We start from the raw sequence: 111,271 nt of genomic DNA on the forward strand, positions 1-111,271 counted from the left end.
CGCCAGCCCCGCGCGCGTCTCCGCCGCCGCGCGCTTCGTCCCCGGCGCCGGCGCCGCGCGCGTCTCCGCCGCCACGGGCTTCGTCCCCGCGTTCCTCCGACGGTGGCGTGCGCGAACGGCGGGTGCCGGATCCGGATAAGAGGTTCTAGCTGGTTCTCCTCCCTGAAAGGGAGGGGGAGGGGTGGGTGACGGCGGGCAGGGCTCGATGCCCTGTCCGACATGCTGATGCCGGGCAACGGTCTCCTGGCGCGCAGACGCGCGCACCCACCGGTCCTTCCCTTTCAGGGAGGGGAGCGAGAAAGGCTAGGCCGGCTTGAAGGGGAGCAGGGTCTCGTATTGCGCGAGCGCCGGGGCCGCGGGGATGATCGCGCGGTGGCGGAGCAGGAAAGTGTGGCGGACGATCTCGGCCTGCTGCTCGAGCCCGTATTTCTCGAAAGCCTGGCCCGGCTTGAGCGCATAATCGTAGCGGCAGAAGGGGTGGCGCTTCAGCGGCAGGAAGATGCCCTTCTGATGCTGCCAGATATGGGTCATCTCATGGACGAACAGTCCCTGCACGCCGAGCGGCGACTGGCTGAAATCCTCGTGATAAATGCCGCTCTTCGGGTGGAAGTGGATCGTCCCGCGCGGCGCCATGGTGGTGTTCGACGGCTGGAAGAAGATCCATTTGCTGTTCGCCACCCTGGCCAGCGAATAGTCGACCGCGTCGCCGAACACCGAGGCGCACATGCGGGTTTCGCCTTCGGTGAGGGGGCGGCTGGTCATGGACGCAGCATGGACATCCGGCCGTTGCTTGTCACGGGTGTTTGCGGAGCAGCCGGCGCCGCGGCGGAAGCGCCGGCTGGCCGCGCGTCCCGGGACCCGCTTTCACAGATTGCTGCGGGACTCATAGACCATTTCCTCCCGGCTCCGCCGGATCAGATGTTCATAGGCACGCGGGGGGAGGATCTCTGCCAGCTTGTCGGCATCGTGCGAGCCCAGCCACGGCTTGAGCGCCGCGCGCTTCTCGTCATATTCGTCGCCGCGCCAATCGGCGGATCCGTCGATATAGACCGCGACGACCGGGCAGCTGATCTGGACCCGATGCGAGCTCGTAGTGAAGAGCACCCCCTCGCTGTTGCGGCGATGCGTCCGTCGCGTGCTGCCGTCCTCATAGTGCAGAACCATCGCGGTCGGAAGCGGCGCGCTCAGCTTGTCGAGGATGCCGAGGAAGTGGAGCTGGTTATTATGGTGGTGGCATATGCCGTGCACGGTGAGGGGCGGCTGATCGACGAAGCTTTCGCCATTGCCCCCCTGCCATGCGAGCGTGAACTCGATGCATTTCGAAGGCGAGGTCTCGTAATAGAATTCGGGGCGGATGTTCAGCAGGGAGGCCGTGACCTGCCGGTCGCTCCCGCCTTTCGAGGTCAGGCGGAATATCCACCAGCAGCCGCCCATGTCGCTGGTGATGTTCTTGCGCGTGCTCGGCCTGTCGGGCCGCCAGTGCTGGAGGTCGCGGAGCGACCTTGGCAGCGTGAGATTTTCCTCGACCGGCTCGCCGAGCGCGAATGCGCGAATCTGCTCCCATAATGGCCCCGCCGGAAGCTGCAGCCTGCCCGAGTCGCAGAGCAGCATCTGGCGAACCGTGTTCGCATAGGGCTCGACGCCTTCGCGAAGCGTCTGCTGGGTCGCGTTGAACTGGGTGAAGGGTCTCCCAAGCTCCCGCGCCTTGTCCTTTTCGAATTCCTGGAGTGCAATCCCTTGCTGCCCGGCGATCAGCATCAGCGCCTTCAATAGAATGGCCCGCTGAATCTCTTCATCCATCCTTGTGCCCCCCGGCGTCGCGATCCGCGCAGGCTAGCGGCAATATCTTCATTGGCAATGGAATGTGCAGGAAAGATGCGCCGATTTGAGAAAAGTCGGCGGACTTTGGCGGGCGGTGGGCATTCGTCGGGTGATTTGCGGCGCGCCGATATAGTTCCCGCAAACTCCGTCAACGTTGACTGGAATCCACGCAACTATTCGTACCTTATGCACTAAAACATAATCTGGAGTAGGTTTTTACGTGATTTTTCAGTATGTTAAGCGCAGATTTAGCTAGACTTCAGCATACCAGCTTGATAAATAAATCATGCTTAAACGGCATCAACCAAGAAGGAGAAGAAAATGACCTTCCCTCTCAAAGGCTTCCGCGAATGCCCGCACGCCGACTCGCCAATGGTCGGCGGCGTGGACGCCCCGCTTCCCTGCAACCCCTGCTGCAGCCCCCATTCGATGGAGTGAGCCATGTATCGACCCCTTGTTCACGCCGCGACGCCGATCTTCCATCACGTCGTGGCTTTGGGTTTCGTGAAAGGTATGGAGTCTCTGAGCCATGCCTTCTTCCTGAGGTTCGGCGCCGACATCCGGACGTGGCCGGTCATCGTGCTCGGCGCTCTCGCCATTCTCCTCTATCTCGCGGGCCTCGCCACCGCCCGAACGGTGGATCGGCGCTGGATCCGCAAGACCGTGCCTCCGGCGGACGATGCTCCTCCGCGCACGATGCCCGTCGCCCCGCTCGCTGCGCCCGCGCCCGCGACGGGCGAGACGCTCCCCGCGGCGGCGCCCGATCCGACGAAAGCGCGGCGCTACTTTAAATACGCGCTCGTGGCGTGCGTGGTGGTCGCGGTGGTTGCCGCAGATCGCTTCGGGGTCGTCTCGAACCTGCGTCGCTGACGATGTCCGAAGACAGATAGCGCGCCCCGACGCCAATTCCGTCGGCCCTTCCGGTGCCGCGCCCTGTCAGCGGGCCGCGGGAAGGACCGCTGGAGATTCCGGACCGCGGTGCCCCGGCGGCCGGGGGCGCGCAGCCTTCAGGCCGCGCGGAGCCAGTGCTCGGCCTTGTCGAGCGCGGCGGGATCGTCGACGTCGATCCAGGCAAGGTCGCTGCAGTCGATCGTCAGCGCGGTGCCCGCAGCGGCGAGAACGCGCATGCCTTCGGTGAGCGAGGGCGCCTCGAGGCTGTTCAAGGCCGCGAACAGGCCGGGGCCGATCGCGAAGACGCCGGTGTCGAAACAGTCGTAGTCGGGGAGATGCTTGCCGATCGCGACGATCGCTTCGCCCTGGGTAGCGACGCAGGTGACGTCGTCGAGGTCGACCAGGTCGCTGGTGATGTTGCGGTCGATCGCGAGGCGTGCGCCGGCGCCGGCGCCGGCCAGAGCGACGCGGGCGTAGAGCGCGGGATCGACGAGATGGTCGCACATCGCGAGCACCGCCGGCTCGCCGGCGAGCGCCTCCTCGGCCGCGAGGACCGAGACGCCGTTGGGCTGGCGATAATCCGCCGTGCGGACGGTCTCGACCGCGAGCGGCCAACTTCCCGCGGCGAGATAGGCCTCGATCGCCTCGGCCTGATAGCCGAGCACCACCACCACCCGCGCCAGCCCCGCCGCGGCGAAGCCATGAATCGCGTGCGCGATCAGCGGCTTGCCGCCGACCGGGCACAAAGGCTTGGACGCCGCCGCGGAACGAAGGCGGCTGCCTTCGCCCGCGGCGAGCAGGATCGCAGTGGTGATCACCGGGTCAGGCAGCGGCGATGAACTGCTCGACCGCGGTCTGGGCGAGGTCGTCGGTCATCTGCGTGCGCGGATGCTTGCAGAAATAGGCCGAGGCGGCGTCGATCGGGCCGCCGAGGCCGCGATCCTTGGCGAGCTTGGCGCAGCGGATCATGTCGATCGCGACGCCGGCGCTGTTGGGCGAATCCTCGACCGACAGGCGCAGCTCGAGATTCATCGGCACGCCGCCGAACATCGAGCCTTCCATGCGCAGGAAGCACACCTTGTTGTCGTTCTGCCACGGCACGTAATCCGACGGGCCGATATGGACGTTCTCGTCCTCGAGCCGCTCGGCGGCGACCGACTGGACCGCCTCGGTCTTCGAGATCTTCTTCGAGGCGAGGCGGCGATGGTTCGACATGTTGAGGAAGTCGGTGTTGCCGCCGGTGTTGAGCTGATAGGTGCGATCGAGCTTGACGCCGCGCTTGGCGAACAGATCGGTCAGCACGCGGTGGACGATCGTCGCGCCGAGCTGGGCCTTGATGTCGTCGCCGATGATCGGCACGCCCGCCGCAGTGAAGCGATCGGCCCATTCGGGGTTGCTGGCGATGAAGACGGGAATGTTGTTGACGAAGGCGACGCCGGCCTCGAGCGCGCACTCGGCGTAGAATTCGCTGGCTTCCTGGCTGCCGACGGGAAGGTAGTTCATCAGCACGTCGGTCTTGGTCTCGCGCAGGACGCGGACGACGTCTTCCTTGGTGGCTTCGCGATCATTGGCGACGACGAAGGTGCGGTCGTCGTTATAGTCCGACATGTGCTCGGCGACGCCGTCCATGACGCGGCCCATCTGGACCTTGGTGCCGGTCGGCTCGACCGTCGCGCAGAACACCGCGGTGCAATTGGGCTTGGCGAAGATCGCCTCGGCGACGTCCTTGCCGACCTTGCGCGCATCGACGTCCCATGCCGCGACGACATGGATGTCGCTGGGGCGATAGCCGCCCAGGTCCCAGTGCATCAGGCCGACCGTGTCGTTGGCGCCGTCGCGATAATGCGACAGGCCCTGGACGAGCGAGCTGGCGCAGTTGCCGATGCCGACGATCGCGATGTTGATGCTCTTCATTGCAGTTCAGGTCCTCTGGATATGGGATTGCGACGATTGTGATGATGCCGCCCCCGCACTGCGCAGGAGACGGAATTCGACGATGCGGTGCCACGCCAGGCCGGCGATCAGCACCGCGGTGAGCGGGACGATCTCGAACCACCAGAACAGCCGCGGATCGGCGGCGAGGCAGGCAAGGAAGATCGCGGCGACGCGGGCATTGGCGGTGAGCAGACGCATCAGCCGCATCGGGCCGAGCGCGCGCACTGCATAGGCCCGGCCGAACGCGGCGGGATCGGGTGCGCGAAGCATCGCCGCGTCGAGTCGGAAGGCGATCCGGTCGACGCTGCCGGCGACGAAATCGTAGAGCTGGACCAACGGGTTGCGGCTCGGCGCGGGCGGGGTGGGGGCGAGGCCCCGGACGCGGCGGTGGAAGCGCGCGCGCTCGCTTTCGTAGAGGTTCGACTGGACGGCGTGGAGCACCCCGGCGGCGACCGCGAGCGACCAGCCTTCGGACGTGCCGATCGAGAAAGCGAGGACGAGATAGAGCAACGCGAACACGCCGTGATCGCACATGCCGTCGAGCGCGCGGCCGAGCGCGCTCGAGGTGCCGGTGGCACGGGCGACCATGCCGTCGAGCCCGTCGGCGATCAGCCAGCCGGTCGAGAAGAGCAGCCCGAGAAAGACGAAGGGCCAGGACGACCAATTGGCATAGGCCGCCGCGGCGAGCGCGCCCAGAATCAGGCCGAGCACCGAGACCGCGTTGGCCGAGATGCCGCGCGCGAGGAACCAGGGAAGCAGGCGCCGCCCTGCCGGGTGAATGATCCAGAGGTTGGTCGGATCCTCGATCCGGCGATCCCGCGACCCGTCCGGCGGAGGAATTGTCATCGGCTCGTCACATACAGCGCGCGCCGGGCAATCATCAAGTCATTTGCGTCGAATATGCATGTAACCGGGAACGCGTTTTGCGGCGGGGCGTTTTTGCGCGCCCCGCGGGGACTGTCACAATTCAGTGACGGTGTCCCCCTGCCTTTCAGGGAGGGGCCGGGGGTGGGTAGCGTCGAGCAAGGCTCGATGCCTCGCTCGACGCCAGGATCCTGGCCAAGCGTTTTGAGTGCGCAGGCGCGCGCACCCCCCAACCCCTCCCTGCAAGCAGGGAGGGAGTGACTGTCAGTCTATTCCCTCGCCGATATCCTCATGGACCATGTCGATCTCGCGGACGCCGCGGTTGCGGCGGGCGGCGTCGACCAGCTTGCGCAATTCCTCGCGGCGGGCGCGGGCGCGATCGACGTCGCGAATCACCAAAGGCGCGTCGCGGGTGGTCTCGTCGGACGAAGTGATGCTGATCGTGCCGAGATCGGCCATCTGGTTGATGATGGTGAAATCGATACGGACGTCCTTGATCCGATAGAGCTCGATCTCGTCGATCGACTTCATCACGATGCCCTTGTGGAGGATCAGCCGGTCGTCGGTCACTTCATAGGTGGTGGCGAGATTGGCGAACCATTTGGCGAGCAGAAGCCCCAGCCCGGCGACCAGGGCGACCGGGAACAGCCACGCCCAACCCTCGACCGGGCGCTGGGCGAGCGCCCAGATCGAGCCGGCGAGCCCGGCGACCAGCAGCAGGATCGTCCCCCAGCCGGCGAGCGTGCCGCGCAGCCAGCCCAAGGTGGACGAACGGAAACGGTCGATGGCTTGCGGCATGTGACGGGCCTCCCTTGGCGAGGGAGGATAGCGGAACCAAGGGGACGGGGAAGTCCCAAAAATTGCCGCCGCGACGCCGAAGAAAGCGGGTGGCGCCGAGCGCTTTCCGGGACCGGGATCGGACCCGGAAAGCGTCCCATGCGCAGCCGGCAGGGCCGCCCGAGCCTACCAGAGGATATCGCTCGCCGCGAACTGGTTGACTCCGATCAACCGGATCTCGAGATCGGCGCCGGCGACTCCGTCGGTGTCGACGTAGAGATAGGTTTCGACGCTGGTGGGTCCGTAGCCGGTGACGTAGCCGACTTCCCCCGGACCGACCGCGCCGGCCGAGGCCAACGCGCCGACAAAGGCAAGCGGATCAAGGTCGAACGCGGTGAGATCGAGCGTGTCGGTTCCCCGCACGAAATCGAAGACCCAGTCACCGGTGTCCGCCGCGCTGGTATAGACGAAGCGATCGGCGCCGGCGCCGCCAAAGATCCAGTCGGCACCGGTGCCGCCCACCAGCACGTCGTCGCCATTTTGCCCGTACATGCGGTCATTGCCCGAGCCGCCATAGAGGAAATCGTTCCCCAATTCGGCCGAGGCGTCGTTGCTGACATTGCCGTAAAGATAATCCGCACCCGACCCGCCGTAGAGAATGTCGTTGCCGACGCCGCCGGACAGCGTGTCGTTCCCCGCCTGGCCGTACAGTTGATCGTCGCCGGCGACGCCCGCCGCGGGATTGCCCGAATAGGGATCCTTTTCGCCATAGATGCTGTCATTGCCGCCATGGCCATAAACAGCGTCCGATCCGCCCTGCGCGTTGATCACGTCGGCCTTGTTCGAGCCGTCGACCGTGTCGTTGTTGCCGGTGAAGTAATTATTGTACATCTGCGTGGGGCTGGCATTGGCGGCGCGCAGATCGTCGAAGTCCATCGGATCCGCGTCCGTAGAAATCGGAGGCGAAACATAAGTGAAGCTGGTGTTATAGGCCCTCATTGCAAATCGCTCCCAACGATTGGTGCCGGCCCGCGCCCGGCGAGCGGCTCCGATGCTATGTTTCAGCTGTTAAGCGTGGTTATCAATGCGTGGTTGGCGACCGATTAACAGAGCAACCATAGTATGAACCGGGTTACAGTATGATGTCTGCGTTCCGGAACCGAAGTCCGGACGGATCATCGTCGCCCCGGCGAGGCGAATTCCGCCGGGGCAGGCGATCGGGAACATCGCGAAGGCCAATTGATCCCGTGGGGGCTCCCCGCTCATCGCGCTTGTCGCGGTGGCGGATCGCCGGCGCAGAACCTTTGGAGCGGGTGTGCCGCAGCTGACTTGCCCTCTCCGAGGTAGTCGCTAGAATGCATTCTAAATAAAGGGGAAAATATGACAAATTTGGGTCGTTGGAAGCGTGAGTTCCGCCCGGTGCTCGCCGCCTGCGCGCTTGCCGTACTCGCCTCGTGCAACGGTAACGAGTCGAGCCCGACACCTGCTCCGACGCCGACGCCGACGCCGACCCCCACCCCCACGCCGACCCCCACCCCAACGCCCAGCCAGGTCAGCTTCTACCCTACCCAGACGCCGTCGTTCCGCGAGCCGCAGGAATTCGAGTCGGGCGATTTCAACGGGGACGGGACGCTCGACCTCCTCGTCGGGAACTATAGTCCCGGCGGTGTCGGCGTCGGCGAAGTCAATTTCCTCGCCGGAGTCGCAAACGGCAGCTTCGCGTCGCCGGTCGGGGTCGATGGCAAGCCCGTTTCGATGATCGAGGTCGGCGACATCAACCGCGACGGAAAGCTCGATTTCGTCGCCAAATATAACGGCTCCGAAGTCAACCCGCCTTATACCAGGTACGCCGAGACCCTGTCGTATCTGGGAAATGGCGACGGAACATTCCGCCTCGCCGGCCAGACGCGGACGAACCAGGTCCAGATCCGCGATTTCGCGCTGCGCGACGTGAACGGCGACAGCCGGCTCGACATGGTCGCCATCGAGTTCAACGATGCCAGCAATGTCGTCACGATGACCGTGTCGCTCCAGGCCGGCAATGGCACCTTCCAGCCGGAGGTCCGCTACCCGTTCGGGGCTTTTGACCGACTGACGCTGGGGGACTTCAATCGCGACAGCTTCACTGATGTCGCGCTGATGAACCGTTTCGGAGTCACCATCGTGCTGAACGACCGCTCCGGCGGGTTCGGCAGCCCGACGGAAGTCACGTTGCCGAACGGGTGGCGGCTGGTCGCCGGGGACGTCGACGGAGACGGAGATCTCGACCTCGTCGTCGCCAAACGGTTCCTCTCGACCGTGTCGGTCGTGCTCGGCGGTGGCGATGGGACATTCGCGCAGCCGCGCGACCTGACGGTTCCCCAGGACCCGACGGCGGTCGGTATCGCGGACCTGAACCGCGATGGCTTGCCCGACATCCTCGTCACGCACGGACCGCTCGAAGGCGCATCGCTGTTCCTGAACAGCGGCAGTGCGCAATTTCAGGCGGCGAAGCCGCTATTTGCCGGAACGACGCTCGGCAGCTCCGATCAATATGGCGATGTGCTGTTCGGCGACTTCAATCGCGACGGCATCCGCGACGTCGCTGCGACCGCGCCGCCGGATAAGGCGATGATTGCGTTCGGCCCGTTCCAGTGAGCCTCGGACTCCTCGGCAAGCGTCCTGGGTCGGGCGGCCCTGTCGGTCGTCCCGCCGGACACGCCGCGGGTCCGCTTCCGCCACGCTTCCCTTAGCGGCGCGCGCCGGCGATCCGACGCGATGTCCGGCGATGGCGGAACCGGGACGCCCCGGCCGTTCCCGGTGATGAATTCACGTCGTTACTTCGGCGGCGGATCGCCGGCGCCGACGACGTCGGCCTGCAGCTCGAGCTTCTTGCCGCTGGCGAAGGCGAGCGCGAGCGGGATGCGGGTGCCCGGCTTCACCCCCGGGCCGAGATCGAACAGCATGACGTGGCGGCCGCCGGGCGCGAATTCGACTTCGCCCTTTGCCGGGACGGGCACGTCGCGGGTCGGCTGCATCGATTTGACGCCCTGATGATCGATCGTCTCATGGAGCTCGGCGCGGAGTGCCGCCGGAGTCGATATCGCGAGCAGGGTGTCCGCCTGCGCGCCGCCGCGGATAGTGAAATAGGCCGCACCGGGCCGGCCGGCCGCCGCGGGCAGGCGCACCCATGCCTTGTCCGCGCCGAGATCGGCGGGCTGGCCGCAGCCGGCGAGCAGCAATGCCGCCGCAACGATCCCCGGAAATCCACGCATCGACCGTCTCCCAATTCGGGAAAGCTCCTAGAATCGTGTCCTTCTTGCGGCAAGCGGAAGCGCACCTAATATCGCTTTCGCAACTGCTTCTCCTGCGTCGCCGACACGGGGCGCGGGGCAGGCAAGTTTTTGATTTTAAACACTTGAACATCTGGGGGCCAACGAGGGACCATGGCTAAAGTTATCGGGATCGATCTGGGTACCACCAACAGCTGCGTCGCAGTGATGGAAGGCGGCAAGCCCAAGGTCATCGAAAATGCGGAAGGTGCGCGCACCACCCCTTCGATCGTCGCCTTCGCCAAGGACGGCGAGCGGCTGGTCGGCCAGCCGGCCAAGCGCCAGGCCGTCACCAACGGCGACAACACCATCTTCGCGGTCAAGCGCCTGATCGGCCGCCGCTTCGACGATCCGATCACCAAGAAGGACACCGAGCTGGTGCCCTACACGATCGTGCGCGGCTCGAACGGCGACGCATGGGTCAAGGCGGGCGGCGAGGATTATTCGCCGTCGCAGATCTCGGCCTTCACGCTGCAGAAGATGAAGGAAACCGCCGAATCGTATCTCGGCGAGACCGTGACCCAGGCGGTGATCACCGTCCCGGCTTACTTCAACGACGCCCAGCGCCAGGCGACCAAGGACGCCGGCAAGATCGCCGGTCTCGAAGTGCTGCGCATCATCAACGAGCCGACCGCGGCGGCGCTCGCTTACGGACTCGAGAAGAACGACGGCAAGACGATCGCGGTCTATGACCTTGGCGGCGGCACGTTCGACATCTCGGTGCTCGAGATCGGCGACGGCGTGTTCGAGGTCAAGGCGACCAACGGCGACACCTTCCTCGGCGGCGAGGACTTCGATTCGAAGATCGTCCAGTTCCTCGCCGACGAGTTCCGCAAGGCCGAGGGCATCGACCTGACCAAGGACAAGCTGGCGTTGCAGCGGCTCAAGGAAGCCGCCGAGAAGGCCAAGATCGAGCTGAGCTCGGCGCAGACCACCGAAGTCAACCTGCCCTTCATCACTGCCGACGCCAACGGTCCGAAGCATCTGGTCAAGGCGATCAGCCGCGCCGATCTCGAGCGTCTGGTCGACGAGCTGATCCAGCGCACGCTCGAGCCGTGCCGCAAGGCGCTCGCCGATGCCGGGCTCAAGTCGAGCCAGATCGACGAAGTCGTGATGGTGGGCGGCATGACCCGCATGCCCAAGGTGCGCGAAGTCGTGAAGCAGTTCTTCGGCAAGGAGCCGCACACCGGCGTGAACCCGGATGAGGTCGTGGCGATCGGCGCGGCGATCCAGGCGGGCGTGCTGCAGGGCGACGTCAAGGACGTGCTGCTGCTCGACGTGACCCCGCTGTCGCTCGGCATCGAGACGCTGGGTGGCGTGTTCACCCGGATGATCGACCGCAACACGACGATCCCGACCAAGAAGAGCCAGGTCTATTCGACTGCCGACGACAATCAGCAGGCAGTGACGATCCGCGTCTTCCAGGGCGAGCGCGAGATGGCGGCGGACAACAAGATGCTCGGTCAGTTCGACCTGGTCGGCATCCCCTCCGCGCCGCGCGGCGTGCCGCAGATCGAGGTCACCTTCGACATCGACGCCAACGGCATCGTCAACGTCAGCGCCAAGGACAAGGGCACCGGCAAGGAGCAGCAGATCCGCATCCAGGCCTCGGGCGGCCTCAGCGACGCCGACATCGACCAGATGGTCCGCGACGCCGAGCAGTTCGCCGAGGACGACAAGAAGCGCCGTGCCGCGGCCGAGGCCAAGAACAACGCCGAATCGCTGATCCACACCACCGAGCGTCAGCTCGCGGAGAACGGCGACAAGGTCGACGAGAGCCTCAAGGCCGAGATCCAGACCGCGGTCGACGCGGCCAAGGCGGCGGTCGAGAGCAACGATGCCGATGCGATGCAGGCGAAGAGCCAGGAGCTCGCGCAGGTGGCGATGAAGCTCGGCCAGGCGATCTACGAGAAGCAGTCCGCCGAGAACGCGTCGCCGAACGCGGAGGGAGCGGCTCCGGGGAACGAGGCGGGCGGCGAGGAAGTCGTCGATGCCGAATTCTCCGAGGTGGACGACAACAAGGCGTAAGCCGAAAGCTCCCTCTCCCCTCCGGGGAGAGGGCCGGGGAGAGGGGCGTGACAATTGACGTATCGCTTGTCGCGCCTCTCTGCCCCTCTCCCAACCCTCTCCCCGGAGGGGAGAGGGCTATGAGGGCCTTATGACCACCGAAGTCGATTATTACGAATTGCTCGAATGCGAGCGGACCGCGGACGAGGCGACGCTGAAATCGGCGTATCGCAAGCTCGCAATGAAGTATCATCCCGACAAGAATGGCGGGTGCAAGGATCACGAGGCCAAGTTCAAGGCGGTCAGCGAAGCCTATGACTGCCTCAAGGACCCGCAGAAGCGCGCGGCGTACGACCGCTTCGGCCATGCCGCGTTCAAGAACGGCATGGGCGGCGGGCCCGGCCACGGCGCGCAGGATTTCGGCGCGTTCAGCGACATCTTCGAAAGTGTGTTCGGCGAGTTCATGGGCGGGCGCGGCGGACGGCCGAACCTGCGCGGCGCCGATCTGCGCTACGACATGGAGATCAGCCTCGAAGAGGCGTGGCACGGCAAGACCAGCGAGATCACCGTCGACGTCTCGGGGAGCTGCGACACCTGTGCCGGCACCGGCGCCAAGCCGGGAACGCAGGCGCATGCCTGCAAGCAGTGCAACGGCCATGGCAAGGTGCGCGCGCAGCAGGGCTTCTTCATGGTCGAGCGGACCTGCCCGGTCTGCCACGGCGCCGGCGAGGTGATCGCCGATCCCTGCCGCGACTGCCGCGGCGAGGGGCGGACCGACAAGACCAAGACGCTCAAGATCAACGTCCCGCCGGGTGTCGACGAAGGCACGCGGATCCGGCTGAGCGGCGAAGGCGAGGCGGGTGCGCGCGGGGCGCCTTCGGGCGACCTCTATATCTTCCTCCACGTCGCCAAGCATGCGCTGTTCGAGCGGCAGGGCACGACCTTGTTCGCCAATGCGCCGATCAGCTTCACCACGGCGGCGCTGGGCGGCGAGATCACGCTTCCGGGGCTCGACGGCGAGAAGATCGCCGTCAAGATCGCGCCGGGCACCCAGCCGGGCCGCGAAGTGCGCCATCGCGGGGCGGGCATGCCGGTGCTGCAGGGGCGCGGACGCGGCGATCTGGTAGTGCGGCTCGACGTCGAGATGCCGAGCAAGCTCACTGCGAAGCAGCGCGAATTGCTCGAGGCGTTTCGCGCGACCGAGACCGGCGACGAATGCCCGCAATCGAGCGGGTTCTTCGCCAAGCTGAAATCGGCTTTGGGGTGAGCAATCCTCCCCGAGCTTGCTCGGGGAGGGGGACCGCCGCCGAAGGCGGTGGTGGAGGGCCCGCGCAGTGGCGTTGGCCCTCCCATTGTCGCGGAGCCCGCGCCTGCGGCGCACCCCTCCACCATCGCTGTGCGATGGTCCCCCTCCCCGAGACGAGCTCGGGGAGGAATTTATGCCGTGCGCGTCTGGCCGCCCAGCGCATGGAATTGCATCCCGGCGATTCCCGCCACCGCGAGCGCCTGCACCGTCACGAACGCCGCGCCCAGCGCATTGGGCTGGATCCAGACGATCGCGGCGAAGCTCGCGGCGACCCAGGCGAGATTGAGCCCGGCGACGAACCGCGCCGGGGTGCCGCCCTGCCGCGCGGCCCAGAGCACCAACAATGCGAACGGGAACAGCACGATCCCGGCTTCGCGGAGCAGCGGCACCGGCAGATCGGTGCGCGCCGCGATCGGCACGGCGGTGGCGGCGAGCAACGCGCCCATTGCGAGGCAGGTGGCGGCATCGAACAGCATCACCGGGCGAAGCATCCGGGTTCGGGTCATGGTCATTCTCCTTGGTTGACTGTCCCCAAGCATGGCGTTCGCGCGCCGCGGGTCGATTACCCGGCAGGTAATGGAATGCGCGCGGCTCCGGCGGTAGCGAGGCTTGCGAAGGAGACGATAATGACCACGCAGCAGGTGCGGCCGCTCGGCGAGCAGATCAGGCATTGGCGCCGGCAGCGCCGGCTGAGCCAGATGGACCTCGCGCTCGACGCCGAGATCTCGACCCGGCATCTGAGCTTCATCGAGACCGGGCGCGCGACGCCGAGCCGCGAGATGGTGCTGCTGCTCGCCGAGCAGCTCGAAGTCCCCTTGCGCGAACGCAATGCGATGCTGCTCGGGGCGGGTTATGCGCCGGTCTATTCGGAACGACGGCTCGACGATCCGCAGCTCGCGCCGGCGCGGCGGGCGGTCGAGCTGGTGCTCAAGGGGCACGAGCCCTTTCCGGCGCTCGCGGTCGACCGGCACTGGCACATGATCGCGGCGAATGCGGCGGTGGCGCCGCTGCTGGAGGGGGTGGCGGGGCATCTGCTCGACGGGCCGGTCAACGTGCTGCGGCTTAGCCTGCACCCCGAGGGTCTGGCGCCGCGCATCCGCAACCTCGGCGAATGGCGCGGGCATCTGCTCGAACGGCTGCGGCGGCAGGCATGGCTGACCAGCGATCCGGCGCTGGCGGCATTGCTCGCCGAGCTTTGCGACTATCCTTCGGCCGAAGGCAGCGGCGATATGGACGGGTTCGGCGACGTCGCGGTGCCGCTGCGGCTGGAGTCGCCATCGGGCGAATTGCGCTTCTTCAGCACCACCACGGTGTTCGGCACGCCGCGCGACGTGACGCTCGACGAACTGGCGATCGAAGCGTTCTTTCCGGCAGACGAGGCGACGCTGGGGCGGCTTTCGGCAAGATGATCAAGATATTGGCAGGATGTCTTGTCAAAGGTGGCAAGATCAATTCTGCGCCGGGCATAGAAGCGATCCAGTACCGGTTTGCGGAATATTGGACGAGGATTGCGCAAACGCGTATGGCGACTCGCGGGGCGGATGGGGTGCCTCGGGGGGACATTGACGATGCTGGCACGGCTCATCGATGCGCTGCGGCGCCTGTTCCGTATCTTTGGCAGCAATGCGGCCGGACCGGCCGGGCGCGATGCGACATCGGTTCCGGTCCCGCCCGATCTCGACCGGCCGGGGCCGACGCCGCCCGCGCCGCCGCCTTCTCCGCCTGTCGAGGGCGTGCTCGCGATGGCGCAGCTGGTTGGGGTGGCGGGCGAATTTCCGCCGCATGCGGGGGGCATACCCGCGGCGGGCTTCACGCTGGGCATGATCCAGAGCTTTGCCGGGCGTGAAGGTGCCTTCGAGGCGCCGGCTGCCGATGGGCGAATGCTTTCGGTGAGCACCAATCAATTGCTGATGGCGGTGTTCGGGCTGACCTATGGCGGCGACGGTATCCACCTCGCGCTGCCCGATCTCACCGGGCGCACGCCGGTGGGCGGACGGCAGCTCGGCATCACCGGGCAGCAATCGCTGACGCTCACATATCTGATCGCGACCGAGGCGACGAGCGGCGCGCCGGCAATCGGCATGGTCGTCGCGTTCGGCGGCAACTATGCCCCGGCCGGCTGGAGCCTCGCCGACGGATCCGCGCTGCCGATCTCGGCGAACGTGCCGCTATATCACGTGATCGGACAGACTTTCGGCGGCAATGCGGTGGCGTTCAACCTGCCCGACCTCGACGGCTTCGCCGCGATCGGCGCGGGCGCGGCGCCGGGTTTGCCGCCGGTCGCGCTCGGCGGGCGCGTCGGCGCGCCGGTGCCGGCTCTGGGGCTCAACTATCTGATCAATATCGGCGGCGCTGCACCGTCGGGCGGCGGCGGGGCGTTCCCGCAGTTCGCGGGCTGGCTGGGGCAGGTGATCGCCTATGCCGGCAGTCAGGTCCCGGCAGGCTGGGCGCTGTGCGACGGGTCGCTGCTCGCGGTGGCGCAATATCCGGCATTGTTCGGACTGATCGGGACGACTTACGGCGGGGGCGGCGACGCCTTTGCGCTGCCCGATCTGCGCGGGCGGATTTTGGTGGGGTGATAGCTGATCCGGCATCCTATGCTCCTCTCCCTGTGGGAGAGGTAGCGAAGCTTGGCAGCTTGCTGCCTGGCGGAGCCGGGTGAGGGTGAGCCAGCTATCGATAGGGTGATCCCCTCACCCAGCTCCGACCAGGGCCGCGCAGAAGTGCGCGACCCAAGTCTGCGCAACCCTCTCCCGACGGGAGAGGGAGGGTGCCAGATCACCGCCCGTCGTCGCTCCAGTGGGGCGGGTCGGAGGCGAGCTTGCGGACGCCGTAGGTCGCGCCGACCGCGTGGAGATCCTTGTTGGTGTTGCCCGAGCGCGGCGCACCGAGCGCGCGGGCGCGGCCGGTCTTGTCGCGGATCTGGAGCGTTCCCGCCCAGTCGATCGTCATGTCGATCGCGCGGCCTTCGATGTGACGCGAGGTGAGCGAGGGCTGGAAGGCGATGCCGAACAGATCGACCATCTCCTGCGCGCCCTGCTTTGAACGGGCGAGGTCCCCATGATCCCATTTGATCGCGCAGCCGGGGATGGCGGGTACGTCCTTAGGGGCGATCGAGCCATGGGCGATCCGCCAGCTATAATGCATCAGCTGGGCGCGGATGCGGTTGCGGCGGGTGGCCGAGACCTTGACCTTCGCGCCGGCCACCTCGAGCGCATCGAGGAAGTCGGCGACCTGGTCGCGGAACGGCTGGACGAGATCGTCGATCGCCGCACTGTTGGGGAATTGGGCCTGATTGGCATGCCACCATGCCGCGCCGCTGAGCGCGGAGGCAGGGGCGGGCGTGGGTTTGGGCGTCGCGGGGGGTGCCGACCGGCTCGACAGCGCGTTCCATGTCCGGCCGCCGGGATCGATGCGGCCATCGGGTTTGGTGGCGCCGAGCACGCGGGTCTGGAACGCCGTGATCGCGGCGATGGTGAGCGGACCGCAATTGCCGGTGGTCGGCAGCAAGGTCTGGCCGGTGTCGCCGAGCCAGTCGTTGAGCAGATGCTGGACGATGATGACGTCGGCGAGTTCGTTGACCGCGCCTTTGCCTACCGATGCTCCGATCGCCACGGCTGTTCCCCTGTTTGCCCGGGGGCAGAATAGGGCGGAATGCGTGTCCGGGAAAGCGTCAGCGCAGTGCCGAAGCGAGCGCGTGGGCGAGGCTGGCGAGCGTATAGGGCTTCTGGATCACCTGCGCGCCTTCGTGCTCGGGCGGCAGGCGGAGCTGCTCGCCATAGCCGGTGGCGAAGATATAGGGCACGCCCCGCGCGCGCAGCGCATCGGCGATCGACAGGCTGGTCTCGTTGCCGAGATTGACGTCGAGAACGGCGATTTCGAACGCGTCGCGGTCGAGCTCCTGCTGCGCCTGGCGGATGCTCGCCGCAGTGACCACGCGCGCGGCGCCGAGCCGGGCGAGGATGTCCTGGGCGTCCATCGCGATGATCAGGCTGTCCTCGACCAGCAGCGCCGCACCCGTCAGCACGTCGCGGCGAACCTCGCTGTCGCGGGCGATGCTGACCGCCGCGGCGGGCGCCTTTGCGGGGTCGTCGGCGGCGACATGGCTGGCGGGGATGCAGAAATCCGCCTCGACCCCGGTGAGCGCATAGCGAACCTCGGCCTTGCCGCCGAGATCATAGGGAATCGAGCGCTGGATGATCGTGGTGCCGAAGCCCTGCCGTTTGGGCGGCTGGACCGCGGGGCCGCCGCGTTCGCGCCATTCGATCCGCAAATCGCCCTGGTCGTCGCGGTGCCACTCGACCTGGACGCTGCCGCTGTCCGAAAGCGCGCCATATTTGGCCGAATTGGTCATCAGTTCGTGGAAAACGAGCGCGAGCGTCGAAAAGGCGTTCGGGTGGAGCAACACCGCGGGACCGGCGCAGACGAGGCGCTGGCTCTTGCCGCCGAGATAGGCCGCGGCCTCGGTCTCGATCAGCCGGCCGAGCGGGGCGGCGCTCCAATTATCCTGGGTGATCTGGTCATGGGCGCGGGCGAGGCTCTCGATCCGGCCCTCGAGCAGCGAAATGGTGCTGCGCGTATCGGCATCGGGATCGAGCGACTGGCGGACCAGCCCGCGGATCAGGCTGAGAATGTTGCGGACGCGGTGGTTGAGCTCGGCGATGAGCAGTTCCTGCCGCTCCGAAAAGCGGCGCCGCTCTTCCTGCGCGTCGTCGGAGAGGCGCAGCACGACTTCGATCAGCGAGACGCGCAGCATCTCGGCGACGCGGACCTCGGCGGCCGAGAAAGGCTCGGAGCGGCCGCGGACTTCCTGGCTCCACAATTCGAAGCTCTTGCGCGGGGTGAGCCGCGGCCCGTTGGGGCCGAGCTGGGCAGGCTTGTGCGGATCGCCGGCCCATTTGACCGTGCGGACCTTTTCCTGCCGGAACAGCATCACGTAATCGCGCGGGCTGCGCGAGATCGGAATGGCAAGCAGACCCGCGGCAACGTCGCTGTAAGCATCGGCGGATTCGAGCGTCTCGGCCAGCCGGTCGGTCGCGAAGATGCGGCCGGCGGCCATCGCGCTGAGCCGGCGGACCAATGCGGGAAAAGCCTCGGGCGGCGGGGTCAGGCCGCTATGCGCGCATTTGCCGTCGATCCAGATCGCGATGCCGTCGCACGGCACGGTCTCGCGGAGCATCGCGCCGAGCCAGTCGGGATTGTCGAGCAAGGTCGCATCGCCGGCGACTGCGGCGAGCAACCGGTCGCTGCTCGCGCGGGCGCCGGTCTCATAGGCCTGCAATTGCTTGCGCTCGCGGCTCTCGAGCTTGAGCGCGAACATCTGGCCGAACAATTCGGCGATCGAGCGGCGCTCGAAGCTCGGGCGGCGGGCGCTGTAATGGTGACAGGCGAACAGGCCCCAGAGCTGCCCCTCGACGATGATCGAGATCGACAGCGACGCGCCGACGCCCATATTCTTGAGATATTCGATGTGGATCGGCGAGACGGAGCGGAGCACCGACAGCGACAGGTCGACCGGCGCGCCGGTCTCGTCGAGGCGCGGCAGGATCGGGACCGGACTGGCCTCGATATCGGCGATGACCCGGAACGGCGTGCGGACGTAGAGCTTGCGCGCCTGTTGCGGGATGTCCGAGGCGGGGTAGCGCAGGTCGAGGAAGCTGCCGATCCCGGCGCGCGCCGCCTCGGCGACGACTTCGCCCGAGCCGTCGCGATCGAAACGATAGACCATGACGCGGTCGAACCCGGTCAGCGCGCGGACCTGGCGGGCCCCTTCGCGGTAGAAGCTGGAGGTGTCGCCGGTCGCGTCGAGCCGCGCCATCATCGCACGGATCGCCGAACCGGCGTCGGTGGCGGTCTCGTCGCTGCTGTCCTCGCCTTCGATGATCAGGACGTCGCCGATCATGTGGAGCGCGAAATCGAGGCGGCGGCCATTGGGGAGGGTGAGCCCGAACATGCGCTCGACCGCATCGGGACCGCGCAGCATCGCGAGGCGATTGCGCAAGGTGTGGACGGCGTGCTCGCCGAACAGCGGGATCGCCGACGTGCCGAGCAGATCGCCCGCCTCGACGCCGAAGAATTCGTGGATGTTCGCCGAGGCGCGGCGGATCAGCCAGTCGGTCGACAATGCGAGCAGGAAGCCGAAGGGCTGGATCGCGCCGAGCTCGTGGATCGGCTCGCGATCGCAATTGGTCAGGTCGACTTCGAAATCGCCGGAATCCGCCAAGTTCAGCCTTTCGCCCAACGTTGTGCGGAACGCTCGAATGCCGCGAACACGGTGTGCGCGGCGGCTAACGCGGACTGCAACTGGGCCGGCTGATAGAGGATAGTGTCGAAACGATCCAGCAAATTGCGCCACTTTTCAGGCGGTTGATCTGCATCAAGGTAGGCGCGGGGGAAGCTGGGCGGCACCTGGCGGGCGAGAAAGCGGCCGCCGAGGCGCGAGCCTTCGAGGACATAGAGCGCGCCGGCGATGGCGGCTTCGTCCCATTTTCCGTCAACCCCGCGAAAGCCGGGATCTCCGGGCGCAAACGACGCAGCTTGCTGCACGAGGTCCCGGCTTTCGCCGGGGTGACGGAGAAACGCCAGATCCTCGCGGAGCAGCGCGCCGCGCTTGCGTTCTTCCCAATCCGGCGTGATTTGCACGCCCGGAAGCGCCGCCTCCAGCGGCAGCACCACTTCGGCGTGCGCGCGCAGGAAGGCGGCGTAGCTCTGGCGGTCGGTCAGGTCGAACCCGGCAAAAGCCCTGTCGACCCGATCGTGCGCCTCGGCGGTGCCGGCGCGGAGGGCCTTGTGAGTCGCGTTCAAGCGAAGACGCGGTCGAAGATCGTGTCGACCTGTTTGAAATGATAATCGAGGTCGAACTTGTCCTCGAGTTCCTCGGCGGATAGCGCTGCGGCGACTTCGGGATCGGCCTTGAGCAATTCGAGCAGCGAGAGCTGGCCGTCGGATTCCCACACCTTCATCGCGTTGCGCTGGACGAGGCGATAGCTGTCCTCTCTGGACACCCCGGCCTGGGTGAGCGCGAGCAGGACGCGCTGCGAATGGACGAGGCCGCCCATGCGATCGAGATTCTTCTGCATCCGCGCAGGGTAGACGAGGAGCTTGTCCATCACCCCGGTGAGGCGGGCGAGCGCGAAGTCGAGCGTGATCGTCGCATCGGGACCGATATAGCGCTCGACCGAGGAATGGCTGATGTCGCGCTCGTGCCACAGCGCGACATTCTCCATCGCGGGGATCGTCGCGCTGCGGACCATGCGGGCGAGGCCGGTGAGATTCTCGGTAAGCACCGGGTTTCGCTTGTGCGGCATCGCGCTGCTGCCCTTCTGGCCGGGCGAGAAATATTCCTCGGCCTCGAGCACTTCGGTGCGCTGCAAGTGACGGACCTCGACCGCGAGGCGCTCGATCGAGCTGGCGATCACGCCGAGGGTGGCGAAGAACATCGCGTGGCGATCGCGCGGGATCACCTGGGTCGAGACCGGTTCCACCGACAGGCCGAGCTTCGCCGCGACATGCGCCTCCACGCGCGGATCGATATTGGCGAAGGTGCCGACCGCGCCCGAGATCGCGCAGGTGGCGATGTCTTCGCGGGCGGCGAGCAGGCGGGCGCGGTTGCGCTTGAACTCGGCATAGGCCTCGGCGAGCTTGAGGCCGAAAGTGACCGGCTCGGCGTGGATGCCATGGCTGCGGCCGATCGTCGGGGTGAGCTTGTGTTCGAAGGCGCGGCGCTTGAGCACTTCGAGGAGCTTGTCGAGATCGGCGAGCAGGATGTCGGCGGCACGGGCGAGCTGGACCGCGAGGCAGGTGTCGAGCACGTCGCTGCTGGTCATGCCCTGATGCATGAAGCGCGCCTCGTCGCCGACCTGCTCGGCGACCCAGGTGAGGAAGGCGATGACGTCGTGCTTGGTGACGGCCTCGATCGCGTCGATCGCGGCGACGTCGATCTGGGGCTTGGTCGCCCACCAGTCCCACAAGGCCTTGGCCGCCGCTTTGGGCACCACGCCGAGCTCGGCGAGCGCCTCGGTCGCGTGCGCCTCGATCTCGAACCAGATCGCGAAGCGGGTTTCGGGAGACCAGATCGCAGTCATTTCGGACCGCGCGTAACGGGGGACCATGGGATACCTTTCGCCGGGAGTTGGCGCGCCGATAGCAAGCGGGGCCTCGACTTTCCAGCGCCGCTAGACCTTCCAGCGGAAGCGGCCGGTGATCGGCCAGGCACGCAACGCATCCTCTTCGCGCGCGCCGCGGCCGATATTGTGGAGGATCAGCGGGCCCTGCGCGCCGGGCAGATCGGACACGAAACCGATATGCGGGACATTCCCGCCGGCGCCATTCGAGGGCGCCGAGGTGAAGATGTCGCCCGGCTGCCAGCCCTTGCCGTCCGCGGGCACGGGCAGTTCGGCGCCCATCCGCGCGAAGAAGCGGGCGAGGTTGGGCACGCGGCGGTGATCGATGTTGCGATCGGGACGGCGCAGGCCCCATTTCTTCGGGTAGGCGGCGAAGGCCTTGCGCATGTCGGCGTTGACCAGGACCTGGAGATCGATGCCGAACGCGTCGCGATAGGCGCGGATCAGCACGTCGGTGCACACGCCCTTTTCGCGCGGCACGTCGCCGCCCGGGAAAGCGAGGCTGGTATAGGCCGGGTCGTAATGCAGCGTGACGCCAACCTGTGCGCGTGCGGCGGCGAGCAGCTTGCCGGCGCGGTCGCTCGACGGGAGGCGTTGGCGTGCGACCGGCGTGGCGGGCGCCTGCGCGGCGCCGCATCCGGCGAGTCCCGCGGCCATGCCCAGGAACAGGGTTCTGCGGTCGATTATCTGCATATCCGGCACAAGCCGTGGCAATTGCGACACAGCGCAAACGAAATGCGATGAGGCGTCATTTATGGGGGATGAACCGTGAATGACGTTTCTGATCAACGGAACAACGTGGCGCGTTCATAGGTTCATAGATGTGAATAGTGAAAGTTTTATGCTCTGCCGGCGTAGAACAGGCCGAGCAAACAACAGGAGATAAACCCGATGATCAAGTCCGTTCTTCTTGCGACGTCTATGCTGATTGCGGCCCCTGCCTTTGCACAGGACAAGCCGGCGCCTGAAACTACGCAGAATCAGCCGCAGACGCCGCCGGCTGCCGCGCCGGCCCAGCCGCCCGCGACGACCGATGACGCCGCGCCGGGCACGCAGGGCTCGGGCACCGTCGAGGAAGCGCCGACCGCGGCGCCCGCGCCGGCGACCGAGGCCGCGCAGCCGACCCCGAGCCAGCCCGCTGCTCCGCCGGCGGCGCAGCCCGCGCCTCCCGAGCCTGCTGCCCCGACCGCGCCCGAAGCCGCGACCCCGGGTACCAGCGGTGCCGGTACCGCAGCTGCGGCAGCGCCGGCGACCCAGCCTGCCACGACGTCGGCGCAGGTTGCCGAGGCAGTGGGCCGCGATTTCGGCACCTATGACAAGGATGCCAACGGCATGCTGACCCAGGCCGAGTTCGGCGCATGGGTGGGCACGCTGCGCAAGGCTTCGGAGCCGGCATTCGCGCCGGGTTCGCCCGAAGCGAATGTCTGGCTCGGCCAGGCCTTTGCCCAGGCAGACACCGACAAGAACAAGTCGGTCAACCAGGCCGAGTTGGTGACTTTCCTGACCCCCAAGAAGTAGGTTTACCGCGCCCCGTACGCATGGCGCACCTCCCGAGCGGCCGCCGGACTCGTCTCCGGCGGCCGTTTGCTATTGCAACTTTGAGCCCAGCTTCGCCGCTTTTAGCCTGGAGAACGCTGAAGCAATTGCTGCATCGCGCTTTTCCGGCGGACCCAGCTTTGGTCGCTTATCGCATCCATAGGCTATGATGCCCGAGAAGATCGAATCCGGCGGGGACGGTAAGAACTTGTCGTCGGTTTCGCTAATAACTGATCCAAGAAATCTGGAGCCGTACCAGGCTCCGCCTCGATCGTCGCGTATCGTGCGGTCGAGGCAATTGACCGTATACCGGTTGAACATTCGATCCGCCCCCTGTGGCTGCGGAGGAGAGAATATGAAAATCAGATCGACTTTGCGTTCTTCCTTCGAACCCGTTGGATCAATGCCGATCAGCATCGCCTGGTACGGCTGCTCGTCGGACGGGTAGTATCCCAGCAACTGCCACTCGCTATCGGGTGAGGGAAGTGCCTCAGCATCTTGAATCTGTGCTGCCGCCCGGGACCGGGCATGCGCGGGATGCATTGCGAGGATGCCGAGCAGGCCCAAGCATACGTGCAAATATCGCAATCTGGTTTCCCTTGATTTGGATTCTGGCGCTACGACACCAGTCTGCCATTCATCGAGCGCCATGTTCGTATGGGCGACCTAGATCAGTCCCTGCGCGCGCAGGCTGGCATGGCCGTCGCTGCCCATGATGATGTGATCGTGGACGGCGATGCCGAGCCGCTTGCCCGCTTCGGCGATCTGGCGCGTGATATCGATATCGGCGCGGCTGGGCGAGGGATCGCCCGAGGGGTGGTTGTGGACGAGGATGATCGCGGCCGAGCCGAGATCGATCGCCCGGCGGATGACTTCGCGGACATAGACCGGGGCCTGATCGATCGAACCTTCGTTCATCAATTCGTCGCGGATCAGCATGTTGCGCGCATTGAGGTGGAGGACGCGGACCCGCTCGATCGCGTGATGCGCCATGTCGGCGCGGAGATAGTCGAGCAGCGCCTGCCAATTGGCGAGGACCGGCCGCGCGGCGACCTGATCGCGGAGCAGGCGCAGGGCGGCGGCGTGCGCGGCTTTCAATGCGGCGGCGCTGGTCTCGCCCATTCCGGGGATTCGGGCGAGCGCCTCGGCATCGGCGGTGAGCAGGCCGGCGATTCCGCCGAATTCGGTGAGCAGGGCCTTGGCGAGCGGCTTGGTGTCGCGGCGGGGGATGGCAAGCGCAAGGAGATATTCGATCAATTCGTGATCGAGCAATGCGCCGGGCCCGCCTTCGAACAGGCGCCGGCGGAGGCGCGCGCGGTGGCCGAGATTGTCGGGAGGATCGGCGGGCATGGAGTGGAGTATAGCTGCATAAATCCATCCGTCATGCCGGACTTGTTCCGGCATCCACCGCCGCGAGGGAGAAGCCGGAGCCTCTGGTCTTTCGCTCGAAGACGCGGTGGACCCCGGCACAAGACCAGGGTGACGGTCGTGGAAGGATTGCGGGCTGTTGAAGCGTCGAACGGGCTCGTGCCTGGTTCGGCGCCCTCAGGCTGGTCCAGGGCGCTCGCTTCGCTCGCGCCCCACCCCCGACCCCTCCCTTGAAAGGGCGGGGCTCATTTGCGGTACGCCACGGCCAGCCTTGCGAAAATTGCGCAACGGTTGACTCAGCCGGCCCCCCATCCTAATCGGCGCGTGCCTTGGCGGGCTCGCCGCTCGGCACATGCGTCTGGCCTGCCGGAAACGGCTGAACGGGAGAGACAATTGGCCGAGAACGAGCCCGGACTGGACCCCTTGCCCGAGGATGCCCGCCTTAACTCGCTCGACGAGCGATTGCGGCGAGCCAAATCGGACGAGGCGATCAGGACCGGCGCCGTGGATACCAGGGGCGATGCCAGCTATCGCCTCGGGAACCGCGTGCTGGCCGAACTGATCGGTTCCATGATCGGAGGGGCAGTAATCGGCGCTACGCTCGATTGGCTGCTGGGAACCTCCCCGTGGCTCCTGCTCGTGCTCCTGTTCCTCGGAATAGGCAGTGCTTTCAGGAACATCATCAGGATTTCGAACCAGCGCCCGAAGTGACTCTTCGGGCGCTTTGGCTAATGAAACGGATCAACGCACGTGGCGGCTGAATCAGGCAAGATCGACCCGATGCACCAGTTCGAGGTGCAGACGATCTGGGACGGCTTCAACATTGCCGGCCATCAGATCGCCTTCACCAATTCGGCGCTGTGGATGTGCGTCGCGGCGCTCGTCCTCTGGGCATTCATGCTCGGCGGCATGAAGCGCGCGGTGGTGCCCGGCCGCTGGCAGATGATGGTCGAGAATTTCACCGGCTTCATCGATTCGATGCTGGCGCAGAATATCGGCAAGGACGGGCGCAAATACCTGCCTTACGTGTTCTCGCTGTTCATGTTCATCCTGTTCGCCAACGTGCTCGGGCTGCTGCCTTTGGGCCTGGTGGGCATCCACCCGTTCACCTTCACCAGCCACTTCACCGTCACCGGCGTGCTGGCGATCATGAGCTTCTCGATCGTGCTGATCGTCGGCTTCTGGAAGCACGGGTTCAAGTTCTTCAGCCTGTTCGTGCCGCACGGCACGCCGCTGTGGCTGATCTGGCTGATCCCCGCGATCGAGTTCGTCTCGTTCATGGTGCGCCCGTTCAGCCTCGGCCTGCGACTGTTCGTCGCGATGATCGCCGGGCACATCCTGCTCAAGGTGCTCGCGGGTTTCGTGATCAACGCCGGCAATGCCGGACTGGTCCCCGGCCTCGGCGTCGGCATCCCCAGCTTCGCATTGATGGTCGGCATCTCGGCGCTCGAAATCCTCGTCGCCGGCATCCAGGCCTATGTCTTTGCGCTGCTCACGTCGCTGTACATCAACGACGCCGAGCATCTGCACTGAGTTTTCCCGTAAACGTAACAACGCAATACACGCAGGAGTGATTTAAATGGACGCAGAAGCAGCAAAGCTCATCGGTGCGGGTCTCGCGGCGATCGGCGCCGGCATGGCCGCCATCGGCGTGGGCAACGTGTTCGGCAGCTTCCTCGAAGGCGCGCTGCGCAACCCGGGTGCCGCCGACGGCCAGCAGGGCCGCCTGTTCATCGGCTTCGCGGCCGCCGAGCTTCTCGGTCTGCTCGCGTTCGTCGTCGCGATGATCCTGATCTTCGTCGCGTAACAACTCCGGTACGGGCCGGGGCCTTCGCGTCCCGGCCCGCTGGATAGGAATCCAATGCCTCAGATCTCCCAGCTCGCCGAGACCTTCGCGTCCCAGATCTTCTGGCTGCTCGTGACGTTCGGCTTCGTCTTCTTCGTCGTGGGCAAGATCATGCTGCCCAAGGTGCTGTCGACGGTCGATGCGCGCGACCAGTCGGTCGCCGGCGACCTCGCCGCGGCCGAAGCGGCGCGTGCCGCTGCCGACCAGGCCGAAGAGAATTGGCGGACTGAGGAAAATGCCGCGCGCGAGGGCGCCCAGAAGCGCATCGCCGAGGCGCGCGCGCAGGGTACTGCGGCAGCCGAGAAAAGGCTCGCCGCGGCGCATGCCGAGACCGATGCCCGCATCGCGGCGGCCGAGGCGCAGATCGCCGAAGCCAGCGTCGCAGCGGGCGCCGAGATCGAGGCAGTGGCAGCCGAGGCGGCCCGCGACATCGTCGCGCGCTTCTCGGGCGCCAAGGTAACGGCCGCGGAGGCCAAGAAGGCAGTGAAGGCGGCGCTCAATGGCTGAGGCAGCACATCCCGCTCCCGGAGCGGCGTCGACCGATCCGGTCGCGCAGAACCTCGCCGCGGCCGAGCACGGCACCGGCATGGCCGTTCCCGAAACCGGCACCAAGGCCGTGACGATCGAGCATGGCGGCCCGAGCGAGACGCATCCCGATCCGTCGCTGTTCGGGGTGCTCGACGCCACCGTCTGGGTATCGATCGCGATGGCGGCGTTCCTCCTGATCCTGATCTGGAAGAAGGTGCCCGGGCTGATCACGCGCGGGCTCGACAACCAGATCGCGGCGATCCGCAACCGGCTCGACGAGGCCAGGGCGCTGCGCGCCGAAGCCGAGGCGCTGCGCGACGAATATGCGAAGAAGATCGCCGGCGCCGAGGCGCAGGCGCAGGCCATGCTCGCGCATGCCGACGAAGAGGCCAAGGCCGTGCTCGCCAAGGCCGAGGCCGACGCGACCGAGCTGACCGCCCGCCGTGCGCGGATGGCCGAGGACAAGATCGCCGCCGCCGAGCGCGCCGCGATCCAGGCGGTGCGCGCCAAGGCCGCCGAAGCGGCGACCCGCGCGGCCGCGGCGATCATCGCCGACAAGCACGATGCCGGCGCCGACAAGGCGCTGGTCGACCAGACCATCGCGGGGCTCGGCCGGCTCAACTGAGCCGCGGTCGCCGGTGGCGGCCGCAGGACGTCGGACCGGCTGGAAGCTTGCGGCCGGCATGCTAAGGCTGGCGCATGGCTCTTGAATCACAGGACAGGCAGCCCCCCCGGCGTGATCCGGGCGAGAGCGCGGTACGCTGGCTCGGCATCGGCGGCGGCGTCGCGCTCGTGCTGGCGGCACTAGCCTTGCTGCTCGCGTGGCAGCGCGCGTCCGACGAGCGGCGCGCCGCGCGGGACGTCAAGGCGCGAGTCGAAGCCGAGATGAACCGGATCGAGGCCGAAGCACAAAGGATCGAGCGCGAAGCCTCGAAATGAGTGCGCGGCGCGCAGAAAAAACTGGTTTCTCGCGACACTATATCTGCGCTTGACGTTTACGTAACTTGCCGGGATTTACGAGTAGTTAGCGTTAACCCGCTGAACAGTTCGATCTGGCCGCGAATTCATTTGCTCTTCTTGTCCTACTGGGCAAAGCAACGGCAATGATCAGGAAACGTCTGGATACGGGCCGGGTCGCTCTTCTCTCCGGGCTGGCGCTGATCTGCGCGGCGATGGCCGGCACCGTCTTTCTGTTTCGCGCCGAGCAGCGTGCGCATCTTGCGGTCGTCGCGACGCTGCAGGTCCAGGAGCGACTGAACAGCCTCGTCACCCGGGCGCAGGAGGCATTGCTCGGCGAAAGCGGCTATCTGCTCGCGGGGGACGACCGGTTCGTCGCGCGCTACGATGAGGCCCGCAACAAGCTGTACGCCGAGCTCGCCCTGCTGGCGCAGCAGGTTACCGACGATCCCCGGCAGACGGCAGCCGCGCGACAGCTCGATCGCTGCTGGCGCGCGCGGCTGGGCTCTACCGACGAACGGTTCGCGCTGGCCCGGTCGGGGCAGATGGACGATGCCCGACGTTCGCTTCGCGCCGTGCTCGATCGCCCGGTCACCGATCGCTGCCGGGCGATCGTCGTCGAAATGAAGGCGGAGGAGGCGCGGCAGTTCGAGCTGCAGCGCGTGGCGGCGGAGCGGCAGGCGACGGTGCTGCTGGTCTGGCTGCTGCTGTGCGCGGTCGCGGTGATGGCGTTCGCGCTGCGCTCGACGCTGCGGGCGTTGTACACGGCGCGCAACGCTTCGGTGGCGCGCGATCAGCTGCTCACCGCCAATACGCGGCTGCACGAGGAGGCCGCGAGCCGCGAAGTGGCCGAGACCCAGCTTCGCCAGCTGCAGAAGATGGAATCTATCGGCCAGCTGGCCGGCGGCATCGCGCACGACTTCAACAACATGCTGGCGATCGTGATCGGCTCGCTGGATCTGGCGCGCCGCCGGGTAGAGCACGACGTCAAGCGCGCGCAGGAGCATATCGATTCGGCGATGTCGGGAGCACAGCGTGCCGCGCAGCTCACCTCGCAACTGCTCGCTTTCGGACGCCGTCAGCCGCTGGCGCCGATCGCGTTCGACGCCAGCCAGCTGATCCGACGCCTGTCGGAGCTGCTGCGCCGGACGATCGGCGGCAAGGTCGATTTCCGGGTCGATCCGGCGATCGCGCTGTGGCCGGTCTATGCCGATGTCGGTCAGCTCGAGAGCGCGCTGGTCAATCTGTGCGTCAACGCGCGCGACGCGATGACCGAGGGCGGCAAGCTGGTGATCAGCACCGCGAACGTGAAGCTCGACGCGGCCTATGCGGCGACGCATCCCGACGTGGTGCCGGGCGATTATGTGTGCATCAAGGTGCAGGACAGCGGCGCGGGAATGCCCGCCGAAGTACGCGAGCGCGCGTTCGAGCCGTTCTTCACCACCAAGATGATGGGCAAGGGCACCGGGCTGGGGCTGAGCCAGGTCTATGGCTTCGTCAAGCAATCGGGCGGGCACGCCGCGATCGAATCCGCGCCCGGGCAGGGAACCGCGGTGCATCTGTATCTGCCGCGGCACAGGGGCGAGGTCGCCGAGAGCGCGAGCTGGCAGGCCGGCCCCGAGACGAGGCTGCCCGGCGCGCGCGACAGCGAGATCATCCTCGTCGTCGACGACGAGGACAAGGTGCGCCAGCTCGCGGTCGATGCCCTGCGCGAGCTAGGCTTCATCGTGCTGCAGGCGCCCGGCGGCGAGGCGGCGCTGGCGCTGCTCGAAGGGCAGCCGCGAGTCGATCTGCTGCTCACCGACGTATTGATGCCGGGGATGGACGGGACGGCGCTCGCGACGATGGTCGAGATGCTCCGGCCCGAGATCAAATTGCTCTATATGAGCGGCTATCCGAGCGACGGCATCGTCAGCGACGGCGTGCTTGCCGACGGCGTTGCCTTGCTTCCCAAGCCATTTACGGTAGCGCAGCTCGCGGTGCGGGTGCGGCAAGTGCTCGACGAGGGGAAGGCGCCGGCTAGATAGAAGTCTGGATTCAATTTCCGTCATCCCGGACTGCAAGGCTTTTCAGCGGAAACCTGCGGTTTTCCGGGAAAACCTGACATCCGGGATGACGGGGCGTCGCCGATAGAGAGCAAACCTAAAGCGGCTTGCGGAAACGGTAGACGAACTGGTCGGTCTTGCCCTTGATCGAGGCGTCGAACACGCTCGCGGTGTGCGGATCGGCGGGATTGGCGAGCAAGGGCAGGCTGCCGTCATATTTGAACCCCGCGCTCTGGATCTCGGCGCGCGCCGCCGCGGGATCGATGCGGTGGAGCTTGTCCGGCGCGGTGAAGCCCGGATCGTTGGTCGCGACGTGATCGACCACCAGCAGCACCCCGCCCGGCTTGAGATCGTCATAGAGCCGCTTCGCCATCGCCGCGGCGAAGCCCGGCGGGGACATCTTCAAATGGAGATCGTGCCAGTTCTGCACCGTGACGATCGCGTCGAGCGGCTCGGCGAACTTCACGCTGGCGAGCGAATCGCTGAGCGGAGTGACGTTGGCATAGCCGGCGACAGCGGCCTTCTGCTCGTCGGCATAGGCCGCGCGATACTGGATGAATTCGGCGGGCTGATAGGCATAGACGCGGCCTTTGTCGCCGACGGTCTTTGCGAGGATGCGGGTGAAATAGCCGCCGCCCATGATGAAATCGGCGACCTTGTCGCCGGGCTTGATGCCGGCGAAGGCGAGGAGCTCGCCCGGATGGCGCGCGGCGTCGCGAGCCTTGTCCGCCGCAGGGCGGCCGGCATCGGCGAGCGCGGCGGTGATCGGGGCGGGGACGGTCTGGGCCTGCGCCGCGAGCGGGGCGGCGAGCGCGAGCAGGGCGACGGAAAGGGTGAGCTTCATGGCGACTCTCCTTCAGGTGTCTTGCAAGGTTATGGCACCGATTCATGCGGCCGTCACCCCGGCCTTGTGCCGGGGTCCACCAAGCCCTGGGGAAGTACTTCCGCTCTTGTTCTTCGCTCGCGGCCCGGTGGACCCCGGCACAAGGCCGGGGTGACGAATGGGTGCGGACTCCCTAAGTCGTTCGCGATGTCCGACCCCAATTCCCCCAACCGGTTCAACGAGGAAAAGGCGACCTACGCCGTGCGCGGCGAGGGGGCGCCCGATCTCGACGCGGGCGTCGCGGCGATCCGCAACGTGCTGAAGACGCTGCCGGTGCGACCCGGCGTGTACCGGATGCAGGATGCGCGCGGCGACGTGCTTTATGTCGGCAAGGCGCGGGCGCTCAAGAACCGGGTGACCAACTACACCCAGGTCACGCGGCTGTCGAAGCGGCTCCAGCGGATGGTGGCGCAGACCCGATCGATGACGATCGTCACCACCAACAACGAGGCCGAGGCGCTGCTGCTCGAGGCGCAGCTGATCAAGCGCTATCGCCCGCCGTACAACGTGCTGCTGCGCGACGACAAGAGCTTCCCGTTCATCCTGCTCCGGCAGGACCACGCCTTTGGCCGGGTCCAGCTCCATCGCGGCGCGCGGCGCTACAAGGGCGATTATTTCGGGCCGTTCGCGGGGGCGGGGCAGGTGCGCAAGACGCTCAACGCGCTGCAGAAACTGTTCCTGTTGCGCAGCTGCACCGATAGCTTCTTCGCCACGCGCGACCGGCCGTGCCTGCTCTACCAGATCCGCCGCTGCTCGGCGCCGTGCGTCGGGCGGATCGACGAGGCCGGCTATGGCGAGCTGGTCGGCGACGCGCGCGACTTCCTGCAGGGCAAGAAGACGCAGGTGCAGGCCAAATTGGGCGCGCAGATGCAGGCGGCCGCCGAGAATCTCGATTTCGAACTGGCCGCGATCCTGCGCGACCGATTGAAGGCGCTGACCTTCATTCAGGGCAGCCAGGCGATCAACGCCGAGGGCGTCGGCGATGCCGACATCTTCGCGCTCGCCTGCAAGCAGGGGGTGATGGGGATCCAGGCCTTCTTCATTCGTGGCGGCCAGAATTGGGGGCATCGCAGCTTCTTCCCCGCGCGCACCGCCGAAGTGCCCGAGGACGAAGTGTTCAGCCAGTTCCTGATGCAATTCTACGAGGAAGTGCCGCCGCCGCGGACGATCTTCGTCGACCGCGATCTGGAGGAGGCCAAATTGCTGAGCGAGGCGCTGGCCGAGCGCGCCGGGCACAAGGTCGCGCTGGGGGTGCCGCAGCGCGGGCCGCGCCGCCGGCTGCTCGAACAGGCGCAGCGCAACGCGGTCGAGGCGCTCGACCGGCGGATGGCCGAGAGCACGACCCAGGCGAAACTGCTCGCCGACGTCGCCGATCTGTTCGAATTGCCCGAGCCGCCCGAGCGGATCGAGATCTACGACAACAGCCACATCCAGGGTACCAATGCGCTGGGCGCGATGGTCGTCGCGGGCCCCGAAGGCTTCCGCAAGGGGCAGTATCGCAAGTTCAACATCAAGCGGCCCGAGACGATCGCCGGCGACGATTACGGGATGATGCGCGAAGTGTTCTCGCGCCGCTTCGCGCGGGCGCAGGAAGAGGATCCCGACCGGCAGGGGGACACCTGGCCCGATCTGGTGCTGATCGACGGCGGGCGCGGCCAGCTCAACGCGGTCAAGGGCGTGCTCGAGGATCTCGGGATCGAGGATGTCTGCCTCGTCGGCGTCGCCAAGGGGCCGCACCATGGCCGCGACGGGCGCGAGGTGTTTCACCTGATGGACGGGCGAGAGCTGATGTTGCCGGTCAATTCGCCGGTGCTCTTCTATCTCCAGCGACTGCGCGACGAGGTCCACCGCTTCGCGATCGGCGCGCATCGCGACAAGCGCAGCAAGGCGATCGGCGCGAGCCCGCTCGACGAGGTCCCCGGCATCGGCCCCGCGCGCAAGAAGGCGCTGTTGATGCATTTCGGCACTGCGCGGGCAGTGCGCGGCGCCAGCCTCGAGGATCTCAAAAAGGCGCCGGGGGTCTCGGCGGCGGTGGCGCAGCAGGTCCACGACTATTTCAACGCGCGCTAGCGGGCGCGGTTGGGAGTTTCTTCACCTCGGGATATTAGTGAGGCAGCATGCCGACCCGCGTCTTCCTGACTGTCGATACCGAGCTGATGTGGCGCCACCATTGCGCCGGGCTCGACGCCGCGACGATCGTCCAGCGCTCGCTCGAGCCGGCGGGCGTGGGGATCGGCTGGCAGCTGTCGCAGCTGGCCGGGCATGGGCTCAAGGCGTGCTTCTTCGTCGATCCGATGCCGGCGCTCGTCTATGGGCTCGATCCGATCAAGCGGGTGGTGGAGTCGATCCTCGAGGCTGGGCAGGAAGTGCAATTGCACCTTCACCCGAACTGGACCGGCGCGCAGGCCGGCGATCGCGGCGCGCATTACGGCCCGTTCGAGCTGATCGACTATAGCCTTGTCGAGCAGGTCGATCTGATCGCGGGCGCGGCCGACATGCTGGTCGCGGCGGGCGCGCCCGATCCGATCGCCTTTCGATCGGGTTCCTATTCGGCGAGCGACGATACGCTGGCGGCGCTGGCCCAGCTCGAATTCGCCTATGATTCGAGCCATAACGGCTCCGAGCATCCGTGGCCGAGCGCGATCAGCCTCGCGCCGCGCCAGATTGCGCCGGTGGCGCATCTGGGGGTGATCGAAGTGCCGGTGACCCTGATCGAGGATCAGAAAGGGCATCTGCGCCACTTCCAGGTCTGCGCGCTCTCGGCGGCCGAGATGCGCGCGGCGCTCGACCATGCGGCGCGCGCGCGCCACGCCGCGGTGACGATCGTCAGCCACGGCTTCGAACTCGCCAATCGCGCGGGCACGCGCGCCAATGCCGTGCATGTCCGCCGCTTCGAGACATTGTGCCGGATGCTGGCTGCGCGCCGGGACGTGCTCGAGACCGCGCATTTCGCCGACCGGCCGGCGATGGCGCTGGGGCAGGAGGATCGGCCGCTGGGCCCGAGCGTGCTGCGCACCCGGCTGCGCCAGGCCGAGCAGCTCTGGTCGAACTGGGTCGAGGAACGCGCGGCGTGACCGCGCCGGGCGATATTTCCGCAGCGCCGCAAAGCGTGCGGCTCAAGTTCGAAGTCGGCGCGCGAACCTTGTTCGCAGTGCACCGTTCGCTGGTCCGGGTGCCGCTGACCCTCGCCGAGGCGCGCAGCGGGCGAGCGCCGGCGCTGCCGCCAATCGGCCGGGATACGGACGGTTATCTGGTGACCTCGCTTCCCGAGGCGCAGCTGGCGGGGCTGGTGGCCGGTTCGGGGGCGATGCTGCCGTTCGTGCGGCAGCGTTACACGCGCTATCACCTCGATTTCGTCGGGAGCTATGACGGCTGGTTCGCCGGCCTGTCGTCGAACGCGCGGCAAGGGTTGCGGCGCAAGGCGAAGAAGATCGCGGCGACCTCGGGCGGGACGCTCGACGTGCGGCGCTTCCGCACGGCGGCGGAGCTGGAGGCGTTCCATCCGGTGGCGCGAGCGATTTCGGCGACCACCTATCAGGAGCGGTTGCTCGGATCGGGGCTGCCCGAGGGTGCGGATTTCGTGCGCACGATAAGTGCGCTCGCGGAGGCCGATCAGGTGCGCGCGTGGCTGCTCTATATCGGCGGCGCGCCCGCCGCCTATCTGTGTTGTCCGATCCATGGCGACACGGTGATCTACGCCTGGGTCGGTCACGATCCGAAGTATAACGATTGGTCACCGGGCGCGGTGCTCCAGCTCGAGGCGATGCAGGATCTGTTCGGCGAGGCGCGGTTCGCGGCGTTCGATTTCACCGAGGGCGAGGGGCAGCACAAGCGCCAGTTCGCGACCGGCGGGGTGGCGTGCGTCGACGTGCTGCTGCTGCGGCCGACCCTGGCGAACCGGGTGACGATGGCGGCGCTGGCCGGGTTCGATGCGAGCGTGGCGCGGGTGAAGCGGACGGTGAACGGCGCCGGGCTGGGCGGGCTGGCGAAAAGGGTGCGGCGGGGCTGAGACAGATCCTCCCCAAGCTTGCCGGGGGAGGGGGACCGCCGCCGAAGGCGGTGGTGGAGGGGCCGCGCCATAGGCGCGGTCTCCGCGGGCCGCACGCGACACCGCCGTCTACGCCGCGGCCCCTCCACCACGCCCTGCGGGCGCGGTCCCCCTCCCCGAGACAAGCTCGGGGAGGAATTGTATGCACTCCCCATGCACCTGCGCGCCGAAGCCATTCTCCTCGCCGTCCGCGCGCATGGCGAGCATGGGGCGGTGGTGCGTGCGTTGACCGAGAATGACGGCCTGCAGCCGGGCTATGTCCGTGGCGGTCGCTCGCGGGCGTTGCGGCCGGTTCTCCAGCCTTCCAACCTCGTGCTCGGCGAATGGCGGTCGCGGACCGAGGAGCAATTGGCCGGGGTTACCGTCGAACTGATCCACAGCCGCGCACCGTTGTTCGGCGAGGCGCTTCCCGCCGCGGCGCTGCAATGGGCGACCGCGCTGACCGCGGCGGTGCTCCCCGACGCGCAGCCTTATCCGCGGCTCTATTCGGCGCTCGACGGGCTGCTGTCGGCGATCGAGGCGGCGCCGGCGGCACGCGGCTGGGCGGTGGCGCTGGTGCGCTATGAATTGCTGCTGCTCGCCGAGCTCGGTTTCGGGCTCGATCTCGAGCGTTGCGCGGCGACCGGACGCAACGACGAGCTGATGTACGTCAGTCCGAAGAGCGGCGTCGCGGTGAGCCGGCTCGGGGCGACCGGCTATGAGCGGCAATTGCTGCGGCTGCCGCCTTTCCTGACCGCGGGCGGAGCGGCGGACTGGGACGACATCGTGGACGGGTTGCGGCTCACCGGCCACTTCCTCCAGCGCGACCTGCTGATCGGCAAGGGCGCCGAGATCGCCGCGGCGCGTTCGCGGCTGGTCGACCGGCTGATGCGGGCGGTTGCGTAACCGGGCGGGGGTGGGCATTGCGGCGCGAAACTCCCCTCCCCGAAAAGGGAGGGGTGCAAGAAGGAAATGTAGATGCCGCTGATTGCTGTTCTGCCCGGCGACGGGATCGGGCCCGAAGTCACCACCCAGGCGCGCCGCGTGCTCGAGGCGCTCGATCTCGGCTTGCAGTTCGAGGAAGCGCCGGTCGGCGGTGCGGCGTATCTCGTCTCGGGCCGGCCGCTGCCGCCCGAGACGCTGGCGCTGGCCAAGCGCGCCAATGCGGTGCTGTTCGGCGCGATCGGCGATCCGCGGTTCGAGGCGCTCGAACGGCAATTGCGCCCCGAAGCGGCGCTGCTCGGCATCCGCCGCGAGCTCGGGCTGTTCGCCAATATCCGGCCCGCCACCCTCTTTCCCGGGCTCGAAGGCGCGACTTCGCTCAAGCCCGAGGCAGTGGACGGGCTCGACATCGTCATCGTCCGCGAACTGGTCGGCGACGTCTATTTCGGCGAGAAGGGCCGGCGCACCAATGTCGAAGGGCTGCGCCAGGGCTATGACGTGATGAGCTACAACGAGGCCGAGGTCGAGCGGATCGCGCGGGTCGGCTTCGAGATGGCCAAGCGCCGCAAGAAGAAGCTCTGCTCGGTCGACAAGGCCAATGTGCTCGAGACGTCGCAGCTGTGGCGCGACGTGGTCAATGAAATGAGCACGGACTATCCTGAAGTCGAATTGACGCACATGTATGTCGATAATGCCGCGATGCAGCTCGTCCGCCAGCCCAACGCATTCGACGTCATCGTCACCGGAAACCTGTTCGGCGACATCCTTTCCGATCAGGCGAGCATGTGCGCGGGCTCGATCGGGATGCTGCCCTCGGCGTCGCTGCGCGCGTGGAATGGCGACAACGGCATGTACGAGCCGATCCACGGCAGCGCGCCCGACATCGCCGGGCAGGGCAAGGCCAATCCGTGCGCGGCGATTCTGTCGGCGGCGATGCTGCTGCGGCACAGCCTGAGCGACGAGGCTTCTGCGCAGCGGGTCGAGAAGGCCGTCGCGGGCGCGCTGGCCAACGGGGCGCGGACCGCCGATCTGGGCGGCAGCCTGAGCACGACCGAGATGGGCGACGCGGTGCTGCGGGAACTGGCGTGATCCCCGACCTGCTCGAGCTCGCGGTCGTCATCCCGACGTTCAACGAGCGGGGCAACGTGCCCGTGCTGATCGCCAAGCTCGACCAGGCGCTGGCAGGACGCAATTGGGAAGCGATCTTCGTCGACGACGACAGCCCGGACGGCACCGCCGCGGCGGCGCGCGAGCTGGGGCGAGTCGACAGGCGCGTCCGGGTGATCCAGCGGATCGGGCGGCGCGGGCTGTCCTCGGCGTGCATCGAGGGGATGTGCGCGACCGCCGCGCCGTTCGTTGCGGTGATCGACGGCGACCTCCAGCATGACGAGACCATCCTGCCGGCGATGCTCGACGCGCTCGAGGGGGACGACAGCCTCGAGGTGGTGGTCGGATCGCGCTTCGTCGCGGGCGGCGGTACCGGCGAATGGGACCGCGACCGGGTCGCCAAATCGGCATTCGCGACCCGGCTGTCGCGACAGGTGCTCAAGGCCGATCTCAGCGATCCGATGAGCGGCTTCTTCATGATCCGCACCCAGATCGTCCGCGATCTGGTGCCGACCCTGTCGGGGATCGGCTTCAAGATCCTGCTCGACATCATGACCGCCGCGCCGCACCCGCTCAAATTCCGAGAGCTTCCCTATACTTTCCGCGTCCGGACCGAAGGCGAGAGCAAGCTCGATCACGTCGTCGCGATGGAATATCTGATTGCGCTCTACGACCGGATGTTCGGCAAAGTCGTGCCGGTGCGCTTCGCGATGTTCTCCGCGATCGGGGCGCTGGGGGCGGCGGTGCATTTCGTCGTGTTGGGGGTGTTGTTCCGGCTGCTCGACTGGCCGTTCGTCACCGGGACGATCGTCGCCACCTTCGTCGCGATGACGTTCAATTTCTTCCTCAACAACACGCTGACCTATCGCGAGCAAAGGCTCAAGGGCGCGCGCGAACTGATCGCCGGCTGGGTGAGCTTCTGCCTCGTCTGCGCAGTGGGGGCGGCGGCGAACGTCGGAGTGTCGGCGTTCCTCCACAATGTCCAGCACGGCGACTGGCGGCTGTCGGCGCTGGCGGGAATCGCAGTGGCGGCGGTATGGAATTTCGCTTTGTCGTCGCGGTTTACGTGGGGGCGATACTAACAATCCCTCGCCCTTTGGGAGAGGGAGGGAGCCGCGTAGCGGCGGAAGGGTGAGGGTGAACGGGTGCGACAAGTCACCCTCACCCTTCCCACGCGCTTCGCGCGCGGGCCCCTTCCCGCTCCCGAAGGGAGCGGGAGTCTTGGCCTACCGCCAGCTCGGGAACCACATCCAGTAGGCGAAGCCCTGCGCGTTGGGCAGCGGCGACGCGGCGAGGATCGGGTAGAAATAGACGAACATCGCGAGCGCGGCGAAGACGAACCATTCCTCGCGCCCCTTGCCCCGGCCGCGGTCGAAATGGTGGAACGCCGCCGCGAGCACGAGGCACAGGAAGATGCCCGAGAGGTGGTAGTAATAATAGAAGCCGATCGACTTGGGGATCACGACATAGATGCCGAGGCTGACGATCCACAGCAAAGCCACCGCCAGCGGCCGGATCGCCTTGTCGCGCAGCCACGCCCATAGGCAGGCGAGCACCGCGACCAGCCCGCCCCACATGATCACCGGATTGCCGATCAGCAGCACCCCGCGCTGCGCGCCGTCGTCCCATTCATAGAAATACCAGATCGGGCGGAGCATCAGCGGCCAGCTCCACCAATCGGACTGATAGGTGTGCTTCGCCAATATTTGCGTCTGGAGCGCGTACATCTCGCTTTGGAGCGGGATCAGGCCGGCGAGGGTGAGCGGATCGCGTTGATAGAAAAAGGCGGGGAGGAAGGTCAGGAAATAGGTGACGATGCTCACCCCGCCGAGGATCGCGAGCCCTGAAATCGTGCCGAGGCCGGGCCAGTGGACCAGGGTTCTGGCGCGGCCGTCGCGCAGGCGGATGACGAGAAAGGCGAGCCCGGCGAGCGCGACATAGGGGATCGCCGCCCATTTGGTGCCGACCGCGAGCCCGAACAGGATCGCCGCGCCGATCCAGCGACGGCGGACCTGGCCGGGTGTGCCGCGCATCGCCCAGAGCATCAGGACCAACGCCCAGAGCAGGAAGGCGCCGAGAAAGATGTCGAGCATCGCGGTGCGGGCCTGGACGTAGACGGTCTGGTTGAGCGCGGTGAGGACCGCGCCGACGAGCGCGGCGCGCATCGAGCCGAGAAGGAGCCAGAGCAAGGCGAAGGCGCCGAGCACGGTCGCGGTGCCGGCGAGTGCCGGGAAGGCGCGCCAGCCGATCGGATTGTCGCCGAAGATCACGATTCCCGCCCCGATCAGCTCCTTGCCGACGAGCGGATGCTCGACATTGCGCGGGCCTTCGAGATCGAGCAGCGCGTGTGCGGCGGGGACGTAATGGACTTCGTCGAACATGATCCGGCCCGGCCGGTCGAGATGGATCGTGAAGAGCGTCTGCGCGGCTAGCCCCAGCAGCAAGGCAACGAGCCAGGGGCGGGTGCGGAGGGCCTTGAGGCGATCGAGCATGGCTGGGTGGTAGCCGAAGCTTTGCGCGCGACGAACCTAAAATCCTCCCTCGCGTAAGCGGGGGAGGTGGCGCCGAGGGCGACGGACGGGGCCTGGCCGCAAGCAGGTCGTTCGTGGAGAGGCCCCCGTCAGCTTCGCTGCCACCTCCCCCGCTGCGCGAGGGAGGATTAGAGGGTGGTTGACGTGGGCGGCCTCCCCCCGGCAAAGCGAAATCATGAAACGTCGTACCGGCCAGGACCGCAGCGTCACCCGCAACTGGAAGCCCGCAACGCAGGCGATCCGTGGCGGGACGATGCGATCCGAGTTCGGCGAGACCAGCGAAGCGCTCTTTCTCAGCTCGGGCTATGCCTATGACTGCGCGGGCGACGCCGCGGCGCGGTTCGCCGGCGAGCAGCAGGGCATGACCTATTCGCGGCTGCAGAACCCGACCGTGCAGATGCTCGAGGAGCGGATCGCCTTGCTCGAAGGCGCCGAAGCGTGCCGGACGATGGCATCGGGAATGGCGGCGATGACCGCGGCCCTGCTGTGCCAGCTCGAGGCGGGCGACCATCTGGTCGGCGGGCGTGCGGCGTTCGGATCGTGCCGCTGGCTGACCGATACCCTGCTGCCCAAATTCGGCATCCAGACGACGATCGTCGACGCGCGCGATGCCCAGCAGTTCGAGGATGCGGTGCGGCCGAACACCAGGGTGTTCTTCTTCGAGACCCCCGCCAATCCGACGATGGACGTGGTCGATCTCGAAGCGGTGTGCGGCATTGCGAAGCGGCACGGTATCACGACGGTGGTCGACAATGCCTTTGCCACCGCGGCGCTGCAGCGGCCGATGGAGTTCGGCGCGGACGTGGTCGCCTATTCGGCGACCAAGATGATGGATGGGCAGGGGCGCGTGCTCGCGGGTGCGGTCACCGGCAGCGAGGACTTCATCAACAACATTCTGCTGCCCTTCACCCGCAACACCGGGCCGACCTTGAGCCCGTTCAACGCCTGGGTGGTGCTCAAGGGGCTCGAGACGCTCGACCTGCGCATCCGCCGGCAGAGCGCGAATGCGCTCGAGGTCGGCCGCTTTCTCGAAGGCCGGGTGCCGCGGATCAACTTCCCCGCATTGCCGAGCCATCCGCAGCACAATCTGTTCACCCGCCAGATGGACGCCGCCGGGCCGATCTTCTCGTTCGAGGTCGAGGGCGGGCGCAACCAGGCGCATGCCCTGCTCGACGCGCTCGAGCTGATCGACATCTCGAACAATATCGGCGACTCGCGCTCGCTGATGACGCATCCTTCGTCGACGACGCATTATGGCGTCGCCGAGGAGAAGAGGATCGAGATGGGCGTGACCGAAGGCATGCTGCGGCTCAACGTCGGCCTCGAGGACCCCGAGGATCTGATCACCGATCTCGATCAGGCGCTGGGCCGGGCCGGCCTGTGAGCGATGCGGTGATGAAGGCGCTGTTCACCGACGAGGCCGAAACCCGCGGCATCGTGGTGCGCGTCTCCGTCTCCTATCTGCCCGAACAGTCCGAGCCGCAGCGCGGCCGCTGGTTCTGGGCCTATCATATCCGCATCGAGAATGCCGGGCCGTTCACCGTGCAATTGCTCACCCGCCACTGGGTGATCACCGACGGGCGCGGGGTGCGGCACAGCGTCGAGGGCGAGGGCGTGGTCGGCGAGCAGCCGATGATCGAGCCGGGCGCGAGCTTCGACTATGTCTCGGGCTGCCCGCTGTCGACGCCGACCGGACACATGCAGGGCAGCTATCACATGATCGGCGAGGACGGCGCGGCGTTCGACGTGGCGATCCCGAAATTCGCGCTGGTCGCGCCGGCGGTGACGGGGTGAAGAACAATGGTCGCCCTCACCCTTTCGCGGCTTGGCCGCTCCCTCCCTCTCCCGATGGGAGAGAGAAGGGGCCCGCGCCGCGAAGCGGCGTGGGAAGGGTGAGGGTGATCCTGCAATGAAGCGTACCCATCTCCCGCTCAACGGCCTGCGCGTGCTCGACGCGGCAGCGCGGCATCTTTCGTTCACGCGCGCGGCGGACGAGCTGGCGGTGACGCCGGCCGCGGTGGGGCAGCAGATCCGGGCGCTGGAGGATACGCTGGGCGTGGTGCTGTTCCGCCGCACCACCAAGGGGCTCGAGCTGACCCCGGAGGCGGAGGCGGGGCTGGCGGCGCTGCGTGCCGGCTTCCTCCAGTTCGAGGAATCGGTGCGGGCGATGCAGGCGGGGCAGTCGTCCAAGTCGCTGACCATCGCGGCGCCGCGCGACCTCAGCGCCAAATGGCTGATGCCGCGGCTCGCCGAGATCGCGCGGAGCGACGGCGAATTGCGCTTCATGCTGGTCCCCGCCGACGAGGCGATCGACTTCACCGAAGCCAATCTCGACCTCGCCATCCGCTGGGGCGAAGGGCCTGGCGAGCATGAGGGCGAGGCGCTGGAAAGCGACGGCATGGTCACGGTCGAGCGGCCGGGCGGCGGTGCCGACACGCCGATCGCATGGGCGGGCTGCCTCGCCGAAGATGCGGGATCGCTGGTGCGCGTCGCCGATGCCGGGCTCGCGCTCGACGCCGCGGCCGAGGGGCTGGGGCGCGCGACGGTGCCCGAGCTCATTGCGCGTGCGGATATCGCGAGCGGGCGTGTCGCGGCGGTGGGCGAGGCAAAGGCGTCGCGGCTCGGCTACTGGCTGGTCGCGCCGCTGCCGCAATGGCGCCAGAAGAAAGTGAAGGCGCTGGTCGAAGCTCTGGGAGCCTGACGATGCCGGCGCCTGGCGCCCTGCTGCAATGAGCGGCCCCGCGCCGCGGCCGACCGTGGTGCTGGAAAGCGCGCGGCTGCGCTTGCGTCCGGGCGTGGCGAGCGATGCGGAGGCACTCCACCCGGCGTTCGCCGACCACGATCTGATGCGCTGGTGGTCGAACGCGCCGCATGAAACGATCGCGCAGACCCGCGCCGATCTGGCCCAGCGCGCGCCCGAATGGCGGCGCTGGATCATCACGCTGCAGGAGAATGACCGGGCGATCGGTTTCGTCGCGGCCGGCGAGAAGCGCCAGGGCAATGTCAGCGAGATCGGCTATTTGCTGGCGCGCCAATATTGGGGGACCGGCATGGCTGCCGAAGCGGTGAGCCGGGTGATCGATCAAATCTTCGCCGAGGGGCAGAGGCGGGTGTTCGCCGATACCGATCCGGACAATGCGGGATCGCGGCGGCTGCTCGAACGGCTGGGCTTCCGGCTCGAGGGCGTGCTGCGCGGCGAATGGGAGACGCATATCGGCGTGCGCGACACCGCTTTGTACGGCCTGTTGCGGGAGGAATGGCGTGGCGCCGCCTGACTTGAAGGATCCATTGCAGCGGGCCGCCTATCGGCAGGAGCTCGCCGGCATCGGCCTGCGGATGCGGCGCTGGGGGATCGGGATCTCGCTGGCAGGCGCATTGTTGGTGCTGGCGTATCGGCGGGGCCTCGCAGTGCCGCTCTGGGCCGGCGTCGGCGTGCTCGGGATCGGCATGCTGGTGCTGGTCGCGGCGATCTCGACACGGGCGACCTATCACCGGCTGCGGATGCGGAGCTAGGGCGCAGCGCGCTCGGCGGCACGGCTGATGAGCGTGATGAAGCGGGTTTCCTCGACGGCGCGGGCAGGGTCGTTCCAGCTTCCGGTCAGTACGTACCAGGTGCCGTCCTTCGCCCGCAGGAGCAGCGTCATGTTGATCACGCCGGTCTCCGAGCCGCCTTTGTAGCCGACCCATTGCCATTTCGCCGCAGCGCCCGGCGCGATGCCGGGATTCCTGGAAAGGACCGCGCGCGCGTCGGCGCCCTTGGGGCCTTCGGTGTTGCGGCGCAGCCAGTCCATCACGCGGACGAGATCCATGGGGGACAGGAACCATTCGATCTGCTCGATCCGCACCGGCTTGCCGTCGCGGAACAGGGTCGGGCGGATCAGCAATGCCGGCAGATCGGCGACTTCGCCGTCGAGCATGCGACGGCGGCCGGCCTCGTCCGCGGCGAGATAACGGCCGGCGAGGTCGTTCGCGTCGATGCCCTTGAGCTTGAACAGCTCCATCGTCGACAGGAACGGGCGGTTGCGCGCGGGATCCGCGACGCCGACGACCGGGAGCATCGCCTCGACCTTCGCGCGGCCGAGCGTCTTCAGCAGGACATCGGTCGCGCTGTTGTCGCTGATCGAGATCATCTGGGTGGCGAGCTCGCGCAAGCTGACCTGCGTGCCTTTGGGCCTGAGATTATAGCCGCCGCCGGGAAGCACAGACCCGTCGAGCGTGACCAGATCGTCCCATTTGCGTTCGCCGGCATTGGTGGCGCGGACGAGTTCGGCGAGGACGATCAGCTTGAACGCCGAGCCGATCGCGAACGGCGTATCGGCCCGATGCCCGTCGAGGATCGCGGGCGTGCCGCTTCCCAGCCGCGCCAGCGCGAAGCCGGTGGCGCCGTGGAGCCGCTCGAGCGCGGCGGTCGCGTCCGCCAGCGTCGTCTCGGGTGCGCCCACGTCGCGGATCACCAGCGTCGATACGCGATGCGGCGCATCGGGCTCGACGGCGATCTGGAACGAAACGGTCGCGTCGCGATAATCGACCCGCACCAGGGCCGAATGGGCGTTCTCGGCGACCACGCTCCCGAGCCGCTGCACCGGCCCGTTGGCGGCGACGAGCTGGGCGGCGATCGCATCGAATTTGGGCTTGGGGACCTCCGTCTGGAGGCCGGGGGCGAAAAAGCTCTCATAGCTTCCGGTGCCCGACAGCAAGGGGACCAACGCTTCTATTCGCGCCCGAAGCGCCGGAGATGCCTGGGCTGCAGAGGACGGCGTCTGCTGCGGGTGGGCGGCAAGCGGCGAAGCCAGTGCGAGCAGCAATGGCGGGAAAAGGCCGCCCGTCACGGATTTCCGACGGGAGGCTGGCCGACCGCAGGGCGCGGCGTATCGTCGGTGAGGTCGATCGACTTGATGCGGCCGCCCGCGGCGCGCTGGCGCAGCCGCGAGCCGGTCGGATCATAGGTTTCGTAGACCATCGTGAACCGCTCGATCCGGGTCATGCCGTCCGAACCCGTGGCGAGCGTAAACGGCGCATAGCGGCGCTCGGCGAGATTCTGGTGCACCTTTTTCGGCCAGCGACCCTCGAAATGCGGCGATTCGCGCAGCGTCTCGATATCCTTGACGGTGCCGTCGGCGGCGATCCGATAGCGCACGTCGATCCATTCGGAGGTGCGGTTGATGTTCCTGGGCGCCGGGATGCGGCCATCCTCATGGCCGAGGACGCGATCGAGGCGGAGCGGCGGCGCGAACACCAGCACCGGCCGGTCGAGCTTGTGGTCCTTGAACGCGGCGAGCGCGGTTTCGAGCGCCTGCGGGTCTCCCTGCTCGGAGGCGAGGCGGGCACGCAACAGCCGGGCGGCGAAGCGGAAATCGGCGAGTTCGGGTTCGGTGGTCTGCTCGATCGCCTTGATCCGGCGCTCGGTGCCTTCGCGATAGGCCGGATTCGAATAGCTGGCGGCACCATAGAGCACGGCCTCGCGCAGCATCGCGAAGCCCATCACCGCGGGTTGCCCGGCCTTGCGCGCCTGTTTCGCGACCTTGGCATAGATGTCGATCGCCGCGCGGAAGCGGCCCTGCTTGCCGAAGGTGTCGCCGACCATGAGGCGCTGCATCAGCACGCGCGAATCGCCCTTTTCGAGCCCGGCCTTCAATGCATCGAGCGCGTCGATCTGGAGGATGCGCCCGGCCTGGCCATAGCCGTGATGCTCGCTCACCCGGCCATAAGCGCGGGTGAGGTCGGCGACTTCGACCGGCAGGGTGGCGGCGTAGCGCGCGTTGCGGCTCCGCGATGCGGCGAGCGTCTTGCGCGACCCGGCATAATCGCCGGCGACGAACTGGTTCTCGGCATGGGCGAGGCTCGCGTCGATATCTTCGCGCGGCGGACATTTGCGCGCGAGGCAGTCCCTCAGATCGGCTTCGGTCTTCGAGAGCGGCGTACCGGTGACGACGATCGTCTGTTCGGACGGGCCGTCCTCCTGGGCGTGCGCCGGAAAGGCCGCCAATACCAGCAATGCCGTGAAACCGCTACGCAAGAGCATGTCCATTCCCCTCAGAGACAAGACGCAAGTCATTGCAAACCGTCGCGATGCTAACATTCGCCGGCCCCTTGTCCAACAGGAGATCAGGCGTCGATCACTTCCTCGTCGAGCCGCGCGGCATTTTCCTGGATGAAGGCGAAACGATGCGCGGGATTGCTGCCCATCAGCCGGTCGACGAGATCCTTGACCCCTGCGCGCTCCTCATATTCCTGCGGCAAAGTGACGCGCAGCATGCCGCGCGTCTTCGGGTCCATCGTGGTTTCCTTGAGCTGGTTCGGGTTCATCTCGCCGAGCCCCTTGAAGCGGCTGACCTCGACCTTCTTGCCCCTGAACGCGCCTTCCTCGATCTCGAGCCGGTGCGCGTCGTCGCGGGCGTAGAGGCTCTTCGAGCCGACGGTGAGGCGATAGAGCGGCGGCTGGGCGAGATAGAGATGCCCGCGGCGGACAATGTCGGGCATCTCCTGGAAGAAGAAAGTCATCAGCAAGGTGGCGATGTGCGCGCCGTCGACGTCGGCGTCGGTCATGATGACGATGCGCTCGTAGCGCAGGTTCGAGGGATCGCAATCCTTGCGCGTGCCGCAGCCGAGCGCCTGGATCAGATCGGCGATCTCCTGATTGGCGAGGATCTTGGCCGAGGTCGCGCTGGCGACGTTGAGGATCTTGCCGCGGATCGGCAGGATCGCCTGGGTCTTGCGGTCGCGCGCCTGCTTGGCCGAGCCGCCGGCCGAATCGCCCTCGACGATGAAGAGTTCGGTGCCTTCGGGGCTGTCGGCGGCGCAATCGGTGAGCTTGCCGGGCAGACGGAGCTTCCGCGACGAGGTCGCGGTCTTGCGCTTGACCTCGCGCTCCTGCTTGCGGCGCAGGCGATCGTCCATGCGATCGAGGACGTAGGAAAGCAGCGCCTTGCCGCGATCCATATGGTCCGAGAGGAAATGATCGAAATGGTCGCGGACGGCGCGCTCGACCAGGGCAGTGGCCTCGGGCGAGGTCAGACGATCCTTGGTTTGGCTCTGAAATTGCGGTTCGCGGATGAACACCGAGAGCATCAGCTCGGAGCCGATCATCACGTCGTCGGCGGTGATGTCCTTGGCCTTTTTCTGGCCGACCAGCTCGCCGAACGCGCGGATGCTGCGGGTCAGCGCCTGGCGCAGGCCCTGCTCGTGGGTGCCGCCGTCGGGGGTGGGGATGGTGTTGCAATACCAGCTATAGCTGCCGTCGCTCCACAAGGGCCAGGCCACCGCCCATTCGACCCGGCCCTGATCCTCGCCGGGGAAATCCTGCTGGCCGGTGAAGAATTCAGCGGTGGCGCATTCGCGGGTGGCGATCTGCTCCTTGAGGTGATCGCCGAGGCCGCCGGGGAACTGGAACACCGCCTCGGCCGGGATCTCGTCGGAGACCAGCGCCGGATCGCATTTCCAGCGGATCTCGACTCCGGCGAACAGATAGGCCTTGGAGCGGGCGAGCTTGTAGAGCCGCGCGGGCTTGAACAGCATCTCGCCGAAGATCTCGACATCGGGCGTGAACGCCACCGAAGTCCCGCGGCGATTGGGCGCGGCGCCGACCAATTCGATCGGGCCGAGGGTGATTCCCTTGCTGAAGCTCTGGCGGTAGAGCTGGCGGTCGCGCGCGACTTCGATCACGGTATCGGACGACAGCGCGTTGACCACCGAGATGCCGACGCCGTGGAGGCCGCCGCTGGTGGCATAGGCCTTGCCCGAGAATTTGCCGCCCGAATGGAGCATCGAGAGGATCACCTCGAGTGCCGACTTGTCGGGGAATTTCGGGTGCGGATCGATCGGCATGCCGCGGCCATTGTCGACGATGGTCAGCCGGTTGCCCTGTTCGAGGGTGATCTCGATGCGGGTGGCGTGGCCGGCCACCGCCTCGTCCATCGCATTGTCGAGCACTTCGGCGGCGAGGTGATGGAGCGCGCGCTCGTCGGTGCCGCCGATATACATGCCCGGGCGGCGCCGGACCGGCTCCAGCCCTTCGAGGACTTCGATCGACGAGGCGTCATAGGTGCCGGAGGGAACGCCCGGCGCGGCAAACAGGTCTTCGGACATGTCAGGGGTATAGGGTCACGCCGAATTGCCGCGCAAGGCGCGAAGACGGGACGCGCGTGCCGGGTGGGACGGCGCGGCCAAACTTGTCGAAGTTGCGGGTCTGCGCGCTTTCTCGCGGAGAGTCGCAACTTCACGCAAGCCATTGAGAATGCTTCCGATGCTGCGCGCATCGCTGTTGCGGGCATACTCATGGTCCAGGACGAAACTATGCTCGATAAACATGACGCTGCTCCTGCCTGTTGCCGGCAACATGGACCCGGAGTGCGCGTGATACAAGAACAAAAAGAGAACTTTGTGCGCGGTTGCCTGTCCGGGCGGGCGCTGTAGGATCGCATTCGGGCTGGAACGGGAGGCACGATGCGGGCGAAACGGTGGGCGACGGCGGTGGCGATCCTGCTGGCGGGCGTGGCTCCGGCCGCAGCGCAGTCGGGGAAGGTCGCGCGCGTCGACGCGGCGGTGCAGGCGGCGATGGCACGGACCGGGGCGCAGGGGCTGGCGATCGCGACGATCGAGGACGGCAAGCCGGTGCTGGTACGCAGCTATGGCGTGCGGAATGCCGCAGGCGACCCGCTCGATCCCGACACCGTGATGTACGGCGCGTCGCTGACCAAGGCAGTGTTCGCATGGACGGTGATGCAGCTGGTCGACGAGGGCAAGGTCGATCTCGACAAGCCGATCGCCGACATGCTGCCCAGGCCGCTGCCCGATTATGGCAATCTCGATGCCTATGGAAATTGGGGCGACCTCGCCGGCGATCCGCGCTGGCGAAAGATCACCCCGCGGATGGTCCTGACCCACAGCACCGGCTTCGCCAATTTCGCCTATCTCGAGCCCGACGAGAAACTGCGCATCCATTTCGAGCCGGGCAGCCGCTATGCCTATTCGGGCGAGGGGATCATCCTGCTCCAGTTTGCGCTCGAAAAGGGGCTGGGGCTCGATCTCGGCGCCGAGATACAGCGGCGGGTGTTCGATCGCTTCGGCATGGCGAACACAGCGATGCTGTGGCGCCCGGATTTCGCGCGCAACCTCGCCGACGGCTGGACCGAGGACGGCAAGGTCGAGCCGCACGACGAGCGTAGCCGGGTACGCGCGGCGGGATCGATGGACACCAGCATCGCCGACATGGCGCGGTTCGCGGCGGGATTGATCCGCGGCGACGGGCTGAGCGCGAAGGCGCGTGCCGAAATGGCGCGCGGGCAGCTGCCGATCACCACCGCGGCGCAATTCCCGACCTTGCAGGCCGAGGCTCCGGTCGCCGCACAGCCCAAGGGTGTCGCCGCCGGGCTGGGGTTGGTGGTTTTTGACGGGCCGCAGGGCGCGGGATTCTTCAAGGGCGGCCACAATGAATCGACCGCGAACATGCTGGTCTGCGTCGCGCGCGGGCGACGCTGCGTGGTCCTCCTGTCGAACGACGTGCGCGCCGAGGCGGCCTATCCCGATCTGGTCAAGGCCGCGCTGGGCGAGACCGGGATGCCGTGGCGCTGGGAATATCCGGGGCTGTTCGCGGCGAAGGAGTGAGGCTGCGACTTCAGGCTTCGGCGAGATCGAGACGGCGCTTGATCAGAGCTACGTCGCCGCGAATCTCATCCAGCTCTGCGTTGATGCGAGCGATATCGACCGCCATCGTCGCCTGATGCTGTTCGACCGAGGACAGGCGCATTTTCACCGAGGCGAGATCGCGCCGGAACTCGCCGAATTCGGCGTGGAGCCGCTTGAGAAGCTCGAAGGTGAGTTCGGCGGTATCGCTCATTAGCCAGAATGCTACGCTTATAGCCGTGGCGAGTCCATGAACGGCTCTTGGGGCTCTCACAGAGGTGGGGGATGCGTTGTCAAACTCCTCTCCGAGCTTGGCTCGGGAAGGGGGACCGCCGCCGAAGGCGGTGGTGGAGGGGCGGCGCGAAGCGAGGTTGTCCCTCGATGCCGAAGGCAAGCTACCGCGCCGGCGGAGCGGCCCCTCCACCAGTCTGCGGCTGGTCCCCCTCCCCGAGACGAGCTCGGGGAGGAATGGATGGGTCTACAAGCAAATCGTTTCGGGGCTGGCTCAGCGAACCCGCGGGCCGCCGAAGGGGAGCGGGGGCGGGGGGCGGCGATCGCGGCGGGGGAGCTGCGCCTGATAGGCGTGGCCGCAATGCGCGACGCAATAGGGGAAGCCCGGGTTCACCTTGTCGCCGCAGAAATGGAAATCGGGCTCGCCGGGATGGCCGAGCGGCCATTTGCAGATGCGGTCGTTGAGATCGAGCAGGCTGGTCTTGCCCGCGATCGCGTCGCTCGGCTTGGCCGGCACCAGACGGCGCGGCGGCGCGGGCGCGATCGGCGGGGCCTGCTCGCCGGGATTCTGGCGGACGAAGCCGCCCGGGCCGACCGAGCGGAGCACCGGAGCGCTGGGCTCGCGCGGCTCGGCCGGAGCCGCAGGCGCGGCGGCAGGCGCGGCCGCGCGCGGAGCGGGTTCCGCAGCCGGCTGTGGAGCGGGCGCGGCCGGTGCGGCAACCGGCGCCGGCCGCGGCGCGGGGGCTGCGGTTTCGGCCTTGGGCTCGTTCGACTTGACCGGCGACGGGCGCGATTGCAGGCCCAGCCGGTGCGCCTTGCCGATCACGGCATTGCGCGACACACCGCCGAGCTCCTCGGCGATCTGGGTCGCGGTCATCCCGCTGTCCCACATCTTCTTCAGCGTATCGATACGCTCTTCGGTCCAGCTCACGTCACTTCCTTCAACTTGCGGGCGGCGCGGGCAGCGTTTACGCGAACACGCGATGAGCAGCCACCCCGAAACCGGTCATACCCTCCCCGAGCCCGGCGTTCCGGTGATTCGCAACGTGAACTGGGGGGGATTGCGTACGCTCTATATCAAGGAGGTGCGCCGTTTCTTCAAGGTGCAGCTCCAGACGGTGTGGGCGCCGGCGGTCACCACCCTGCTGTTTCTGGTGATTTTCACCGTCGCATTGGGCGGCGGCGGCCGCACGATCGCGCTGCAGGGGCGCGACATCCATTTCGCCGACTTCATCGCCCCCGGGCTGATCGTGATGGCGATGCTCCAGAACGCCTTCGCCAATTCGAGCTTCTCGTTGCTCGTCGGCAAGATCCAGGGGACGATCGTCGACTATCTGATGCCGCCGCTGTCGACCGGCGAATTGCTCGCCGGTTTGTGCGGCGGCGCAGTGACGCGGGCATTCTGCGTCGGCGGCGCGGTGTTCCTCGCGATGGTGCTGTGGCCGGGAGTCAATGTGATCCCCCAGCATCTCTGGGCAGTGCTGTGGTTCGGCTTTCTCGGCGCGCTGTTCCTGTCGCTGCTCGGGGTGCTGACCTCGATCTGGGCAGAGAAGTTCGATCATGCCGCGGCGGTGACCAATTTCGTGGTGGCGCCGCTTTCTCTGCTCTCGGGGACCTTCTATTCGGTCGATAAATTGTCGCCGGTCTTTCAGACGATCAGCCATCTCAATCCGTTCTTCTACATCATCTCGGGCTTCCGCTACGGATTCCTCGGAGTCGCGGATTCGCCGATCCTGACCGGCAGCCTGATCATCCTCGCGCTCGACGCGGTGCTGGGGCTGTTCTGCTACGCGCTGCTGCGCAAGGGCTGGAAGCTCAAGAACTAGGCGCCGCCCCGGAAAGGCCGGAAAGCGAACGCCTCAGATTTTGGCCGGCGCCATCCGGCCTTCGGGCGTTTCGAACGCTGCCGCTGTCGGGATGGTGAAGCGGAAGGAGGCGCCGCCCTCGGGGCGGTCGGAGGCGGTCAGGGTGCCGCCATGGGCCTCGACGATGCGCTTCGAAATGTTGAGGCCGATGCCGAGCCCGGCGATCCCCTTGCTCGAGGCGAAGCGCTCGCCGAGCCGTTCGACGAAGCCCGGGGGGAGGCCGGGGCCATTGTCGATGACCTCGACCTCGACCATCTCGCCGGCTTCGCGCGCGCGGATCACGATCAGCGGCTCGCATTCGCGCTGGTCGCACGCCTCGAAAGCGTTGCGCGCGATGTTCACCAGCACCTGCTGGATCTGGATCCGGTCGATATAGATTGCGGGGATCGACGGCGGGATTTCGACGAGCAGGGCGTGGAGCTTGCGCGATCCGACGAGGAGCAAATTGACCGCGTCGCTGACCACTTCGCCCAATTCCTCGCGCCGCAGCTCGACTTCGCGGTGGGTGAGGAAGCTGCGGAGCTTGCGGATGATGTCGCCCGCGCGGAGGATATGGACCGAGATTTCCTTGAGGAATTCGATGGCCCTGGCAGGATCCCGGCGCTGCTCGAGCGCCATCGCGGCGGCCGAGGCGTAATTGGCGGCGGCGGCGAGCGGCTGGTTGATCTCGTGGGCGATGTCGCCGGCGAGCTCGCCGAGCGCGTTCTGGTGCGACAGCGCCATCAGCTGGACGCCGAGATCGGCGACCTGATCCTCGAGCGAGAAACGTTCGGACAGATCGCGGACGAAGGCGGCATGGACCACTTCGCCGTCCTGCCGGGCGACCCCGATGCGCAACTCGGCGGGGAATTCGCTGCCGTCGTTGCGGCGGCCGGTGGTGGTGATGACGCTGCTGTCCGACCGGCCCGCGCCGGGATCCTCGGCGAGCAAGGCATGGAAATCGGGACTCTTGCGCGCGAACAGCGATTCGATCCGGGTGCCGCAGGCATCGGCCTCGGCGCAGCGCCAGAGCCGCTGCGCAGCGGCGCTGAAGGTGCGGATCACCCGGTCATGACCGGTCACGATCAGCGCGTCGGGCACGGCGGTGAGGATCGAATCGAGCTCGGCCTGGCGCGCGGCGAGGCGCTTGTTCTGCTCGGTCGCACGGACGGTGACATGGACGAGCAGGACCGCGACGACGAGCAGATTGGCGTCGGCAATGAAGTAATAGAGCTCGCTGTCGTCGAGCTTTCCCGCCTCGCGCAGCGCGACGAGGATCAGCGTGGGAAGGATCGTCAGAACGATGATCGCCGGGGTGATCCGCTGGAGCGTGTACCATGGCGAATCGGTGAAGGACTGGACCGGATCGGCGAAACGGCCCTGCACGATGATCGCCACGGAGAGCAGCAAGGCGGGGATGCCGGAAAGGGCGGAGGGGCCGACGAAGCGGGTTCCGAGCGGAATCTGATGGGTGAGGGTGAAGGCGACGAGCAGCAAGGTCGCGGCGAGCGTCGCGCTCGCCAGCGGGGCCGCCCAGCGGCGCAGCGCACTGCGCCGCGCGCTGAGCAGATAGAGCGCGGTCACCTCCATGGTGAGCGCCGACAATGCGCCGAGCTGGGGGACGCCGCCGTTGCGGACACGGAGCGCAACGATCTGATCGCCGAACAACAGCCGGCCGATGCCGAAATCGCCGATGCAATAATGCACGAGCACCAGCCCGACCAATGCCGTGGGGAGCAACAGAAAAGCGCGCGCGGCGGTGCGGTGGCCGGCGAGCAGCACCAGCGCGCTCCCCACGACGAGGAGGAAGACGAAGCTGAGCAATGGCTGAAACGCGACCGCGGGATCGCCGAGCCCGCGCAGCCACGGGTTCCGCAGGCTCCAGCCGAGCAGGATGGCCGCCGGAAGCAGGCCGGCGAGCCCAGTCAAGGCGAGGGCCGGCCTCGATCCCTTTGGCACGTGTGAGGCTCCCCTCGCTTCTTCCGAAATGTGCATGTCTTTCCGTTATCGCGACCAGAGGAAAGGCACAGGCCGGGGAAGCGGCAGTCGCAAAACTTGTAAGAGTGTGAAGGAGTTCCCGCGTTTCGCAAAGCTCCTCGTGCGCGAGCGTCATGGCCGGGAGGCATGGTCCCCGCCGAAACGAATATTGACGCCGCTGTGGCGCTGCCCCTAAACACCCGCTCCGGGCGGTCCGGTTGGCCGCCCTTTTGCGTTTCTGGAGCTCAACCCAGCTTTTCTCGAAGGAGGTACCGTTCCCATGCCTATCACCCCGCTGATGCCCGTCTACCCGCGGTGCGGCGTGCGGCCGGTGCGAGGCGAGGGCGTGTACCTCTATGGCGAGCGCGGCGAGCAATATCTCGATTTCGCCGCGGGGATCGCGGTCAATGCACTGGGCCATGGCCACCCGCATCTGACCAAAGCGATCCAGGACCAGGCGGCGACCTTGATGCACGTCTCCAACCTCTACGGATCGCCGCAGGGCGAGGCGCTGGCGCAGCGGATCGTCGACAACAGCTTCGCCGACACGGTGTTCTTCACCAATTCGGGGGTCGAGGCGATCGAATGCGCGATCAAGACCGCGCGGCGCTATCATTATGTCAACGGCAACCCGCAGCGGCATAAATTGATCACCTTCAAGAACGCCTTTCACGGCCGTTCGATCGGGGCGATCTCGGCGACCGACCAGCCCAAGATGCGCGACGGCTTCGAGCCGCTGCTGCCGGGCTTCGATTATGTGAAATTCAACGATCTCGAAGGTGCGCTCGCCAAGATCGACGATGAGACGGCGGGCTTCCTCGTCGAGACGGTGCAGGGCGAGGGCGGAATGACCGCGGGGACGCCCGAGTTCATCCAGGGTTTGCGCAAGGCGTGCGACGAACATGGCCTGTTGCTGATCCTCGACGAGATCCAGTGTGGCTATGGCCGCACCGGCAAGATGTGGGCCTATGAGCATTACGGCATCACCCCCGACATCCTGACCGCGGCCAAGGGCATCGGCGGCGGCTTCCCGCTCGGCGCCTGCCTCGCGACCGAGGAAGCGGCCAAGGGGATGGTGATCGGCACGCACGGCTCGACCTATGGCGGCAATCCGCTCGGCATGGCGGCGGGGCAGGCGATCCTCGACGTGATGCTGGAGGACGGTTTCTTCGAGCATGTCGCCAAGATGGGCGATCGGCTGCGCCAGGCGTTCGAGCAGATGATCCCCAACCACGATCATCTGTTCGACGAGATTCGCGGCAAGGGGCTGATGCTCGGCGTCAAGCTCAAGGAGCCGGCGGTGGCGCGCGACTTCGTCGCGCATCTGCGCGACAATCACGGGCTGCTCACCGTGGCGGCGGGCGAGAACGTGTTCCGCGTGCTGCCGCCGCTGGTGATCGACGAGAGTCATGTCGCCGAATGCGTCGAGCGGCTGAGCGCCGGCGCGCGCAGCTATGCGCCGCCGAGCGATGATTGAACTTCTGATTCCTCCCCGGAACGGGGAGGAGGACCAGCCGCAGGCTGGTGGAGGGGGCCCGCTTTCCGCGAGCGTTGGCACTGGAGGCGGGCGGGACCCCCTCCACCACGCCCTTCGGGCGCGGTCCCCCTCCCCGTTCCGGGGAGGATTTTAAGATGCGTAACTTCCTCGATCTGTCCGATGCCGGCACCGCCGGCGTGCAGGCGATGCTCGACGACGCCGTCGCGCGGAAGGCCGCGCGCAAGGGTTGGCCGAAGGGCAAGGCCGACAAGGACGCACCGCTGGCGGGCCATGTCCTCGCGATGATCTTCGAGAAGAATTCTACGCGCACCCGGGTGTCGTTCGACATGGCGATCCGCCAGCTCGGCGGCACCAGCATCGTGATGGACGCGGGACAAATGCAGCTCGGCCGCGGCGAGAGCATCGCCGATACCGCGCGGGTGCTCTCGGGCTATGTCGACGCGATCATGATCCGCACCGACGACCACCAGAAAGTCGTCGACATGGCAAAGTACGCCAGCGTGCCGGTGATCAACGGGCTGACGGACGCCTCGCATCCGTGCCAGATCATGGCCGATCTGCTGACGATCCTCGAGAGCGGCAAGGCGTTGCCCGGACTCAAGGTCGCGTGGTTGGGCGACGGCAACAATGTCCTCGCCTCGATCATGGAAGCCGGCGGGCTGATGGATTTCGACGTCGTCGCGGCGTGCCCGCAGGGATTCCAGCCGAGCGACGAAGATGTCGCGCGCGGGCGCGGCCGGGCGCGCGTGGTGGGGAGCGCGAGGGAAGCGGCCGAGGGTGCCGACATCCTCGTCACCGATACGTGGATCTCGATGGGACAGGCGCATGCCGAGACCAAGCTCGCGGCGATGATGCCGTTCCAGGTCGACGCGGCGCTGATGGCCGCGGCCAGGCCCGATGCGCGCTTCCTCCACTGCCTGCCCGCGCATCGCGGCGAGGAAGTGGTCGACGCGGTGATCGACGGGCCGCAATCCTTGACTGGCCGGAGGCCGAGAACCGGCTGCACGCGCAGAAATCGGTCCTGCGCTGGTGCTTCGGGCAATTGGGCTGAGTTGAAGCTGCGGCTTTCGCAACTATCTTAGCGTCATCCCCGCGAAAGCGGGGACCCATCTCCAACCCTATCGACCAAGATTTCCGGAGCGATGTTCCGCGAGCTTGGGAGATGGGGCCCCGCTTTCGCGGGGTGACGAAGGTTTGTTCAGTGATCAACACCGCCCCCACCACCGACCTCGACCGCGTGGTCGGCTTCACCATTCCGGGCCGCCATGCCCGTGGCCGCGTCGCGCGGCTCGGGCCGGTGCTCGACCAGATCCTGTCGGCGCACGCCTATCCCGCACCGATCGAACGGCTGCTCGCCGAGGCGCTGACCTTGACCGCCTTGCTCGGCGCGACTCTCAAGGATGCACAGGGGCAGATGACGCTCCAGGCGCAGGCGCCGGGGGCGATCGTCAATCTGCTGGTATGCGATTACAAGGGCGGCGAGCTGCGCGGCTATGTCCAGTTCGATGCCGAACGGCTGTCGCAGCTGGGCAAGAACCCGACGCTCAACGCCTTGTGCGCCAAGGGTTATCTCGCGGTGACTTTCGACCAGGCAGTGACCAGGGAGCGCTATCAGGGGATCGTGCCGCTCGACGCGCGCTCGATCGGCGCGGCGGCCGAGCAATATTTTCTGCAATCCGAACAGATCCCGACGCTGATCCGGCTGGGGACGCAGCGCGATGCGCAGGGAAAGCTGATCGCCGGCGGCATCCTGCTTCAGCATCTGCCCGAGGGCGAGGCGGGGCGCGAGCGGCTGCACGTGCGGCTCGACCATCCCGAATGGCAGCATGTCGAGGCGCTGGCATCGACGATGGGTGCGGACGAACTCGCCGATGCCGGCATTCCGCTCGAGAACCTCGTCTGGCGACTGTTCAACGAGGAGCCCGAAGTGCTGCTGGCCAGCGGCACCGATCTCGCGCGCGGCTGCCGCTGCGATACCGCCTATATCAGCCAGGTGCTTGCCAAGTTCCCGGCCGAGGAACGCGCGGCGATGGCCGACGAGAATGGCGTGATCAGCGTCGATTGCGCATTCTGCTCGACCAAGTTCCCGCTCAAGCTCAGCGATTTTGTTTCGCAGCCGTTGTAATCGGGCGTTGAAATCGGGACACGGCTTTCCATATCAATTCGCGACCGCGGGCGCGGTATTCGTTGGGGCGCCGGATGCCGTTGCGCGGTGTGGGGAGTTGGTATGGTGCTTAAGCGTTTGATGCGCCCCGCGGTTCTGGCGGCGTTGATCCTGTTCGGCGCCGCGGGCGCGCCCGCCCAGCGCAGCGCCACGCCGAATGCGCTGGCAGGGATCGAGCACGGCCAGTGGCAGCTCCGCAGCGTCGACGGCACGATGCGCAAGCTCTGCATCGCCAATCCCGCCATGCTGATCCAGATCGTGCACGGCAACACCCAGTGCGAGCATTTCGTGATGGAGAATAGCCAGCGCTCGGCGACGATCCGTTACACCTGCCCGAGCCATGGCCATGGCCGCACGACGATCTCGGTCGACACGCCGCGGGTGATCAACCTCGAGACCCAGGGCGTCGCCAATGGCGCGCCGTTCTCCGAGCGGTTCGAGGGGCGGCGGATCGGGGCGTGCAGCTGACGCGAAGCGCTTACGCTTCGTTAACCTTGCTCATTTAGAAAGGGCTTCGCTCCTTCCTGGAGCATTTCCTCTCTGGCAAATTTCCAACTGGGCCGCTTCATCGCGGCCCATTTTGCGTCGGGCCGAGAAAGTCGCTACCGGGCCGGACCATGACCGACAGCGTTGCAATTGCCCTGATTTCGGGTGGACTGGATTCGATGATCGCCGCGGCGCGGGCGCGCGAGAACGGGCATCGCCTGCTCGCGCTGTCGATCGACTATAATCAGCGCCACCATGTCGAACTCGCCGCGGCGCGCCGGATCGCGGCGATGCTGGGCGCCGAACGCCATGTCGTGCTGCCGCTCGATCTGCGCGCGTTCGGCGGCTCGGCGCTGACCGCCGAGATCGACGTTCCCAAAGCGGGCGTGGGCGGCGACATCCCGGTCACCTATGTGCCGGCGCGCAACACGATCTTCCTCAGCCTCGCGCTCGGCTGGGCCGAGGCGGCGGGCGCGCGCGACATCTATATCGGCGTCAACGCACTCGATTATTCGGGCTATCCCGATTGTCGTCCCGAATTCATCCAGGGCTTCGAGAAGCTCGCCGAGCTGGCGACCAAGGCGGGAATGGAAGGGGCGCCTTTCCATATCCGCGCGCCGCTGCAGGACATGACCAAGGCCGACATCGTCCGCGAAGGCATGCGGCTAGGGCTCGACCTAGGGATGAGCTGGTCGTGCTACGATCCCGCGCCCGGCGGGGTGCATTGCGGGCTGTGCGACAGTTGCCGGCTGCGTTCGAAGGGCTTCGAGGAGGCCGGCGTGCCCGATCCGACCGGCTACGCCACCGCGCCCTGAGGAATTCGGCATGAGCTACGCGGTCAAGGAGATGTTCCTCACGCTCCAGGGCGAGGGCGTGAATGCCGGCGCGCGCGCAGTGTTCGTGCGCTTCGCCGGGTGCAATCTGTGGTCGGGGCGCGAGCAGGACCGGGCGAGCGCGGTGTGCAGTTTCTGCGACACCGATTTCGTCGGGACCGACGGGCTGGGCGGCGGCAAGTTCGCCGATGCCGACGCGCTGGCCGATGCGGTGGTCGAGCATTGGAGCGCGGATCCCGAGCGGCGTTTCGTGGTGCTCACCGGGGGTGAGCCGATGCTCCAGATCGACGATGCGCTGGTCGATGCGCTCCACGCCCGCGGCTTCCGCATCGCGATCGAGAGCAACGGCACCTTGCCCGCACATCCCGGGATCGACTGGGTATGCATCAGCCCCAAGGCCGGAAGCGAAGTGGTCCAGCGCAGCGGCGACGAGCTCAAGCTGGTCTGGCCGCAGCCGGGAACCGATGTGGCGGCGATCGAAGCGTGGGACTTCGCCCATTTCCTCGTCCAGCCGATGGACGGCGCCGAAAGCGAGGCCAATACGCGCGCGGCGGTGGCGCTGGCGATGGAGCGGCCGCGCTGGCGGCTGTCGCTGCAGACTCACAAATTGCTGGGATTGCGCTGAGGCGCCGGCAAATCAGCGGAGGCGTACGACCCGGGCGAGCAGGGTCTCGGTGATCGAGACGAAGCGCGCGGGATCCTGAAAGGCCCGCGCCGACAGCATCGCGCCATAGATCGCCGACAGGAAGGCGTGGGCCTCGTCCTCGGGCGAACCGACCAAAGTCACGCCGCCCTGGCGAACACCCAAGGCGAGGAGGTGGGCGAGCCAGCCCGACAATTCGGCGAAATGCGCGCGAACCGCGCGGGCGACGTCGTCGGGCAGGCTCGGCAGTTCGGCGGCCAGCATCGCGGCGATGCAGAACGGCGCGCTGTCGTCGGCGATGCACCGTTCCCAATAGCCGGCATAAGCGCGAAGCTGCTCGACGGCGTCGGGCTCGGCCAGCGCCAGGGCCTCGACCTGCGCCCGAATGATCGCGCGCGAGTAATCGACGACCGCGACCGCGAGGTCGTTCTTGCCCGGGAAATGGTGGTGGATGCTCGCCTTCCGGATGCCGATCGCCGCGGCGATATCGGCATAGCTGAAGCCGTTATACCCCCGGATCATGATCAGCCGCCGACCTTCGTCGACGATCCGCTTCGCAGTCGATCCCGTCATATATTTCTACCTTCCAATAGGTAGGTAATCGCTTGCACGGTCGCCAGCAACCGTCTAGCGCCTACCTATCAAATGGTAGGGAGCGTGTCATGGAGTCTCAAATCGTCGATCGAGCGCCGCGGACTGCGGCGGGCGCCGTGTCCAACGGCGCGAAATTGCGGAACTATTATTTCCTCCGCGCCGGGGTTGCGGCGGCGTGGGTCGCTGCGGCCTTCACTCTGGGCAAGGCTTCGCCGCCGGCGGCCGCGGCGCTGCTGATCGCCTATCCCGCCTGGGATGCGCTCGCCAATCTGATCGACGTGTCGCGCAATGGCGGCGCGGCGCGGAACCGGCCCCAGGCGCTCAACCTCGCGGTGAGCGGCGTCACCGCGGTGGCGGTCGCGGCAGTGATCGGCAGCATGCATGCAGTGCTGGGCGTTTTCGGCGCCTGGGCGATCCTTGCGGGGCTTCTCCAACTCGCCACCGGGGTGCGGCGGTGGAAGTCCGGTGCGCAATGGGCGATGGTCCTGAGCGGGGCGCAGTCTGCGCTGGCCGGGGGTTTCTTCCTCCACCAGTCGCTCGGCAGCGCCGTGCCCGGCATCACTGACGTCGCGCCTTATGCCGGGTTCGGCGCCTTTTACTTCGCGATCTCGGCGATCTGGCTGCTCTTCAGCCGCGGTGCGCGGTCCTAGCGGGTGGCGATGCGCAGGGCACCGCATTTCTTCGCCTGATAGGTGCCCTTGCGCCAGCATTTGTCGTTGCCGAACGGCGGCAGCGCGGCGAAGGTCAACGCCTGATAATTGATGCCGCGGCGGAATTGCTCGCCCCAGGTGGCGAGGCTGGCGCGCAACTCGCGCATCCGATCCTGCGCAAGATCGCCCAAAGTACCGCGACGGATGAACAGCGCATCATGACCGATTGTGGCGGCAGTCTGGCAGAATGACAGCTGACCCGAGACAGTCGAAAAGCCCGAATAGACACGGGTGCCAAACTTGTCGAGTTCGGTTTGGCCGGCCTTCTTGTTCTTGTTCAGACGTGTAAAATATTTCTCGAGCGTCACGTAAGATTCACGCAGCTCTACTTCGTGATCCTTGAGGATTGCGTTGTAATTTCCCAAGGTCAACAAAGTCGGCTCGAACTGGCATTGCAGCGCGGCGACGTTGAGCGCGGCGCGCAGGTTCCAGACCAAAGCCGCGCGGAGCTCGCCGGGCGTGGCGTCGGCGAGGGCCGGACCGGTCATGCCCGGCTCGGCGCCGGTCACCCGGGCGCCCGAGAAATCGCGCGACTTGAGGAAAAACTGCGCCGATGCCGGTGCTGCGGCGAGCAGGCCGGCGGTCACGGCCATGACGGATACGATACGCGAAACGAGCATCACGCCCTCTTTTTGGCTGGTTGCACGGGTGGTTAAGGAATTTTGAGTCCGCGCCCAAGCTCTTTTTTCGTTGCCCCTCCGTGCGGAGGCGTGCGCCAACGGAAAAGGGCCGCCCGGCTGCCCGGACGGCCCCTTCCAAACACGCTGACGCGCGATGATTACATCGCGTTGCCGGTGGTGTTCTCGGTGGTGGTCGTCGTGGTGGTGTTCACCTCGGCGCCCATGTTGTCCATCGGAGCAGCCGCGTCGATGTTGGTGACCATCGTGTCGGTCGTGGTGACGTTCTCGGTCGGAACGACTTCGGTGGTGTTGGTCACGTTGGTCGACGTTTCGTTGCTGGTGCACGCCGAGGCCAGAAGGGCCGCGCCGGCGATCATCGAACCTGCAACGATCTTGGAAAGGACTGCACGCATGTAAAAGCTCCCTAGATAGTGGATTTGGACAGCGGATACGCCGTTAATACCCAAACCGGACTGGACATTAGTCGGTTTGGGGCAAGCCCTCAAGACTCGATTTGGCCTTCATGCACTCAGAGCCTTCAAAAACGGCGGAAATGTGGCGGCCAATGCTGAATCGAACTGCCCTGCCGTAACCTGCTTGCCGAGCGCCGCGGCGCTGGTGACGGGGAATTCTGCGATGCCGCACGGCACGATCCCGGTGAAGTGATTGAGATCGGGCGAGAGGTTCACTGCGAAGCCGTGGAGCGTCACCCATTGCCGGATGCGCACGCCGATCGCGCCGATCTTCGCCTCGTTCCCCGCCTGATCGACCGTCCAGATGCCGATCCGGCCGGGCGCGCGAAACGCCTTGATCCCGCAATCGTCCAATGCGGCGATCACCCAGCCCTCGAGCGCATGGACATAGCAGCGCACGTCGCGGCGCCGTTCGCGCAGATCGAGCACGACATAGCCGATCCGCTGGCCCGGGCCGTGATAGGTGTAGCGCCCGCCGCGGCCGGTCTTGTGGACCGGAAAGCGCGGATCGAGCAATTCGGCGGCGTCGGTGGCGCTGGTGCCGGCGGTGTAGACCGGCGGATGCTCGAGCAGCCAGACCAGTTCGCGGGCCTCGCGGCGCGTGACGGCGGCGGCCCGCGCCTCCATCGCCGCCAGCGCCTCGGCATAGTCGATCCGCTCGGGTTCGACGCGCCATTCGATTTCGGATGTCATGCCCGCCGATTGCGCCGGCCGGCGGGTTTTCGCAAGCATTGGCCGCGTGATTGGCCCAAGCATTGGCAACGCCCGGGCGCGCGGCTAACACCGGGGCTCGGGGTCAAAGGGAATGCGTGCCATGGTGAAGATGGGAACCGTCTGGGATCGGACGGCCGAATTCCTGAGCGACAATATCGCCGCCATCCTGCCGATCGCCTTGCTCGCTTTCTTCGTGCCGGCCTCGATCGAAGGCAATTTCGAGGCAGCGACGACGGGAGCGGGGCCGGGCTTCAAGGCGCTTCTCTCCGCCTTGCAGATCCTGTTCGCTTTGGTGTCGCTCTGGGGATCGCTCGCGATCACGGCGATGGCGCTCGACATTGCCTCGGAGCGCAGCGCCGCGAACATCGCGACGCGGCGGTTCCTGCCGGCGCTGGCCGTGACGCTGGTGATCTTCGTCGGAGCCGCCTTGCTGGTGTTGCCGATCCCGGGCATTCTGGCCTTTAGCGGCTATGACATGGCGGCGATCGCGAACCGCGACCCCGTCGCGATAAGCAGCCAGATGGGCTGGTTCATCGGGCTCTATCTCATCGCGCTCACGCTCCTGTTGCTCTGGCTGGCGGCCCGGCTGATCCTCGCCACTCCGGTGGTCATTCGCGAGAATCGGATATTGAGCGCGATCGGCCAGTCCTGGTCGCTGACCCGCGGCGCGGCGCTCCGCATCGTCGGCGTCATCCTGCTCTATGCGATCGTCAGCATCGTGGCGGGGCTCGCGGCGAGGACGGTGTTCGGCAGCATCTTCGCGCTGGTCGCGGGGAATGACGGCGAAGGGGTGACGCTGTCGACGGTGATGACCTCGATCGTCGTGGGCGCGGTCCAGTCGGCGTTCATGGTGATCCCGCCGGCATTCACCGCCAGGCTCTACCTCGCTCTGACCGCGCAGGCCGGCCGCCACGGCGAAGCCGCGGCATGACTCTCCGCCTCGCCGGCGTTCTCGCCGATGCCCGCGCGCTCTGGCACCGCGAGCGCGAATTGCTGGTGCCGATCGCCGGCATGTTCTTCGTCGTGCCGATGCTCGGCATAGTGCTGCTGCTCGCCGACAACGGCTTTGCCGATGTCGCGCCGGAAAAGCTGCGCGATGCGGTGATGGCCTTTTACGTCGCCAATCTGCTGCCGATTCTGCTCGCCAACCTGGCGATCGATTTCGGCACCTTCGCGATGCTCAACCTGTATCTGCAAGGCGGCGGGCGCACCCTCGGCGAGGTGCTGCTGCTCTCGCTGCGCCGCTTCCTGCCGTTCATGGTGATCGACATCGTCGCGGCCCTGCTGTTCAGCCTGGGCTCGTCGCTGTTCGTGCTGCCGGGGCTGTTCGCCTTTGCCCGGACCTGGCTGACGGCGCCGGCATTCGCCGCGGCACCCGAGCGCGGCGTGGTGGAGGCGTTCCGCCAGGGCTGGCGGCGCAGCGCGGGGTTCGGCTGGATCGTGCTGCTGGCGGCTGCCGGGCTGACCTTTCTCGGCGCGATGCTGCTGGTCGTGGTGTCGACCGGCCTGCTCGGCGGGCTCGCCGCGCTGATCGGCGGCCCGCGCGCCGCGGAGACGATCGGCTATGTCGTGACGGCGTTGATCGGCGGGCTCGCCTGGTCGGTGCTCGCGGTGCTGCGCGTCGCCGCCTATCGCGCGAGCGCGCCCAGACAGGGGATGTGAGGCGCGGCGTCGGGCGCGAGGATTCCGGCGATCCGCGGATCGGCGAAGCTCTCGACGATGCGCTTGTACGGCACGAAGCCGTGCCGCCGGTAAAAGCCCAAGGCGGCGGGATGATCGAGCGTGCAGGTGTGCACCCAGACGCGGTCGACGCCCTTGCGCCAGGCGAGGCCGAGCGCCTGCGCCATCAGCCAGCCGCCATTGCCCTTGCCGGTGAGCTCGGGGACCAGCCCGACATAGGAAAGTTCGCAGGTGCCCTCGACGCGGAAGTCGAGCTCGAGCATCCCCAGTTCGATGCCGGCGCGATCGGTGGCGGCATAGACCTCCACCTTCGCGTCATCGAGGACGCGGCGGAGCGAGTCTTCCGGCATCACCAGCCGCGAGAACCATAGCCACGGTTCGCCGACGCGGCGAAACAGGGCCTTGTACTTGTCGCTGGCCGGGGCGGGCCAGTGCGTGAGGCGCAGCGGCGAGGGCGGCGCGGGGCGCAGCGGGGGACGCTCGCGCATTTCGAGCGACGTGACGATCGTGGCGATCTGGTCGTCGGGGACGGGGATCAGGGGCATCGTGCGTCCTGCCGATCGCGTTCGCTCAACCTCACCCTTCCGGCGCCTTCGGCGCCTCCCTCCCTCTCCCGACGGGAGAGGGAAGGGGCCCGCCGCCGCAGGCGGTGGGAAGGGTGAGGGTGAGCGGCGCTTTTCATCCCCAGCTCGCCAATGGCGGCAGGCTCATCAGGATCGCGTCGACATTGCCGCCGGTCTTGAGCCCGAACAGGGTTCCGCGATCATAGATCAGGTTGAACTCGGCATAGCGGCCGCGCCATTCGAGCTGGCGCGCCTTGTCGGCGTGCGTGAAGGGCAAGTGCATCCTCCGGCGGACGATGCGTGGGAAGATTTCGAGGAACGCGCGGCCGACATCCTGCGTGAAGGCGAAGTTCGCGTCCCAGCTTTCGTCGTTCTCGCCGCCCTCGAGATGATCGTAGAAGATGCCGCCGACGCCGCGATGGACCTTGCGGTGCGGAATGTAGAAATAATCGTCGGCCCATGCCTTGAAGCGCGGATAATGCGCGGGATCGTGCGCGTCGCATGCCGCCTTCAGCACCGCGTGGAACTCGGCGGTATCTTCCTCGATCGGGATCGGCGGATTGAGATCGGCGCCGCCGCCGAACCAGCGCTTCGTGGTGACGAGGAAGCGGGTGTTCATATGGACCGCGGGAACGTGCGGGTTGGCCATGTGCGCGACGAGGCTGATTCCGGTGGCGAAGAAGCTCGGGTCCTCGGCCGCGCCGTGGATCGTCCTGGCGAAATCGCCTTCGAAGCTACCGCCGACTGTCGAGACGTTGACGCCGACCTTCTCGAACACCTTGCCCTTCATCACCCCGCGCACGCCGCCGCCGCCGGGCGCGCCCGAGGGGTCGGTGCGGTCCCAGGCGAGATAGTCGAAGCGCGCGTCCGAACCCGCTTCGGACTCGATCGCCTCGAATTCGGCGCAGATCCGGTCGCGCAGGCTTTCGAACCAGAGGCGGGCGGCTTGTTGCTGGGGGTCGAGCGCTTGCATGTGCGGGCTGATAGGCGCGGGCGGCGAAGCGTGTCGAGTGGACAGAATGTCCCTCATTCGGGCCAGCGCCCGGTCTGGCGCAGCGCCTCGGCGAGCGCGATGCCCGCAGCGACCGAGAGATTGAGCGAGCGCAGCCCCGCGGCGAGCGGAATGCGCACCGCGAAATCGGCGCGGGCATGGACGAAATCGGGCGCGCCGGCGCTTTCCGACCCGAACAGCAACGTATCGTCCGGCAGGAATTTGGCGTCGGGCAGCCGCGTGCCGCCGCGCGTGGTGAGCAGGAGCAGCCGACCGGGCAGATCGGCCGCGAATGCGTCGAAATCCGCGTGGCGGGCGACGTCGACCTTGTCGTCATAATCCATCGCCGATCGCTTGCGGGCCTTGTCGCTCCACGGGAAACCCATCGGCTCGATGATGTGGATCGGGACCTGGAAACAGGCGCCGAGGCGGAGGACGGCACCGACATTGCCGGCGATCTCGGGCTGGAACAAAGCGAGGCGCATGGACGGGCCTTAACGTGGCCCGCGGACTTCGTCATCCTTCCGCCTCTCTCTGCAGGGAGGCGAGTCCGGGCCGTCGGTTGTTGCGCCGACAAAATCCTTGTTGGCAAAGCAGCTTCGCCGCGTCTATCAGGCCGGCCAAGCCACCGGGGGCACCGGGCGGCTATGGGCGCGTATGCGCCCGCGTCCGGTTTACCCCGCGCGGTCGTCGCGGTTTGTTCTGAAGTGCAAGGGCTGAAGCATGGCAACGCTTGAAGACGGTGTTTCCCCGACCCAGACGGTGGTCCCGCCGGGCGATGTGATCGAGAATCCCCGCCGCCGCGACTATCTGCAGATCGCCGCGGTCGCGTTCGCGGGCGTCGGCGGCGCCGTCACCGTGCTGCCGCTGATCAATTCGATGAATCCCTCGGCCGACGTGCTCGCTTTGTCGTCCACCGAGCTCGACGTCTCGGCGATCGAGCCGGGCCAGGCGATCAAGGCGAGCTTCCGCAAGCAGCCTCTGTTCGTCCGCAACCTGACTCCGGCGGAGATCGCCGCCGCCGACGCCGTCCCGGTGTCGAGCCTGCGCGACCCGCAGACGCTCGCCGAGCGCACCAAGGAGGGGCATGGCAACTGGCTGATCACCCTCGGCGTGTGCACCCATCTCGGCTGCGTGCCGCTGGGCGCGGGCGAAGGCGAGAATCGCGGGCCGTTCGGCGGCTATTTCTGCCCCTGCCACGGTTCGGCCTACGACACTGCCGGCCGCATTCGCCAGGGCCCGGCACCGAAGAATCTCGAGGTTCCGGAATATGAATTCACGTCGCCCACGGTCGTCGTGGTCGGTTGAGGATAGACGCGCATGAGCTTTCCCTGGGCACGCCATTACGAACCCAAGAATCCGCTGACGCAGTGGATCGACAGCCGGCTTCCGCTGCCGCGCTTCGTCTATAACGCCGTCGGCGCCGGCTATCCCGTGCCGCGCAACCTCAATTATTTCTGGAATTTCGGCGTGCTCGCCGGAGTGTGCCTGGTCGTTCAGATCGTCACCGGGATCGTGCTGGCGATGCACTTCCACTCGTCGGCCGCCGGCGCGTTCGAATCGATCAACGGCACGATCATGCGCGACGTGAACGCCGGCTGGTTCCTGCGTTTCGCGCACGCCAACGGCGCCAGCATGTTCCTGCTGGTAGTCTATATCCACATCTTCCGCGGCCTTTATTACGGATCGTACAAGGCCCCGCGCGAGATGGTCTGGCTGATCGGCGTGGTGATCTTCCTGCTGCTGATGGCCACTGCGTTCATGGGCTATGTGCTTCCCTGGGGCCAGATGAGCTTCTGGGGGGCGCAGGTGATCACCGGCTTCTTCTCGGCGATCCCGGTGGTCGGCGAATGGATCCGCGTGTGGCTGCTCGGCGGCTACGCTCCGGACGACGCCGCGCTCAACCGCTTCTTCTCGCTCCACTATCTGCTGCCCTTCGTGATCGCGGGCGCCGTGATCCTCCACATCTGGGCCCTCCACATTCCGGGTTCGTCGAACCCGACCGGCGTGGAAGTGAAGGGCGAGCAGGACACCGTTCCGTTCCATCCTTATTACACCGCGAAGGACGGCTTCGGGGTCGGGATGTTCCTGATCCTGTTCTCGACGCTGATCTTCTTCTTCCCCGATTATCTGGGTCATCCGGACAATTACATCGCGGCCAACCCGCTCTCGACGCCCGCGCACATCGTCCCCGAATGGTATTTCTGGCCGTTCTACGCGATCCTGCGCGCCTTCACGGCGGACGTGATCATCCCGGCGAAATTGTGGGGCGTGATCGCGATGTTCGGATCGATCCTGCTGCTGTTCTTCCTGCCCTGGCTCGACAAGTCGCCGGTGCGCTCGGCGAACTACCGGCCGATGTACCGCATCGCCTTCTGGGTGCTGGTGCTCGACGTGCTGGTGCTCGGCTATTGCGGCGGTTCGGCGGCGACGCCGACGATCGTGATCATCAGCCAGGTCACCGCAGCCTATTATTTCGCGCACTTCCTGATCATCGTGCCGATCATCTCGCGCCTCGAGCGCCCGAAGCCGCTGCCCAACTCGATCACCGAGGCAGTGCTGGGCGACGCCGGCGGCTCGCGGATGACCGAGACGGCGCTGAGCGCGTAAGGGGACACCAGGACAATGCTTCCGCTCTTCATCCGCTCGATCAAGTTTCTCATCGGCGCGACCTTTGTCGGCGTGCTCGCCTGGGCTTTGCTCTGGACCGTGGTCGACACGGTTCAGAACCCGCCCGCCGAGACCGCCGAAGAGGCGATGCACCACCATCCCAAGGAGCTCGATCTCCCGTCGAACGGCGTGTTCGGGCATTTCACGGCGACCGAAGAGAGCACCCGCCAGCTTCAGCGCGGCTTCCTCGTCTACGAGAAGGTCTGCGCGAGCTGCCACTCGCTCAATCTCGTCTCGTTCCGCGATCTCCAGCAGCTCGGCTATAACGAGGCCGAAGTGAAGAAGATCGCCAAGGACTGGGCGGTCAAGCAGCCGGTCCAGGACCCCAAGGCGGGCACCTGGGGCGAGCGCGACAATCTGCCGTCGGACCGTTTTCCCAAGGTCTATTATCCGGGCACCGGCACGCCGCCGGACCTGAGCCTGATGACCAAGGCGCGGCACGACGGCGCGGCCTATGTCTATTCGCTGCTGACCGGCTATGACGAGAAGCCTTCGGCCGAGGCGCTCAAGAAGTTCCCGGAATTCGCCAAGACCCCCGACGGCATGCATTTCAACCCCTATTTCGCGAACCTCAACATCGCGATGCCGCCGCCGCTGACCGGCGACGACCAGGTCACCTATTCGGACGGCACTAGGGCGACCAAGGACCAGATGGCGAAGGACGTCGCCGCGTTCCTCGTCTGGACCGCCGAGCCGACGCTGCAGCGCCGCCACTCGGCGGGCCTCGCAGTGGTGCTCTTCCTGCTGATCGCGACCGGCCTCGCTTATGGCGCCTATCTGACCGTGTGGCGGGGCGTGAAGCACTGAGGCCGGCGCCGACCATATCGCTGACTTGACGAAATCCCGCCGCAGCCCAGCTCGGCGGGATTTCTTTTTCGATCGGGACGCACATGGCGAACGACAATGAAGACATCCGGGCGCGTATCCGGACGATCCCCGATTTCCCCAAGCCGGGGATCATGTTTCGCGACATCACCACCTTGCTGCTCGATGCCGAGGGGCTGCGGCTGACGATCGAGCGGATGGCGGCGGCGGTGGACGGCAAGGTCGATCTGGTCGCCGGGATCGAGGCGCGCGGCTTCCTGTTCGGCGCGGCGCTGGCAGTGGAGCTCGGCACCGGGCTGCTGCTGATCCGCAAGGATGGCAAGCTTCCCGGCGCGACGATCGCCGAGGATTATGCGCTCGAATATGGCACCGACCGGATCGCGATCCATGCCGATGCGTGCGCGCCCGGCGCGCGCGTGCTGCTGGTCGACGATCTGATCGCCACCGGGGGCACGGCGCGGGCCGCGGTGCGGCTGCTTCGCAAGGCCGGGGCGGAAGTCACGCAAGCGGCGTTCGTGGTGGATCTGCCCGAATTGGGTGGCGCCGACGCGCTGCGCGGCGACGGGATCGCGGTCAGTGCCTTGGTGGCGTTCGACGGGCACTGAGATCCGAAACGGAACCGCGCTTTCGCCGCAAACGTTTCTCCAGCTGCCGGCCGTCCCCCCGCGGCCGCGCTCGAGAGGATCGTCACCATGTTGCTTCGCCGCATCTCCGCCCTCGGACTGCTCGTCGCGCTCGGGCTCGGCACCGCTGCCTGCACCGAGGACGGCTATGGCTATTCGGGCGTTTCGCTCGGCTATTCGAGCGCCGGCTATTATGACGACGGTTATTATGGCGGCGGATACGGCAGCGGCTTCGGGAGCCCCTATTACGGCTGGTACGGCGACTATTATTATCCGGGCTCGGGCTATTACGTCTATGACCGTTATCGCCGACCGCACCGGTGGAACGACGGCCAGCGCCGCTATTGGGAAGGCCGCCGCGACAATTGGCGCGGCGACCGGCGCGAGATCCGCGAAAATTGGGCGCAGTTCCGCAACGAGCGCCGCGACGACCGCCGCGCTTATCGTAGCGAGCGTCGCGACGATCGCCGCGATTACCAGCAGGGGCGGGTGACCCGGCCCGAATTCCGCGAGGATCGCCGGCAGGACCGTCGCGAATTCCGTCGCGACCGCACGCAGGACCGGCGCGAACTGCGCCGCGAGAACCGGCGCGATCGGCGCGACTGACGAGGTTAGTCGGCGGGCCGCCGCCGCATCAGCGCGAGCGCAGTGAAGCGCAGCACGGGCTCGTCGTGCTGATTGAACGTCGTCATGCTGTTGCGGACGCTGCCCATTTCAGGGCGGCTCTGCGACGGCCGCACTTCGAGCACCTCGCTCTCGCAACGCAGCACGTCGCCTGGATAGACCGGCTTGAGCCAGCGCAATTCGTCGACTCCCGCAGCGCCGAGACTGGCCTGGGGGTGCGCCTTCATATGCTCGACGAACATCGCCATAGTCATCGCGCAGGTATGCCAGCCGCTCGCCGCGAGCCGGCCGAAATGGGTCTGCGCCGCGGCCTCGTCGGAGAGGTGGAAGGGCTGGGGATCGTATTTCTCGGCGAAGGCGAGAACTTCCTCGCGAGTCACTGCATAGCCGCCGAAGCTGCGCTTCATGCCGACTGCGATATCGTCCAGATAGAGCATGACATCGGTTTCGGATGAAAACTGAAGCTTGGCAAGTGCTAGTCGCTGAGCGCGGCCGCGAGCGCGGTTTCGCTGCCGTCCACGCCGGATTTGGGGGGCAGCCCGAGGAGGCGCCGCAGCAACGGATAGATATGGACATTGTCGAAAGGCGCGAGGGCGGCGCGGCGGAAGGCGGGGCCGTGCCCGATGAACAATGCGGCCATGTCGGGCGCGAAATTGTCATAGCCGTGATTGCCGCCGGCGAAGCGCTCTTTCGGCGGCTTGTCGAGGATCAGCCATCCGGTCTCGGCGAGACAGAAGATCGGCGGAATACGGATATGGGTGCCGTAATGGAAGCGCGCCGGAATCGCTTCCTTGCGCCAGCATTCCATGTGCGGGCGCTTGCCGAGCAGCGCCTTTTCGACTGATTTCTCCTTGCCGGGCCGCGGCGTCAGGCCGACGAACGGGCCGGATTCGAGCAGGCGGATGTCCTTCATGCGGACCAGATCGCCGAGCAGGATCGTCCGCCGGCTGCTGGTCGCCGCCATGCCGTGGTCGGCGACGATGACGAGATTGACCGGCTGGCTTTGCTCGGCCAGCCCGCGGAGGAGCTGCCCGATATGGCGGTCGACCTCCGCCACTGCCTCCAGCGTGCGCGTATCGGCGGGGCCGTGGGTGTGACCGGCGCTGTCGACCGCATCGAAATAGAGCGTCAGGAAACGCGGCCGGATCGCGGCCGGACGACGCAGCAGGTCGAGAACGCCGTTGACACGCTGTTCGCCGGTGATCGCCTGGTTGAATTGTTGCCAGTCCGACGGCCGGGCGCCGCCCACCGTTTTCGAATCGCCCGGGCTCTTGCGGCCGCCGATCGCGACGTTCGAGCCGGGCCAGAATTGGGTCGCGGTGCGCAGGCCGGCGCGCTCGGCATCGAGCCAAATCGGTTCGGCGCCGTTCCACCAGAAGGGATCGTCGCTCGCCATGGTGAAGACCTCGTCCGGCCGCGCCGGATCCTCCATCCGGTTGGCGACGATCCCATGCCGGTCGGGACGCAGCCCGGTGACCAGGGTCCAGTGATTGGGAAAGGTCTTGCTCGGGAAGCTCGGCCGCATCGCCGCGCGCGCACCCTCGGCGGCCAGCCGCGACAGGACCGGAGTCACCCCGCGATCGAGATAATCGGGCCGGAAGCCGTCGATCGAGACCAGGATCGTCACCGGGGCACGCTGCGCTGCCGGGGCTGCCGAAGCGGCGCAGATCTGGAGAAGTGCGGCAAGAATGGCTGCGGCCAGCCTGACTATCGAGTACATGGCGGCGCGTTGCCACTGCGATGTTGCGGGAAGAAGTCGCGCTGGCGGAACAGCCCGAACGCTGACCGCCGTCGCGGCGGCGAATTCCTTAACTCCTTCGTATGAGTCGCGGCGGTACCAAGTCGCTCATGCGGCGTGCTTATTTCCTCGCAAGCGGTTCGAGCCGGCTTTTGCGCGCCGGAGGCGTGCTGCTGGCGGGTGCCGCGGCGATGGCGCTCGCGGCGTTCGGATATCCGGCGCTCGCCTGCGCGGCGGGGACGGGCGCGGCGCTGGGCATGGCGGTGACGACGCATCGGCGTGCTTCGGCGGCGGCGGCACGGCTGGCAGCGTTGGCGCGGATCGAGGCGGGACTCTCGCCCTGGCAAACGTTGCGGCGGGCGATCGACCTTCTCGAAGATCGCATCCGCAGTACCGAGGAGCGGCACGAGCAGCGTCACGCGCTCACCGGTCTGCCCACCCGCGAGCCTTTGCTGGCGCGGATGGAAAGCGAAGGCGCGGGGACGCTCGGGCTGATCGCACTCGACGATTTCGACCGGCTTTGCGCGTTCGATCCCGGGCTGGCCGATCGCGCGCTCAAGCGCTTTGCCGGGCGGATCGCCAGGATGGTCGGCGACGCGCGAATGGTCGCACATGTCGATCGCTCGCATTTCGCCTTGTGGTTCGACGCCGGCGTATCGAGCGAGGGGGCCGAACGCCAGCTGATCGCGATCAGCTATGCGCTGGGCGACGTGATGCACGAGGACGGCCGCGAACTGGTGCCCGAGGTCCGAGTGCACCATGCCGCCTGGTCGGCGCCGCTAGAGGCCGCGCCGGCGATGCTCGCGCGAGTGCTCGCGGCCTGCGCGGCGGGTCCCGAAGGGCCGTTGCAGGTCCAGCGAATCGACGCGCATTCGGCCGCCGCCGAACGCGACCGCTATGCGCTGGAACAGGATCTGCGCGGCGCGCTGAACAATGGCGAGTTCGAGCTCCGCTATCAGCCACAGGTCGATGCGGCGAGCGGCCGGGTAATCGGCGCCGAGGCGTTGCTGCGCTGGCACAGCCGGTCGCGCGGGATGGTTTCGCCAAGCCTGTTCATTCCGGTGCTCGAGAGCGCGGGGATGATCGAGGAAGCCGGGCTCTGGGTGCTCAACGCGGCGTGCCGCGAGGCGCGCACCTGGCATCGGCCGGGGCAGGGGCCGCTGACCGTCGCGGTCAACGTCTCGGCGCACCAGCTCGACCGGCCCGACATCCACACCTTGATCAAGCGCACCCTCGAACGGCATTCGCTGCCCGCCGGATTGCTCGAGATCGAGCTCACCGAGAGCGCGGCGGCGGCGGATGTCGGCCGCGCCGAGCGCCTGTTCGAGGCGCTGCACGGGCTGGGCATCCATATCGCGATCGACGATTTCGGCACCGGTTTCTCGAGCCTTTCGGCGCTCCGCGTGCTCGCCTTTGACAAGATCAAGATCGATCGCCAGTTCGTCACCGAAGTCGAGCGCCGGCGCGACAGTCAGGCGATCTGCCAGAGCATCATCGCGCTCGCGCGCGGGCTCGGGATCCGGGTGCTCGCCGAAGGCGTCGAGCGGCAGGAGGAATATCTGTGGCTGCGCCGTCACGGCTGTTCCGAATTCCAGGGCTATTATTTCTCGCCGCCGCTGGGCGGTACCGAATTCCAATCTTTCGTCCGCAATCCCGCGCTTCGCGACCGGCTCGTGCTCGATGCGCGGCAGGTCCAGACCGCTCTCTCCCAAAGGCTCGCCCGATGAATCACCGATCGCTCCTGCGTCTCGCGGCGTTCGCCAGCCTCGCCGCGCTCGCCGCCTGCGCGAAGGGGCCGGCGCCGCAACCGGTCGCCGCGCCGGCGCCGCTGGCCGAGAGCGAGATCGAGGCCGTGCAGGCGCTGCTGATGCAGGGGGACCGCAAGGGCGCGGAGAAAAGCCTCAAGCCTTTGCTCAAGCGCGCGCCGATGCACCCGAAGCTGCAATTGCTGCGCGATTCGATCGCGGGCGATCCCAAGGAGCTGCTCGGGCCGACCAATTACCCCTATACGGTGCGTGCCGGCGAGACGATCGAGCAACTGGCCGAACGGCTGCTCGGCAACCGGCTCAAGGCCTATCAACTCGCGCGCTATAACGATCTCGCCAATCCCTCGGCGCTCGCCGCGGGGACTATCCTGCGCATTCCGGGATCGCCGCCGCGGCCGAGGCCGCAGCCGGCCCCGGAGCGTCCGTCGCGTCCCGCTCCCGCCGCGCCCCGCCCAAAGGCCGTCGCACCGACGCCGGCACCAGCACCCGCGAAGCCCGTCGCCAATCCGGCGGCGGCGCAGCGCGCGCGCTCGGCGGGGCTGGCGGCGCTCAATCGCGGTGCGGTCAGGCAGGCAGTGGGGCTGCTCCAGCGCGCGCATGCGCTCGATCCGGGCAATGCGGTGATCCTGCGCGACTTGCAGCGCGCGCAGCGGATCGCGGCGACGGTGCGCGCCCGCCAATAGGAAGAAATCCTTAAGTCTCCGACGCTAAACCCGATTCCGGGGCGGGCCGGAAGGCGTTATGGACAAGCTAGGCCGTTACAGAATTGAAGCGCGGATCGGCGAAGGCGCGATGGCGGACGTGTTTCGCGCGCACGATCCGGATATCGGCCGAATCGTCGCGATCAAGGCGCTCAAGCCCGATTATCGCCGCGACCCGGAGCTCGGCGCGCGCTTCCTGCGCGAGGCGCGGGCGGCGGGGGCGCTCAATCATCCCAACATCGCGACGATCTACGATGTCGGCGAGGCCGACGGCGTTCCCTATATCGCGATGGAGCTGATCGACGGGCGGCCGCTCGACATGGTGCTGCAGGCGCAGGGCCGGATGCCGTTCGAGCGCGTGCTCGCGCTCGGCGCGCAACTCGCCGATGCACTCGCCTGGGCGCATGCGCAGGGCGTCGTCCACCGCGACGTGAAGCCTTCGAACATCCTGCTCTCGTCGGACGGCAAGACCGCGAAGCTGCTCGACTTCGGCGTGGCGCGGATCGCCGAGAGCGACGGCCAATTGGCGCGCACCCAGGCGGGTCAGATGATCGGCACGCCCCGCTACATGAGCCCCGAACAGGCGCTGGGGCTGCCAGTCGATGCGCGCTCGGACCTCTTTTCGCTCGGTGCGGTGCTCTACGAGATGGTCACCGGCAAGACCGCGTTCGACGCCAGCGGGCTCGCCACGCTGGCGCTGCAGATCGCGCAGGAGAAGGTGAGCCCAATCGAGCGTTCGGCCGCCGATTGCCCTCCCGGCCTGCGCCAGATCGTCGAGAAATTGCTGGCGAAGAAGCCCGATCAGCGCTTCGCCGACGGCGCGCAGCTCCTGCAGGCGCTCCGGCGCGAAACCAGCGCACTGAGTGCCGAGGATGCCGTGGCGCGCCGCGGGCTGTCGCTCCGGGTCAAGCTGCCGCTGGCGCTAGTGAGCATCACCTTGATCGCCTTGCTGCTCAGCATTTCGGCCATCCTGACCCGCCAGCAACGCGCGCTCGAGCATATGGCGATCGCCTCGGGCGAGACGATCGCGACCTTCGTCACCAAGAATGCCGCGGTTCTGCTCGCCGACAATGCCGGCCTGCCGCCCGAGCAGCAGGATTGGGCGCCGCTCCAGGCTTTCGTCACCGCCGCCAGCCAGGATGGCGGGGTGCGCGGCATCGTCGTGATGGATGCCGGCGGCACGATCCGCGCGGCGAGCGACGGCCGGCGCGTCGGCCAGCGTTATGCGTCGCACAGCGGCGAGCCGCGGCTGAGCGCGGCCGGCGAGCTCGTCGTGACCAATGCGGCGGACGGCAAAGGCGGCGCGCTGCGCTTCGTCCGGCCGATCCGCTATGCCGGCGCCGATTTCGGTTCGGTCGACATCCTGCTGCCGCGGACCTCGCTCGATGCGGCGATGGCGAATGCGCGGACGCTGATGATCGTACTGGCTTCGATCATCATGCTCGTCGTGCTGGCGATCGGCTATATGAGCGGGGCGATGGTGGTGCGGCCGCTGCGCCGGCTCCAGCAGAGCTTCGACGAAGCTCGCGAGCAAGGCTTTGCGCTGCGCATCTCGCATCGCCGCCGCGACGAGATCGGCGCCTTGTTCGACGGCTTCAACCGGCTCGCCGCCGAGATCGAGCCGCGGCTGCACGGCAAGCCGGCCGAGGCGCCCGCGCTCGATGCGACCTGCATCCAGATAGCCCCGAAGCGCGCCGCATAACCATGTACATGCTCCAGCTCTTCGACATGGACGATTCGGTCCAGCCGATCGACGCACGGCTGCTGCGCGACGGCGTGATCAGCATCGGCCGCGACACGAGATGCGACTGGCCGATCGCCGATCCCGACCGCGCGCTGTCACGCGAGCATTGCGAAGTCGCTACCTCGCCCGACGGGCTGATCGTCCGCCCGATCGGTACCAATGGCGTGTTCGACGATGCGACCGGCGACCGGCTTCCCGATCTGGTCGACGTGCCGGTAGGCGTCCCGTTCACGCTGCGCATGGGACGCTTCCGCATCGCCGCGACGCACGCGCCGCTCGACGACGAGGTCACCGATACCGCACGGACGATGGTGCTGACGCCGCCGCTGGGAGCCTCGACGACGATCCCGACCGATTGGGTCGATGCCCAGCCGATCGCAGCGACGAATGGCGAGTCGTTGCTCGAGGCATTTTGCCGCGGCGCCGGGCTCGACGCGTCTTTGCTGTCGAGCGAGGAGCCGGTCGAAGTGATGGAACGCGCCGGGGCGGTCTATCGCCAGATGGTGCTCGGTATCGCCGATCTGATGGTCGAGCGCGACCGGGCGCGTGGGCGCTACAACCTCACCCGCACGACGATCGGCGGCTCGGGCAACAACCCGTTCAAATGGGCACCGACGCAGCGGCTCGCGATCGACCTGCTGCTTTCGGGCGTCGGCGGCTTCCTGTCGGGGCCGGCAGCGATCAGCAGTTCGCTGCAGGACGTGAAGCGACATCTGATCGCGACCTTTGCCGGGCTGCAGGCGTCGCTCCGCCAGGCCGTGACGACGTTCGATCCGAAGGCAATCGACAGCGCGGTTTCGGCCAAGGCGTCGCTGCTCAAGAGCCGTCAGGCGCTGCAGGCGGCCGAGATCGAAGCACGGCACCAGGATTTGTTGCGCCAGCTCGACGGCGAGGAGGGAACGCTCGATCGCGCTTTCGTCCAGGCCTATGCCGCCGCCGAGCACGACAAGTGAGCGGCGCGCTGGCAACCGCGGGCCCGGATTTTCCCTTGGCCTGTCGCTCGCTGTCGCGCAGCCATGTCGGGCGGGTGCGCAAGGTCAACGAGGACCGGATTCTCGACCGTCCCGACCGCGCGCTCTGGGCGGTGGCCGACGGCATGGGCGGGCATCGCGGCGGCGACATTGCCGCCGAGCTCGCCATTGCGGCGCTGCGCGGGCTCGCCGACGATCCGGCGGACATCACAGCGGCCGCGATCCGCGACGCGCTTCAGCGCGCCAATGCCGAGATCCTCGAGCGCGGGGCGGCTGCAGGCGGGGTGATCGGCTCGACCATGGTCGTCCTGCACATCGCCGACGGGATGGCGCATCTGTTCTGGGCAGGCGACAGCCGGGCCTATCGGGCGGAGCATGGCGCGTGGTACCAGCTGACCCGCGACCACAGCTTCGTCCAGGAGCTGATCGACGAGGGGCTCATCGCCAGCGGCGATGCGGCGCACCATCCCCGCGCCCATGTCATCACCCGCGCGCTCGGCGTCGATGCCGAGGTGGAGCTGGAATGCGCCGCGCTGCCGATTCTCGGCGACGAGATCTTTCTGCTCTGTTCGGACGGGCTCAGCCGTTCGCTCGGTGCCGAGACGCCGCCCGACCTTGCCGAACTCGACGCACGTGTAGCCGATGCGTTGCTCGAAGCGGCGCTCATCAATGACGGTAGCGATAACATCAGTTTCGTACTGATTTCCGCAGACGGTGCCGCAGGTTAGCATCGACTAGAATAGTCTGATCATTGCGAAATTGCGCAACGCCGCCAAATTTGCGTTGACTTCCAAATTTCATTTCGTAGGCTATCATACCAGCATGTGAAACGCATGCGTTCAAAAATGATAGCGCTACCATAAATTGGAGCGCGGCTGGCGGCTTCGAGGCGGGAAAACCTGCCGGACCGCCGGTTCAAACCCGCCTCGACCGAGGTGGTGATGGAGGGGACGACGTTATGAGGCATCCACACATCCGTCCGCGTCTGCTTTCGGGCGCGGCATTGCTCGCATTCGGCCTGTTGCAAGCCGCGCCGGCGCTGTCGCAAACCGCCGCGCAGCCCGCGGAGCAGGATCAAGCGGCGGGCGATGCGGCCGCCGGGCAGGAAGGCGACATCGTCGTCACCGGCTCGCGCATCGCGCGCAACGGCTTCGATGCCTCGACTCCGGTCAATGTCGTCGGCTCGGAAGACATCAAGCTTTCGGGCAATCTCAACATCGAGAAGACGCTCGCCCAATTGCCGCAGACAATCGGCTCGCAGCTCGGCAGCGCGACGTCGAACACCGTGCCCGGCGGCTTCGCCGACGTGAATCTTCGCGGCTTCGGCGCGACGCGCAATCTCGTGCTGGTCAATGGCCGGCGCTACGCGATCTATGGCCCCGAACAGGTCGTCGACCTCAACACCATTCCCTCGACCCTGATCGAGCGGACCGAGATCGTCACCGGCGGCTCGTCGGCGGTCTATGGCTCGGACGCGATCACCGGGGTGGTCAACTTCATCACTCGCGACGACTTCCAGGGCGCCGAGACGCGGATGCAGCTCAACCTGGATTATCCGACGGGCACGCCGGTCTACAATGTTGATCTGACCGCAGGCACCAACTTCGCCGGCGGGCGCGGCAATATCGTCGTCTCGGCCAATTATCTGATGCGCAACAGCATAACCCGCGGCGAGCGCGGCGATTTCGCGTTCGAATCGCTGTCGGACGGCTGCACCGTTCCCGGTTCGGGCGGGCGCGACACTTCGGGCACGCCGTTCGCGGTGCCGGGCGGCCAGACCTGCACCAGCGCGGGCGGCGAGCTCGGCTTCCTCGCCGGCGGATCGGGAGACATTCCCAATGGCCGCTTCTCGGGCATTCCGGCTGCGGGCGGCGCCAACGCCGCGCTCAATGCAGCCTATGCCGCGGCGGGGCTGGGCGGGCTCGGGTCGCGCGGCTTCACCTTCAACAGCGCCGGCAGCGCGGCGCGGCCGGCGATCACCCCGCAGGACGATTTCAACCTCGGCCCCGACAATTATTTGATCCAGCCGCAGGAGCGCTGGATGGTCAACAGCTTCGGCCATTACGACCTGACCGACAGCATCACTGCCTATATGGAGCTGCATTACTCGCGCAACAAAGTCGCGGCGCGGCTGGCGCCGACCAATGTCGGCTCGCCGACCCTGTTCAACGTCAACAATCCCTATCTGACGCCGCAGCTGCAGGAAGTGTTCCGCCAACTCGACCTTGCCGAGACCGGCACGATCACGGTGACCAGCGGCACGGCCACGCGCACCACGGTGGCGGGCGACGGGCTCGCATTGATCACCGCGGGCCGCCGCTATGTCGAGGTCGGCCCGCGCAAGGCGACCGAGACCCGCAACGTCTATCGCGGCGCATGGGGCATTCGCGGCGACCTGGGCAGCGTCTCGGACAATGTGTTGAGCAACCTCAAGTTCGACGTCTATTACACCCATTCGCGCAGCGAGAACGAGCTGCTGCTCCAGAACGCGCTGTCGCGCAGCCGGCTGCAGGCTTCGTTGCTGTCGGCCGGCGGCGCTGCGCCGGTGTGCAACATCTTCGGCCAGAACATCTCGCAGGCGTGCATCAGCGCGATCGCGATCAGCGCGACCAACCGCACCGTCGCGACCCAGCAGGTCGCGCAAGCCAGCCTGACCGGCGATCTGGTCAAGCTGCCGGCGGGGCCGCTCGGCTTCTCGGTCGGCGGCGAATGGCGCAAGACCAGCGCGACCTTCACCCCGGACGCCTATCTCTCCTCGGGCGACGTCGCCGGGTTCAATCCGGGGCTGCCGACCCGAGGCAGCGTCACGGTCAAGGAAGCGTTCGGCGAAGTGCGGGTGCCGCTGATCCACGACACGCCGCTGATCGACAGCCTCGTCGCCAATGGCGCCTTCCGCTACTCCGATTACAGCCTCGACGGGATCGGCGGGGTGTGGACCTATCTCGGCGGGCTCGACTGGAAGGTGAGCCCCGACATCGCCTTTCGCGGCCAATATCAGCGGGCGATCCGCGCGCCGAACGTCGGCGAATTGTTCGGCGGCACGACCCGGGTGGTCAGCGTCGCGACCGATCCGTGTTCGAGCCGCGCGCCCGCCGCGCAACAGACCGAGGCGGTCCGCGCGGTGTGCATCGCAACCGGCGTGCCGGCGGGACAGGTGTTCGGCGCCGGGGTGCAGCCCAACACGATCTTCCCCGCCGATTTCGGCGGCAACCCGAACCTCGGCGCCGAGAAGTCCGACACCTGGACCCTCGGCGTGGTGATCACGCCGCGGTTCGCGCCGCGGCTCTATATCAGCGTCGATTATTTCAACATCACGCTGAAGGGCGCGATCGCCGCGCTGGGCGGCGGACTGCAGAACACGCTCAACCTCTGCTACAACGTGCTGCAGGACGCGGGCAGCGAGTTCTGCCAGGCGATCAACCGCAGCCCGACCACCGGCGAGATCAACGACCCCTATGTCGCGCAGATCCGCAACGCCAATACCGGAGCGCTCAGGACCTCGGGAATCGATTTCGCCGCGCGCTATCACTTCGATGTCGGCTTCAATCCGTTCGGCGGGACCAGCTCGTTCGACATCGGGACCAACGTCACCTATCTGCATGACTTCACTTCGACTCCGGTCGAGGCGTTCCCGAACATCAAGAATTACTGCGCGGGATCGTTCGGTCCTACCTGCGGCCAGCCGCTGCCCAATTGGCGCGGGGTCAGCCGGGTGACGTGGAACATGAACGATCTGAGCCTCAGCCTGCGCCACCGCTATATCGGCAAGGTCACCACCGACCGCTACATCGTGCCGACCCGGCAGGGCTCGGCTTCGGCGCCTTCGCTGTCGAGCATCGCCTATCCGACGCTCGCCGCGCAGAATTATTTCGACATATCGTTCGATCTCGACGTCAACGACAAGGTCGAGATATTCGGCGGGGTCAACAATATCACCGGCAACATGCCGCCGGTGACGACGCAGGGCCCCAACGCCAATACCTGGTCGGCGACCTATGACGTGCTCGGCAGCGAGTTCTTCCTCGGCGCCACCTTCAAATTCTGAGGGCGCGATGATCCTCGACCGGCGCAATCTGCTTCTCGGCGGCACGATCGGTGCGGCGGCATTGCTGGGCGGACGCCCGGCGGCCGCCGGGCTGCGCGAAAGCGATCGGGCGCGCGGCTGGATCGACGTCCGCGATTTCGGCGCGAAGGGCGACGGGGTGACGATCGACACGCCGGCGATCAACAAGGCGATCGACCATGCGGCCGCGCGCGGCGGCGGCACGGTGTGGTTCCCGGCCGGGACCTGGGCGAGCTACACGATCCGGCTGAAGAGCAAGATCACGCTCCATCTCGACAATGGCGCGACGATCCTCGCCGCGCCGGCGCCGCAGGATGGGCGCGGCGGCTACGACCTCGCCGAGCCGATCGACCCGGCGATCGCCAGCTTCCAGGATTTCGGGCACAGCCATTGGCAGAACAGCCTGATCTGGGGCGAGGGGCTCCACGATGTGGCGATCACCGGGCAGGGGCTGATCTGGGGCAAGGGCCTCGGCCGCGGCGACGGCAAGGATGCGTGGCTCAAGGACCCCAACGGTCCCGGCACCGGCAACAAGGCGATCGCGCTCAAGAATTGCCGCAACGTGAGCCTGCGCGATTTCAAGATCCTCGAGGGCGGCTGGTTCGCCTTGCTCGCCACCGGGGTCGACAATCTGGTGATCGACAATCTGCTGGTCGACACCAATCGCGACGGCTTCGATATCGACTGCTGCAAGAATGTCCGGGTGTCGAACTGCACGGTCAATTCGCCATGGGACGACGCGATCTGCCCCAAGAGCAGCTATGCGCTCGGCGAGCCGCGAGTGACCGAGAACCTGACCATCTCGAACTGCCTCGTCACCGGCAATTATCAGGTCGGATCGGTACTCGACGGAACGTGGCGCAAGATGCCGCCCGCATTCGCCAAGGACATTCACGGCCGAATCAAGTTCGGCACCGAGACCAATGGCGGCTTCCGCAACATCACGATCACCAATTGCATCTTCGAGGACAGCCGCGGGCTGGCGTTCCAGACCGTCGACGGCGGGATGGTCGAGGACGTCGCCGTCTCGAACCTGACGATGCGCGGGATCGTCAACGCGCCGTTCTTCCTGCGGCTCGGCAAACGCATGCGCGGGCCGGCGGGCCGGCCGATCGGGACGATGCGGCGGATCTCGATCGAGAATGTCGTCAGCTCGGGCGCGAACCTGCTGCCTTCGGTGATCGCGGGGCTGAACGGGCATCCGATCGAGGATGTCCGCTTCGCCAATGTGCATCTCCAGCATGTCGGCGGCGCCCCCGCGGCGATGGCGGCGCTGCAGCCGCCCGAAGCCGAACTGGGCTATCCCGAGGCGACGATGTTCGGCGATTTGCCGGCGATCGGCTTCTTCATCCGTCATGCGCGGCGCGTCTCGATGCGCGATGTCGAGGTGGCCGTGATCGCCCCGGATCCGCGGCCGGCGTTCCGGCTCGAGGATGTCGCGGATGCGGATTTCGCCGGGGTGCGCGTGCCGAAGGGGCCGGCTTTCTCGCTGGAGCAGGTGGTCGGATTCCGCAACACCGGGAGCCGCTGGCTGCAGGACCGGCTGGTCGACGGGGTGGTGTCGGGGGTCTTCTAGTTGATTGACAGGTTGACGCGGTTGCCGATTTTGCGCGGAGGCAAGCTTTTTATATCGTTGATTTGGTGTGATTAAATCTGGGGATTTTCGCCGACAAGCCGCATGTGCACCGGCGACGCGACACCGACGCGACACCGACGCGACACCGACGCGACACCGACGCGACACCGATGCGACACCGACGCGACACCGACGCTACGCGCGAGCGCCATCCGCGCGTCCGTCTGGCGCCACAGACGCGCCAACGACGCGACGCCTACGCGCCGTAGGCCCGCTGCTTCGCGCGCGCTGCGCAAGATGCATGGCAGCTGCGCGCGGCCCGCCGGCAGAGGCGAGGGAGGTCGATCCGACTATGTCAAAGAGCCGCTCAACGAGGCTGAGCCTTGGATCAGAGAAGCAGGCGAAATCCTACATTGCAATGAGGTCCGTGCGCGGCTGGGAGGAGCGACCTTGCGGAGGCCGGCTATCGGGTGGTTAGCGGAATGGCAGCTTATGACCGCGCCCGATAAGAGGCAGTCGTCAGCGCGGCGATGGCGATTTACGCATATGCCGATGGCTCACCGTGACCAAGGCGAATGAGAGGCAAGAAGAGGTAATTGGTAGAAGCCAGGCGCTCGACCAATCCACCGATGGCACGACCTCTGTCATGTACCACTCGAACGCACTCACACTCGCACCCACACTCGCGACAAAAGCGAAAATGTAGATCAACGTGCGCTTGACTGAGACGGATAGAGTCGCTTGCCCGATGACAGCTGATCCTAGAGCCACGGGCCATGTTGTCGCGGCCAACGTCGAAAGCCACAATGGAAGCTCGGCCGATATTGGCCCGTTCCATGGCGGGCTGTTCCGAATACTCACAAATGCACAGATAGAATAGACCATAGCGGCGGTCCCCGCGGCCACCGCACTTTTCGCGAAAATCGCCAGGATGGTCGCAACTCGGAGCGCCTGCATCCAGAGATTATCTCACGCGTCTGGAACGTCCGCAATCGGGGCGTTTGCCGTCGGTCCGCTCATGCGACCGGCGCGCCGATCGCGAACGACCCGGATTGGGGGCAAGCGGCCACCACCCCCAAGCGTCACCCCGGACTTGTTCCTGGGTCTACCACGCCATCGAGGCAGTGCTCTATCTTGCTCTTCGTCCAGCCTCCTGGTGGACCCCGGCACGAGGCCGGGATGACGAAGGAGGAAGACTTATCCGCAATCGGAGCGCTAGCTGCCATGGCAATGAACGGGCGGTGTTCGCGGGACCTGGGCGCAACGCGGCAGTAGCCGGTCGACGCTATACGCCAGCCATCACCGCCAAAGCGCCACGATCCGGGAAGGCATCGCTTGCTTTCCCCTCCGTCACCTTCGGCGTCACCTCCCCTGGCGGGGGAGGATAGAAGCTAGGCGAACGCGCCGACCACCGATTTGACCTCGAGGAACTCGGCGAGCCCGAACTTCCCGTGCTCGCGGCCGTTGCCCGATTGCTTGTAGCCGCCGAAGGGCAGGTTCGGATCGGGCTGGCCGCCATTCACATAGATCATGCCGGCGCGGAGCCGCGGGGCGACGCGCCTGACGCTGTCGGTATCGCCGAACACCACTGCCGACAGGCCGTAATCGGTGTCGTTGGCGATGCGGATCGCGTCTTCCTCGTCCTCGTACGGGATGATCGTGACGACGGGGCCGAAGATCTCCTCGCGCGCGATCGTCATGTCGTTGCGGACGTTCGAGAACAAGGTCGGCTTGACGAAATAGCCGGTCTCGACGCCGTCGGGGCGGCCGGGGCCGCCGGTCTCGAGCTTCGCGCCTTCCTCGAGCCCCTTGGCGATCAGGCCCTGGATCTTGTCCCATTGGGCCTTGTTGACCACCGGGCCGATATGACGCCCCTCCTCGGCCGGATCTCCGACCTGGGTGGCCTTCATCATCTCGGCGGCGAGCGCGGCGACCTGTTCCTGGAGATGCTTCGGGACGAGCAGGCGGGCAGGAGCGATGCAGCTCTGGCCCGAATTTATCAGCACGCTGAACAAAGTGCCGGGGACTGCCTTGGCGAGGTCCGCGCTTTCGAGCACCAGCGACGGCGATTTGCCGCCGAGCTCCTGATGGACGCGCTTCACGGTGTCGGCGGCGTTCTTCGCGACGAGCACGCCGGCGCGGGTCGAGCCGGTGAAGCTGACCATGTCGACGTCGCGATGTTTCGACAGCGCCGTGCCGACGCCGGGGCCGTCGCCATTGACCAGGTTGAACACGCCGGCGGGGACGCCCGCGGCGTGCAGCACCTCGGCGAAGATCGCGGCGCAGCCCGGGGCTTCCTCCGAGGGCTTGAGCACCATGGTGCAGCCGGCGGCGAGCGCGGGGGCGACCTTGGAGACGATCTGGTTGAGCGGCCAGTTCCACGGGGTGATCATCGCGACGACGCCGATCGGCTCGTGGACGACGAGGCTGTTGCCGATCTGCTCCTCGAACTGGAACTCGCGAAGCGCGCGTGCTGCGGACATCAGATGGCCGATGCCCGAGCCGAACTGTGCGGTCTTGGCGAGGCTCAGCGGCGCGCCCATTTCGAGGCTGATCGCCTCGGCCATGTCGGCGGCGCGGGCCTTATAGGCTTCGAGCACGCGCTCGATCAGCGCGATGCGTTCGTCGACGCTGGTTCGCGAGAAGCTTTCGAAGGCGCGTTTGGCTGCGGCGACCGCCTTGTCGACGTCGGCCGCCGAGCCGAGGGTGATCTCGGTGACCACGGCTTCGGTGGCGGGATTGATCACTTCGTGGCGGGTGCCGCCGTCGCTCTCGACCCAGGCGCCGTCGATATAGTGCTTCAGATTGCTGCGCATCCTCGTCCCCGATTCGAACTTCCGGTATGGCGTCTAGATGGCGGGCGCGGGCCGGGCTTGCAAGCGGCCTGAGCGTCGCGGTCAGTCGATTCGTTTCAGCCGCACCCGGCTCGGCGGAGTCTTGCCGATCGGATCGAGCGCGAGGCGCTCGCCATCGAGCGTGTAGCGCCAGCGTTGGTCATAGCCGCCGAAATCGAGGACATCGTCCTCGACCTTGTAGGCGTCGGTATCGGGATCGTCGAAACCCGTCCCCCTGGCGAAGACGAGGAATTCGTCGTCGGAAGTGAATTCCACCCGGTCGCCGCGCTTGAGCCGGGCGAAGGCGCTGGCGTCCAGAACTTCCCAGCGCCCGACGATCGCGAAGTGCCGCGCCGATTTGGGCGCCTCGCCGCCATAGCCCGAATAGAGCGCCGCCTGGGCGAGCATCTGACCGGTCAGCGCTTCTTCCTTCTCCAGGCCCGGAAGTCCCGATGCCTTCAGCCGCGCGCTGAAGCCGTTGAGCGCCGCGAAGGCGGCCTTGGGATCGGCGCGGCGGTGAAACGCCGTGGTGGCTTCGCGCATCGAGAGATATTCGTCGACCAGCAGATGCGCGGTGCGTAGCGCGGTGCTCGGCGCGGCGATGGCCGGCAGCACCGCGAGCCGGTCATTGCCGGGCCTGCCGGTGCGGGCCTCCTTCCAGCTGGCGGCGGCGGTGAGCAGCGGCCTGTCGGGGGCGAGGCGGGCGGCGGGAAGATTGGCGCGCGCCGACGTGCTGGCGATCGACACGAAGATGCCGCCGCCATTGGCGCTGAGGAACACGGTCGGCAGCCGCACCGTGATCGCGCCTTCGGGAGTCTCGGTCATGATGTCGTCGGGGACGCCGAAGACGCCGGCGATGCGATAGCCGCGCGCGGCACGGAGGGTGAATTCGAGGTCGTGGGCGAGCTCGCTCACCATCGTGTCGAGCTGGCGTTCGAAGACCGTGGAGACCGATTTCGCGTCGGAGATGAAGAACAGATTGCCGCCGCGCGTGCTCGACACCCGCGCCGCGAGCTTCGCGTCGAACTGGACGCCGACGCCGATGGTGGTGAGCCCGATGCCGCGCTTCGATGCGGCCTGCGCCATGCCGATGAAGCTCTCGGCGCTGGTCTCGCCGACATTGGGCTGCTCGTCGGTGAACAGCATCAGCCGGGTATTGCCCTTGAACCCGGGCGCGTCGGCGAATGCGGTCTCGTAGCCGATCTCGAGGCCTTCCTCCATGTTGGTCGAGCCTTCGCTCGCGATGCCGCGGATCGCAGCCTCGATCGCATCGCGATGGCCGGCGACGTCGGCGGGGCGGAGATAGACTTCGGAATTATCGCCATAGAGGACGATCGACATGCGGTCGCCGTCGCGCATCTGGCCGAGGATCTGGAGCAGGCTGGCGCGCACCAGCGCGAGCGGCTCGCCGTCCATCGATCCCGATTTGTCGACCACCGCGACGAGATTGAGCGGCTCGCGCCGCCACTGCGCCGGGTCGATGTTCGAAGCGAAGCCAAGCCCGACGAACAATTTGTCGGCGCTCCGCGTCGCGAAATCGGCGGGCATGGTCTCGCCGACGACGCACAGCAAGCGGGCGCAGCCGGCCGAGACGGGAAGCGTCAGGTCATGCTCGCCGAGCAGCCCCTCGACGGTGAGCGATTCGGGGCGCGGCATCTGGCCGTCCTCGGCGGTCTTGCGGAAATGGCCGATATCCTGCGCGCCGCCCTGACGGACCCGCATCGCCGTCACGACCACCGAATCCAGCTCGGGCTCGTCGTCGGGAACCTCCTGCGCCAACCCGGGCGCGGGGGACAGGAGCAATGCCGTGACGATCAAGCTGCGGCGCAGCCAGCGCGTAACCATGGTTTCCTCCCCCGTTTCGCGCCAGCCTATCACAATCGCGCCGGACCGCGGAAGCCGCGCCGATGCGCACAAAAAAGGCCCGGGATCGCTCCCGGGCCTCTCGTGTCGATCGGTCGTTTCGCGAGCGATCAGCTCGAATAATACATGTCGTATTCGACCGGGCTCGGCGTCATCTCCCAGCGGGCGACTTCGGCGCGCTTGATCTCGACATAAGCGGCGATCTGGTCGCGGGTGAACACGTCGCCCTTCAGGAGGAAGTCCTGATCGGCTTCGAGGCTGTCGAGCGCTTCGCGGAGCGAGCCGCACACGGTCGGCACCTGCTCGAGTTCGGCCGGGGGCAGATCGTACAGGTTCTTGTCCATCGGATCGCCCGGGTGGATCTTGTTCTGGATCCCGTCGAGGCCGGCCATCAGCAAGGCCGCATAGCAGAGATACGGATTGGCGAGCGCGTCCGGGAAGCGGAACTCGACGCGCTTGGCCTTGCTGCCCGCACCGTAGGGGATGCGGCACGAAGCCGAGCGGTTGCGCGACGAGTAAGCGAGCAGCACCGGCGCCTCGTAGCCCGGGACCAGCCGCTTGTAGCTGTTGGTCGACGGATTGGTGAAGGCGTTGAGTGCCTTGGCGTGCTTGATCACGCCGCCGATGAAATAGAGGCACATGTCGCTGAGGCCCGCATAGCCGTTGCCGGCGAACAGCGGATTGCCCTTGTCCCAGATCGAAATGTGGGTGTGCATGCCGGAGCCGTTATCTTCCTTGATCGGCTTGGGCATGAAGGTCGCGGTCTTGCCATAGGCATGCGCGACCTGGTGGACGACATATTTGTAGATCTGCATGCGGTCTGCAGTCTGGACGAGCGTGCCGAAGGTCAGGCCGAGCTCGTGCTGTGCGGCGGCGACTTCGTGGTGATGCTTGTCGCAGGGCAGGCCCATTTCGAGCATGGTCGCGACCATCTCGCCGCGAATGTCGACGGCGCTGTCGACCGGGGCGACGGGGAAATAGCCGCCCTTGGCGCGCGGGCGGTGGCCGAGATTGCCGGCTTCATATTCCTTGCCCGAATTGCCCGGCAGCTCGATGTCGTCGATCGCATAGTATGACGTCGAATAGCTGTTCTCGAAGCGGACGTCGTCGAACATGAAGAACTCGGCCTCCGGGCCGACATAGACGGTGTCGCCGATGCCGAGCGTCTTGAGATAGGCTTCCGAGCGCTTGGCGGTCGAGCGCGGATCGCGCGAATAGAGCTCGCCGGTCGAGGGCTCGACCACGTCGCAGACGAGGATCAGCATCGGGGTGGCCGAGAAGGGATCGACCCAGACCGCGTCGAGATCGGGCTTGAGGATCATGTCGGACTCGTTGATCGCCTTCCAGCCCTCGATCGACGAACCGTCGAACATCAGGCCGTCGGTCAGTTCGTCCTCGCCGATCACCTTGGCGACCATGGTGAGGTGCTGCCACTTGCCCTTGGGATCGGTGAAGCGGAGGTCGATCCACTCGATCTCGTGCTCCTTCACCATCTTCAGCACGTCATTGGCCGAATTCGCCATCGTAAAGCCCTTTCGCTCTCTTTCGTCTGCCCGCCGAATCGGGCAATAAAATTACAGTTTCGGGCGCCGCAATATTACAGTGCTGCGCTGCGTCAAATCGCGTTTTCGTTGCGCTCGCCGGTGCGGATGCGCAGCGCGGTCTCGACCGGGATCACGAAGATCTTGCCGTCGCCGATCCGGCCGGTCTGCGCGGCGGCGGCGATCGCCTCGACCACCCGATCGGCGAGGCTGTCGTCGACGACCACCTCGAGCTTCACCTTGGGGAGGAAATCCACCACATATTCGGCGCCGCGATAGAGCTCGGTATGGCCCTTCTGGCGGCCGAAGCCCTTGGCTTCGGTGACGGTGATCCCGCTGACGCCGACTTCGTGCAGCGCCTCCTTCACTTCATCGAGCTTGAACGGCTTGATGATCGCTTCGATCTTTTTCACGTGTTCCCCCAAAGGAGTGAGGCAGTTCCCCGTAGCGCGCGTCTGGCAACATCCGTGCCAGAGGCAGAGTCGAGGATGCCCCTCGGGTCGCACGCCGCGCAAGGCTTAACAAGTGCCTGTCAAACAGGCAGCGGCGCCGGCGCTGCCTTATTCGAGGGCAGCCGGCGGGCATCGCCGCTGTCAATAGTCGCTATGCCAGGGGCGCCGCGCCAATCAAATGCTCGCAACCGACCCGGATCCGTATTAGCAAATGGCGTGCCGCGTCGGGGGGACTGCCGCGGCTTCAGGAACAGATCGAAAGAGAAGAGATGAAGATCCGCACGATTCTGGGCGCCGCCTTCGCGGCCGCATTCGCGCTCGGCGCCACGCCCGCCGCGGCGCAGTTCGGGGGATTGGGCGGGCTGGCCAAAAAGGCCGGGATCGGGCTGCCGAGCCTGCAAAAGGCGCCGATCAGCACCAGCCTGTCCGATGCCAAATGGGGCGCGCCCGACCAGGACGGCTTCACCCCGCGCGAGGCCAAGCGCTCGCTGATGCAGCTCCAGCGCACGCCGAACGGCGGCTTCGTCCTGCAACAGGGCTATTACGAGTTTCACGACCAGAGCTATTGCCTGCATGCCGGCACGCACGGGCCCGGTGGCGGCGACGGCTATCTCTATGGCCCGACCAAGGGCGCTGCCCAAGACGCGGTGATGACGATCGTGCGCAATTCGGTGAACCATCCCGAGATCGAACAGCGCGACATCCAGACCTTGCTCTGGGCGATCGTCGCGCGCGCCAAATTCGAGGACCTCTCGACCGAGCACAAGGCAGTGGCCGCGCGGCTGCTGACTCCGCGCCAGCTGGCGTCGCTCAACCGCAACGCGCTCGATCTGCTGACCAGCGGACCGATCGCCAACAATCTGCCGAGCGGCGTCCGCGACGTGCTCCAGGCCGAGGCCGATCTGCGCCGGATGCTGGCCTCGCCGGGCACCAGCTTCGCCGATCTCGAGCGCGTCGCGGTGCTCGCCGGCGCGGCGGGGGTCGGTCCGGGCAGCCGCGACGTGCCGTCGGGCCGCTGGAGCCTGCACCCGGACGGCTATTACATCCGCTATCTGCCGCAGAGCTACAGCAACACCGTGGTCAACATCTGGGTGCCGCAGGGCAGCCCCGCGGTCGGCAAGGAATATGATCCCGCGACCCACATCGCGGTGCCGGGGAACACCAATCGCCAGCGGCTGATCCAGTCGGGCCGGGCCTATGGGCGGCATTGAGCTCAATCTTCCTCTCCCCTTGATAGGGGAGAGGATAGCGAAGCTTGCCAGCTTGCTGGCTAGCGCAGCTTGGTGAGGGGTAGAGCGGCGCGCAGCGCCGCGCGGCTGCTGTGCAGCCGCACCCCCTCACCCAGCTCCGACTAAGGCCCGCTGAAGAAGCGGACCCAAGTCTGCGCAACCCTCTCCCCCTTCAGGGGCGAGGGAAGAATGAGTCAATAAGGCGGCTGGTGCAGGCCTTTGGGGCTGGTGGTGAAGATCTCGCAGCCGGTTTCGGTGATCCCGATCGAATGCTCGAACTGCGCCGAGAGCGAGCGGTCGCGGGTCACCGCGGTCCAGCCGTCGTCGAGCAATTTCACGTCGGGGCGGCCGATATTGATCATCGGCTCGACGGTGAAGAACATGCCCGGGCGCAGCTCGGGGCCGGTGCCGGGGCGGCCGACATGGACCACTTCGGGCGCGTCGTGGAAGATCTGGCCGAGGCCGTGCCCGCAGAAATCGCGGACCACGCCGTAGCGATGCTTCTCGGCATGGCGCTGGATCGCGTTGCTGATGTCGCCGAGATGATTGCCGGGCTTGGCCTGTTCGAGCCCGAGCATCAGGCATTCATAGGTCACGTCGACCAGCCGGCGCGCCTTGATCGGCACGTCGCCGACCAGATACATCCGGCTGGTATCGCCGTGCCAGCCGCCGAGCATCGGGGTGACGTCGATATTGACGATGTCGCCGTCCTTGAGGGTCTTCTCGCTGGGGATGCCATGGCAGACGACATGGTTGATCGAGATGCAGCAGCTGTGCGTGTAGCCGCGATAGCCGAGCGTCGCGGGAACCCCGCCGCCGGCGATCGTCATGTTGCGGACGATGTCGTCGAGCTCGGCGGTCGTGACGCCGGGGACGACGTGCGGCACCAGCGCGTCGAGGATCTCGGCGGCGAGGCGGCCGGCCTTGCGCATCCCTTCGAAGCCCGCGGGCCCGTGGAGCTTGATCGCGCCATCGCGCGCCTGCGGCATGTCTTCGGTGACAGTGACATATTCGGTCATGGCGAGCGATATAGGCGTTTGCGCGGAAGTTTGCGAGGCTCTAGGCCGGGCAAATGAGCGAGCGCATCTGGACCGCGGCATTGGTGGTGATCGGCGACGAGATCCTGTCGGGCCGCACCCAGGACAAGAACGTCGCGCAGCTCGCGAGCTGGCTCAACGTCCAGGGCATAAGGCTGGCCGAAGTGCGGATCGTTCCCGATATCGAAAGCGCGATCGTCGAGGCAGTCAATGCGCTGAGGGCACGCAACGACTATCTGTTCACCACCGGCGGGATCGGCCCGACGCATGACGACATCACGGTGGACGCGATCGCCGCGGCTCTGGACGTGCCGGTGATCGTGCATCCCGAGGCGCGCGCGGTGCTGGAGGGCTATTACCAGACGCGCGGCGGACTGACCGAGGCACGGTTGCGGATGGCGCGCGTGCCCGAGGGCGCGGACCTGATCGCCAACCGCATGTCGGGGGCGCCGGGGATCCGCGTCGGCAACGTCCTCATTCTCGCCGGGGTGCCGCACATCACCGCGGGGATGCTCGACGCGTTGACCGGGACGCTCGAAGGCGGGCTGCCGCTACTGTCGCGGACGGTGGGCGCGTGGGTCGCGGAGAGCGAGATCGCCGATCTGCTGCGCGAGACCGAGCGGGCGCATCCCGGCGTGGCGATCGGCAGCTATCCGTTCTTTCGCGACGGGCGGACCGGCGCGAATTTCGTGGTGCGGGCGACCGAGGCGGGGCTGATCGACACGACGGTGGAGGCGCTGATCGCGGGGTTGTGCGCGGCGGGCCGGGAGCCGGTGGACGGGGGGATTTGATGGATTCCCCTCCCTGCAAGGGAGGGGTCAGGGGTGGTAAGAAAAGGTCGGGCTCGATGCCCGGCCTTTTCTTTTTCTCCGGGCAGCTCGTTGGGCGCGCTGACGCGCGCACCCGCCCCCAGCCCCTCCCTTGCAGGGAGGGCAGTCTACGCTCCTACTTCGCGAGGTCCTTGATCACGGCTTTGTAGAAGGTCACCGCGGGGGCGATCTCGGCGACGGGGATGCGTTCGTTGAGGCCGTGCGCGAAGCTGTCGCTCGACTTCATGAACAACGGGCTGACGCCGTAGCTCGCCACGCCGCGCCCGCGGAACCACATGCTGTCGGTCGCGCCCGACGACATCACCGGGACCACCGGTACGTCGGGGAAGCGGGCGTGCACGGCCCTGGCGATCACCTTGATCAGGTCGGGGCGAAGCGGCGAGGCGTCGCTGGGCACCGAGCCGCTCTCGACCTTGGTCACCTTGATCGTGGGATCGGCGATCAGCTCGGCGAGCTTCGCCTGGACCTCGGCGATCGGCGTGCCGGGGAAGATCCGGCAATTGATGTTGGCAGTGGCGCGCTGCGGCAGCGCGTTGGTCGCGTGGCCGGCATTGGCCATCGTCGCGACGCAGGTCGTGCCGGTCTGGCCGACATAGCCGGGATCGGCGCGGAGCACCGCGCGTGCTTCCATATCCTCGGGATTGGCGGCGAAGCGGCGCATCGCATCGGCGAGCTTCGCGTCGGGGGTGCGCGCCGCGGTCGCCGTCCAGCTCGCTTTGGTGATCTCGTTGACCTGGCCGGGGAATTCGTACGCCTCGATCTTCTGCAGCGCGGCGGCGAGCTGATAGATCGCATTGGGCTTGCGCGGCGCGCTCGAATGGCCGCCGGGATTGGTCACGCCCAGCTCGAAATCGGCATAGCTCTTCTCGGCGCCCTGCACCCCGAACATCACCGGCTTGCCCGCCTCGTCCATGTCGCCGCCGCCGCCGTCGATGTTGAGCAGCAATTCGGCGTCGTGGAATTCGGCGGCGAGCGCGGCGGTGGTCTTCATGTTGGTCTCCTCGTCGCCCGAGAAGACGAGGATCACGTCGCGGCCGGGCTTGAAGCCCTCGCGCTTGAGCTGGATCATCGAGGCAGTGAAGGTCGAGACGTCGAACTTGTTGTCGCTGGCGCCGCGGCCGAACAGATAGCCGTTCTCGACCACCGGCGTGAACGGATCGCGCTCCCAATCGGCCGGCTTTGCCTCGACCACGTCCATATGGCCCGAGATCAGGATCGGCTTGGCGCCGTTCTTCGCCTTGCCGGTGCCGCGATAGCGCGCGACCAGAAAAGCGGTGTCGCCGAGCTTCTCGACGCGGACGTCGCCATCGGCGAACCCGCCGGCGACGAGCTGCGCCTTGAGGTAATTGGCATAATCGAAGGTCTGGTTGCCGGGGCCGGCGACGCTGCGAAAGGCGATCCCGCGCTTGAGCAATTCGAGCGCCTGCGCCTCGGCCTGCGGGTTGGTCTGGGCTTGCGCCGGACCGGCGGCGAGCGCCACTGCGAGGAGGACCGCGAGGTGGCGCATGGGGCGAGGCTCCAATCAGAAGGCTGGAGCGGGTGAAGGGAATCGAACCCTCGTCGTAAGCTTGGGAAGCTTCTGCTCTACCATTGAGCTACACCCGCGCGGCCCGCGGAAATCCAAGGTTTCAGGGCCGGTGTCAAGCGGGCATTCCGGGCAGGTTCCGCTCTGCGCCTTTCAGGGGCAGGTCTCGACCGGCGGCGCGGCGCTGGTCATCATTTCCGCGGCCTTCTCGCCGACCGCCAACTGCCCGATATACGAAGTGTGTTTGTCGGCCTCGACCGGCAGCGGCGCGCTCTGCGCCGCGGTGAGGTCGACGCGCCGGGGATAGGTCAGGGTCGGAATATAGCCGATGCGCGGATCGGCGGCCGCGGTGCTGCACAATGCGGCATTGATCACCGGCTCGCCCGGATTCTGCTGGAAGTTGAGGCCGACCAGAACCCAGCGATACGCGTCTCCGAACTCGGTGCGGATCGCGGCGTCGAAATAGCTGCGGAGATTGTCGAGCCGGTTGCGATACTCGGTGGCGGGAATGTTGACTGCGGCGTCCGACTCGCCCTGCCACCACAATATCCCCTGGAAGCGGATCGTCACGCCGGGGCGCGCCGCACGCAGGTCGCGCACGGCACGGCGGAAATAATAATCGAGCGCGATGCGGGCGTTGGTGTCGGTCCAGTTGCCGGGCGGGCTGGTGCCGGCGAGCGGCGAGAGCGAAGTGCCGCCGAACGCCGCCTTGACGATGTAGACGTCGTTGCCCGTCGTCGCGACGAGCCGTTGCGCGAGCGAAAGCTCGGGCCCGAACTGATCCCGCGGACTGGCGTTGACGTCGCTGTTGGCACCGGCGCGGTAATCCTGCCACTGGCCGTCATCGGCGGCGAGATCGGGATTGGCGCGGCTGTCCTTGTACCAGATCTTCACGCGGGGCGGCGCGACGCCATAGCCCGCGGGATTATAGACCGTGTTCTGCAGTCGCGCAGTCAGCGCCCAGCCCACCGCATTGGATTGGCCGAGAAGCAGGACGAGGTTCACGGTGGGCGGCGGCGTCGGGCTCGGCGTCGGGCTGGGCGTTGGCAGGGGCACCGTAACGCTGCCGCTGCCGCCACCGCCGCAGTCTGCGAGCATCAGCGGGAGCGCAATGGCCACGGCAATTGCGGCGCGGCGAGTCACTGGCATTGTTCCTTCCGCTCGGCCGTCGCTAGCGCATCTGCGCGGCGCTCCGGTTGCCACAGGGCGAGGCGAACGGTCAATCGACCCCTCCAACGCGCGGGGCGCCCGACGGGTTCGATTATCGTTACGGCCGGGAAGCGACCAAAAGCGGGCTCGCGCGTTGCGGGCGGCATGGAAAAACTCTGGTTCATCACCAATCCCGGTTCGGGCACCGCCACGCGGGCCAAGTGCGAGGCGCTGGAGGCCGTGTTCGAGGAAGACGGGCTCGCGCTCGCCGGACGGACCGAGTTTCCCGAGCAGAAATTGCCCGGCGCGAAACAGCTCGACGATGCCGGCGTCGATACCGTCGTGCTGTTCGCGGGAGACGGGACGATCAACGCGGCGCTCTGCGCGCTGGAGAAATGGGAAGGCGCGTTCCTGATCCTGCCCGGGGGCACGATGAATCTGCTCGCCAAGGGGCTGCACAGCGAGACCGATCCGCACAAGATCCTCGAGGCCGCGCACAAGAGCGATCGGCGCGTCGCGCTGCCCTACGTCATCGCCGGCAAGCACCGCGCGTTCGTCGGGCTGATCCTCGGGCCGGCGGCGTCGTGGTTCCGGGCGCGCGAGGCGGTGCGCAAGGGCAAGATCGGGCGATTGCTCGCCGCGGTGCGCGGGGCCTGGCGCAAGACATTCGGCGAGCACGGCGTCCGCGTCGAAGGCGCGCAGGGCCTCGGCGATTCGTATCAGGCGGTGTTCGTCACTCCCGATTTGCACGGGCTCGAGGTCGCGGCGGTGGATGCGCGCGACTGGAAATCGATCGTCCAGCTCGGCTGGGACTGGCTGTCCGGCGACTGGGTCGCCGCGCATGCGGTGCAGGAAGGCTGGACGCAGGAATTGCGCATCCACGGCCGCAAGCCGGTGCTCGCCTTGTTCGACGGCGAGCCGGTGACGCTCCAGCCGCACGAGAAGATCCGTTCGGGCACGAGCCTCGAGACGTTCATCGCAACCCGCAAGGACGAGGAGGTCCCGGCGCCATGACTCGCCTGTTTCACGTCAGCGACGTCCATTTCGGCCGCGAGGATCGCGAGGCGATCGACTGGTTCGGGCGCAAGGTGAAGGAAGAGCAGCCCGATGCGGTGATCATGACCGGCGATCTGACGATGCGGGCGCGCGCCGCCGAGTTCGCCGCGGCGGGCAAATGGCTCGAGAGCCTCGGGCGGCCGGTGACGGTCGAGGTCGGCAACCACGATCTGCCCTATTTCAACCTGTGGGCGCGGTTCGTGACGCCGTACAAGCGCTATCGGGCGATCGAGCGGCTGATCGAGAAGCCGCTCGACGTGAAGGGCGTGAGCGTGGTGCCGCTCAAGACCACCGCGCGGTTCCAGTTCCGCACCAATTGGTCGAAAGGCTATGTCAGCACGCGATCGCTGCAGGAATCGCTGGCCTTGGTCGAGGCGGTGCCGGCGGGGGACCTCGTGTTCGTTGCCGCGCATCATCCGCTGATCGAGGCGGGGACGCTGGCGACTTCGAAGACCCGGCACGGGCGCGCGGCGCTCGATGCGCTGGCGACCGCGGGGGTGCATGCGGTGCTGACCGGGCACGTCCATGACCCGTTCGACGTGGCGCATGAGATCGAGGGTCGGACGGTGCGGCTGATCGGGGCGGGCACGTTGTCCGAGCGGGTGCGGAGCAAGCCGCCTTCGTTCAACGAGATACGGGTGACGGGAAGCAGCTTCGAGACGGTGGCGCGGTTCAAGGGTGAAGGCGCGGTGGTGCTTTAGCGGGCTGCGTCATCCCGGCCTTGTGCCGGGATCCACCGGGCGGCAAGCGACAGCCTCAGCGCCTCTTGCTTCGTACCCGGCGGCTTGGTGGTCCCCGTACAAGGCCGGGGTGACGATGAAGGAAACGCGGTGCTAATCCCGCGTCAGATCCTGTCCGAACACCAGCAGATTGCCGTCGGGGGCCATCACCATCAGCTCGCGCTGGCCGTAGAGCTGATCGATCGGGCCGTAGAGGTCGCCGTCGTTGAGCAGCTTCGCCTTGGGCGCCAGCTCGGCGGCGACGGCGTCGACGTCGTTGACGTCGACATAATAGCAGAAGCGGCGATTGCCCGGCGGGGCGCCCTCGTCGCCGACATTCTCGACCAGCCGGAACGCCGCCGCCTCGCGCTGGACATAGGCATAGATGCCCTGGCGGAAACGGCATTCGAAGCCGAGGATCCCGGTGAAGAACGCCACCGCCGCCTCGAGATCGGGGACATGCATGAACGGGGTGATGCGATACATGTTCGACACGGGTGCTTCTCCCGCCTCGACGATATCCGGGCCCGTCATGCCGCGGTAGTGCAGTTCCATGCCAATCTCCCTCCTTCGCGCGATAGCTGCGCGATATGGAAGGACTATGGAAAAACGCCGTTAAGCGCGAAACAACCCTAACGGGCCGCGGCCGCCGCTGCTCCAGGTCGACCAGTTGGGGAAGACATAGGGCATGTCGGCATCGCTGACGCCATGCCAGCGGGCGATCGCGCCGATATATTCCTCCTGCGCCACCGCGGGTACGAAGCGGCCTTCGTTGCTGATGTCGTTGGCGCCGCCGATCACCGGATCGGGATAGGCGCCGAAGATGCCCCCGGGGGCGACGTTGCCGCCGACGACGAGGTGGTTGCTGCCCCAGGCGTGATCGGTGCCGTTCTGGGCATTGCCTTTGAAGGTGCGGCCGAAATCGCTCATCGTGAACGCCGTGACGTTCTCGGCCATGCCGATCGACTGCATCGCGCGGTGGAAGCCGGCGAGCGCCATGGCGAGCTCGCGGAGCAGATTGGCATGAGTGCCGGTGTCGTTGTTGCCGCCACCCACCTGACCCGAATGATTGTCGAAGCCGCCCTGGCTGACGAGGAAGGTCTGGCGGTCATGGCCGAGCGTCGAGCGTGCGGCGATCATCCGCGCGACGCGCATCAGCTGGCGGGCAACGTCGCTGGTCAGCGCAGCGCCGGTGTCGGGATTGACGAAATAGCCATCGAGCGCGCTGGCCGCGCCGATGATCGCGTTGGCAGTGACTGCCTGGCCATAGGAGCCGACGATGTCGCGGGCGGTCGCTTCGGTCATCGCGCCATAGCCGCCGCCATTGGCGAGCAGATCGATCGCGGCATTCTTGGCCTGGTTCGCGGCACTGCCGCCGGCGCTGTAGCCGCTGCGGTTGAGCGTGCCGGTCGACGGCAGCACCAGCGCCGCGCTGGTCCGGCCGATCGTCGCGAGGTTCGATCCGGCGAGCGAGATCATCGACGGCGTCGCGGTCGCGGCCATGCGATCGGTCATCCGGCCCATGAAACCGTCCACGCTGACGTCGCGCGCACGCAGGCCCTGCCAATGGGCCTGCTCGTCCGAATGGCTCATCAGATTGGTCGGTCGCAGATCGGGGCGCGACTGCCAGGTCGATTTGGTCAGCGGCGCGAACAGGGTGCCGGCATTGAGCACCAATGCAAGGCTGCCTTCGTCCCAGAGCGGGCGCAACGCGGCCATCGACGGGTGCAGCGCATAGGCGGCGTTGGTGAGCGGCGTCAGCGCCGGCGCCTTGACGCCGACCGAGCCGCGCGAGGCGAGATAGGCGGCGTGGCGTGCGTCGGTGGGGATCACCATGTTCCAGCCGTCATTCCCGCCGAACAGGAAGACGCCCACCATCGCGCGGTAATTGCCGTTGGGGGCGGCCATCGCGCTGGTGCGGCCGAGCTGGCCCATGGCGGCCAGCGCGCCGGTGCCGGCGACGAGGCGGGTGAAATCGCGGCGGGACAAGGTCATGCGGTTTTCCCTTACCGGTCGACGAGGAAGAGCGGGCTCGATGCCGCGACATAGAGCATCATCTGGGCGCGTTTCCGCGCCTGGATCAGCGGATCGGCATGCGTGATCGCGGTCCCCGCGGCCTCGAGCGCGTCCTTTTGCGGCTGGGTAAGCGTGTTCGCGAACATCAGCAGGTCGATCCGCGCGACCATCGAATCGAGATCGGTGCCGAATGCCTCCCATCCGCTCCACAAAGGCTGGGTCAGCGACGAATTGGGCAGGCCCGAAGCGAGCGCGAACTCCGCGCGTGTCGCGTCGCCGCCAACCGTCCAGTCATAGACGAAATTGTGCCAGCGCAGCACGTTCGCGGTGTTGAGCAGCTTCGACGCCGGGCTGCGCAGCGTGGCGCTGCCGGGCAGCGGATAGTCCTGCGGGTAGAAGTTGAACACCGACGGCGCGCGCATCACCGGCTGACCCATGCTCGAGTCGCGATTGACGAAGACATAGCCGTCGGTGGTGAAGCCGATCACCCGGGCGAGGCCGGTCATCAGCAGGATCGGTTCCTTGACCTTGCCGGAGGCGGCGCCCGGCGCGGTGCGGGCTTCGCTGTCGGTGAGGATCGCGCGGACCACCGCCTTTAGATCGCCGCGGACGCCGCCGCCGTTATTGGCGAATGCTGCGGCCACGCGGCCGACATAGGCGGGGGTAGGGTTCGGCGTGACGAGATGGGCGATCAGGAATTTCGACACGAACGGCGCGGTCGAGGCATTGTTGAACGCGGCGTCGACCACGGCGGCGACGCTGGCCTCCTGCGTCGCGCCGGCGGCGACCGACGTGCCGAGGAAGGACTTGGCGGTGCTGTCGTAGCGCGTCGGCACGGGAATCATCGGCTGCGAATAGTCGCGGGCATTGCCGTCGGTGATCGCCGCGCCGCCGACCCGGGCATAGCTCCAGCCGGTGAGCGCGCGGGCGACGCCGCGAATGTCTTCGGGAGTGTAATTGGGCTGGCGCGCGCCGGTGGCGTCGAGTTTGGGCGTGCCGTCCATGTTGAGCTGGTCTGGGCCCATCGAGAAGAGCTGGAGCAGCTCGCGGGCATAATTCTCCGACGGCGCCGACTTGTTGCTGTCGGCCATGTCGAGATAATCGCCCATATAGCCGAGCATCGTCGCCCGGGCGAGAATGTCGCGGAAATTGCCGAAGGCGTTGTCGAGGAAGATCTGGTTGAACGCGGCGATGCCCGCGGCCGAATTCACTTCGGCCTCGGACGCGACGACCATCTGGCCGAGCGCGAAGGCGACGCGCTGGCGCAATTGGTCGGGCGCCATCACGGCATCGGCATAGAAACGCATCGCGGCCGGCACCCGCGAGAAATGCTGGCGCGAGCAGACCGTGTCGCCGCTGGTGCAGAAATCGCGGCGCACCGCGACGGCGAGGTCGGCATAGGTGCTGCCGGTGGCGGCGAACTGCTCGTCGAGCCAGGCGTTGGCGCCGAGTTCCTTGATCCGCGCGACCAAAGCCGGGGTCGGGCCGAAGCTCGCCTGTTTGGCGAGGCGTGCGGCGTCGCCTTCGGTGAAGGTCGGGGTCGGGGTGGGCGAGGGGGTAACCGAAACCACACCGCCGCCATTGCCGCCGCCGCCGCCGCTTCCGCCGCCGTCGCAGCCCGCAAGCATGGTGAAGAACGCTACGCCGAGCGCAGCCGATACGCGTGGTCTGAACACTGAACGATCCCCCGCTGCGCCTGCGCGCAACCTGCATCCTTATGCATAGAGGGGCGTGGTTAATCCGGCAACGTGTAGAAATACCTAAGGAATTTTTAGGCAGAGTTTCATTGTCCGGCGCCTTGGGCGGGGTTGCAGAGTCGTTGGTATCCTCTCCCCTTGATAGGGGAGAGGATAGCGAAGCTTGCCAGCTTCCTGGCTAGCGCAGCTGGGTGAGGGGTAGAGCGCCGCGCGGTTGCTGCGCAACCGCACCCCCTCACTCAGCTCCGACCGAGGCTCTGCGAGCCCAAGTCTGCGCAACCCTCTCCCCCTTTCAGAGAGCGAGGAAGGTAAAGGTTGACTCGCGATCGATGCTGTCATATATTTCTGTCATGACAGAAATTACGGACGATAGCGCAATGCTTCCGACTGCGGTTCAGCAGTTCGTGCTGCACTGGGGCGAGATGGGCGGGCAATGGGGCGTCAATCGCTCGGTCGCGCAGATCCATGCCTTGCTCTATCTGAGCGACCGCCCGCTCAATGCCGAGGAAATCAGCGACACGCTGCGGATCGCGCGGAGCAACACCTCGAACAGCCTCAAGGAATTGCTGGCGTGGAAGCTGATCCGGCGCGTGCCGGTGATCGGCGAGCGCCGCGACCATTACGAGGCCGAAGTCGATCTGATGCAGATGCTCACCCGGATCGCGCAGGGGCGCAAGGAGCGCGAGATCGATCCCGCGGTCGCCGCGCTGCGAGTGTGCGCCGACGAGGCCAAAGGCGATCCGCGGATCAGCCGGGTCGCGCGCGAGCGGATCGAGGCGATGCACGGCTTCGTCGTGACGATCGACGATTGGTACCAGCAGATGATCGCGATCCCGCCGAACCGGCTGATGCTGCTGATCAAGATGGGCAAGCGGGTGCTGTCCTTCCTGCCCGGGGGACGTTCCAAAGAAGGTTGAGACGGAGCGGGCGCGCGTCATCGCCATGCCCGGCAATTTCGGTCTTTACAGAAAGAGCTGACAATGGGGATTGCAGTCGAAGCCGGGAAATTGGGACGCTATGCCGCGTGGCAGCCGACCGCCGCGCCGGTGCGCGCCGAAGGCGACAGCCCGTTCGCGCGGCTGCTCGGCCCGCGCTGGCTGTTCCTGCCGCCGGCCGTGCGCCGGCGCTTCCTGCGGAAGATCGGCGAGGGGGCGTGCGTGACCTATGTCGGAGAAGTCGCCGAATGCCGGATGAGCCGGGCGGGGTGGCTGTTCGCCCAGCTCGCGCGGCTGGTCGGGGCACCGCTGCCGCTCGGCACCGATACCGGGGTGGCGGCGAGCGTCAGCGTCACTGCCGATCGCGGCGGCTGGAACCAATATTGGACGCGGCAATATGGTCGCCGCCACGGCTTTCCGCAGGTGATCCACAGCGCCAAGCGCTTCGCCGGACCGACCGGGCTGGAGGAGTATCTCGGGCTCGGGCTCGGCATCGCCTTGCGGCTCGAGGAAGCGGGCGGGGCGCTGCTGTTCGTCAGCGATCATTATTTCGTGCGGCTCGGCGCGCTGCGGCTGCGCATCCCGGAGGCGCTGCTCGGGCACCTCGTCGTCGGACATACCGATCTCGGGCGCGGTCATTTCGCCTTCACCCTCGATCTGGTCCATCCGTGGCTCGGCGAACTCGTCCACCAGCTCGCGATATTCGCCGATCCGCCGGAGCGCGTCGCGTGACCCGCCCGGTCATCGTCTTCGACGCGATATGCGTGCTCTGCTCGGCGCATGCGCAATTCGTGCTGCGCCGCGATCGCGCGGGGCATTTCCTGCTCGCTTCGATGCAAAGCGAGGCCGGTGCGGCGATCTACCGCGCGTTGGGGATCGACCCGGCGGATCCGGATACGCTGGTGCTGGTCGATGGCGATCGGGCGTTGCGCGACAGCGACGCGATACTGGCGATCTGGCGCGGACTGGGCTGGCCGTGGCGCGCCGCGGGAGCGCTCGGACTGGTGCCGAGGGTGTTGCGCGATCCCGTCTATCGCTGGGTGGCACGGCATCGCTACCGGCTGTTCGGACGGCGGGAGACCTGCTGGGTGCCCGATGCGGCGCAGCGGAGCAGAATCCTGTGAGCCGGATCCTCGTCATCGGCGGCTATGGCGGCTTCGGCGCGCGGCTGACCCGGCGGCTGCTCGCGGCAGGGCATGAGGTGGTCGTTGCAGGGCGCAGCGCGGAGAAGGGCGCGGCATTCTGCGCCGGGCTGACAGGTTGCGAGGCGGTAGTCGCCGATCGCACCAGCGGCATCGGCCTGACAATGGCGCGGGTGCGGCCCGATCTGGTGGTCGACGCGGCGGGGCCGTTCCAGGGCTCGGGCCATACCGTTCCCGAAGCGTGCATCGCGATGCGCATCCCCTATCTCGATCTCGCTGATGCGCGCGGGTTCGTCACCGGCATCGCCGGGCTCGACGAGGCGGCGAAGACGGCGGGGATCGCGGTGATTACCGGCGCGTCGAGCGAGCCGGCCTTGTCGGGGGCGGTGGCACGGAAGCTGGCCGAAGGGATGGACGCGGTCGCGCAGGTCGAGATCGTGATCAGCGCCTCCAACCGCGCGGTCGGCGGCGAATCGGTGGCACGGGCGATCCTCAGCTATGTCGGCAAGCCGCTGCGGCTGTGGCGCGGTCGGCGCTGGGCCGTCGGGCATGGCTGGCAGGAATTGCGTCGTGAGCGCTTCAAGATCGAGGGTCAACCAGTGCTGCGGCGCTGGGTGGCGCTGGCCGATGTGCCGGCGCTCGATCTGTTGCCGGCGATGCTGCCCGGACGCCCGGCAGTGACGTTCCGCGCGGGAACCGAATTGGGGTTCCAGATGCTGGCGCTGTGGCTGGCGAGCTGGCCGGTACGCTGGGGGTGGGTTACCTCGCTCGACCGCGCGGCGCGCTGGCTGATCCCGCTCCAGCGGCTGACCCGGCGAGTCGGCAGCGACCGCTCGGCAATGTCGGTGAGCTTGCGCGGAGGGCGCATCGAGCGGCGCTGGACCTTGGTCGCCAGCCAAGGCGACGGGCCCGAAATCCCGACCTTCGCCGCCGCGATCCTTGCTGAGGAGATACTTGCGGGTCGCGTCGCGCCGGGTGCCCGCGATGCGGCCGGACTGCTGACGCTAGACCAGTTCGATCCGCTGTTCGCGCCGCTCGCGATGCGGCACGAGACCCGCGAGCGCGCCGCCGTTCCCCTTTACGCCCGGGCGTTGGGCGCGCGGTTCAATCTGCTGCCGCCGGCGGTCTGCGCGATGCATGAAGTGAACGGGGATGGCGGCGCGGCGGGGGAGGGCGGCGTAAAGCGCGGAAGCCATCCGCTCGCGCGGCTGATCGCCGCGATCATGCGCTTTCCGCCGAGTGGCAGCTATCCGCTCCACGTCGTCTTCGCAGAGCGCAGCGGCAAGGAACGCTGGACCCGCGATTTCGGCGGGCACCGCTTTGCCAGCGAGCTATCGCAGGCCGGGGCGCGCGTCGCCGAACGCTTCGGGCCGCTGCGCTTCGTGTTCGATCTGCCCGCGGATGCAACCGGGCTGCGGATGGAGTTGCGACGCTGGACGGCCTTCGGCGTGCCGATGCCGCGAGCACTGGGTCCGCGCATCGCCGCGCGCGAATGGCAGGAAGACGGCCGCTTTCATTTCGAAGTCGGCGTGGGCCTGCCCTGGATCGGCCCCGTCATCCACTATGCCGGGTGGCTGAGTCCGTCATAACGGATTTTCCCCTTTGCCAGATGGCCGACGCACCGATCTGGACGTAGCAGGTCCACCGGAGGCGCCCTCCCCCTTGCAGGGACGGCGTCCAGGCCGAAACGAAAAGGGCGGCCCGTTGCCGGACCGCCCCATCGTTTTGCCGGAGCCTGAAGCTTAGCGCTTCGAGAACTGGAAGCTGCGGCGGGCCTTGGCCTTGCCGTACTTCTTGCGCTCGACCGCGCGGCTGTCGCGGGTCAGGAAGCCTGCCGCCTTGACCGGCGCGCGAAGCACCGGCTCGAAGCGAGTCAGCGCCTGGCTGATGCCGTGCTTGACTGCGCCGGCCTGGCCCGAAAGCCCGCCGCCCTTGACGGTGCAGACCACGTCATACTGACCGGTACGCTCGGCGACGCCGAATGGCTGGTTGATGACGAGACGCAGCGTCGGACGCGCGAAATAGACTTCTTGATCGCGACCGTTGATCGTGATCTTGCCGGTGCCGGGCTTGAGCCACACGCGGGCGACGGCATCCTTGCGGCGGCCGGTCGCATAAGCGCGGCCGTACTGATCGATTTCCTGCGCACGCAGCGGGGTGTTCGACACAGGCGCCGGAGCGGCCGGAGCGTTCAGATAGTCGTCGGCGCTGGCCGGAACGCCCGCGGGCGCTTCACCGGAGGCGATGGCGCCGAGATCGGAGAGGGACTGGCGGTTGTCGGACATTATGCGCCCACCTTGTTCTTGCGGTTCATCGACGCGATGTCGAGGACTTCGGGGTTCTGCGCGCCGTGCGGATGCTCCGAGCCGGCGAAGATGCGCAGGTTGCGCATCTGCTGACGGCCGAGCGGGCCGCGCGGGATCATGCGCTCAACGGCCTTTTCGAGCACGCGCTCCGGGAAACGACCCTCGAGCACCTTGGCCGCGGTGATTTCCTTGATGCCGCCGGCATAGCCGGTGTGCTTGTAATAGACCTTGTTTGCCAGCTTCTTGCCGGTGAAACGGATCTTGTCCGCGTTGATCACGACGACATTGTCGCCGCAATCGACGTGCGGGGTGAAGCTGGTCTTGTGCTTGCCGCGCAGCACGTTGGCGATGATCGTCGCCGCGCGACCGACCACGAGGCCGTCGGCATCGACGATATGCCACTTCTTCTCCACCTCGGCCGGCTTCACCGACTTGGTGGTCTTCATCAGCACCTTCATGGCCTGTGACCTTTTTTCGAGTATGAAATGCAAGCGCGCCAGCCATGGGCTCCCATCAAAGTAATACTTTGATGGGTACCCCGCGGCCAGCGCGGTCGAGCGGGCATTTGGCTGATAGCCTCCCGAAAGTCAAGCAAATCGGGGTGTTTGCTGACGGGTATCATGATACCAGTGAGTCAATCGGGCCAATCGGCAGGGTTCGCGCGCTCGACGCGAAGGCGGGTGACGAGCAAGGTCTCGCGCCCGCCCACGCGGTTGCGCGTGGTGTCGAGCCCGGAGGCGATCAGTCCGGTTCGCGGATTGGAAGTGCGGATTCGTTCGAGCGCGACCGAGCCCGAAGCCGCGGGTGCGTCGCTCCGGGCCGGAAGGTCCATCGCCGCAGAAGCAAGCGTCGTGGTCCGGATCAGACCATTGTCGGCGGCGGTGCTACGGGTACCGCGGAGCGTGACCGGCGTCCCGAAGGGCGAGGCACCGGGGAGCTCGACCGGGGCGACGGTACCCGGGGGATCGAGCGGTTCGGGGAGGATCGCCGCCGCGACGAGGGTGGCGAGGAGCGCGCGCTGCCGTTCGGGCGGCAGCGCGCGCAGCGGCGCGGCGATTCGCTCGGCCAGCGTCCGGGCTTCGCCCGGCGCGAGGCTCTGCCGGGTGGCCGCCGCATCGGAAACGCGCTGACAGACCCGTTCCCATAAATCCGCGATCGCGTCGATCGCGACTACCCGGCCGTTCGAATCGAGATGCAGCACGATCGTGCGGCCGGCGAGGGCGGAAAGGCCGCGCTCGACGAGATTGCCGAGCACTTGCGGCGCTTCGCTGGCGCTGCCGAGTATCAGCGCCTCTGCGCGGTAGCCTAAGCCCTCCTTGCTGAAGCGGACCAGACGCTCGAGGCGATAATGCCGTTGGTCGGATGCGATCTCGGTGCGTTCGGTGACGATGCGCAGCGGCGCGTCGATCGGCGGCGCGAAGATCGGTGCGGCGACGCTCGCCTGCAAAGCGATGGCCGCCAGCAGCATCAGCCGGTTTCCGCCGCGATCCAGTCGCTCAGGCTCGTCGCGGCGGCGGCGGGCCAGCTCTCGATCGCCGGCAGGTCATAGGGGTGCAGTGCCTCGATCCGGCTGCGCAGCCGCCCGGTGAGCTGGAGACTGGTCTTGAACAGCGCCGGAACTTCGTCGCTATGCTCGATCGCGCCCTGCCAGCGATAGATCGAGGTGCAGGGCGCGAGGATGTTGACGCAGGCGGCGAGACGCTCGGCGAGGACGGTTTCCGCCACCTGCCGCGCTTCGGCCACGCCGGGAAAGGTGACGTAGAGCAAAGCCACGTCGCTCACCGGCGCTGGCCGATCGCATGCGCGCCCCAGGCGGTGGCGGCGACGAGCAGCGCGCCGGTGAACTGGTGGAGCGCGGCGAGGGTGATGTTCATGCCCGACATCACCGTGGCGATGCCGAGCAGGATCTGCAGCCCGAACGCGCTGTGGATCGCGATCGACGCGCGCCGGTCGACTCCACGGGTGGCACGCGCGAGCACGACCAAAGCGGCGACCGCGACCCATGCCCACCAGCGATGGACGAAATGGACGATTGCAGGATCGTTGAACAAGGCGTCGAGGAACGGACGGCCCGCGACGGTGGCGCCGGGATAGAAGCGGCCGTTCATCAGCGGCCATTGATCGGTGACCAGCCCCGCGTTGAGTCCGGCGACCAGGGCGCCGAACAGCAACTGGACGAACAGGATCGTGCCCGCGAGCGCGCCGATCAGGGTCAGACGGGCGGGGCGGGCATGGGGATTGCGGAGCAGCGCGCGCAGGTCGAGCGCGGTCCAGACGATCCCCGCCAGCGTGAACAAGGCGACGAGCAGATGCACGGCGAGGCGGACATGGCTGACATCGGTGCGGACGGTGAGGCCCGACTTGACCATCCACCAGCCGATCGCACCCTGCAGGCCGCCCAATGCGAGCAAGGCGACGAGGCGCCAGCCGAAGCCGCGCGGAATCTGCCGGCGCAGCGCGAACCAGAGCAGCGGCAGTGCGAAAGCCACCCCGATCAGCCGGCCGAGCAGGCGGTGGAGATATTCCCAGAAGAAGATCGCCTTGAACCCGGCGAGGGTCATGCCCTGATTGAGCTGCTGATATTCGGGGATGCGCTTGTAGTTTTCGAACTCGGCCTGCCACTGCGCGTCATTGAGCGGCGGGACGATCCCCGAGATCGGCTTCCACTGGGTGATCGACAGCCCGGATTCGGTGAGCCGGGTAATGCCGCCGATCACTACCATCAGCACGATCAGGGCGGCGACGAAGAACAGCCAGTTGGCAAGCGCGCGGGGACGGGCGGCGGAGAGGGGGGATTGGAGCACGGGACCGCTTTAAGATGACCGTCGCTGCAAAGCTAGTCGGTGGCGCTTTCCCAATCCACGGTCAAGCCGAGCAAAAAACGTTTATAATATCCGCAAGCCCGAAAGGCGAAGTAGTTGTTCACCCTGACTCGATTGGAATCGGGGTCGATCCGGACCTCTTCGTGATCGCCATCATAAGTTTTCTTCCGACGCTCTTTATCGATGAAGATCCTTTTCGCCACGATGTGTCGAATTTTCGAAGCATCTCGGGAAAAAACGAGCCTGCCGTCTGCGTGGAACAGACAATTGCGCAAGGTCACAGCTGCGTCAGCCTGCTCATAAAAGGGGTTCGCAGTGGGGTTCATTCCTTGCGACTTCAGAAATTGAACCATGCGGGTTATGCCGCCCGCATATCCTTGCTCGCCCGTGCGCTTCTCGACTTTCTGGCAAATGTCATAGAGGAAACTCTCATAGACCGAGGTCGCGAGGAAAAGGCTGCTTGTCCCCAGATAACAGGGAAATTTGACATCAATTTTAGGGAATTCGTGAGCCGCTCGGAGGAGGCGGTACCCCTGAGCCTCCTTTTCCTTTTCGGGATCAGATTGCTTTGGATAATATTGCCAAAGCTTTTCCTTTTCGAGTTGCTCTTCGGCTTAGAGAAAGCGAGGGACTTTCCAGATATAGTCGGCCAGATCGCCCATCCCTTGATGGATTTTCGCCCTGATTCCCGAAAATGTTTCGACGTGCTCCATCATTCGGCTTCCCACCCCATCCGCCGCGGCCGCGGCTCATTTCCGAAAGAGATGCGAATCCAAAGCGCCGTGTGCGGCTCAGCTCTCCGGAAGCTGGAGCGGCGGGGGCGCGGGGCGGGGCTTCATCGCGATGTCGATCAGCGTTTCGAGGCGGATCACCCGCTCGCGGGTCTCGATCGAATGGCGCCGGGCCTCTTCGGCGGTGGTCAGTGCCTGTTCGACCTTGTGCTGGAGCAGGGTGACTTGCTGGAGCGCGCGCAGCGCGTCGGTCCAGAAGCTCATTGGCGGGTGCCGCCGGCGAACATGGCGGCGAGCGCGTCCCAGTCCAGGTCGGTTCGTGCCAGCAACTCCTCGCGAACTTGGGCGCGATAGGCCTCCTCGTCGAACGCCGCGGCGGCAGAGCGGGCGGCGTCGAGTTCGGCCATGGCCTGCTCGGTCCGCGCATTGGCGATTTCGAGTTGCGCCAGAAGGTCGCGCATCAGCGCCTGCTCGGCGGGAGTGGGTTCGGAGTAGCGCTCCGCGGCGGTGCGCATGAAATCGCTCACGCTCATGTCGGCAGCCTCGGCATTGGCCGCGATCCGCCGTTTTTCCGACGGCGAGACGAGGACCACGACCCGGCTCGAACGGGGATCGGAAAGCTGTGTAGCCATGTGCATGTACATAACATGCACATGGGCCGTTTTCAACGCGCTCAGGCCCGGGCGTCGGTCACTGCGGCTTCGTTGTAGCGCAGCGCCTTGAGCACCGTATCGACGATGTTCGCGGCGTTGAGGCCGGCCTCGTCATATTGCTTTTCGGGCTTGTCCTGATCCTGGAAGATGTCGGGCAGGCGCATCGTCCGCAGCTTGAGCCCGGCATCGATCAGCCCCTGGTCGCTCGCAAGAGTGAGCACATGCGCGCCGAGTCCGCCGACCGCGCCTTCCTCGACCGTCACGGCGACTTCATGGGCCGCGAGCAATTTGCGGATCAATTCCTCGTCGAGCGGCTTGGCGAAACGCAGATCGGCGACGGTGGTCGAAAGACCGCGCGCCTCGAGCGCATCGGCCGCCTTGAGCGCTTCGGCGAGGCGGGTGCCGAGCGACAGGATCGCCACGGTTTTGCCTTCGCGGACGACCCGGCCCTTGCCGATCGCGAGCCGCTGCGGGACTTCGGGCAATGCGATGCCGACACCGTTGCCGCGCGGATAACGCACCGCGATCGGGCCCGAATCATGCTCGGCCGCGGTGTAGGTCATGTGGACCAGCTCGGCTTCGTCCGCAGGGGCCATCACCACGAAATTGGGCAGGGTCGCGAGATAGGTGACGTCGAAGCTGCCGGCGTGCGTCGCGCCATCGGCACCGACGAGGCCGGCGCGGTCGATCGCGAAGCGCACCGGCAGATTCTGGATCGCGACGTCGTGGACGACCTGATCGTAGGCGCGCTGGAGGAAGGTCGAATAGATCGCGCAAAACGGGCGCATGCCCTGCGCGGCGAGGCCGGCGGCGAAGGTGACGGCGTGCTGTTCGGCGATGCCGACGTCGAAGGCGCGGTCGGGATGCGCCTGGGCGAACTTGTCGACCCCGGTGCCCGAGGGCATCGCCGCGGTGATCGCGACGATGCGCGGGTCGGTCCCGGCGAGCTTGGCGAGGGTCTCGCCGAAGACGTTCTGGTAGGAAGGCGGCCCGGGCGGCGCCTTGTCCTGGGTTCCGGTGATCACGTCGAACTTCTGGACGCCGTGATATTTGTCTGCCGCCGCCTCGGCATGGGCATAGCCCTTGCCTTTCTTGGTGACGACATGGACGAGGATCGGGCCGTGCTCGCTGTCGCGGACATTCTCGAGCACCGGGATCAGATGGTCGAGATTATGGCCGTCGATCGGGCCGACATAATAGAAACCGAGCTCCTCGAAGAGGGTGCCGCCGGTCGCCATGCCGCGGGCGAATTCCTCGGCCTTTTCGGCAGCGTTGTGGGCGCGCTTCGAAATGCGGCGGATCGCGCGCTTGGCGAAGTTCCTGAGGCCCAGATAGTTGGACGAAGACACGGTCCGCGCGAGATAGGCGGAGAGCCCGCCGACCGGCGGCGCGATCGACATGTCGTTGTCGTTGAGGATGACGACGAGCCGGTTGCCTGCCGCCTCGGCATTGTTCATCGCCTCATAGGCCATGCCCGCGCTCATCGCGCCATCGCCGATCACCGCGATGCCCTTTCCCGGCTGGCCGGTCAGCTGGTTGGCGACGGCGAAGCCCAATGCCGCGGAGATCGAGGTCGACGAATGCGCCGCGCCGAAAGGGTCATACTCGCTCTCGCTGCGCTTGGTGAAACCCGACAGCCCGCCGCCCTGACGCAGGGTACGGATCCGGTCGCGGCGGCCGGTGAGTATCTTGTGCGGATAGCATTGATGCCCGACGTCCCAGATCAGCCGGTCGCGCGGCGTATCGAACACATAATGGATTGCGACGGTCAGCTCGACCACGCCGAGCCCCGAGCCGAGATGCCCGCCGGTCGTCCCTACCGCCGAGATTGTCTCAGCGCGCAGCTCGTCGGCGAGCTGGCGAAGATCGGCCGGCTTGAGCTTGCGGAGGTCAGCGGGCGTGTCGACGGTGTCGAGCAGGGGCGTGCTTGGAAGGTCGGCCATCGCATCGCCTTACCCCAGCCTCCGCCGCAAGTCGAACGCTCGAATCGTTGAAAAGACGTGCAGTTTCCGTGCAGGCCTATTCGCAGTCGGCGCACTTGCCCCGGACTTCGATCACCGGACGCACCGGCGAGAACCCGGCCGTCTTCGCCGCCGACCGTACGTTCTTGGTGATCGAATCGTCATCGAGATGGGTGGTCTGGCCGCAGCTGTCGCAGACGAGGAAGATGCAATCGTGCAGGCAATCGGGGTGCGCATTGGCGACATAGGCGTTGGCGCTCTCGACTCGCCGGGCGAGGTTCGAGCCGACGAACAGATCGAGGATGCGATAGACGCTGTTGGCGGCGACTCGGCGGCCTTCCGCCTTGGAGACCGCTTCGGCGATGTCATAGGCCGAGGCGGGCTTGTCGAATCCGGCCAGCGCCTCGAACACGCGCTCGCGCATCGCGGTCCATTGCTCGCCCGATTTCTCGAGCGTCGCCTGCGCGGCCTGGGTCAGGTCGTGGCCGTGATGCTCATGATGATCGTGCGCGGGCATCGCATAGATTTAGGCGCGCCCGGGCGCCGCTACAAGCGCTTCAGTGGGGAAGCGCCTCAATAGGTGGCGCGGCGGTTGAGGTCGTGGCCGAGCGCGACGAGGCTCACGCCGATCAGCGTCCAGAAGATCTCGAACCCGCCATGCGGGAGCGACAGCGCGCCCGCCATGATGCCGATTCCGAACGCGCCGACCAAAGCCGGCGCCATGTACCCATGCGAAAGGACACCCTTGCCGAGCGCGATGATGCCGAAGCCGATCGCGAGGGTCAGGCCGATTTCGTGGATCGCGGGATGCAGCAATGCACCGGCCGAGGAGAGAATCGTCAGCAGCACCGTGGTCGCGACGCAGTGCACGAGGCACAGGCCGCTGAGCCCGATCGCGATACGATCGAAGCTCGTGTCGATACCGCCCCAATAGCGGGATAACGGGAGACTCACCGGCATGGGCGCTGATATAGGCAGGAATCAGTGAAGGTACAATATATCATCGTCGAAATGCCGCGCGCTGC

At 66.8% G+C, this 111,271-nt stretch carries 110 protein-coding genes, 1 tRNA gene and 1 pseudogene; 56 read left to right on the forward strand and 56 right to left on the reverse strand.

Going from position 1 to position 111,271, the window contains the following annotated elements:
* Positions 1-303: 303 nt before the first annotated feature.
* Both Q9Q95_RS07575 and Q9Q95_RS07580 read right to left on the reverse strand, forming a co-directional pair.
* Positions 304-762, reverse strand: coding sequence for a vgr related protein (locus Q9Q95_RS07575; protein ID WP_306095601.1), 459 nt, complete (start codon positions 760-762; stop codon positions 304-306).
* Between the two features lie 102 nt (positions 763-864).
* Positions 865-1,800: a hypothetical protein gene (locus Q9Q95_RS07580; RefSeq protein WP_306095603.1), complete on the reverse strand. Its 936-nt coding sequence runs from the start codon at positions 1,798-1,800 to the stop codon at positions 865-867.
* A gap of 462 nt (positions 1,801-2,262) precedes the next feature.
* Here Q9Q95_RS07580 and Q9Q95_RS07585 point away from each other — a divergent pair, with 462 nt between their 5' ends.
* Entirely contained in the window at positions 2,263-2,691 is a 429-nt protein-coding gene (locus Q9Q95_RS07585) for a hypothetical protein (protein ID WP_306095605.1), read from the forward strand.
* A 137-nt stretch (positions 2,692-2,828) separates the two neighbouring features.
* On the opposite strand, the gene Q9Q95_RS07590 is transcribed toward Q9Q95_RS07585, so the two are convergent.
* From Q9Q95_RS07590 to Q9Q95_RS07610, 5 genes are all read right to left on the reverse strand, one after another.
* On the reverse strand, positions 2,829-3,530 hold the full coding sequence (locus tag Q9Q95_RS07590; RefSeq protein ID WP_306095608.1) for an NTP transferase domain-containing protein: 702 nt from the start codon (positions 3,528-3,530) through the stop codon (positions 2,829-2,831).
* A gap of 4 nt (positions 3,531-3,534) precedes the next feature.
* Positions 3,535-4,626 (reverse strand): inositol-3-phosphate synthase, encoded by a 1,092-nt coding sequence (locus tag Q9Q95_RS07595; RefSeq protein ID WP_306095609.1) that lies wholly within the window; start codon positions 4,624-4,626, stop codon positions 3,535-3,537.
* A 6-nt stretch (positions 4,627-4,632) separates the two neighbouring features.
* The gene (locus tag Q9Q95_RS07600; protein ID WP_306095611.1) at positions 4,633-5,493 is read right to left on the reverse strand and encodes a CDP-alcohol phosphatidyltransferase family protein; all 861 of its coding nucleotides are present in this window, start codon (positions 5,491-5,493) and stop codon (positions 4,633-4,635) included.
* A gap of 282 nt (positions 5,494-5,775) precedes the next feature.
* Positions 5,776-6,309 (reverse strand): PH domain-containing protein, encoded by a 534-nt coding sequence (locus Q9Q95_RS07605; protein ID WP_306095613.1) that lies wholly within the window; start codon positions 6,307-6,309, stop codon positions 5,776-5,778.
* Between the two features lie 165 nt (positions 6,310-6,474).
* Positions 6,475-7,287, reverse strand: coding sequence for a M10 family metallopeptidase C-terminal domain-containing protein (locus Q9Q95_RS07610; protein WP_306095615.1), 813 nt, complete (start codon positions 7,285-7,287; stop codon positions 6,475-6,477).
* Positions 7,288-7,668: 381 nt separating this feature from the next.
* Between Q9Q95_RS07610 and Q9Q95_RS07615 the strand changes: the two genes are divergently transcribed.
* Entirely contained in the window at positions 7,669-8,925 is a 1,257-nt protein-coding gene (locus Q9Q95_RS07615; RefSeq protein ID WP_306095617.1) for a VCBS repeat-containing protein, read from the forward strand.
* Between the two features lie 179 nt (positions 8,926-9,104).
* On the opposite strand, the gene Q9Q95_RS07620 is transcribed toward Q9Q95_RS07615, so the two are convergent.
* Positions 9,105-9,542, reverse strand: a complete 438-nt coding sequence (locus tag Q9Q95_RS07620; RefSeq protein ID WP_306095618.1) for a copper chaperone PCu(A)C — start codon at positions 9,540-9,542, stop codon at positions 9,105-9,107.
* 171 nt (positions 9,543-9,713) lie between these two features.
* On the opposite strand from Q9Q95_RS07620, the gene dnaK reads away from it, so the two are divergent.
* Positions 9,714-11,627, forward strand: a complete 1,914-nt coding sequence (gene dnaK, locus Q9Q95_RS07625; RefSeq protein ID WP_306095620.1) for a molecular chaperone DnaK — start codon at positions 9,714-9,716, stop codon at positions 11,625-11,627.
* 130 nt (positions 11,628-11,757) lie between these two features.
* Positions 11,758-12,873: a molecular chaperone DnaJ gene (dnaJ, locus tag Q9Q95_RS07630; RefSeq protein ID WP_306095622.1), complete on the forward strand. Its 1,116-nt coding sequence runs from the start codon at positions 11,758-11,760 to the stop codon at positions 12,871-12,873.
* 170 nt (positions 12,874-13,043) lie between these two features.
* Here dnaJ and Q9Q95_RS07635 read toward each other — a convergent pair whose 3' ends face one another.
* Entirely contained in the window at positions 13,044-13,418 is a 375-nt protein-coding gene (locus tag Q9Q95_RS07635) for a hypothetical protein (protein ID WP_306095624.1), read from the reverse strand.
* A gap of 120 nt (positions 13,419-13,538) precedes the next feature.
* On the opposite strand from Q9Q95_RS07635, the gene Q9Q95_RS07640 reads away from it, so the two are divergent.
* The gene (locus Q9Q95_RS07640; RefSeq protein WP_306095625.1) at positions 13,539-14,321 is read left to right on the forward strand and encodes a helix-turn-helix domain-containing protein; all 783 of its coding nucleotides are present in this window, start codon (positions 13,539-13,541) and stop codon (positions 14,319-14,321) included.
* A gap of 159 nt (positions 14,322-14,480) precedes the next feature.
* A complete protein-coding gene (locus tag Q9Q95_RS07645; protein ID WP_306095626.1) occupies positions 14,481-15,491 on the forward strand; it encodes a phage tail protein in 1,011 nt (336 codons plus the stop codon).
* 199 nt (positions 15,492-15,690) lie between these two features.
* Here Q9Q95_RS07645 and Q9Q95_RS07650 read toward each other — a convergent pair whose 3' ends face one another.
* The 5 genes from Q9Q95_RS07650 to Q9Q95_RS07670 form a co-directional block, all read right to left on the reverse strand.
* Complete coding sequence (locus tag Q9Q95_RS07650; protein WP_306095627.1) at positions 15,691-16,527, reverse strand: peptidoglycan-binding domain-containing protein; 837 nt, start codon at positions 16,525-16,527, stop codon at positions 15,691-15,693.
* Between the two features lie 58 nt (positions 16,528-16,585).
* Positions 16,586-19,135: an HWE histidine kinase domain-containing protein gene (locus Q9Q95_RS07655; protein ID WP_306095630.1), complete on the reverse strand. Its 2,550-nt coding sequence runs from the start codon at positions 19,133-19,135 to the stop codon at positions 16,586-16,588.
* Between the two features lie 2 nt (positions 19,136-19,137).
* Positions 19,138-19,716 carry a biliverdin-producing heme oxygenase gene (locus Q9Q95_RS07660; protein ID WP_306095632.1) on the reverse strand — a complete coding sequence of 193 codons (579 nt, stop codon included), beginning with the start codon at positions 19,714-19,716 and terminating at the stop codon, positions 19,138-19,140.
* Positions 19,713-21,023: an adenylosuccinate lyase gene (purB, locus tag Q9Q95_RS07665; protein ID WP_306095634.1), complete on the reverse strand. Its 1,311-nt coding sequence runs from the start codon at positions 21,021-21,023 to the stop codon at positions 19,713-19,715. Before purB ends, Q9Q95_RS07660 begins: the two co-directional genes overlap by 4 nt.
* Positions 21,024-21,086: 63 nt before the next feature.
* Complete coding sequence (locus Q9Q95_RS07670; RefSeq protein WP_306095636.1) at positions 21,087-21,728, reverse strand: DUF1287 domain-containing protein; 642 nt, start codon at positions 21,726-21,728, stop codon at positions 21,087-21,089.
* 198 nt (positions 21,729-21,926) lie between these two features.
* Between Q9Q95_RS07670 and Q9Q95_RS07675 the strand changes: the two genes are divergently transcribed.
* Positions 21,927-22,553 (forward strand): hypothetical protein, encoded by a 627-nt coding sequence (locus Q9Q95_RS07675; RefSeq protein WP_306095638.1) that lies wholly within the window; start codon positions 21,927-21,929, stop codon positions 22,551-22,553.
* Between the two features lie 69 nt (positions 22,554-22,622).
* Here the strand turns inward: Q9Q95_RS07675 and Q9Q95_RS07680 are convergent, their stop codons facing one another.
* Both Q9Q95_RS07680 and radC read right to left on the reverse strand, forming a co-directional pair.
* Positions 22,623-23,222 (reverse strand): hypothetical protein, encoded by a 600-nt coding sequence (locus tag Q9Q95_RS07680; protein ID WP_306095640.1) that lies wholly within the window; start codon positions 23,220-23,222, stop codon positions 22,623-22,625.
* A 15-nt stretch (positions 23,223-23,237) separates the two neighbouring features.
* Positions 23,238-23,921, reverse strand: coding sequence for a DNA repair protein RadC (gene radC / locus Q9Q95_RS07685; RefSeq protein ID WP_306095642.1), 684 nt, complete (start codon positions 23,919-23,921; stop codon positions 23,238-23,240).
* Positions 23,922-24,332: 411 nt separating this feature from the next.
* Here radC and Q9Q95_RS07690 point away from each other — a divergent pair, with 411 nt between their 5' ends.
* The 7 genes from Q9Q95_RS07690 (at position 24,333) to Q9Q95_RS07720 (ending at position 29,297) form a co-directional block, all read left to right on the forward strand.
* Positions 24,333-24,650 carry an AtpZ/AtpI family protein gene (locus Q9Q95_RS07690; RefSeq protein ID WP_306095643.1) on the forward strand — a complete coding sequence of 106 codons (318 nt, stop codon included), beginning with the start codon at positions 24,333-24,335 and terminating at the stop codon, positions 24,648-24,650.
* A gap of 39 nt (positions 24,651-24,689) precedes the next feature.
* Positions 24,690-25,472 carry a F0F1 ATP synthase subunit A gene (locus Q9Q95_RS07695; protein WP_306095646.1) on the forward strand — a complete coding sequence of 261 codons (783 nt, stop codon included), beginning with the start codon at positions 24,690-24,692 and terminating at the stop codon, positions 25,470-25,472.
* A gap of 46 nt (positions 25,473-25,518) precedes the next feature.
* Complete coding sequence (locus Q9Q95_RS07700; protein ID WP_044330387.1) at positions 25,519-25,746, forward strand: F0F1 ATP synthase subunit C; 228 nt, start codon at positions 25,519-25,521, stop codon at positions 25,744-25,746.
* A 54-nt stretch (positions 25,747-25,800) separates the two neighbouring features.
* Positions 25,801-26,292: an ATPase gene (locus Q9Q95_RS07705; protein ID WP_306095655.1), complete on the forward strand. Its 492-nt coding sequence runs from the start codon at positions 25,801-25,803 to the stop codon at positions 26,290-26,292.
* Entirely contained in the window at positions 26,285-26,938 is a 654-nt protein-coding gene (locus tag Q9Q95_RS07710; protein WP_371876711.1) for a F0F1 ATP synthase subunit B, read from the forward strand. Before Q9Q95_RS07705 ends, Q9Q95_RS07710 begins: the two co-directional genes overlap by 8 nt.
* Positions 26,939-27,012: 74 nt before the next feature.
* The gene (locus Q9Q95_RS07715) at positions 27,013-27,252 is read left to right on the forward strand and encodes a hypothetical protein (protein ID WP_306095657.1); all 240 of its coding nucleotides are present in this window, start codon (positions 27,013-27,015) and stop codon (positions 27,250-27,252) included.
* Between the two features lie 164 nt (positions 27,253-27,416).
* Positions 27,417-29,297, forward strand: a complete 1,881-nt coding sequence (locus Q9Q95_RS07720) for an ATP-binding protein (protein ID WP_306095659.1) — start codon at positions 27,417-27,419, stop codon at positions 29,295-29,297.
* Between the two features lie 115 nt (positions 29,298-29,412).
* Here Q9Q95_RS07720 and Q9Q95_RS07725 read toward each other — a convergent pair whose 3' ends face one another.
* Positions 29,413-30,159, reverse strand: coding sequence for a class I SAM-dependent methyltransferase (locus Q9Q95_RS07725; protein ID WP_306095660.1), 747 nt, complete (start codon positions 30,157-30,159; stop codon positions 29,413-29,415).
* Positions 30,160-30,345: 186 nt separating this feature from the next.
* Here Q9Q95_RS07725 and uvrC point away from each other — a divergent pair, with 186 nt between their 5' ends.
* The 6 genes from uvrC to Q9Q95_RS07755 all read left to right on the forward strand — a co-directional run bounded on the left by uvrC (position 30,346) and on the right by Q9Q95_RS07755 (position 37,356).
* Positions 30,346-32,268 (forward strand): excinuclease ABC subunit UvrC, encoded by a 1,923-nt coding sequence (uvrC, locus tag Q9Q95_RS07730; RefSeq protein WP_306095661.1) that lies wholly within the window; start codon positions 30,346-30,348, stop codon positions 32,266-32,268.
* Between the two features lie 47 nt (positions 32,269-32,315).
* Positions 32,316-33,272: a polysaccharide deacetylase gene (locus Q9Q95_RS07735; RefSeq protein ID WP_306095663.1), complete on the forward strand. Its 957-nt coding sequence runs from the start codon at positions 32,316-32,318 to the stop codon at positions 33,270-33,272.
* Positions 33,269-34,207 (forward strand): GNAT family N-acetyltransferase, encoded by a 939-nt coding sequence (locus Q9Q95_RS07740; protein ID WP_306095665.1) that lies wholly within the window; start codon positions 33,269-33,271, stop codon positions 34,205-34,207. Before Q9Q95_RS07735 ends, Q9Q95_RS07740 begins: the two co-directional genes overlap by 4 nt.
* 192 nt (positions 34,208-34,399) lie before the next feature.
* A complete protein-coding gene (gene recO, locus Q9Q95_RS07745; RefSeq protein ID WP_306095667.1) occupies positions 34,400-35,131 on the forward strand; it encodes a DNA repair protein RecO in 732 nt (243 codons plus the stop codon).
* Between the two features lie 72 nt (positions 35,132-35,203).
* Positions 35,204-36,256 (forward strand): 3-isopropylmalate dehydrogenase, encoded by a 1,053-nt coding sequence (gene leuB / locus Q9Q95_RS07750; RefSeq protein WP_306095669.1) that lies wholly within the window; start codon positions 35,204-35,206, stop codon positions 36,254-36,256.
* Entirely contained in the window at positions 36,256-37,356 is a 1,101-nt protein-coding gene (locus tag Q9Q95_RS07755) for a glycosyltransferase (protein ID WP_371876728.1), read from the forward strand. The genes leuB and Q9Q95_RS07755 overlap by 1 nt, the downstream gene beginning before the upstream one ends.
* Positions 37,357-37,500: 144 nt before the next feature.
* Here the strand turns inward: Q9Q95_RS07755 and Q9Q95_RS07760 are convergent, their stop codons facing one another.
* On the reverse strand, positions 37,501-38,766 hold the full coding sequence (locus Q9Q95_RS07760) for a phospholipid carrier-dependent glycosyltransferase (protein ID WP_306095674.1): 1,266 nt from the start codon (positions 38,764-38,766) through the stop codon (positions 37,501-37,503).
* Positions 38,767-38,980: 214 nt separating this feature from the next.
* Between Q9Q95_RS07760 and Q9Q95_RS07765 the strand changes: the two genes are divergently transcribed.
* From Q9Q95_RS07765 to Q9Q95_RS07785, 5 genes are all read left to right on the forward strand, one after another.
* Positions 38,981-40,189, forward strand: a complete 1,209-nt coding sequence (locus Q9Q95_RS07765) for a PLP-dependent aspartate aminotransferase family protein (RefSeq protein WP_306095676.1) — start codon at positions 38,981-38,983, stop codon at positions 40,187-40,189.
* 11 nt (positions 40,190-40,200) lie between these two features.
* Entirely contained in the window at positions 40,201-40,599 is a 399-nt protein-coding gene (apaG, locus tag Q9Q95_RS07770) for a Co2+/Mg2+ efflux protein ApaG (protein ID WP_306095678.1), read from the forward strand.
* A gap of 115 nt (positions 40,600-40,714) precedes the next feature.
* The gene (locus Q9Q95_RS07775; RefSeq protein WP_306095680.1) at positions 40,715-41,506 is read left to right on the forward strand and encodes a LysR family transcriptional regulator; all 792 of its coding nucleotides are present in this window, start codon (positions 40,715-40,717) and stop codon (positions 41,504-41,506) included.
* Positions 41,507-41,534: 28 nt separating this feature from the next.
* Positions 41,535-42,080 carry a GNAT family N-acetyltransferase gene (locus Q9Q95_RS07780; protein WP_306095682.1) on the forward strand — a complete coding sequence of 182 codons (546 nt, stop codon included), beginning with the start codon at positions 41,535-41,537 and terminating at the stop codon, positions 42,078-42,080.
* Positions 42,067-42,318 (forward strand): hypothetical protein, encoded by a 252-nt coding sequence (locus Q9Q95_RS07785; RefSeq protein WP_306095684.1) that lies wholly within the window; start codon positions 42,067-42,069, stop codon positions 42,316-42,318. The genes Q9Q95_RS07780 and Q9Q95_RS07785 overlap by 14 nt, the downstream gene beginning before the upstream one ends.
* On the opposite strand, the gene Q9Q95_RS07790 is transcribed toward Q9Q95_RS07785, so the two are convergent.
* From Q9Q95_RS07790 to Q9Q95_RS07805, 4 genes are all read right to left on the reverse strand, one after another.
* Positions 42,315-43,634: a serine hydrolase gene (locus tag Q9Q95_RS07790; RefSeq protein ID WP_306095686.1), complete on the reverse strand. Its 1,320-nt coding sequence runs from the start codon at positions 43,632-43,634 to the stop codon at positions 42,315-42,317. The two genes, Q9Q95_RS07785 and Q9Q95_RS07790, sit on opposite strands and share 4 nt — an antisense overlap.
* Positions 43,631-44,827: a hypothetical protein gene (locus Q9Q95_RS07795; RefSeq protein WP_306095687.1), complete on the reverse strand. Its 1,197-nt coding sequence runs from the start codon at positions 44,825-44,827 to the stop codon at positions 43,631-43,633. The genes Q9Q95_RS07790 and Q9Q95_RS07795 overlap by 4 nt, the downstream gene beginning before the upstream one ends.
* 83 nt (positions 44,828-44,910) lie before the next feature.
* Positions 44,911-46,890 (reverse strand): DNA topoisomerase IV subunit B, encoded by a 1,980-nt coding sequence (gene parE, locus Q9Q95_RS07800; protein ID WP_306095690.1) that lies wholly within the window; start codon positions 46,888-46,890, stop codon positions 44,911-44,913.
* 15 nt (positions 46,891-46,905) lie between these two features.
* Positions 46,906-47,112, reverse strand: a complete 207-nt coding sequence (locus Q9Q95_RS07805) for a hypothetical protein (RefSeq protein ID WP_306095691.1) — start codon at positions 47,110-47,112, stop codon at positions 46,906-46,908.
* Between the two features lie 135 nt (positions 47,113-47,247).
* On the opposite strand from Q9Q95_RS07805, the gene Q9Q95_RS07810 reads away from it, so the two are divergent.
* Positions 47,248-48,408 (forward strand): serine hydrolase, encoded by a 1,161-nt coding sequence (locus tag Q9Q95_RS07810; RefSeq protein ID WP_306095693.1) that lies wholly within the window; start codon positions 47,248-47,250, stop codon positions 48,406-48,408.
* A 10-nt stretch (positions 48,409-48,418) separates the two neighbouring features.
* Here Q9Q95_RS07810 and Q9Q95_RS07815 read toward each other — a convergent pair whose 3' ends face one another.
* On the reverse strand, positions 48,419-48,640 hold the full coding sequence (locus Q9Q95_RS07815) for a hypothetical protein (RefSeq protein WP_306095695.1): 222 nt from the start codon (positions 48,638-48,640) through the stop codon (positions 48,419-48,421).
* 291 nt (positions 48,641-48,931) lie between these two features.
* On the reverse strand, positions 48,932-49,588 hold the full coding sequence (locus tag Q9Q95_RS07820; RefSeq protein ID WP_306095697.1) for a GcrA family cell cycle regulator: 657 nt from the start codon (positions 49,586-49,588) through the stop codon (positions 48,932-48,934).
* Between the two features lie 52 nt (positions 49,589-49,640).
* On the opposite strand from Q9Q95_RS07820, the gene Q9Q95_RS07825 reads away from it, so the two are divergent.
* Positions 49,641-50,483, forward strand: a complete 843-nt coding sequence (locus Q9Q95_RS07825; protein ID WP_306095699.1) for an ABC transporter permease — start codon at positions 49,641-49,643, stop codon at positions 50,481-50,483.
* Between the two features lie 33 nt (positions 50,484-50,516).
* Here Q9Q95_RS07825 and Q9Q95_RS07830 read toward each other — a convergent pair whose 3' ends face one another.
* Positions 50,517-52,430, reverse strand: coding sequence for a sensor histidine kinase (locus Q9Q95_RS07830; protein ID WP_306095702.1), 1,914 nt, complete (start codon positions 52,428-52,430; stop codon positions 50,517-50,519).
* Positions 52,431-52,758: 328 nt separating this feature from the next.
* Here Q9Q95_RS07830 and Q9Q95_RS07835 point away from each other — a divergent pair, with 328 nt between their 5' ends.
* The 6 genes and pseudogenes from Q9Q95_RS07835 to queE all read left to right on the forward strand — a co-directional run bounded on the left by Q9Q95_RS07835 (position 52,759) and on the right by queE (position 58,084).
* Entirely contained in the window at positions 52,759-53,955 is a 1,197-nt protein-coding gene (locus Q9Q95_RS07835) for an aspartate aminotransferase family protein (RefSeq protein WP_306095704.1), read from the forward strand.
* A gap of 155 nt (positions 53,956-54,110) precedes the next feature.
* A pseudogene (gene argF / locus Q9Q95_RS07840) lies at positions 54,111-55,027 on the forward strand (ornithine carbamoyltransferase).
* 150 nt (positions 55,028-55,177) lie between these two features.
* Positions 55,178-56,101: an Hsp33 family molecular chaperone HslO gene (locus Q9Q95_RS07845; RefSeq protein WP_371876712.1), complete on the forward strand. Its 924-nt coding sequence runs from the start codon at positions 55,178-55,180 to the stop codon at positions 56,099-56,101.
* A 102-nt stretch (positions 56,102-56,203) separates the two neighbouring features.
* A complete protein-coding gene (locus Q9Q95_RS07850) occupies positions 56,204-56,608 on the forward strand; it encodes a hypothetical protein (protein ID WP_306095706.1) in 405 nt (134 codons plus the stop codon).
* Positions 56,609-56,664: 56 nt separating this feature from the next.
* Positions 56,665-57,441: a 7-cyano-7-deazaguanine synthase QueC gene (gene queC / locus Q9Q95_RS07855; protein WP_306096347.1), complete on the forward strand. Its 777-nt coding sequence runs from the start codon at positions 56,665-56,667 to the stop codon at positions 57,439-57,441.
* A gap of 10 nt (positions 57,442-57,451) precedes the next feature.
* Positions 57,452-58,084 carry a 7-carboxy-7-deazaguanine synthase gene (gene queE, locus Q9Q95_RS07860; protein ID WP_306095708.1) on the forward strand — a complete coding sequence of 211 codons (633 nt, stop codon included), beginning with the start codon at positions 57,452-57,454 and terminating at the stop codon, positions 58,082-58,084.
* Positions 58,085-58,096: 12 nt separating this feature from the next.
* Here the strand turns inward: queE and Q9Q95_RS07865 are convergent, their stop codons facing one another.
* Positions 58,097-58,675 (reverse strand): TetR/AcrR family transcriptional regulator, encoded by a 579-nt coding sequence (locus Q9Q95_RS07865; RefSeq protein ID WP_306095709.1) that lies wholly within the window; start codon positions 58,673-58,675, stop codon positions 58,097-58,099.
* Positions 58,676-58,764: 89 nt separating this feature from the next.
* Between Q9Q95_RS07865 and Q9Q95_RS07870 the strand changes: the two genes are divergently transcribed.
* Positions 58,765-59,346 carry a DUF308 domain-containing protein gene (locus tag Q9Q95_RS07870; protein ID WP_306095712.1) on the forward strand — a complete coding sequence of 194 codons (582 nt, stop codon included), beginning with the start codon at positions 58,765-58,767 and terminating at the stop codon, positions 59,344-59,346.
* On the opposite strand, the gene Q9Q95_RS07875 is transcribed toward Q9Q95_RS07870, so the two are convergent.
* The 3 genes from Q9Q95_RS07875 to lipB all read right to left on the reverse strand — a co-directional run bounded on the left by Q9Q95_RS07875 (position 59,343) and on the right by lipB (position 61,192).
* A complete protein-coding gene (locus Q9Q95_RS07875) occupies positions 59,343-60,125 on the reverse strand; it encodes a hypothetical protein (protein ID WP_306095713.1) in 783 nt (260 codons plus the stop codon). The genes Q9Q95_RS07870 and Q9Q95_RS07875 overlap by 4 nt on opposite strands.
* Positions 60,126-60,184: 59 nt before the next feature.
* Entirely contained in the window at positions 60,185-60,439 is a 255-nt protein-coding gene (locus Q9Q95_RS07880; RefSeq protein WP_306095716.1) for a hypothetical protein, read from the reverse strand.
* A gap of 108 nt (positions 60,440-60,547) precedes the next feature.
* Positions 60,548-61,192: a lipoyl(octanoyl) transferase LipB gene (gene lipB, locus Q9Q95_RS07885; protein WP_306095718.1), complete on the reverse strand. Its 645-nt coding sequence runs from the start codon at positions 61,190-61,192 to the stop codon at positions 60,548-60,550.
* A 121-nt stretch (positions 61,193-61,313) separates the two neighbouring features.
* Here lipB and Q9Q95_RS07890 point away from each other — a divergent pair, with 121 nt between their 5' ends.
* The gene (locus Q9Q95_RS07890) at positions 61,314-62,144 is read left to right on the forward strand and encodes a glycerophosphoryl diester phosphodiesterase membrane domain-containing protein (RefSeq protein ID WP_306095720.1); all 831 of its coding nucleotides are present in this window, start codon (positions 61,314-61,316) and stop codon (positions 62,142-62,144) included.
* Positions 62,141-62,875, forward strand: coding sequence for a hypothetical protein (locus tag Q9Q95_RS07895; protein WP_306095722.1), 735 nt, complete (start codon positions 62,141-62,143; stop codon positions 62,873-62,875). The genes Q9Q95_RS07890 and Q9Q95_RS07895 overlap by 4 nt, the downstream gene beginning before the upstream one ends.
* On the opposite strand, the gene Q9Q95_RS07900 is transcribed toward Q9Q95_RS07895, so the two are convergent.
* The 3 genes from Q9Q95_RS07900 to Q9Q95_RS07910 all read right to left on the reverse strand — a co-directional run bounded on the left by Q9Q95_RS07900 (position 62,842) and on the right by Q9Q95_RS07910 (position 64,932).
* Positions 62,842-63,438, reverse strand: coding sequence for a GNAT family N-acetyltransferase (locus tag Q9Q95_RS07900; protein ID WP_306095724.1), 597 nt, complete (start codon positions 63,436-63,438; stop codon positions 62,842-62,844). The genes Q9Q95_RS07895 and Q9Q95_RS07900 overlap by 34 nt on opposite strands.
* Before the next feature lie 133 nt (positions 63,439-63,571).
* On the reverse strand, positions 63,572-64,429 hold the full coding sequence (gene hemF / locus Q9Q95_RS07905; protein ID WP_306095726.1) for an oxygen-dependent coproporphyrinogen oxidase: 858 nt from the start codon (positions 64,427-64,429) through the stop codon (positions 63,572-63,574).
* A gap of 53 nt (positions 64,430-64,482) precedes the next feature.
* On the reverse strand, positions 64,483-64,932 hold the full coding sequence (locus tag Q9Q95_RS07910; protein ID WP_306095727.1) for a tRNA (cytidine(34)-2'-O)-methyltransferase: 450 nt from the start codon (positions 64,930-64,932) through the stop codon (positions 64,483-64,485).
* Positions 64,933-65,170: 238 nt separating this feature from the next.
* Between Q9Q95_RS07910 and petA the strand changes: the two genes are divergently transcribed.
* The 5 genes from petA to Q9Q95_RS07935 all read left to right on the forward strand — a co-directional run bounded on the left by petA (position 65,171) and on the right by Q9Q95_RS07935 (position 69,171).
* Positions 65,171-65,755 carry a ubiquinol-cytochrome c reductase iron-sulfur subunit gene (gene petA, locus Q9Q95_RS07915; protein WP_306095730.1) on the forward strand — a complete coding sequence of 195 codons (585 nt, stop codon included), beginning with the start codon at positions 65,171-65,173 and terminating at the stop codon, positions 65,753-65,755.
* A 12-nt stretch (positions 65,756-65,767) separates the two neighbouring features.
* Positions 65,768-67,057 (forward strand): cytochrome b/b6, encoded by a 1,290-nt coding sequence (locus tag Q9Q95_RS07920; RefSeq protein ID WP_306095731.1) that lies wholly within the window; start codon positions 65,768-65,770, stop codon positions 67,055-67,057.
* A 15-nt stretch (positions 67,058-67,072) separates the two neighbouring features.
* Entirely contained in the window at positions 67,073-67,924 is an 852-nt protein-coding gene (locus Q9Q95_RS07925) for a cytochrome c1 (RefSeq protein ID WP_306095732.1), read from the forward strand.
* 83 nt (positions 67,925-68,007) lie between these two features.
* On the forward strand, positions 68,008-68,547 hold the full coding sequence (locus tag Q9Q95_RS07930; protein ID WP_306095733.1) for an adenine phosphoribosyltransferase: 540 nt from the start codon (positions 68,008-68,010) through the stop codon (positions 68,545-68,547).
* Between the two features lie 87 nt (positions 68,548-68,634).
* The gene (locus Q9Q95_RS07935; protein WP_306095735.1) at positions 68,635-69,171 is read left to right on the forward strand and encodes a hypothetical protein; all 537 of its coding nucleotides are present in this window, start codon (positions 68,635-68,637) and stop codon (positions 69,169-69,171) included.
* A gap of 5 nt (positions 69,172-69,176) precedes the next feature.
* Here Q9Q95_RS07935 and Q9Q95_RS07940 read toward each other — a convergent pair whose 3' ends face one another.
* Positions 69,177-69,626 carry a MaoC family dehydratase gene (locus Q9Q95_RS07940; RefSeq protein ID WP_306095736.1) on the reverse strand — a complete coding sequence of 150 codons (450 nt, stop codon included), beginning with the start codon at positions 69,624-69,626 and terminating at the stop codon, positions 69,177-69,179.
* A gap of 38 nt (positions 69,627-69,664) precedes the next feature.
* Positions 69,665-70,909: a nucleotide pyrophosphatase/phosphodiesterase family protein gene (locus Q9Q95_RS07945; RefSeq protein WP_306095738.1), complete on the reverse strand. Its 1,245-nt coding sequence runs from the start codon at positions 70,907-70,909 to the stop codon at positions 69,665-69,667.
* Positions 70,910-71,079: 170 nt separating this feature from the next.
* Between Q9Q95_RS07945 and Q9Q95_RS07950 the strand changes: the two genes are divergently transcribed.
* The 7 genes from Q9Q95_RS07950 to Q9Q95_RS07980 all read left to right on the forward strand — a co-directional run bounded on the left by Q9Q95_RS07950 (position 71,080) and on the right by Q9Q95_RS07980 (position 81,748).
* Complete coding sequence (locus Q9Q95_RS07950; RefSeq protein WP_306095740.1) at positions 71,080-72,654, forward strand: bifunctional diguanylate cyclase/phosphodiesterase; 1,575 nt, start codon at positions 71,080-71,082, stop codon at positions 72,652-72,654.
* On the forward strand, positions 72,651-73,376 hold the full coding sequence (locus tag Q9Q95_RS07955; RefSeq protein ID WP_306095742.1) for a LysM domain-containing protein: 726 nt from the start codon (positions 72,651-72,653) through the stop codon (positions 73,374-73,376). Before Q9Q95_RS07950 ends, Q9Q95_RS07955 begins: the two co-directional genes overlap by 4 nt.
* Before the next feature lie 58 nt (positions 73,377-73,434).
* Positions 73,435-75,096: a serine/threonine-protein kinase gene (locus tag Q9Q95_RS07960; RefSeq protein ID WP_306095744.1), complete on the forward strand. Its 1,662-nt coding sequence runs from the start codon at positions 73,435-73,437 to the stop codon at positions 75,094-75,096.
* A gap of 8 nt (positions 75,097-75,104) precedes the next feature.
* Entirely contained in the window at positions 75,105-76,091 is a 987-nt protein-coding gene (locus Q9Q95_RS07965; RefSeq protein ID WP_306095745.1) for a type VI secretion system-associated FHA domain protein, read from the forward strand.
* A gap of 35 nt (positions 76,092-76,126) precedes the next feature.
* Positions 76,127-76,837 carry a PP2C family serine/threonine-protein phosphatase gene (locus Q9Q95_RS07970; protein WP_306095747.1) on the forward strand — a complete coding sequence of 237 codons (711 nt, stop codon included), beginning with the start codon at positions 76,127-76,129 and terminating at the stop codon, positions 76,835-76,837.
* Positions 76,838-77,067: 230 nt separating this feature from the next.
* Entirely contained in the window at positions 77,068-80,154 is a 3,087-nt protein-coding gene (locus Q9Q95_RS07975; protein WP_306095749.1) for a TonB-dependent receptor domain-containing protein, read from the forward strand.
* A gap of 7 nt (positions 80,155-80,161) precedes the next feature.
* A complete protein-coding gene (locus Q9Q95_RS07980) occupies positions 80,162-81,748 on the forward strand; it encodes a glycoside hydrolase family 28 protein (RefSeq protein WP_306095751.1) in 1,587 nt (528 codons plus the stop codon).
* Between the two features lie 1,391 nt (positions 81,749-83,139).
* Here Q9Q95_RS07980 and Q9Q95_RS07985 read toward each other — a convergent pair.
* From Q9Q95_RS07985 to Q9Q95_RS08000, 4 genes are all read right to left on the reverse strand, one after another.
* Positions 83,140-84,564: an aldehyde dehydrogenase family protein gene (locus Q9Q95_RS07985; RefSeq protein ID WP_306095753.1), complete on the reverse strand. Its 1,425-nt coding sequence runs from the start codon at positions 84,562-84,564 to the stop codon at positions 83,140-83,142.
* A gap of 81 nt (positions 84,565-84,645) precedes the next feature.
* The gene (locus Q9Q95_RS07990) at positions 84,646-86,427 is read right to left on the reverse strand and encodes a VWA domain-containing protein (RefSeq protein WP_306095755.1); all 1,782 of its coding nucleotides are present in this window, start codon (positions 86,425-86,427) and stop codon (positions 84,646-84,648) included.
* 128 nt (positions 86,428-86,555) lie between these two features.
* Entirely contained in the window at positions 86,556-87,968 is a 1,413-nt protein-coding gene (glnA, locus tag Q9Q95_RS07995) for a type I glutamate--ammonia ligase (protein ID WP_306095757.1), read from the reverse strand.
* Positions 87,969-88,060: 92 nt separating this feature from the next.
* The gene (locus Q9Q95_RS08000; protein WP_306095759.1) at positions 88,061-88,399 is read right to left on the reverse strand and encodes a P-II family nitrogen regulator; all 339 of its coding nucleotides are present in this window, start codon (positions 88,397-88,399) and stop codon (positions 88,061-88,063) included.
* A 308-nt stretch (positions 88,400-88,707) separates the two neighbouring features.
* Between Q9Q95_RS08000 and Q9Q95_RS08005 the strand changes: the two genes are divergently transcribed.
* Positions 88,708-89,649 carry a hypothetical protein gene (locus tag Q9Q95_RS08005; RefSeq protein WP_306095761.1) on the forward strand — a complete coding sequence of 314 codons (942 nt, stop codon included), beginning with the start codon at positions 88,708-88,710 and terminating at the stop codon, positions 89,647-89,649.
* A 212-nt stretch (positions 89,650-89,861) separates the two neighbouring features.
* Here the strand turns inward: Q9Q95_RS08005 and map are convergent, their stop codons facing one another.
* Positions 89,862-90,686, reverse strand: coding sequence for a type I methionyl aminopeptidase (gene map / locus Q9Q95_RS08010; RefSeq protein WP_306095763.1), 825 nt, complete (start codon positions 90,684-90,686; stop codon positions 89,862-89,864).
* Positions 90,687-90,739: 53 nt separating this feature from the next.
* Here map and Q9Q95_RS08015 point away from each other — a divergent pair, with 53 nt between their 5' ends.
* Entirely contained in the window at positions 90,740-91,495 is a 756-nt protein-coding gene (locus Q9Q95_RS08015) for a molybdopterin-binding protein (protein WP_306095765.1), read from the forward strand.
* A gap of 154 nt (positions 91,496-91,649) precedes the next feature.
* Here the strand turns inward: Q9Q95_RS08015 and Q9Q95_RS08020 are convergent, their stop codons facing one another.
* The 3 genes from Q9Q95_RS08020 to Q9Q95_RS08030 all read right to left on the reverse strand — a co-directional run bounded on the left by Q9Q95_RS08020 (position 91,650) and on the right by Q9Q95_RS08030 (position 94,202).
* A complete protein-coding gene (locus tag Q9Q95_RS08020; RefSeq protein ID WP_306095768.1) occupies positions 91,650-93,041 on the reverse strand; it encodes a M20/M25/M40 family metallo-hydrolase in 1,392 nt (463 codons plus the stop codon).
* A 24-nt stretch (positions 93,042-93,065) separates the two neighbouring features.
* Positions 93,066-93,139: transfer RNA gene (locus tag Q9Q95_RS08025), tRNA-Gly, on the reverse strand.
* Positions 93,140-93,212: 73 nt separating this feature from the next.
* Positions 93,213-94,202 carry a sialate O-acetylesterase gene (locus Q9Q95_RS08030; RefSeq protein ID WP_306095771.1) on the reverse strand — a complete coding sequence of 330 codons (990 nt, stop codon included), beginning with the start codon at positions 94,200-94,202 and terminating at the stop codon, positions 93,213-93,215.
* A 171-nt stretch (positions 94,203-94,373) separates the two neighbouring features.
* Here Q9Q95_RS08030 and Q9Q95_RS08035 point away from each other — a divergent pair, with 171 nt between their 5' ends.
* Together Q9Q95_RS08035 and Q9Q95_RS08040 are read left to right on the forward strand one after the other, a co-directional pair.
* Positions 94,374-95,222: a diacylglycerol kinase family protein gene (locus tag Q9Q95_RS08035; RefSeq protein WP_306095774.1), complete on the forward strand. Its 849-nt coding sequence runs from the start codon at positions 94,374-94,376 to the stop codon at positions 95,220-95,222.
* On the forward strand, positions 95,219-95,965 hold the full coding sequence (locus Q9Q95_RS08040) for a metallophosphoesterase (protein WP_306095777.1): 747 nt from the start codon (positions 95,219-95,221) through the stop codon (positions 95,963-95,965). The genes Q9Q95_RS08035 and Q9Q95_RS08040 overlap by 4 nt, the downstream gene beginning before the upstream one ends.
* Positions 95,966-96,097: 132 nt before the next feature.
* Here the strand turns inward: Q9Q95_RS08040 and Q9Q95_RS08045 are convergent, their stop codons facing one another.
* From Q9Q95_RS08045 to Q9Q95_RS08055, 3 genes are read right to left on the reverse strand one after another with little or no spacing between them, the layout of a single operon-like run.
* Positions 96,098-96,538 carry a VOC family protein gene (locus Q9Q95_RS08045; protein WP_306095780.1) on the reverse strand — a complete coding sequence of 147 codons (441 nt, stop codon included), beginning with the start codon at positions 96,536-96,538 and terminating at the stop codon, positions 96,098-96,100.
* Between the two features lie 60 nt (positions 96,539-96,598).
* Positions 96,599-97,978 carry a DUF1501 domain-containing protein gene (locus tag Q9Q95_RS08050; protein WP_306095783.1) on the reverse strand — a complete coding sequence of 460 codons (1,380 nt, stop codon included), beginning with the start codon at positions 97,976-97,978 and terminating at the stop codon, positions 96,599-96,601.
* Positions 97,979-97,989: 11 nt separating this feature from the next.
* Positions 97,990-99,675: a DUF1800 family protein gene (locus tag Q9Q95_RS08055; RefSeq protein ID WP_306095785.1), complete on the reverse strand. Its 1,686-nt coding sequence runs from the start codon at positions 99,673-99,675 to the stop codon at positions 97,990-97,992.
* Between the two features lie 398 nt (positions 99,676-100,073).
* Between Q9Q95_RS08055 and Q9Q95_RS08060 the strand changes: the two genes are divergently transcribed.
* From Q9Q95_RS08060 to Q9Q95_RS08075, 4 genes are all read left to right on the forward strand, one after another.
* Positions 100,074-100,613, forward strand: coding sequence for a GbsR/MarR family transcriptional regulator (locus Q9Q95_RS08060; RefSeq protein ID WP_306095787.1), 540 nt, complete (start codon positions 100,074-100,076; stop codon positions 100,611-100,613).
* 63 nt (positions 100,614-100,676) lie between these two features.
* Entirely contained in the window at positions 100,677-101,363 is a 687-nt protein-coding gene (locus tag Q9Q95_RS08065) for a DUF4166 domain-containing protein (RefSeq protein WP_306095788.1), read from the forward strand.
* Positions 101,360-101,755: a thiol-disulfide oxidoreductase DCC family protein gene (locus tag Q9Q95_RS08070; protein WP_306095790.1), complete on the forward strand. Its 396-nt coding sequence runs from the start codon at positions 101,360-101,362 to the stop codon at positions 101,753-101,755. The genes Q9Q95_RS08065 and Q9Q95_RS08070 overlap by 4 nt, the downstream gene beginning before the upstream one ends.
* On the forward strand, positions 101,752-103,362 hold the full coding sequence (locus tag Q9Q95_RS08075; RefSeq protein ID WP_306095791.1) for an SDR family oxidoreductase: 1,611 nt from the start codon (positions 101,752-101,754) through the stop codon (positions 103,360-103,362). Before Q9Q95_RS08070 ends, Q9Q95_RS08075 begins: the two co-directional genes overlap by 4 nt.
* A 153-nt stretch (positions 103,363-103,515) precedes the next feature.
* Here Q9Q95_RS08075 and rpsI read toward each other — a convergent pair whose 3' ends face one another.
* From rpsI to Q9Q95_RS08130, 11 genes are all read right to left on the reverse strand, one after another.
* Positions 103,516-104,058, reverse strand: a complete 543-nt coding sequence (rpsI, locus tag Q9Q95_RS08080) for a 30S ribosomal protein S9 (protein ID WP_306095792.1) — start codon at positions 104,056-104,058, stop codon at positions 103,516-103,518.
* Complete coding sequence (gene rplM / locus Q9Q95_RS08085; RefSeq protein WP_306095794.1) at positions 104,058-104,537, reverse strand: 50S ribosomal protein L13; 480 nt, start codon at positions 104,535-104,537, stop codon at positions 104,058-104,060. Before rplM ends, rpsI begins: the two co-directional genes overlap by 1 nt.
* Before the next feature lie 176 nt (positions 104,538-104,713).
* Complete coding sequence (locus tag Q9Q95_RS08090; protein ID WP_306095796.1) at positions 104,714-105,547, reverse strand: hypothetical protein; 834 nt, start codon at positions 105,545-105,547, stop codon at positions 104,714-104,716.
* Complete coding sequence (cutA, locus tag Q9Q95_RS08095) at positions 105,547-105,861, reverse strand: divalent-cation tolerance protein CutA (RefSeq protein WP_306095798.1); 315 nt, start codon at positions 105,859-105,861, stop codon at positions 105,547-105,549. Before cutA ends, Q9Q95_RS08090 begins: the two co-directional genes overlap by 1 nt.
* The gene (locus Q9Q95_RS08100) at positions 105,858-106,883 is read right to left on the reverse strand and encodes a COX15/CtaA family protein (RefSeq protein ID WP_306095799.1); all 1,026 of its coding nucleotides are present in this window, start codon (positions 106,881-106,883) and stop codon (positions 105,858-105,860) included. Before Q9Q95_RS08100 ends, cutA begins: the two co-directional genes overlap by 4 nt.
* Positions 106,884-106,915: 32 nt before the next feature.
* A complete protein-coding gene (locus tag Q9Q95_RS08105) occupies positions 106,916-107,254 on the reverse strand; it encodes a hypothetical protein (RefSeq protein ID WP_306095800.1) in 339 nt (112 codons plus the stop codon).
* A 438-nt stretch (positions 107,255-107,692) separates the two neighbouring features.
* A complete protein-coding gene (locus Q9Q95_RS08110; RefSeq protein WP_306095802.1) occupies positions 107,693-107,896 on the reverse strand; it encodes a hypothetical protein in 204 nt (67 codons plus the stop codon).
* Positions 107,893-108,276 carry a hypothetical protein gene (locus tag Q9Q95_RS08115; protein WP_371876714.1) on the reverse strand — a complete coding sequence of 128 codons (384 nt, stop codon included), beginning with the start codon at positions 108,274-108,276 and terminating at the stop codon, positions 107,893-107,895. Before Q9Q95_RS08115 ends, Q9Q95_RS08110 begins: the two co-directional genes overlap by 4 nt.
* 29 nt (positions 108,277-108,305) lie before the next feature.
* Positions 108,306-110,228, reverse strand: a complete 1,923-nt coding sequence (gene dxs, locus Q9Q95_RS08120; protein ID WP_306095805.1) for a 1-deoxy-D-xylulose-5-phosphate synthase — start codon at positions 110,226-110,228, stop codon at positions 108,306-108,308.
* A gap of 76 nt (positions 110,229-110,304) precedes the next feature.
* Entirely contained in the window at positions 110,305-110,763 is a 459-nt protein-coding gene (locus Q9Q95_RS08125) for a Fur family transcriptional regulator (RefSeq protein WP_306095807.1), read from the reverse strand.
* 56 nt (positions 110,764-110,819) lie between these two features.
* Positions 110,820-111,206, reverse strand: a complete 387-nt coding sequence (locus Q9Q95_RS08130) for a MerC domain-containing protein (RefSeq protein ID WP_306095808.1) — start codon at positions 111,204-111,206, stop codon at positions 110,820-110,822.
* Positions 111,207-111,271: the final 65 nt, after the last annotated feature.

Origin of the sequence: Sphingomonas sp. DG1-23, assembly GCF_030730875.1 — a bacterium.
GTDB lineage: Bacteria > Pseudomonadota > Alphaproteobacteria > Sphingomonadales > Sphingomonadaceae > Sphingomonas.

Coding starts and splice junctions, on each gene's coding strand:
- Q9Q95_RS07955 (WP_306095742.1), top strand. CDS start 72,651: ATGAATCACCGATCGCTCCTGCGTCTCGCGGCGTTCGCCAGCCTCGCC.
- Q9Q95_RS08045 (WP_306095780.1), bottom strand. CDS start 96,538: ATGGAACTGCACTACCGCGGCATGACGGGCCCGGATATCGTCGAGGCG.
- Q9Q95_RS08060 (WP_306095787.1), top strand. CDS start 100,074: ATGCTTCCGACTGCGGTTCAGCAGTTCGTGCTGCACTGGGGCGAGATG.
- Q9Q95_RS07680 (WP_306095640.1), bottom strand. CDS start 23,222: ATGGCGCTCGATGAATGGCAGACTGGTGTCGTAGCGCCAGAATCCAAA.
- Q9Q95_RS07645 (WP_306095626.1), top strand. CDS start 14,481: ATGCTGGCACGGCTCATCGATGCGCTGCGGCGCCTGTTCCGTATCTTT.
- Q9Q95_RS07810 (WP_306095693.1), top strand. CDS start 47,248: ATGCGGGCGAAACGGTGGGCGACGGCGGTGGCGATCCTGCTGGCGGGC.
- Q9Q95_RS07675 (WP_306095638.1), top strand. CDS start 21,927: ATGATCAAGTCCGTTCTTCTTGCGACGTCTATGCTGATTGCGGCCCCT.
- dxs (WP_306095805.1), bottom strand. CDS start 110,228: ATGGCCGACCTTCCAAGCACGCCCCTGCTCGACACCGTCGACACGCCC.
- Q9Q95_RS07945 (WP_306095738.1), bottom strand. CDS start 70,909: ATGTACTCGATAGTCAGGCTGGCCGCAGCCATTCTTGCCGCACTTCTC.
- Q9Q95_RS07710 (WP_371876711.1), top strand. CDS start 26,285: ATGGCTGAGGCAGCACATCCCGCTCCCGGAGCGGCGTCGACCGATCCG.
- Q9Q95_RS07930 (WP_306095733.1), top strand. CDS start 68,008: ATGGCGAACGACAATGAAGACATCCGGGCGCGTATCCGGACGATCCCC.
- Q9Q95_RS07975 (WP_306095749.1), top strand. CDS start 77,068: ATGAGGCATCCACACATCCGTCCGCGTCTGCTTTCGGGCGCGGCATTG.
- Q9Q95_RS07705 (WP_306095655.1), top strand. CDS start 25,801: ATGCCTCAGATCTCCCAGCTCGCCGAGACCTTCGCGTCCCAGATCTTC.
- Q9Q95_RS07735 (WP_306095663.1), top strand. CDS start 32,316: ATGCCGACCCGCGTCTTCCTGACTGTCGATACCGAGCTGATGTGGCGC.
- Q9Q95_RS08065 (WP_306095788.1), top strand. CDS start 100,677: ATGGGGATTGCAGTCGAAGCCGGGAAATTGGGACGCTATGCCGCGTGG.
- Q9Q95_RS07620 (WP_306095618.1), bottom strand. CDS start 9,542: ATGCGTGGATTTCCGGGGATCGTTGCGGCGGCATTGCTGCTCGCCGGC.
- hemF (WP_306095726.1), bottom strand. CDS start 64,429: ATGCAAGCGCTCGACCCCCAGCAACAAGCCGCCCGCCTCTGGTTCGAA.
- Q9Q95_RS08090 (WP_306095796.1), bottom strand. CDS start 105,547: ATGCTGCTGGCGGCCATCGCTTTGCAGGCGAGCGTCGCCGCACCGATC.
- Q9Q95_RS07795 (WP_306095687.1), bottom strand. CDS start 44,827: ATGCTCTTGCGTAGCGGTTTCACGGCATTGCTGGTATTGGCGGCCTTT.
- Q9Q95_RS07670 (WP_306095636.1), bottom strand. CDS start 21,728: ATGCAGATAATCGACCGCAGAACCCTGTTCCTGGGCATGGCCGCGGGA.
- map (WP_306095763.1), bottom strand. CDS start 90,686: ATGACCGAATATGTCACTGTCACCGAAGACATGCCGCAGGCGCGCGAT.
- rpsI (WP_306095792.1), bottom strand. CDS start 104,058: ATGTCCGACAACCGCCAGTCCCTCTCCGATCTCGGCGCCATCGCCTCC.
- Q9Q95_RS07880 (WP_306095716.1), bottom strand. CDS start 60,439: ATGCGTGCAGTCCTTTCCAAGATCGTTGCAGGTTCGATGATCGCCGGC.
- Q9Q95_RS07815 (WP_306095695.1), bottom strand. CDS start 48,640: ATGAGCGATACCGCCGAACTCACCTTCGAGCTTCTCAAGCGGCTCCAC.
- Q9Q95_RS07610 (WP_306095615.1), bottom strand. CDS start 7,287: ATGAGGGCCTATAACACCAGCTTCACTTATGTTTCGCCTCCGATTTCT.
- Q9Q95_RS07935 (WP_306095735.1), top strand. CDS start 68,635: ATGTTGCTTCGCCGCATCTCCGCCCTCGGACTGCTCGTCGCGCTCGGG.
- Q9Q95_RS08125 (WP_306095807.1), bottom strand. CDS start 110,763: ATGCCCGCGCACGATCATCATGAGCATCACGGCCACGACCTGACCCAG.
- Q9Q95_RS07895 (WP_306095722.1), top strand. CDS start 62,141: ATGACTCTCCGCCTCGCCGGCGTTCTCGCCGATGCCCGCGCGCTCTGG.
- Q9Q95_RS08110 (WP_306095802.1), bottom strand. CDS start 107,896: ATGAGCTTCTGGACCGACGCGCTGCGCGCGCTCCAGCAAGTCACCCTG.
- uvrC (WP_306095661.1), top strand. CDS start 30,346: ATGTCCGACCCCAATTCCCCCAACCGGTTCAACGAGGAAAAGGCGACC.
- Q9Q95_RS07910 (WP_306095727.1), bottom strand. CDS start 64,932: ATGCGCCTCGCTTTGTTCCAGCCCGAGATCGCCGGCAATGTCGGTGCC.
- Q9Q95_RS07925 (WP_306095732.1), top strand. CDS start 67,073: ATGCTTCCGCTCTTCATCCGCTCGATCAAGTTTCTCATCGGCGCGACC.
- Q9Q95_RS08130 (WP_306095808.1), bottom strand. CDS start 111,206: ATGCCGGTGAGTCTCCCGTTATCCCGCTATTGGGGCGGTATCGACACG.
- Q9Q95_RS08015 (WP_306095765.1), top strand. CDS start 90,740: ATGAGCGAGCGCATCTGGACCGCGGCATTGGTGGTGATCGGCGACGAG.
- Q9Q95_RS07760 (WP_306095674.1), bottom strand. CDS start 38,766: ATGCTCGATCGCCTCAAGGCCCTCCGCACCCGCCCCTGGCTCGTTGCC.
- Q9Q95_RS07805 (WP_306095691.1), bottom strand. CDS start 47,112: ATGTTTATCGAGCATAGTTTCGTCCTGGACCATGAGTATGCCCGCAAC.
- Q9Q95_RS07715 (WP_306095657.1), top strand. CDS start 27,013: ATGGCTCTTGAATCACAGGACAGGCAGCCCCCCCGGCGTGATCCGGGC.
- Q9Q95_RS07920 (WP_306095731.1), top strand. CDS start 65,768: ATGAGCTTTCCCTGGGCACGCCATTACGAACCCAAGAATCCGCTGACG.
- Q9Q95_RS07990 (WP_306095755.1), bottom strand. CDS start 86,427: ATGGTTACGCGCTGGCTGCGCCGCAGCTTGATCGTCACGGCATTGCTC.
- apaG (WP_306095678.1), top strand. CDS start 40,201: ATGAAGGCGCTGTTCACCGACGAGGCCGAAACCCGCGGCATCGTGGTG.
- Q9Q95_RS07980 (WP_306095751.1), top strand. CDS start 80,162: ATGATCCTCGACCGGCGCAATCTGCTTCTCGGCGGCACGATCGGTGCG.
- Q9Q95_RS07615 (WP_306095617.1), top strand. CDS start 7,669: ATGACAAATTTGGGTCGTTGGAAGCGTGAGTTCCGCCCGGTGCTCGCC.
- Q9Q95_RS07775 (WP_306095680.1), top strand. CDS start 40,715: ATGAAGCGTACCCATCTCCCGCTCAACGGCCTGCGCGTGCTCGACGCG.
- Q9Q95_RS07890 (WP_306095720.1), top strand. CDS start 61,314: ATGGTGAAGATGGGAACCGTCTGGGATCGGACGGCCGAATTCCTGAGC.
- Q9Q95_RS08020 (WP_306095768.1), bottom strand. CDS start 93,041: ATGCGCCACCTCGCGGTCCTCCTCGCAGTGGCGCTCGCCGCCGGTCCG.
- Q9Q95_RS08115 (WP_371876714.1), bottom strand. CDS start 108,276: ATGTACATGCACATGGCTACACAGCTTTCCGATCCCCGTTCGAGCCGG.
- Q9Q95_RS07765 (WP_306095676.1), top strand. CDS start 38,981: ATGAAACGTCGTACCGGCCAGGACCGCAGCGTCACCCGCAACTGGAAG.
- Q9Q95_RS07720 (WP_306095659.1), top strand. CDS start 27,417: ATGATCAGGAAACGTCTGGATACGGGCCGGGTCGCTCTTCTCTCCGGG.
- Q9Q95_RS07640 (WP_306095625.1), top strand. CDS start 13,539: ATGACCACGCAGCAGGTGCGGCCGCTCGGCGAGCAGATCAGGCATTGG.
- rplM (WP_306095794.1), bottom strand. CDS start 104,537: ATGAAGGTGCTGATGAAGACCACCAAGTCGGTGAAGCCGGCCGAGGTG.
- recO (WP_306095667.1), top strand. CDS start 34,400: ATGCACCTGCGCGCCGAAGCCATTCTCCTCGCCGTCCGCGCGCATGGC.
- Q9Q95_RS07580 (WP_306095603.1), bottom strand. CDS start 1,800: ATGGATGAAGAGATTCAGCGGGCCATTCTATTGAAGGCGCTGATGCTG.
- Q9Q95_RS07605 (WP_306095613.1), bottom strand. CDS start 6,309: ATGCCGCAAGCCATCGACCGTTTCCGTTCGTCCACCTTGGGCTGGCTG.
- leuB (WP_306095669.1), top strand. CDS start 35,204: ATGCCGCTGATTGCTGTTCTGCCCGGCGACGGGATCGGGCCCGAAGTC.
- lipB (WP_306095718.1), bottom strand. CDS start 61,192: ATGACATCCGAAATCGAATGGCGCGTCGAACCCGAGCGGATCGACTAT.
- Q9Q95_RS07940 (WP_306095736.1), bottom strand. CDS start 69,626: ATGCTCTATCTGGACGATATCGCAGTCGGCATGAAGCGCAGCTTCGGC.
- Q9Q95_RS07865 (WP_306095709.1), bottom strand. CDS start 58,675: ATGACGGGATCGACTGCGAAGCGGATCGTCGACGAAGGTCGGCGGCTG.
- Q9Q95_RS07635 (WP_306095624.1), bottom strand. CDS start 13,418: ATGACCCGAACCCGGATGCTTCGCCCGGTGATGCTGTTCGATGCCGCC.
- radC (WP_306095642.1), bottom strand. CDS start 23,921: ATGCCCGCCGATCCTCCCGACAATCTCGGCCACCGCGCGCGCCTCCGC.
- Q9Q95_RS08105 (WP_306095800.1), bottom strand. CDS start 107,254: ATGGTTCAATTTCTGAAGTCGCAAGGAATGAACCCCACTGCGAACCCC.
- Q9Q95_RS07965 (WP_306095745.1), top strand. CDS start 75,105: ATGCTCCAGCTCTTCGACATGGACGATTCGGTCCAGCCGATCGACGCA.
- purB (WP_306095634.1), bottom strand. CDS start 21,023: ATGGTCCCCCGTTACGCGCGGTCCGAAATGACTGCGATCTGGTCTCCC.
- Q9Q95_RS07780 (WP_306095682.1), top strand. CDS start 41,535: ATGAGCGGCCCCGCGCCGCGGCCGACCGTGGTGCTGGAAAGCGCGCGG.
- Q9Q95_RS08050 (WP_306095783.1), bottom strand. CDS start 97,978: ATGACCTTGTCCCGCCGCGATTTCACCCGCCTCGTCGCCGGCACCGGC.
- Q9Q95_RS07600 (WP_306095611.1), bottom strand. CDS start 5,493: ATGACAATTCCTCCGCCGGACGGGTCGCGGGATCGCCGGATCGAGGAT.
- Q9Q95_RS07870 (WP_306095712.1), top strand. CDS start 58,765: ATGGAGTCTCAAATCGTCGATCGAGCGCCGCGGACTGCGGCGGGCGCC.
- Q9Q95_RS07725 (WP_306095660.1), bottom strand. CDS start 30,159: ATGAAGCTCACCCTTTCCGTCGCCCTGCTCGCGCTCGCCGCCCCGCTC.
- parE (WP_306095690.1), bottom strand. CDS start 46,890: ATGTCCGAAGACCTGTTTGCCGCGCCGGGCGTTCCCTCCGGCACCTAT.
- queE (WP_306095708.1), top strand. CDS start 57,452: ATGAGCTACGCGGTCAAGGAGATGTTCCTCACGCTCCAGGGCGAGGGC.
- glnA (WP_306095757.1), bottom strand. CDS start 87,968: ATGGCGAATTCGGCCAATGACGTGCTGAAGATGGTGAAGGAGCACGAG.
- dnaJ (WP_306095622.1), top strand. CDS start 11,758: ATGACCACCGAAGTCGATTATTACGAATTGCTCGAATGCGAGCGGACC.
- Q9Q95_RS08005 (WP_306095761.1), top strand. CDS start 88,708: ATGAAGATCCGCACGATTCTGGGCGCCGCCTTCGCGGCCGCATTCGCG.
- Q9Q95_RS07985 (WP_306095753.1), bottom strand. CDS start 84,564: ATGCGCAGCAATCTGAAGCACTATATCGACGGCGCCTGGGTCGAGAGC.
- dnaK (WP_306095620.1), top strand. CDS start 9,714: ATGGCTAAAGTTATCGGGATCGATCTGGGTACCACCAACAGCTGCGTC.
- Q9Q95_RS07700 (WP_044330387.1), top strand. CDS start 25,519: ATGGACGCAGAAGCAGCAAAGCTCATCGGTGCGGGTCTCGCGGCGATC.
- Q9Q95_RS07825 (WP_306095699.1), top strand. CDS start 49,641: ATGAGCAGCCACCCCGAAACCGGTCATACCCTCCCCGAGCCCGGCGTT.
- Q9Q95_RS07585 (WP_306095605.1), top strand. CDS start 2,263: ATGTATCGACCCCTTGTTCACGCCGCGACGCCGATCTTCCATCACGTC.
- Q9Q95_RS07850 (WP_306095706.1), top strand. CDS start 56,204: ATGGTGCTTAAGCGTTTGATGCGCCCCGCGGTTCTGGCGGCGTTGATC.
- Q9Q95_RS07900 (WP_306095724.1), bottom strand. CDS start 63,438: ATGCCCCTGATCCCCGTCCCCGACGACCAGATCGCCACGATCGTCACG.
- petA (WP_306095730.1), top strand. CDS start 65,171: ATGGCAACGCTTGAAGACGGTGTTTCCCCGACCCAGACGGTGGTCCCG.
- Q9Q95_RS07575 (WP_306095601.1), bottom strand. CDS start 762: ATGACCAGCCGCCCCCTCACCGAAGGCGAAACCCGCATGTGCGCCTCG.
- Q9Q95_RS08040 (WP_306095777.1), top strand. CDS start 95,219: ATGACTCGCCTGTTTCACGTCAGCGACGTCCATTTCGGCCGCGAGGAT.
- Q9Q95_RS07595 (WP_306095609.1), bottom strand. CDS start 4,626: ATGAAGAGCATCAACATCGCGATCGTCGGCATCGGCAACTGCGCCAGC.
- Q9Q95_RS08035 (WP_306095774.1), top strand. CDS start 94,374: ATGGAAAAACTCTGGTTCATCACCAATCCCGGTTCGGGCACCGCCACG.
- Q9Q95_RS07960 (WP_306095744.1), top strand. CDS start 73,435: ATGGACAAGCTAGGCCGTTACAGAATTGAAGCGCGGATCGGCGAAGGC.
- Q9Q95_RS07835 (WP_306095704.1), top strand. CDS start 52,759: ATGCCTATCACCCCGCTGATGCCCGTCTACCCGCGGTGCGGCGTGCGG.